Here is a 115,343-nt window from a genome sequence, read left to right on the forward strand (position 1 = left end):
ATGAGTTGGTGTTGGGGCCACAGATAGAGGATGAGAGGGGGAATCGGATGAATCAGGATGGGGATGGTGTGAATGGTGAGGATCCAGGGGATCGGTATGTGGCGAGTGTGGAGTTAGGGGAGTCGGGTCCGAGGGTGATCGATGCCCAATTTAGAGGTAGTAATCCGCGTATGTTTGATTCAGTTCGATTGACATTTAGCGAACCAATCAAACCTAGTAGTTTTACAGAAGATGATATTGTTGAATTTACAGGTCCCAATGGGACTATATCTACATCATATACAATAGTCCCAGTGAATGGAAGTAATGATACACAATTTGATATATTATTTGCAAAACAGAATAGACAAGGCACTTATAGGATGACTGTTGGTCCATTCATCGAGGACAGTTTAGGTAATTATATGAATCAAAATGGTGATCATATTAATGGACAAATCCCAGAAGATAGATTTATTTTAGAACAATATCTTGATACTTCAAAAACTAAGAGGTATGATGCTTGGAAAGTTAATCGCCCGATCCGTGATTATCGAGTGACTCGATCGGCGATAACCATTACGGAGGCCATCACGATCAGTGACTTGTCGGTTCGCGTCAATCTGAACCATTCAGCGACTGGTGATCTACGTATCAGACTGATCGGGCCGCAGAATCAATCAGTAGTACTATTCGATCGTCATGGAAAAAATGGCGATAATTTAAGAAATACATGGTTCTCAGATAGTGCTGATATCAGTATATCTCAGGGGAAACCACCTTATAATGGTAATTATAGATCGATTCAATCACTTTCTATGTTCCATAATAGTTTAGCAGCAGGTAAATGGATATTGGAAGTACGCGATACCAAAAGCGGAAATGTTGGTAAGCTATTGTCATGGTCATTGGTTGTCACCGGGACTATGGAAGATGGCGAAGGCGGTGGTATGGGCGGCATGATGTCTGCATTTGACAATTCCGCCTGCGTGTGGCCGGTGTACTATCTGCCGCCCTCAGCATCGAATGGCGATCATAGCGAGGAATGGAATTGGGCAGACCCAATTGAGGTGGGCTAAAGGAACGATGCAACAAGAGTATACTGCACAGACCCCAGCGCATTTGATATACCCATGCGTATGGGGCCTGGCGAAATATACCTGATACTCTGTTTATCAGCCTTCCTAGCAGGTTTGCTCAACTCGATAGCGGGGGGTGGCACTCTACTCACTTTTCCACCACTCGCAGCAATTCTAGATCCAGCTCTCGCGAATGCCACGAGCACCGTGGCACTTTTGCCCGGTTCGTTTGCAGGAGCAATAGGATACCGCCGCGAGCTGGGACAATGCTGGCGCTTTACTCTCAGGATGCTGACTCCATGTGTGATCGGCGGTGGAATTGGAGCTTGGCTAGTCGGTTACGCGCCGAATGTCTTTGCGAATCTTGTACCGTGGCTCATACTCACCGCAGCGGTACTATTTTTGGTGCAAGGTCCTGTGAATCGTTGGATTAAAAAATATACTAAAGATCAAGATAATTCAGATGACATTAATAGAAAATATTATACAAAATATCTCATAGTAATGCTATTTCAATTTTTTGTAGCTTTATATGGTGGTTATTTTGGTGCTGGAATTGGGATACTCATGTTAAGCTCATTAGGATATATGAATATAGGTAATATCCACAACATGAATGCCGTCAAAACATTTCTAGCAGCGGCAATCAATACATCTTCTGTTCTTATATTTGTATGGAATGATATGGTAGTATGGAAATATGCCATACCTATGGCTCTTGCTGCAATTGTAGGAGGATATTGTGGAGCGAGATTTGCCAGGTTGCTCTCTCCACATGTTGTACGCATTATAGTTATAGTTATAGCATTTGTCTTGACAGTCTATTATTTTGCTAAATACTACTTTATCAATATATAGAAAATTCTAAGGACAATAATTAGGATTTTTTCTACAACATACGTTCCGACAACCATGCCAATAATCATACCTAACGACATCGATAAATAGTGGCTAATAACATAGTCGGGTAGGATTTGTAAATATTGTATAACTAATTTCACGCCTAAATACATACCATATACCATGCCAATATTTCCTCCTAACAACATTGCCAATTTGTGTAATCTATTATATAATGGGTAACGAGATAGTAAAAACATGGCAATGTTGGAGAATATTAACATACCTATATACATTCCGGAGAATATATCTAATGAGGAATTATTGGTATGACAACATGAACAATAATGAATACCAGAGTTTACTGCATCATACCACCAGCCCAGTAGCATCCCGAGGTTACCTAAAGTTAGCATTCCGAATATCATATCCAAATAGTGCGGAATTTTTTCCCATTTATACCAGAGATATGAAAATATAGCACCGAAAATAATATAACATGAAACTATCAATATATCGTATATGTTATAATCTATAAGTTGAATTATTATGAGTCCTTGTGCTATAAAAGATATAAAGTATAAGATTGTAATATATGTATATTGTTTATAAGTATATTGAATATCAGATACTCCTATAGGTCGTATACAATGATTACTATGATCAAGATATACAGCAGCTAGAATAAGAGAAATACTTGATATAGTCATCAAAAGGATGGCAACGACTGGATGAAGGTAGCCGCATGCTGCAAGACAGATTCCTATCAAGTTATAGATCAGGGCGCGTAGTAGACTACGACGAATAGCTTGTACTATGACGCAACTGTACGCAATTGCCCAAGGTATAACCCGTAAGTCCTTATTATATAATATAGCATCTGATGCTTGAATAGCTAGATCAACACCACTTGCGACCGCAAATGATACGTCAGCCGCTGCTAGAGCAGCAGTATCATTTATCCCATCTCCTACGTATAACACGCTGTATCCATTTTTCCTGATTTCAGTAACTTTATGTTGTTTATCTAGCGGGAGTAAGCCCGAAAAAACTTGTGTCTCTGGAAGATTAATACGTATATCATTATCACCAGTCATAATTGCAGTCTTAATGTTCATAGATTTCAACTCAGTGAAGGCATCGAATGAATGACTGGCTATTTTCTCCAGAAAAGTAATTACCAGAGATAACTTATAGTTATATAAAATGTAGATGCCTTTCGAATCATACTGCAACTTATGTATTGTTCCAGATTGTGTGCAATCTATTAGTGATTGTATCCACTGGTAAGAACCTATATGCAAACTTACGGGAGTATTTTGCATAATCAATTTCGCTTCTATTCCACATCCAGGAATTTGTTTTGCTTCGAGTATACGTATAGTATTATCACTATATACTTTAGTTATATTAGCAAGTAATTGTGCAATAGGATGTTTTATGCTTTTCTCGATATGGTATATAGCAGATAATATGTGATATTTTAGTTTGTCATTTACATATGATATATAGTGTATTTCGTAATTGTCTAAATTTGTCAAAGTCCCAGTTTTATCAAAGATAACATAATTAATTTTGGCTAATTTTTCTATGATATCGCGTGATCGCGTGACTATTCCATTCTCTGCTAATTTATTAATTGCTAGCCATTGTAGCAAAGGTACTGTGATTCCTAACACACAGGGACATGCTACTAATAAAACACTCATTGAGTGGTAGAAGGCGAAATGCCAGGGATAATTTTCTTTTTGTATCCAATAAATAAATGTTGTTAGTGATATAAATATGATCAAAGGTACGAACCACTTAGATAAATTATCTGATATATGATTCATAAAACTATCTTTTTTGAAAGCATTATTAAGAATATTAATTATATTGTCGATCTGTCTTTGTGTACCTTTCGATGTAGCTTGTACTTTGATGATAGCATCGTAAACTATTTCGCCGGCTACCACGGGTTCGCCAACAGTTCGGGTCACAGGAAATGGTTCGCCGCGCACGTATCCTGCAAATACATATGCGGTGCCATCAACGATTCTCCCGTCGATGGGAATCATTTCACCAGGGCCGACCTGGACGACGTCGTTGACCTCTATCGAGTCCACGGGCACGTCTTCAATAACATTATGGCCCGTAATTTTATGCGCATACCTAATCTGGTTATACCATGTAGATATCTTTCTCATTGCTTTTGACCGTGTTTGTGCAACTATTAAGTTTCCTATATTATATATAATCAATAAAATAGGAATTACCTCGAAGTATATATAACCTTTACCTGTAATATATGATTCAATAGATGCTATAAATGCTCCTATAAGAGTTATGGTAAAGAGAGATTCGATTGTTATTTTTCTTTTATATAAAGAGTCTACGGTATTGATAATTAGTGAATTTCCCAGCAATGCTATTACTACTATAGTTGACAATAGTATTATAGCAATAACGATATTATATACATTTTCGGAAACTTCCTTGTGTAAATTAATGGCTGTGCCAAATATCATGATCTGTGCTGTTATTACTGCAGATATTCCCAAGCGAATCCCGAGTGTAGGTGGGATTGAAGTATCAGATTTTTGACCTGTGCTCGTGGCGGCTTGGTCAAATCGGCGTTGCTCGCCCCAAGTTAGGCATCCATAGCAACAGTAAATGGCAGGCGGTTGTTGAGGCCAAGGGCGACCGTAGAGGGGTGAATGGGCAAATGGGCTACCGCAGTTGTCGCATATATGCATCTTCTATTTCCTAACTTTTTCTTGACATTTTGATATATAGTTACTTTTTATCTTTAGTTGCTGTTGGCGGTGTTGCACCAGGATCGGCATAGTCGGTAGGGATTTGTATTAATTCTTTAACTGTATACGGCTGTGTTCCATTGGTCTTTCTATTGCCGTGTATGGCCCTTGCTGCCTTGATTGTTGCTGCTGTGATTGCGGGGGGTTTATCTTTATCTGCATTGTTATTCCAACTATTTCGTATATATGTAAGTACTGCTGCAATTTCATAATCTTTCAGCACATTTCCTTGTGCTGGCATTAAACCATTATATGTACGGCCTTTTACTGTGATAGGCCCTGTGAGACCGTATAGGAGTATTCGGGCAAGACGGGCAGGGGATGCTTGCTCGCCGACAACCCATTCCGAGCCATCGAGGGGGGGAATACCTTGGGCGAGGTTTCCTTGGCCATGAGGCTGATGGCACGAGGCACAGATCGCGGCGTATTTCTGCTCACCGATTTTGATAAGCTCTGGGACGGTTTGTGGATCGGGATCCGGCACACTGACGGCGCTCCCGCCAGAACTGACTTGCCGGAGGTCACTCCGATCATAAACATCGGGGCGAAAGTCGGCGGAGTTAGTGCCCAGATAGTAGCCGCCCCAAGCCAGCAGAGCGCCAAAGATGGCAGCGACCCAGAACGGCACAGGTTCAAAGCCGTCGCGGGGTTCGGCGTGTTCACGAGCGAGTACGTCGAGCATGCGCTGGATGGTGTCCCGTTCTTCATCCGCTGGCTCGGACATCTCGCTGTCCAGGGAAGGATGAAAATTTCCGGGTTGATTTGATTTGACAATATCATTGTCATCGTGACTATTGTTCATTCTTTGGCCTCCGGCAGGGGGTATTCTGCCTTGCGGAGCGAGAGAAGATAGGCGACCAGGGCCTCCGCTTCTTCGGTAGGCAGGATTTGCCAGTCCTCTTCGGGGGTGGCAAGCCAGAATTCTAACAATTGCTGTTGAGTTTCTGGGGTTGTCCAGTCGGATATTGGCTGTCCGCTTTCTCTGAGGAATCTTGCCTTGATCTGATCCCCCGATTGTTGCAGGATTGCTGCCCATTCATTGGGGCTAGGCCGCCAGCGATAGCCTGGTCGGACAGTCCATTCCCGACCCAAGGGGAGGGCTTTTTCTGACCGGGATCCCACGATGCGTTCCTTTCGGTACATGAACGCGAATGATGGCATAATGCTCCAGCTATTCAATGCACGCGGATTATAGGTGTGAATATGTTGCCAAGTCGCGGAATAACGGCTTCCAATGTTAGCTAGATCAGGTCCAGTTCTCATTGTCCCTAACATCGTTGGACTATCGTAAATATAATCGCGGGGAACGTTACGGCGTGTACCCCACCCCCGGCGGATGTCACCTCCAGTTCTCATGATTCCCGTGGGGTCTTCCCACCAGTTCCCGAAACGTTCGCTGCGGATTTGCTGACTGTGGCAATACATGCAACCGTTCTTCTGGTAGACTTTCATGCCTGTCCAAGCGAGGCCTTGCAAAGGACGAGGGTAAGGCTCCTCTTCCGGACTCGTCTGGAAAGCTGGCTGGTTTTGCAATTGCCAGAAGGGAAAAAGGACCAAACCCAACCAACTCGAAGTGAATGTCAGGAGTACGCCGATAAAGAGTATCATGCCACGATCCATGGTGACAAACCTCTGGCATTTACGGCTGAAGTTGCGTTACAGGAGCATTCATGAGGCTATCGGCTTTGGGTAATTCACTCGGGGTGAGTTGTGGGGGTTGGGCGAAGAGGGTGGGACCTCCGCTGCGTTGCCGTCCCCAGCCGGCAAGATTGATGATGAACAAGATTGCAAAGGCAATGTGGCCGATAGTCATCATGGTTCCAGCAACACTTCTCAAGGCCAAGTATGGTTGTATATACATGATGATATTTGCAAAAGGGACATTGGGGTTATTCAGCATTCTTCCTTGCCACCATCCACCGATAGACAGGGCTGTAAAATATAATGTTATTCCAACTGCGCTGCACCAAAAATGCAAACGGATCAGTTTACTACTATACCATTCTCTTCCAGTCAAGCGCGGGATCATGTAATAGTAGAGTCCGAAGAATATCATGGCCACAAATCCATAAGCACCGAGATGAGCATGGCCGACAGTATAATGTGTAAAATGAGCTACTTCACTAAAGTCTTTGAGCGATTCGATGGAGCCTTGGAAACTCACTGCTGTGTAAGCTATGGCTCCGAAGACGGTAAATCTAAGGGCTGGGCTGTATTTCAAGCGGTGGAAGTGACCAATCATTGTCATGTGATGATTGATAGCGACAGCGATAACGGGAATGAACATCATCATACTGCCGACTGTGCTGGCTGTAGCGAGCCATGCTGGGATAGGACCGCCGATGAGATGATGTATACCGGCCCAGGAGTAGAAGAGTGCCAAAGCCCAGAACCCTGTGATACTGAGATAATAGCTATGAATAGGACGGCCTAAAATTTTGGGTATGATGTAATAGGCGGTGCCGACTCCGATGGGTGTTAGCCATAGACCCAGGAAGTTATGATTAAACCACCAGTTTACAACAGGTTGTATGACTCCTGTTGCTGGTATCCAGAAGATCATCAATGTAGCGACGGTATAAAGCCAGGGGAACCAAAAGACAGCGGCGAGGATGTACCATTGTGTGACGTATACGTGGGCTTCACGGCGTCGGCGGAAGGTGGCGACCACCCATGCCGTGACCAGGCCGACACCGGCGACGAAGAAGGGGTGGGCATAGGTCGGAGCATCGAGCCATTCCACGGATGTACCGTCACCGAGCAGGATGCCGGCGACAGCGAGCGTAGTGGCGACGTTCCACAAGGCACAAGCGAGGTAGAGCATCCGTGGGTAGATCAATTCGACGCGGGCCAGGCGGCACATGAGCCAGAGGCAGGCGGCCATGGCAGCCAGGGAAGACCAGCCCAGAGCGACGGCTTGGAGATGGGCCATCCGCACCCGGCCAAAGGTCCAGATGGCGCTTCCCGTGAGGAAATAGGGACTGTGGAGCTTGAGGGAAGCTAGCAAGGCGAGAAGCGAGCCGACGAGGAGCCAGAAGAGGGCGGTGGCACTAAACGCCAGGACCGGCCCGCGGCAGGATCGATCGATGGTCACGCGTTCCTGGGCGGCCTGGAGGCGCAGATGATCTCGTGCCAGTATAGTGACAGCCATAGGTCATTCCCCTTGGATCGCCTCGTGCTGCGGATCGTGAGCTGGCGTTATGGGACGGTGATCCGGGAAGAAGTCGGTGGGTTCGCCCACTGGCTCATCGGCATCGAAAATGGACAGAGCACCCCGCTGGAAATTGTCGAATTGGCCATTGCGGAAGGCCCAGCTCAGAGCCAGGACAGCAGCGCTCCCGAAACATAGGATGGAGCCAAAGACGGTTAGTAATACGGCAATATCTACAGATTCCATAGCTAATAATTCACCTTATAATATATATGTATTTTCTTCTTTATTCTCATCATTTTTTGTCCTTATCTTTGACTTTAGAGTCCGGCGGTGGAAGAGGCAATGGCTTGGGGAACGGCAGAGTGTCCTTCTCGCTGTGGAGTTGGTTTAGCAGTTTTTCCAAGGCGGCGTCCACGGACATTTGCGTGCCAGTCTCCGGACGGCCTTCCAAGATGGCCTGATTTTTGGCCTTGATTTCGGCCAATTTGCTTGCAGGGTCGAGTGTCTCCTGGTCTTCACTGGTCGAAGGAGCAAGGGCATCGGGGGAGTAGTAGGCCAGGAGCATCAGAGCCACGAAGAGGAAGAGTGTAAGGAGGCTAGCGAGCACGGTCAGGTAGGGGAACTCTGGAGAGCTGCCTCCGTTTGCCTCTTGTTTTTCTGTGATTGTATCACTCATGATTTATACAGCCTCAATCTCTTGTCTATTGCATTTATCACATGTATATATTTTACGGAGTTTCATTGATATAACCGATGGTTTCGGATAAACGGGGGTCCCGGATGGGGATCAAGGGCGCCCGCTGCAAGCCCCAGAGGGCTGTCAGGAGCAGAACCCCGGTGAAGCAGATCCAAGCGGCAGCGTCCATCCAATGGAAATGAATAGTGGCGGGATGGAGGACGGGGAGGATCTGCCAATACAAGTCGCAAGCGTGCATGAGCAGGATCAGGGCGGCGCTAGCGGCTAGCCAACGGGGATTCCGTTTATGAGCGCGGGGCAGAAGCATGAAGAAGGGAACAACAAAGTATAAGATGGGCAAAAGCATGGAGAGGTCGTACCATGAGCCGTTGCGACGGAGCAAATAGAATTGTGTTTCCTCAGGCATATTACCATACCAAATTAGAAAGTACTGTGAAAAGGCAATATAGGCCCAGAAGATGGTGAGGCCGAACATGATTTTCGCGGCGTCGTGCAGATGTTCCATCGTAATTGTTTTCTGCAAATAACCGCAAGCGTGCAAGGTCAGAACGATGAGGACAGCCAGAGAGAGGCTGCCGCGAAAACCTCCCACCCAAAAGTAAACGCCGTAAATGGTGCTGAACCAGGTATATTGCAGGCTCATCAGCCAATCGAAAGCGAAAAATGTGCTGCTCAGACCGAGCAGGACCAGCCCCAGCGGCGCCCATCGCTGCATGCGTAACGTGAGGGCAGCGCCACCGACTCGATCTTGCTCGAAGGACCAATGGCGCATCAGAAGTGAATAAATGATCCATATACTGAAATACAAAATGAATCTCGCAAGGAAAAAGGTGGAATCGAAATAGATCCTTTTGACATGCCAGATGTGTTGTAAATGCTCATCCTCCGGCGGTGTTCCATGAATGAAGGAATACCAGGTATGGAGTTGTCCGCGAAAGATGCCGATGAGCAGGGGCAGGGAGAGCAAGCTCAGGGGAAGGAGAGCGCGGTGGATGTTTTCATAGATGCGCCGCAATCCGACGGACCATCCAGCGTCGCTGACGTGATGGATGAGGTTCCAGAATAACGCGCCCAAGGCGATATCTAAGGCAAAGACATAGCCGAAGAGGTAGGAATGGAAGAACTGGCGGCCGTTGACGAAAGCTCCCAGGAACAGGACGAAGCCAGCGGCGGAAGTGATGATGACCAGGGGGCGGACGATGCCATCAGCCTGGGAGCCTAGCGGAGCGACGGGATCGGGCAAGCCGGGCGGCGCAGTCAGCTCCTGCGGCGACTGGTTGCTTCCGGTTTCCATCACAGGGGTCGTATTCATGGTCTCGTCCGTCAGGCGGTGGCGGCGTGCAATCAGGGTTGGTTGAGCAGGGGGTTGCCGGCGGCGAATTGCAACACCCGCAGGTAAGCGATGATGGCCCAGCGGTCGTGCACGGAGACCTGATGGGCGTATGCGGGCATGTTGCGGACGCCGTGGGTGATTGTGTGGAATAGCTGTCCGTCGGGCTGAGCCTGAATGTCTGGCGTCACCAAATTGGAAGGGGGGACGGACAAGCCGTAAGCACCGACGATGCCGTACGCGGCCTCGGCTACCCCTCCGCGCCCACTGGTCCCGTGGCAAACCGCGCAGTGGATGTCAAACTGCTGGCGGCCGCGTTGAATGAGCGGCGCCCAGCCTCCCGCCCGCTGGATGGCGTATGGCGGGATGTGATTGACATAGTATCCTTCCCCCACGAGTCGTCCGTTCTCCCAACGGGGTCCTTCGGGAACTTGGTTCCCTCCTTCGTTGCGGATAGCTGCTGGATTGGCGATGCCGGTGAAATAGCGGCGGTCGGCTTGTAGAAAATCAGGCAGAGGGTCCTGGTGATAACCGGCGTCCGCGAAATAGTCTGTGCCGTCGTAGGGTACCGTCTCGGCGGGCGGCAGACGGCTGGCACGGCCATCGGGGAAAAACGGACTGCTGCCCTGGGCGGAGTATTTCGGCTGGTACTTCATGTCGAGGAAGAAGTGCCAGGGAGTCGCATCGCTGGTGCGCCCACGCAGTCCGAGAATGCCCACAAGTATGGCGAAGGCGCCGAAGATGGCGGTCAGGAGGTAGAGCCAGCTTAAAAGTGTCGTCCCGCGCTGCCAGGAACTGGCGGCTAACACCAGCGTCACGACGAACAGGATCGCGCCAGTCAGCAAGATGGCGGCCAGGAGAGTGTTCATCAGCAGATTGGCGTCGATGCTGTACATGGCCTACTCCTCTCCCCGGCTCGGCATCCGATGCACTCCGGCAGTCAGGCAAGTCATTCCTGGCATTCGTCTTTCTCCTCCCGGCAGCGTTGTTCAACCGCCGGTGCTGTAGGGATGCCTCGTTCTTACTACCTGTCCTAAGGGCAGATGGTTGTCTGTTCCTGGGGAAGTTCTAACGTTCGATAACAGCCACATGGTGCCCTCCCAGAGATTGCAGGAATTCGCGGGTATGATCGACATCGAATTTCGGGTCCGTCGCTTCGATCGTGAGGAAGAAGCCGTCTTGTGTGACGCGGTGGAAAGTTGGGTGAGCGTCCAGGGGATGGAACAGGCGCGGCAGGCCGCACAACCCGATCAGGGCGAATAGGGTGAAGAAGCCGGCGAAAAGCACCGTCATCTCGAAGAAGACCGGGACGAAGGCCTCCCAGGAGCGGTATTCTTTGCCGCCTACGATGGTGGGGTAGTAGTAGGTCATCAGGTAGAACTGGAGGGAGACAGCGGTGGCGAGTCCAGTCAGGGCGCCGGCCAGGGTGAATAAGGGGAGGCGGCTGCGCTGCCGTCCAATGGCTTCCTTCATGCCGTGGACGTAAAAGGGGGTCCAGGCATCGAGGTGAGTGTAACCATGCTGCCGGGCGGTTTGAGCGGCCTGGAGCAGTTGTTGGGCGTTGGCAAATTCGGCGACAGCGCCCCACGGTTGCCCGCTTCCCTCCGGTGTAGGCAGGAAGGCCGGCACGGGTTCCTCGGCCGGTGGGATCGTGGTTCGCGGTGGAGCAGGGGGGCCGTATCGGGCGGCCAAGGCGTGATCGGCCGTCGGATAGCGCCCTGCCTCATCCCGAAGATACTGCTGGGGAGGACCGAAGCGATAGTGAGGATTGGCCATAGGGAGGACGCTTTTGACTTCTGCCAGCGCAATCATCGGCAGGAAGCGGATGAAAAGCAAGGTCAAGGTGAAGAACAACCCGAAGTCGCCGAGCATCTGGAGCCAATCGACCCAGGTCGGGTAGTAGCGGCCCCAACTGGCGGGCAAAAAGTCATGATGGAGGGATTGCACGATGATGACGAAGCGTTCATACCACATGCCGACGTTGATGCAGGTGACTATCAGGAGGACAAACCAAGGGGTTTGCCGGCACCAGCGGACCCAGAAGAGCTGAGGCAGGAGCAGATTGCAGGAGATCATCACCCAATAAGCCCAGGTGTAATCCCCCGTCCAGGCCCGATTGACAAAGGTTTGCCATTCGTAGGGATTTCCCGAGTACCAGGCGATGAACAATTCCATGCCGTAGGCGTAGCCGACCAGTGAGCCGGTGGCTAACAGGAATTTGCACATGACATCGATGTGCTTGGTGGTGATGAGGTTGTGCAGTTTGTAGGCGGCACGGGCGGGGATAAGGCATTGCAGGACCATGGCAAAGCCGCCAAAGATGGCCCCGGCGACGAAATAGGGGGGAAAGATGGTTGTGTGCCAGCCAGGCAGGATGGAAGTGGCGAAGTCGAAACTGACCACCGAGTGTACGGAGAGCACCAGCGGCGTCGAGAGGCCGGCGAGCATGAGATAGGCGACTTCATAGTGCCGCCAATGCCGGGTACTGCCACGCCAGCCGAGGGAGAGCAGGCCGAAGAGAACTTGCCGCCGCCGGCTTTTCGCTCGGTCCCGCAAGGTCGCTAGATCAGGAATCAAGCCAACGTACCAGAAGATCAAGGAAATGGTGAAATAGGTGCTGACGGCGAACAAGTCCCAGAGCAATGCCGAGCGGAAGTTCTGGAAAATGTGGTTCGCATTGGGCAAGGGGAACATGAACCAGGCATACCAGAATCGCCCGACGTGGATGCCGGGGTACACCGCCGCACAGAGGACGGCGAAGATGGTCATCGCCTCGGAAAACCGATTGATACTGGTGCGCCACTTTTGCCGGAAGAGAAAGAGGATGGCGGAGATCAGCGTTCCCGCGTGGCCAATGCCGATCCAGAAGACGAAATTGGTGATGTCGAAGGCCCAATTGACGGGATTGTTGGAACCCCAGACGCCGACGCCGGTCGAGATCAGGTAGGTGGCCGCGAGCAGGCCGCCGGTCAGAAGTCCCGAGGCGATGAGGAAGGCCGGCCACCACCAGCCGGGCGGAGATTGTTCGGTGATGGAGCTGATCTGATGGGTCAACGTCTCGTAAGTGTCCGGTCCCCAGACGAGAGGAATGCGAGGAAGCGGCTCTGGGAAGGGCGAGGGGTGACCCAGCGCTTCCTGGGTAGGTGTTTCAGTGTGAGTAACGGCGTTGGAACTCATCGGCCAATTCCCGTGTATCCTGCCGGTGGGGGTTCGCTTAGGTCAGCTCCGGGTTAGGGTTGCGCAGCCGAGGCAAATAGCTGGTCCGAGGTTTAGTATTCAGTTTTCCGAGCAAGGCGTATTCTCCGGCGCGGAGTTTAGCCGCGGCTACGGCGCTGTGGGGGTCCAGCACGTTGCCGAAGATGATCGCCTGGGTGGGACAAACAGCCTGGCAAGCCGTTCGCACCAAGCCATCCGGTACGATGACCCGCCCCCAACGGTCCAGGTCGTAGCCCGCCGATTTCGGGTCCTGGGGTTTGCGGTAGGCGGAAGCGGGTCCATCGGGGCGAAAGCTGGCATCGACGGGGATGGTCCGCCGTCCCTGAGCGACTTCGGCGGCGGCGATTTTGGCTCCATATTTGGCACGTTCGAGGCGCTGGACGCAGTAGGTGCATTTTTCCATGACGCCGCGCATGCGGACAGTGACATCGGGGTTTTTGAGCATGCGGAGGGATTCGGGAAGTAAGGAGCGCGTCAGGGCGGCGCCTTCGGGAGTCAAAGGCGTGGGCACCCGCAAGGCATCGAGGTGGCGTTTGTTGTAATCGAACCAGTTGAAGCGGCGGGCTTTGTAAGGGCAGGCGTTAGCACAGTAGCGGGTTCCAATGCAGCGATTGTACACTTGCAAATTCAGGCCTTCGGGACTGTGCACGGCCGCGTTGACTGGGCAGACCTGCTCGCAGGGCGCCTGTTCGCAATGGAGGCAAGCCAGCGGCTGGGTAATCACGCGCGGGTCCGCGTCGGCGGTCTGGCCGTCGGTGGAAGAGAAGTAACGGTCAATGCGCAGCCAGTGCATCTCACGATTGCGCTGGACTTCGTACTTGCCGACCACCGGAATGTTGTTTTCCACCTGGCAGGCGAGGACACAGGCCGAACAGCCGGTGCAGAGGGACAGATCGATGACCATGCCCCACTGGAAGGGGCTATCGAGGCGTTCGGGCCGGGCGAGATCGAGAGGGAAGCGGCGCTGTTTATCGCGGGCTGGCATGGGAGGCGGGGGCACTTGGCCATAGCCTGCCTGGTAGCCGCGGCGGAGGTCCTCTTCGCTCAGATGGCCATCGGGCGGCAAGCCGAGCAGGGGGACGGACGGCGTGGAGGCGGAGGAACTATGCCCTGAGCTGTGATCCGCAGACGAGTTGTGATCCGCAGAAGAATGGCTGCCCTCCGGTGCCCTGGAGTGGGACGGCGGCTGCCGGAGCTTGCTCAGGTCGACTTCCCGCACAATATCCCGCCCGTGGGGGATGACGCCGTGTTCCTGGGTGGTCACCAGTGTCGCTCGGCGGCCCGTTTTCTCCAACCGCACCGAGGTGAGGATGTACCGGGCTTGTGAGGTTCGCAGGGGGAAGACATTGGTGCCGCCGCCGGTGATGTGCGCCATGCGGAGTTCCCCGCACTGGCCGAAATGCAGGGCGAGGGAGTAATCCGCTTGCCCCGGCAGCACAAACACGGGGATTTCCACCTGGTAGGAATCGTGGCGGAGGCGGATGACATCGCCGGTGGTCAGGCCAAAGGTTTGAGCCGTTTGCGGGCTGATCAGAGCGGCATTATCCCACACCAGTTTACTGATCGGATCCGGCAGTTCCTGGAGCCAGGCGTTAAAGAGGTAGCGGCCATCGTAAAGCGAGTAGTCGGGATGGAAGGTGACTTCCAGGGCGTCCCGCTGCGGAGCGGAAGGGAGGGAAGAAGGCAAAGCGCGTTGAATGTCGGAAAGCGGGCGCAAGGTGGGACGTAAGGAGGAGCGGCGCTGTTTGTCCTGCTCCGGGGGGAGGAAGCCGAGTTGCTTGTAACGCTGGAAGGCGGCGGAGAGTTGGGGATCATCCGGGGCCAGACCCGCGCGAGCGGCAAAAACGGTGCGGACGAGTTCATAAGCGGCGGAGCGGGCAGACACGTATGAGGTCACCGGCTTGCCATCACGCGGATGCGGGAACTGGGTCAATAGCGCCAGAATCTCCAGGGCGGAGCGGCCTCCGCGGGGTGGAGCTTCCTGTTCAGCGGGTGAAGGAAGGTTGCTGAGGAGCGGTTCGATCAAGGGTTGGATGCAACAGAGGGTGCCATCGCTGCTTTCGGTATCTCCCCAGCTTTCCAGAAAGTGGGACAGCGGCAGATGCCAGTGGCAGAGTTCGGACGTCTGATCGTAGTACAAGCCGACGCGGATAGTGGTCCTGGCCTGACGCAGGGCTGCGGCGAATTGCAGATCGGCCGGGGCCGTCAGAACGGGATTGCCGCCGAGGATGACCAAGGTATCGATGCGGCCTGCACGCAGGGCGTCGGTCAAGGCGGGCAGACCGGCTTCCAGCATTTCCGGCGGAGGGGGACGGAACTCCCAGAGCGAGGAGGCTTCCAGGGCGGCATTGAGGGTATGTGCCAGGGCATGAACGTAGGCCGGCTGGCGATAGCCGGGCAGAATGGCACAGCGTCCCCGGTGCCGAAGCAGGTCTCGCGCCAGCGGTGCCAGCCACCGGCGGGCTGATTCCGGCAACTCCCGTCCCGACGCTTCGTCGACCCTCGCGGGTAGCTCCGGTAGCTTGCCCGGCAGAGAGGGCGACAGCTCGCGCGTCAAGGCCAGCAGAAAGGCCCCCACCAGGCTGGCCGGCAGGCGGAGGCGGTGATCGGCCATAAAGCCGGTGAGTGTGCCGGTGGATTCCACCACGTAGAGGCGGTTAAACTGCTGCGGGGGTCCCTGCCGCCGGCGGGCGAACCGGCGGACCTGCATCAGGCTGTCCAACTCGATTCCCAGGCAATCGCTATCCAGCACGAGCAGGCAATCGATTTTTTCCAAATCCGGCGTGGGCAGCAGCGGTTGCCCGAAGGCGATCTCGGTCCCGCGCAGGACTTCGCCGTAATCGACCGGCTCGAAGGTGTACCACTGCGCCTGCGGCCAATTCTGGCGGAGATGCTCCCGAATGCGGCGCAAAGCCGGGGAAGGGACCTGCTCGGTTAGCACAGCGAAGCCCTGACCCTGAGCGGAGCGGAGGCGGTCGGCCAGGATACGGGCGAAGCGGTCAAAATCGTCCCACCGGCGGGAAACACCCCGTTCCACAACGCTGCTGCTGCGCGGCGACATCACCCGATCGGGACTGTACAAGTCCAATATGGCCGCTTGAGCGAAGGCATCCGTGCTACCCAAACTGGCCGGATGCCGCGGATGCCCTTCAATCTTCGTGGGCCGCCCGTCGTGACTTTCCACCAAAAGCGGCAGGGAGCCGAAGGGGCGCGGCTGAGCTGTAGCGTAAAATGTGGGCAGCCCGTGAACCACATGCCCCACGCGGTCCTCAGGAACAGCGGAGTAGGGGACGATCGGCAGGTCCGGACGTCGGCAACTGGCCAACGTGGCGGCAGCAGCACCGGCCAGGGTATAGGTCAGAAACTGCCGGCGATGCCAATGGGCGGAGAGAGCATCCTCGTCCCGCGGTTCGGCCAGACCAGCGCCAGCGTAAACATTCACAAAACCGGGAAACTCCTCCACAGGCGCCGGAGCTATCGCCTCTCTGCGAAGATAATCAGGAGGATTCATCGTCGCACCGTTCCCTTCGCTCCTGCTGGCAGCCTTGCTTTGAGTCCGGCTCACCTTCGGCTTCGGTTAGCAGGGGTGATCGCTCCGATCATCCCTCAACGATGACAACCCTGGCAGTGCATCGGAGCCTGCACCTGCAACTGCTGCTTGATATCGTAGCCAATGTCCAGCCGGGGCTTGTTCCCGTCCGGCTTCCAGGATAAATTGGTCACCTGCTCGACCGGACGGAGATGCTTCTCTGGCTCATGATGGCATTGCAAACACCAGCCCATCGACAGCGGCTGATCATGGCGCACCATCGGCATCTCGTTGACCGGACCGTGGCACGAGACACACGAGACCCCTTTGTTCACATGCACAGCATGATTGAAATAGGCATATTCCGGCAGCTTGTGTACTCGCTTCCAGGCCACGGGCTTGCCGGTCTCGTAACTTTCCCGGATGAGCGTCAGAAGCGGACTGTTGCCTTTAACATTCGCCTTGCGGGGGTTGTGGCAATTCATGCAGACCTGGGCGCTCGGAACCGTGGCATGCGGAGATTGAAAAACGTGCTGGTGGCAGTAGGTGCAATCCATTCCCAGCCGGCCCACATGCAACTGATGGGAAAACGGCACCGGCTGCTCCGGCATGTAGCCCACCCGCGTATAGCTCGGCAGAGCGTAATAGTACCAGGCGAAGACGAACAACCCTAAGCCGAGCACGGCACCCACCGCCGCCTGGCGCACCTGCACATCCCGCGATCGACGGAAGATCACCGGCACGGAACTTTTCCCCCTTCTGCAACGCCAGCCGGCTCCACCAGCCCGGCTGTGTTGTTCATGCCCCACGGAGCCTGATCCTGCCGTATTCCCGCCGGAATAGCCGCTTTGTGAAACTTTTCACAAAGTAGTCTATCACCCTGTGTCCTGCCAGCAAGGGGGCCCGCGACAAATCGCGACAGCCGCCGGTATAATTCGGTTTCATCGCGGATTTCCCGGAGTGCACCGCTGGATCGAGGAACATAGGATTCGAGCCACACCAGTCCAAGGCTGCTTGCTCCGCTGGTTCGAGGGTGCTTGCCGGGGGAGAATCAGCAAAGCCCATCGATTTCGGAGGAGCAGCGCTGCCGTGAAGTGGAGCGGATCACATGCCCAGGAACCCCTCGAAACCGCGGGTGAGGGATCAATCAGGCCCTCGCACATGGGGTTTCACCTTTTGGAGGAAGAAGTCACGCAATCGGCTGTGCAGTTCGGGCGATAGAGAGGGCAGATCGCTGGCTGCGGCGTTGCTCCGCACCTGTTCTGGCCGCCGCGCGCCGGGGATCACGACCGTCACGGCGGGATGATCCAGGCACCAGCGCAATGCCAACTGCGGCAAGGGCAGCCCCGCAGGAACCAGAGCCTGGAGCTGTTCGACCAGTTCCAGCCCTTTTTCAAACCCTAGCCCGGCGAAGGTTTCCCCCACGTTGAAGCGTTCGCCGTTGCGGTTGAAGCTGCGATGGTCATTGGGAGCGAAGGTTGTCTGCGGCGTATATCTCCCGCCTAATAAGCCGGAAGCTAAGGGCAGGCGTACGATGATGGCCACGCCGCGCTGCTGGCAGCGCTCCAACAACCCGCACAAAGCCGGCGTCTGCCGGAAAATGTTGAAGATGATCTGGAGAGAAGCACAATCGGGATGCCGGAGGCATTCTTCCGCCTCCTCGACGGATTCCACACTGGCGCCAAAACGGGCGATTTTCCCCTCCCGTTGCAATTGGCGGAGCGTGTCCCAGAGTTCCTCACGCTGCAGTTGTTCTCGCGGCAGGCAGTGCATTTGCGTCAGGTCCAACTGTTCGATGCCCAAGCGCCGGAGCGACGCTTCGATGTGCTGGCGGATGACCATCGGCTGGAAATTCTCCGGCCAGCCAGGGGTCGGGAAGCGCCCAAACTTGGAGGCGATAAAGAACCCCTGGCGGCCCCGTTCGCGCAGAAAACGGCCAATGAGAGACTCGCTGCGCCCCACACCGTATACGTCGGCTGTGTCCAGAAACGTGACGCCGGCCTCTGCCGCTGCATGCAACACCGCCAGAGCCTCGGACTCTGTGATGTCACCCCACTGGTCGCCCCCGAGTTGCCAGCATCCCAGCCCGACTTCGGAAACCGGTACCCCGGCAAACAGCCGACTCTTCATGCTGGTTCCCTCGCGTCAAGTTTCCAGAAGTTTTTTCCCCACCGTGGTCTGAGAGTTTCCCCACTCGCAAGCCGGAAAACCGGAGCCGATCGATGCCGTCGCAATCGCGGTTCCAGCCGCACCGGATAACGGTTCCACCCGCCCCCCAACTCAGGGATGGGCCAGAAAGCCGGAAAGCCAGAAAGGTAAAGCGATGAGGGCGGGAACACTCAGGATCGTGAACAGGACCAGCGCCGCCTGAATATACCAGGGGTAGCCACTTCCTTCTAACCCTGGTTCCGGCAGGGCAGGGACCATGACGTTCCTCCTTTTCACGACGATGGCGGAAAATGCGGCCTGCGCTGGCAGCCACGCCCTGGAAAAAACAGTTCGCGGGCAACGATAGGGAAAGACCCTGGTCTTGCCAAGTGGCGGCGGCCTAACACCAGGGGGAAAAGAGCCGAGTCGATGGCAGGGGGCAGCAACGGCTCGTCGGTTGCCAGCCGTCCTTTCATCACCGAAGCGATTCGAGGATGTTCAGCCGCATGGCCGAGAGGGCAGGCACCAAACCGCCCAAACGGCCCATGATCAGGGTGAAGAGGAAGCCGGCTGCCAGAATTGGCCCATCGACGATCATGGTCAGCGTGACGCTCTTGCCGCCGCCTTGGCCTCCGGACATGGTACTGCTGGCTTCCCACCCATCGGCCAGCAATCCCAGCAGGCAGCCCAGGGTGCCACCGATCACCGCGATGGTCAACGACTCGATCATGAAGGAAATGAGGATTTGCCAGCGCTTGAAGCCGAGAATCCGCAACACTCCGACTTCCTTGATGCGAGCGGCGATGGAAGCGAACATGGTATTCATGACGCCGAAGACTCCCCCGACGGCCATAATCACCGCCACCAGAATGATGGCGGAGAGGAACTGTTCGTTGGTTTTTGTCAGTTCGCGGTAGTAATCCGGCTCGGCGAAGGCCTTGAGCTTGGCCTGCTCGTAGACCTCGTTGAGGTACCAGGCCATGGCCTTGGCGCTAGCTTCGGAGTCATCTTCCATGCGGAGCACCAGGGTGGTGAACTTGTCGCCTTTGCCGCTGGCTCGAACGACGGGGTTCTCGCTGCCAGTCCAGATTTCCGAACCGTAAGCAGTGCCGCCCGTCTTCATGATCCCGACCACCTTCCAGTAGCGGTCGCCGACCTCGAAGGTGTCGCCGACTTCCAGCCGTTTTTTCCCGATGTCTTCTCCTAAGATCGCCGCCACACCTTGACCCAGCGTGCATTGGAGATACTGCCGTCCATCGGGAGCGGGAGGGCCGGGGTCGATGGCGTTGGCGCTGAACCAGCTTCCGCCGGGTTCCAGCTCGATGTTGTGCACGGCGGCACCGATGCGGACATCCTGAAAGGCCCGGATTTGCAGGAAGCGCCGCCGCGGCAATTCCCCGGGCGGGGTTGGCACCGCTTGATTCATCACGAGATAGGCTTCCCGGCTGGCCAAATAGACAGCTCCCGGCAGGTCCTTGGGAGCGTTGGGGGGCAGGCGCTGCAACGTCCCATCCGCTGTGAAAATGGCCCGTGCCACACCCACGGGGCCAATTGGACGGCCCCACTGGTCGGATGTGATCACCTGGCGCTCCACATTGTCCGCATCGCCGCGAGCCATGTTACTGAACAGCTCGTCGGTGGAACCTTCCGAGAGGACGAGGACATTTCCCGGCACCCCGGTGCTTTCGTTGAGCTTGTACATGCCGTTGACGAAGGCGAGCAGAATGATGACCAGGGCTACGACCACAGTGAAGGCCAAACCGGTGAGCAGCGTATCCCGCTTACGGACCCAAAGGTAGCGGAAGTTGTAAGCCAGCGGCACGCGCCCGATGAACAGGAGCAGGACGAAATCGGCGGCATACATGGTCAGCAAGACGAAGGGCCACTGTTCGATGAGGGGGCGGGGCATGAGCTTCCACAAAGGAACCGCCAACCAGGGAGCCAATTCGGGGTCCAGCATCAGGCGCAGGCGGGGAGAGCGCGGCAGACGTTCGGCAATCTCGGCTTCCACCTCCGCCAGGCGTTCTTCCGCTTCGCGCTTCTCGATCGGGCCGAGGTTTTGACGAGCGGCGGCCTTACGCAACGTGTCGCGGCGCTCCAGCAACTCCGGCGCTGTCAGCCAGACCTGGCCCGGCGGCAGATCGGCTGGCGGGGGATCATCCGGCACAAAATCCGCCACCGAATACCCCAGGAGCTTTTTAGCGACGATGCTCAGTTGCCCACTGGACGGCGGGAGATGGGACACCACTTCCAGAGCGAAGGCGAAGAGCACGATGAGCATGGCGACGGCGGTCAGGAGCGCGAAGAGTCGACGGCCCAGCCGTTGCCGCCAATTCCGGGCCGGCGGAACGGTTTCCGTCAACACCGCCTCATTCGGCGAAACCGCCGGCAAGGCTAAAAGCAACACCGAAAGCGGCAGGAGGGAAAAGCCGATGGTAAAGAGCGTGCCAATGAGTCGACGGAATGACCGCCACGCTCCCAACGCCACCTTCCCTCCCCGCCGCAGGGAGTCCCTCAGGCGTGTCCCCCAACCCGGCAGGCTGGCCTCGGCGGTCAGGACAGGTGCGGCCATAGGTGCTTCTCCGAGTCTGAGCCCATCTTCGAATGTCCTATGATGGCTTGATCCTCTCCTGGTGCGATGAAGGAAGACTCAACTGATCCGGGCGAACACCTCGGCGACTTTGACGCTCCGGGCGTTCCAGGCCGGACCCAGGCTGCCGGCGCAGGCGACCGCCATCCCTAGGGCTGGAGCGTACAGCAGCGCTTGCAGCGGCACGATGAACGAACCGAAGAAGATGATCTGGAACTTGAAGCTGCCGAGCATGCCCCAGGCCAGGCTGCTGCTCATGATCCCGGCCAGAAAGCCGACCAGCAGGGCTTCCCCCAACACCAGAACGAGAATATGCCGGGGTTGGAAGCCGAGCACCTTGAGCACCGCCATCTCCGTCCGCCGCTCCCGCACCGATATGCTGATGGCGTTGGCGACCACCAGGCTCATGATCCCGATCATGGACGGCACGAGGATATACTTCATTCCCCAGAAGATGTCTTTGAAGGCGGCCAGCCACGTACCGATGCCGCTCGAGGCCGTCTCCATCTTGATCGGCACCTTGCCGAAGTATTTCGGGTCATTCACCATCGCACTCAGGCGTTCAAAGGCGGCCTTATTGGGCAGGCGGACCCAGATCAGGTTGACGCACTTCTCGGCCATGGGGTGGGGTTCGCCAGTCTTGTTCACGCTGCGGTCATTGCGGTAGGAGTCCAATAATTGCAGCAAATAAGAGCGGTTCATGAAGCTGACCCCTTCGTACCGCCCCTCCGGCAGCTCGCCGATGATGTCGAATTCAAACACCAGGTTCGGATAGTTCATGCCGTAGGATTTGACCCGTTGGCCGACGCGCAAATTCAGCATCTTCAGCCGGCTTTTGCTCATGACGATGGCCTGGGGGTTGCGCATCATTTCGTCGGCTGCCGCTTCCAGTTGACGCCGCTCCTCGCCCGTCAGGTCCTCCAGGCCGTCCATCATCGTGAGAACCTTGTTCGGCTCGAGCGCAAACAGGAAGATCATCGTGTCCCGCCGGGGATTGATCTTGTCCGTGGTGGTCAGCACGAATGACCAACTCATCAGGTCCAGATCCCCGTTGACGGGGCGCATATCCGGCGGCAATTCCTCCAGGCAGATGCGTTTGAACTCCTCGTAATAACCCGGCGGCATCTGGCTGGGAATGAGGGTCTTGTGCGTGACAATCGCCTTGAAATTGGCCTCTTTCTCGGTTGTGGCGGTGTTGATCATGTGCAGCACGGCGTAAATCAGGCACAAGACAAAGGTGAGCACGAACAGAGCGACGTAGGTCAGCGAGGTGCGCAGCGGAGAGCGGCGTAAGCCCCGGAACATGATCACGACCAGTTTGGCAGGAAATGCCCCGCTCAGATGGGCCACCACATTGGCCAATTGTTCGATGCCGAAGAGCACCAGGAAAAACGCCGGTAGGGTCAGTAAGCCCAGCAGGATGGCTCCGATGATAAGAGCGGCCAAGAGGCCCAGCAGGTAACCGCTCAGCAAAAACAGCGAGGGATCATAACCGGTCGGGAAAAATTCGGTGGGTAGGCCGTACATCATCGGGCATGCTCCTTGGCAGAAGGCACAATCCGCTTCGGGTGCCCCAGTCGGGCAGAGATGACGTCAGAGCGGGTCAGCTTGGTCATGAGAGGCCCTCCTTGTTGGCTCGACGGCATGAGAGGATGCTACGCTTCGGCCGTCAACAGGGGTGAAGCGGCGGTGTCAAGCACCAGTTGCCCCTTCTCCAGGTGGAGGACACGTTGGGCGCGGGCGGCCGCCTTGGGGTCGTGGGTGACCATAATGATCGTCTTGCCCAACTGAGCGCGCAGGGTTTCCAGCAAGGTGAGGATTTCGTGGGCGCTGCGGGTGTCCAGGTCTCCGGTCGGCTCGTCGGCGACGATCAGCTCCGGATCGGTGACGATGGCCCGCGCGATGCCCACCCGTTGCTGCTGCCCGCCGGAAAGCTGGCCTGGACGATGGTGCATCCGGTTGCTCAGCCCGACGAGGTCCAGAGCCGTTTCCACCTGCTTGCGCCGCTGCTGTCGGCTCAACGGTAGCAGCAAAAGAGGCAACTCGACGTTCTCATACGCCGTCAATACAGGGAGCAGGTAATAAAACTGGAACACGAAGCCGACGTGTCGGGTCCGCCAGCGGGCCAATTCGCTTTCCGACATCTCCGAGATCACCTGATCGCCCACGATGATTGTCCCGGAGGTGGGTTGGTCCAGTCCGGCGATCAGGTTGAGCAGGGTCGTCTTGCCGGAGCCGGAGGGACCCATCAACGCCAGGAACTCGGCATGGCCGACATCGAGGTTGAGGTCTTGCAGCACGTCGATGGTTTCGCTGCCGCGGCTGAAAGACTTATAAAGATTGCGGACCTGGACGAGCGGTTGTTCGGGGGGCATGGGCAGTTTCTCCTGCGTCTGCGGCCGAGGAATGGGATGTGCTGGGCCAAACGCCTTCACTCCGGCGTCCGGCGGTCTTCGTCACCCCAAGGCTGATCGGTCGCGGTGTTGAAGACGAAGGGGCGATTGTAAATCGTCGCTACGACGCTCATCTTCGGCTTGAGGAAAGAGCCAGGTTCCTCTCCCAGCGGTAGATAGACGCGGATGCGGACCTTGATCACGTTTTTGGTGTCGTCGGCAATGGGCATGATGCGATCGACCACGGCGCGATAAGGCCGGTTCGGATCAGCGTCGGCTTGCACGAGGCAGTCGAGGCCGCGGCGGATTTTGGTGATCTGGCGTTCGGGCACGTCGATTTCCACCTCCAGCTTGGCCAGATCCGCCATGGAGCAGATGCCGGCGGCGACATTGAAGGACATGGGGCTGACCAAGGCCCCGCGATCCGCGACTTTGGTCAAGATGGTGCCGTCGATGGGGGCGCGGACTTCGCAGTTGCGCAGGAGGCGGTGGGCTTCCTGGAGGCGGGCTTCGGCCTGGCGCAATTCGGCCTGGGCTGCTTCGATCCGTTCGCGCCGGGCGCCCATCGTCAACAGGGCGAGGCTGGCCTCCAGCCGGGCGACACGAGCCGCGGCGGCCTTGAGGTCGGCATCCGCCCGTTCCAACTCTTGTGCCGAGACCGTGCCGGTGTTCCGCTGGGCACTGAGCCGCTTGACCTCCTGATCGGCCCGCACCCAGGCGGCGCGCGCTTCCTCCAGTTCCGCCTCTGCTTGCCGCCGCTCTTCGGGACGGACTGCCGCCCCTGTCAAATCGGCCAGGCGGGCCTTCGCTGCTGCTACCGCGGCCTGAGCAGCGTAATAGTCATGCAAATACCGGTTGTTGCGAATCCGGGCGAGCACTTGGCCCTGCTTGACTCGATCCCCCTCCTTGAAAAAGATCTCCTCGACCACGCCGGAAATGTCATCCGGGCTGAGATTGATCTGAAGCGAGGGAATGACATTCCCTTTGATTTGCAAGAGCAGTTCGCCCGGAGCAGGGGTGGAGCCGGGGCGCGGGGTCGTGGAGGGCGGCCCTCCGCTGGAAGTGGAGAAGGACGCAGGCGTGCCGGAAGCTGCCGGGCTGGTGCCCTCGGGTCCGGGAGCCGGACTGATCAGCCCGCCATTACGGTACGCTCGGATTCCCACTCCGGCCCAGGCCACGGCCATGAGAATGACCAAAATCCACGGCAGCCAGACAGCACGGGAGCGCCCGTTGCCAGGGCTTCGGCCCAGTTGCGTGTCCAAGCGTAATTGCTGCACTCGGTCGACCAGGAGTGCGCCATCGGGGGACGGCGCCGCTTGGCTTCGGTTCTCCGATGTAGAAGTGTTGGTGGCAACACTCATGATTTCCCCTCGGATGGACTCGGCGAAGACGGGGTTTTCGCTGGACAGGTCGCGGCAGCGGGACCGTACCAGGGAGCCAGCATCTGCAAGCAAGCCTGCAACATCGCCGGGCGGTGGAACGCCTCCGGATCGATCATCAACTGCATGGTCAAGCCGTGAATCAACGCCTGAATGATGCTGGCGAGAATGACCGGGTCCACTGCATGGGGCGCAGGAACACTGCTTGCGATGTCCGCGGCGATGTGCTCCCGCCAGCTCCGATACATGGCGGACAAACGTTGCCGGTAGTCCTCGCGGTGGGCCATCTGGGCCAGAAAGTTGTACAGCAAGCTAAACAATTCCTGTTTGCTCTCCAGCGGTTCGCGGCCCAGCCCCAAGTGCTCTTCCAGACCCCGGTGCAAGCACTGCCACGCTTGGCCGGTGAAGGGGCGGGGCAAATCCTCGGCCGCCAGACGCTCCTGAATCATCCGCCGGATCATCCGCTCGTACACCGCCAGCAGAATGGCTTCCTTGTTCGGGAAATAGTAGAGCAACTGGCCGCGGCTCATGCCCGCCAACTTCTCGATCCGCTTCAGCGACAGCCGGGCGATGCCATGATGGGCGATAATGGATTCCGCAGCATCCATGATCTGCTCGCGCCGCTTGCGGGCGGTCTCCGATTGCTGGCTCTCCGCCGTGGTATTCCACATCTCCAGCCAGCGGCACACCGCGGCCGGTAGGGACGAGGGAACCCCGGCCCCCGCTGCTGTCGGATTGCTGGGGTTATTCGCTTCCGGTGGCGTCGTCTTGCCGTCCCTCATCCCATTCCGCCCATTCTAAGGTCCTATCCGCGCCTTACCCCATTCCCAAGTTCCAAGATCAGCTTTCGGCCCCCGCGATCCTGGGAACGTCATCCTGGCAACGTCAAGCACGAAGAAAGCGACAACGGAACCTGCCTTTGTCCTTAGCGAGACCAGTCGAGTTTTACCGTGAACTTCTCATTAGACCGCTTGGACTAGTCCATCCGGTCTAATCCCAGTGTATTGTTAGACGGCGCTTCCTGGCTAGGTCAAGGGGAACTGATAGTTAAAGGTGGTAAAACTGGGTGAAATATTCGGGCAAAAACTGTGGAGAGGATTGGGAGGGGGATGCGGGTTCAGATGGGACGCTGGGTAATAGCGGTAACGCAGGCACTGGCAAGGCGGGAATTTGGGCAAAGTCGGCGCAAGGGTCCGCGCTGGTGGCGCTCATCCCAGGAGCACGGAAATTGCCATTGCGTGAGAATGGAACGGTGCGTAATGTAGGCAACCCGCGCAGTCTGCCGCGATGGAACGGACTAATGCCGGCCGCAGGCCGTTGGCATCGGGTGCAAACCGGACCGCTACGATGATCAGGCCACGCGGAAGCCGCCGAATCGGGAGCGAGAAGGCAGAGCAGCGAGAACCAGGACCCGAAGGGGTTGGGGTGAGACCAGCGAGGAGCCGATGAAGACACCGCTAGAAGAGCAGGCCCACGTCCTAGGCGAGATGGGATTGACGCGGTTTTTCCGCCGCATGATGGCTGAGAAGCCAGACGTACTCATGAAGAATGTGACGGTAGAAGCCGTCCGTCCAGGCCGCTGGATTCGGGTCGAGGGACGATGGGTCCGGAACTTCGGCTCGGATAGTTTTTTGGGTTTGGATCAGCATCCGCGCGTGCAGGAGGCGTTGGTGCGAGGGGTGCGGCAGTGGGGGACTCATAACGGGACCTCCCGCGCCTTTTCCAGCGTAGCGGCCAACGTCGAAGCGGAGCAGCGGCTGGCGGCCTGGCTGGGAACGGAAGCCGCCGTGATGTATCCTTCCGTTTCCCTGGCGAATATGGGGGCCTTGCCCGCACTGGCGACACGCCATGATGTGATCGTAGCGGACCAATACGCCCACAATTCCATTGAGGAAGGAATGCGGTTGGCCAAAGCCCGCGGCGTGCGCTGCGCCAAGTTTGCCCACAACGATCCCCAGGACCTGGAGCGGACCTTGCGTGCCCTGCGCCCTTATCGCCGGGCCGTGATTGCTCTGGATGGCGTGTACAGTATGAGCGGCCAGCTTCCCCCCTTGCGGCAGTTCCAGCACATCGCTTCCCTCCACGATGGGTTTCTTTATGTGGATGATGCCCACGGCACCGGCGTGATTGGAGAACAAGGCCGCGGGACGGTTTGGGAAACACTGGGGCACTACGAGAATGTCGTGGTCATCGGTTCGCTTTCCAAAGCCTTGTCCTGTCTCGGCGGTTTTGCCGCGGCGAGCCGAAAGGTCGTCGAAATCCTGCAACTGCGTTCGCAACCCCTGATTTTCGGCGGGCCGGTCCCGCCCCCTTATCTGTCGGCCCTGCTGGCGGTGTTGGACATCCTGATGTCACCGGAATACGTCCAGTTGCGGGCTGCTCTGGATGCTAATGTTCGCTGCTTCGTCGAGGGGGCGCGCCGCTTGGGGTTGGTCCTGCTCGGCGGCTGCGTCCCAATTGTCTCGGTGCTCGTCGGCCCGGAAGACACCACCCTCCAAGCCGGACGCTTCCTCTTTGAACGGGGGTATTACGTCCAATCCGTCGTCTTTCCGGCAGTGCCTCACGGAGCCGGAGTTTTACGGATTCAGATCAATTCCAATCATACCGACGACGCCATCCACGGGCTGGTGGAAGCCTTGGCCGAGTTGAAGCGGGCTTACCCTCTGCCAGAAGCGGAAGCGAACGTCCCGTCCTGTTCCCCCCCTGTGTTGTCCGTGACAGCGATTCCGGCTTAGGAGAGGTTCGGCGTGTTCCGTGACAGGCTCCGTGCACTTCAGATTGCTGTGGGGAGGAACCCGCCGATGCCCTGGCTGCTCCTGATTCTCGCCGGACTGTTCGAGTGTGGCTTCACGACCTGCTTGAAGCTTTCCGAAGGACTCACCCGGCCCTTCTGGAGTGCCGCATTCCTGGTGCTTTCGGTGATCAGTTTTGGTCTGCTGACTTTGGCAGCTCAGACCATTCCGCTGGGCACGGCCTACGCCGTCTGGACCGGCATTGGAGCGTTCGGGACCGCCCTCATCGGCATCCTCTGGTTCGGTGATCCGGTCACCTTCTGGCGGATCGTGTTCCTCTCCGGCTTGATCATTTGCCTGATCGGCTTGAAATGGGCCTCGCCGGATTAATGGTGTGCAAAATATCCGCAGGTCTTTCCTCCTTGCCGCGGGAATTACAGAGAGGGAGCGACGAGGCTAGCAGGAAGGAAACGGCGGCGCAAACGATCCCTGCGGTCAGTTGGCGGACATGTTCCCGGAGGCGGGCGGGGGATCGCCGTCCGGTTGGGAGGACGCCGCCGCTGGGCTGGGGGAGGAAGTTCCATCCGCAGAGGGCTTATGCTCCACAATGGTTAGGAGATGATGGGGTCGGCGGGTGCGATAGAACTTGAAGTTGGCGCCGTAAGGGCAGCTATCGACCGGGTGCAAGTAAATGCCGAGATTCCCCCACTTGCCCTCCACCAGAACGGGCTGATCCGGGCTGACGTAGCGGACAATCGCGGTGTGGGTGACGCCGTAGTCCGGGTTGAAGTAGACAGCTAAGTCGTTCGGGCGAGGGTCGGAGACCTCCTGGTAGCAGTTGTCTTCCAGGATTTTTAGCACATCCTGCCCGCTGAGGAGATAACGCCCGGCGGTGAAGACCCAACCGTGGCAATTGCTCCGGTCATCGCCGAATCCGCGCAGTATGACGTTATCGATGTAGCGGGTGGATTCTAAGTAGCGTTTCTCCGCTGCCTGAACCGTTTCTGGACTGCGCACTTCGATCGGTTCGCCGAGGGGAATATGCCGTCCGCGGTCCGTGATCGCCACGGCATCCCGCACCTGCACGTTGCCGGCTACGCCGTGGATGAGCATCATCTCTTCCATCACGGCGTCCGCCATCTGATCTTCCCGCCGTTCAAACTGGAGGATGCCTGCCAGAGCCAAGCAGGGGCCTGCCACCACGAGCAGAGCGGAACGCAGCCACGGCTGATGCGTCAGGTGGATCAGACGGACCGCACCACGCGTCCACAGCGAGCAGCCCCAGAGGCTATGGACCAGCAGAGCTGCCCCCACAATGGCGGCGAACGCCGGCAGGCAATCCCACCGCTCGATCAGCCCCAGCACCGCCGCCCCAGGCAACACGGCGAGTGCTGCACCCAAGAGTCGAATGATCGCGTGACGCCGCTGAGTCGCCAGATGGTTGATGCCTAAGAAAAACAGGCTCAGGCCGGCACTGATGCTGATGAACAGGGTGGTAAAGTGACTCTCGGACATGGAAACCTCAGCATTCGGGCGGGGATTGTCCAGGACGGACAGCTCGGCGGGCGGGCCGGAAACGGATCCGTACGCTTTCCGTTTCAGACCCAGTTATAGCGGCTCTGAGGTTAGAAACCGCTGAATGAACGATGAGTTTCGCACTTTGCGGGAAAACCGCCCGACTGATGAGAAATCCCTGAAAAACTGGACGAAATGCAACGGGGGAGTGCGGGCAGCCGGAGATCACAATCCGCCCCGGCCCTCATATTCCGCGTCGGAGCGAAAACGCTGCTCCTGCCACGGATCGCCCCGCATGTGATAGCCGCCGTGTTCCCAGCTTTCCCAGAAACCAGGGCGGTCCTCCCGGAGAAACTCGACACCCCGGACCCATTTGGCGCTCTTCCAGGCGTAAAGCCGAGGCACCACCAGCCGCACGGGGTAGCCGTGCTCCGGTGTCAAATCGCTACCGTTGTGCTTGAGAGCAAACAGGGCATCTTCCGCGAAAAAGTCCTCCAGCGGCAGGTTGGTGGTGAAACCATGCTCGCAGTGGATCATCACGTAGCGGGCCTCCGGTGAAACGGCCACATGCCGCAGCAACTCCCGCGTGGCGACGCCTTCCCACAAATTGTCCAGCAAACTCCAGCGCGTTACGCAGTGCATGTCCGCCCGGACCTTCACCCGCGGCAACGCCTGGAATTGCTCCCAGGTGAAACGGACCACCCGATCGACGAGCGGCACGGGGAAAATGACAAAGTCCCACCGCTGCGGATCAAACGCGGGAACCGAACCGGCATGCAGCACCGGCCACTTGCGCGTCTGCACCTGCCCCGGCGGCAAACGCCGCTCCCGAAGTACATCCGGACTGATGATGATGTTTTCCTCGCTGCTCATGGCCTCCTTCTCCCTCTGCCTTGGCTCTGCCTCGCGATCGCACTCCCCTCCCGAAATGGGCGGGCGCTGCCAATCTAGCATCCCTTCCTTTTGTTCGGCTCCCTGAAGCTGTTTGACACTGCGGGTGAATTTTACACTGCGGCTGAATCCTCGCTGCCTTCCCCTTCCGCCTGCGGTGAATTTCGCCTCATGCTCTATGGCTAATTCTTAGCCGCTTCTGGTCACGCCCTGGCCACCGGCCTATGCCCCTCGTGGAATCTGCCGCCATCGAGAAGGCCAAATCCGCCAGGTAGATCATCCGTCGTGTGGTCCTGACTCGCTGTTGGAATAAAGTTTGCACGAGTGTGATACCGCTGCTTTCGGCATTACGGGCGAGACAGGGCCGGTTGTGTGTTGATCCTTGCCTTGAGAGTGAGAGAAGGAGGAAGCACTGTGATGCTGCACCACTGCAAGGTCTCCTTTGGCCGGAAGGCTTTTACGTTGATTGAACTGCTGGTCGTCATTGCTATCATCGCCATTCTTATCGGCTTGTTGTTACCCGCGGTGCAGAAAGTGCGCGAAGCTGCCGCCCGGATCAAGTGCCAAAATAATCTCAAACAATTGGCTCTCGCCGTCCACAATTACGAATCGGCTCACGGCCAGTATCCGCCGAGCATGCTGGTTCCGCTGGGTACGACATTCACCACAAACAACGGATCCTGGTCCGTGCACGGTCGTATTCTCAGCTACATCGAGCAAGGCAACGCTGGTGTGCGCGTGAACCTGGAGCTAGCCTGGGATGCCCAATTGGCTACCGGCGTGCCCCAAACCCGCATCCCGGTTTTTATGTGCCCCAGTGAGGTGAACGATCAGGTCCGCCTCAACAGTAGCGGAGCACCTTACGTTTATCCCTTGAACTACGGCTTCAATTTTGGCACCTGGCTGGTGTGGAATCCCGTGACGGGCCAGGGGGGAGACGGCGTCTTCTTCCCCAACGCTCGCCTGCGCCCTCCCAGCATTACCGATGGCTTGAGCAACACCCTGATGATTGCGGAGGTCAAAGCCTTCACCCCTTACAGCCGCAATATGACCACTCCTCCTTCGCTCACTCCCCCCGCGAGCGTTGCTGAAGTTGTCGCCTACATTGATGCAGCACCCGACAAGAAAATGGGGCCTGCCCTCAACAGCAATACGGGTCACACCGAATGGCCGGATGGCCGCGTCCACCACAGCGGCTTTACCACCGTCTTGACGCCCAACACCGCTGTCCCTTGTGGGGCGACGCCCTGCGTTCGTCCTGAAGCCGATTTCAACTCGCGACAGGAGGGGAGTAGCACCACGATTCCCACCTGCGCCGCCATCACCGCTCGCAGCTACCATCCCAACCTGGTGAATGTCGCCCTTATGGACGGTTCCGTTCGTTCGGTCCGCAATGAAGTGACTCTGTTGGTTTGGCGTGCCCTGGGAACACGGGCCGGTGGCGAAGTCTTCAACCCCGACTTCTGATCGGTTTCTCAGGGCAAGCCGATCGCCATTCGCTCTTCCGTTTCCCCTTGGTTTTCCAGTTACCCCGCGTAGGCAGCGGTGCAGCCTTTTCCGGCGGGCACCGTTGTTTTTTTCGGCAGCGCTAGCCACAATGCTGGCAAGGGTTGGCTTTCTGGCCCAGGTGTCGGCGTGTGTCCTTCACTAAGGGAGAAGACGCTATGTGTTCCCCTTCCGTATTGGCCGCTGCTTTGGGAGAGATGACACGGCGCGAAGCAATGCATTACGTCGCCGGGATGCTGTCCGCTCTAAGTCTGTCTGCCGCGCGTTCCCATGCGGATACGCCGCCGCCCGGCGCTGTGGCCGACCCACCTGCTCCGCTGCCGCCTCGCCGCACTCTGGCTGCCGATCACGTGGCGGACCTGACCCACACGCTCTCACCGGCCTTCCCCATTTGGCCCGGCAATGCGCCCATTTCCCTGACGAACAAAAGCCAGTTCCGCCGGGATGGTTTCTATGCCAATCGTTGGGACATCGGAGAGCATCACGGGACCCATTTGGATGCCCCCGCCCACTGTTCCGCTGATGGACCGACCGCGGAAAAAATTGCCCCAGCCGCTCTGATCGCTCCGCTGGCGGTGCTGGACCTGCGCGAACGAGCGAAACGGGAGCCGGACACCGCCGTGACTCTGGAGGACCTGCATCTGTGGGAAAAACGGCACGGCCGCTTGCCCCCCGGCGCCGCCGTCGCTCTCTGGAGCGGCTGGGATGACAAGGCCCAGGACGCGAAGGCCTTCCTCGGCTCCGACTCCACGGGCACGTTGCACTTCCCCGGCTTTTCCAAAGCCGCCGCCGAGTTCCTCCTTCACGAACGTCAGATCGTCGGTTTGATCGTCGATACCCTCTCGATTGACATCGGTCCGTCGGCGGATTTCCCCGTGCATAAGCTCTGGCTGGGTGCCGGGAAGTGGGCGGTGGAGTGTGCCGCCGGCCTGGGGCGCGTGCCGCCCGCGGGTGCGACGGTTTTCGTCGGTGCGCCGAAAGTCGCCGGGGCTTCCGGCGGCCCCACACGCCTGCTCGCCTTCTGGTAGCCACAGGCGGACCTGGAGCTGGACCCCGCAAACGCCAGCTTTCCCAGCCGGACACAGACCGCACGAATCGGGGATGAACACAGCGGTGAAGAATGGACCGCCTGGGCGGCGCCTGACTCTGGCCCGCACTTGCCTGCATCCGAGGACACCAAGCAGTCACGACGGCGACATGGAGGCATCCCCCGCAGCCGAGGGAACATCCTCGTTGTCTTCTTCCGCCGTCAAGGGCGCCTCGGACATCTCTTGCAAGCGCCGCAGGAGCTGCTTGAAGTTGACCGGCAGGTAGAGTACATCCGTGCGGCCATTACGCATGACATCCGCCTCCCATTCCGCCTGCTGCGGAGTCAGGAGCAAGACAGCCGCCAGCGGATGCTCCTTTTGCTGCGCGAGGCGGGCGACCTCGTTGAAGGCCTCCACCGCTTCCCGTCCCACCGTACCGCCGTCCATCACCAAGGCATCAAACGGCTGCTTGCGGAACTGTCGCACGGCGAGTTGCGGATCGCTGGACAGGACGACCCGGTACCCCTTCTGATTGAGCTTGCGGAACGGCTCCTTGAGGCTTTCCCGCGCTTCAATCACCACGAGAGTTTTCGGCTCTTGGGATGGAGCAGCGGAGGTGGCCACGGTCCCGCCGCGCAACTCCTGGCGGCACTGCTGAATGGCATCGAGCAGTTCCGTGGGGTTCTGCAAGCGCTGGGCCGGATCGAATGCGACCATGCGCTGCAAGAGCCGCATCAACGGTGGGGTCAACCCCTGGGCCGGCCCTTGACGGCGCAAGGTCTCTTCCACCTCCTGATACCGCCGGGCTTGCATCCGGGCTTGACGGTCTCGTGTCACCGGCATGAGCGGTTGACCCGTCAGACACTCGTAAAGCACGCAACCGAGGAAAAAAATGTCGCTGCGAACATCTCCCGGCTGCTGATGGGTCGCTTTTTCCAGCCCAGCGTAATCGACCGTCCGGTCCACAGCGATGTCTTCATCCAGGTCCTCTTGCCGCTGCAAATGCAAGGTGGGGGCGTGGCTGCTGATCTGAGCCAGGCCGAAATCCACCAATTTCGTTTGGCCCGTCTTGGCCTCAATCAAAATGTTCGTCGGCTTGATGTCCCGGTGGGTCAAACCCCGTTGCCAGGCGTACTCCAGTCCCTGCGCGCACTCCTCGATGATCCGCAGCGCCTCGTCCACCTCCAGCTTCTTGCGGATTTGCAGAATATCCCGTAGATTGCCCCCTTCGATAAACTCCATGACGATGTAATACTGCCCTGTGGGAGCATCCTGGCCCACCGCCAGCACCGACACGATATTGGGATGCCGGATCGACATCCCCAGCTTCCCTTCCCGCAGGAACAGGTCGATCTTCTGCTTGTCCATCGTCCACTTGTTGCGCAGGACCTTGATGGCCACGACTTGGCCGGTCCGCGGATCGTCTCCCCGATACACGCGCCCGAAGCTGCCGGAGGCGATCTTGTACAAAATCCGATAACCGCCGAGGAAATACCCTTCGGTATCCCCCTTGCGCAACTTGTGGCTCTGGAACGGCGACAGGTACCGCTTCCGTTCCAGCAGGCGGATCATGTCCTCACCCGGTGCTTTCTTGTTTCCCAGTTCTTCCAAGCATTCCTGCACCTGCTCCTCGGTTGCTAGCCCCAGCCGTATGACCAATTGGCCGATTCCGGAGGCGTCGAACGTCGCCGTCATAGTGTCTCACTGCTTGAGGACCTCTTCACTGCGCGGGCCTTCCACCACCCACGTTGGTTACCTTAGCACCCCTGAGCGCCCTTCGCAATCGCTCTACGCCAGAAATTGCTCCCGCTTTCCCCGCAGATTCCGTCCTCCCGGCAGCCTTCTCCGACCCCTCTTGGCAGCCTTCTCGGACTCCTGCCAAGGTGTCGGCTTCTCCTCCGGTCTCTTTCGTTTCGATTTCGTTCCCCGCAGGATTCCTTGACAAATGAAAAAATTATGAAAAATAGTTCACTTCATTTGACTTCTCTCCGTTTATTGTACATACTATCAGTAAGCAACCGAGACCGGGCGCTGACCTGCGGTAAGGCGGCTCGTAAGCGGCCGCTGGAGGTGGGACGCGGCGGGAAAGCGGGCACCACTGGTACAAGCAGCAGTCAGAATGCCTAGTCAGGTTGTCGGATCGAAAGTGGAGTTCCCCAACCACCGTTTCAGGAGGGTGAAACATGAACAGCTTGAAGATGAACAGCCAGAGCCGAAAGGGAACGCTGCACGGGCGGGACGTTGATTGCCAGCACAGGCAGTGTGCCGGTCAACGTTGCGGCGGATCCGCTTCCACAGGGCGCGTCGCATCCAAGCAGGCGGCAGAGGCGGTAGCCGCCAAAAACGCCACGGCTCCCACCATGAAAGCGGCGTTCCAATCGAATGCCTCGCGGATGGCTCCCAAAAGCACAGGAGACAAGGCCGCCCCCAGATTGCCCCACATGTTGCCAAAGCCCAACGCGGCTCCCACGTTCTTCCCACCCACATCCTGGGCGAACGCCCACAGCACCGGATTATGCAAATCGACCAGGAAGGCCATCACTCCCAGCACCAGCACCACAGCCCACGGAGATGTGAGCAGTGGGACGATTCCCAAAGCCAGAGCGCAACCTGCCAAGGCGATGATCAGGGGAACGCGCCGCCCCCAGCGGACCCCGAAAGCGTACCGGCAGCCGTCAGTCACCCAGCCGCCGAAAAACATCCCGCAGCAACCGATGAACAAGGCCGTCGATTGCATCTGCCCCCGCTCTTGCAACGGCACATCAAACTGTTCGTTCAGATAGCTCGGCATCAGTGTGATGAGGAACCCCCAGCCGAGATTGACGCCGAACTGCATCAGGCTGAACAGCACCATGTTCGCGGAGCGGAAGCAGAGGGCGAATTGGCGGCACAAGGTGGGCAGATAGGCACCACGGTGGGCCGAGGACGAACTCTCTGGACGAGTCGGAGAGTCCGGCGGCTGATCGCGCACCAGTCCCCAGAAGATCAGGGCGACCAGGATCCCGCACAGGCCGTAGGCGAAGAAGACGTTCCGCCAGGGAACGCCAGAGGGATTGTCCCACATGCTCCAGGTGTAGCCGGCCAGGAGTGCAGCGGTCGCTACCGTCAGCCAGGGAGCGATCGCGCCGCCGATCCGCCCGCCGAGGGCGACCAGGGAGCTGAAGCGCCCCCGTTCGTGGGGCCGCGCCCAGGCCTTGATCAAACCGGCTGCCGCGGGATACGCCCCGGCTTCCGAAACCCCCAGCAGCAGCCGCATCGCCAGCAGTCCCGCCAGGCCTTGCACCAAACCTGTGGCGAACGTCACCGTGGACCAGGCGAGGAAGGCCAAAGTCAACACACGGCGAGCGCCATAACGATCCGCCAGCATCCCCACCGGCACCTGAAAGAGGGCATAGGTGAGGAAAAACATCCCCAGCGCGGTATTCCGCTCGCTGTCACTCAAGCCTAGGTCGGTGCGGATCGGGTCCGCCAGGGTCGAAAAGCAAACCCGATCGATGTACAGCCAGAATGCAGCAGCGGCGGTGATGCCGACGACAAGCCAACGTCGCATGATGTCTGGTCTCCCGCGGCACGAGGCAGTGGAATCTGCGACGGCTTCACGACTTTTTGACGCGGTTTTCCCATGATCCCTGTTGGCGGCACACGGCGGCGCCCGCTAGCATATGCTCACGGCGGGTTGAACCGCACAGGCCGCTCGGTTCCGGAAGGAGGTTGTTCCCATGTATCGCAACCCGTTGGTCCACCGGCGAGGGTCCATGAGCACCATTCTAACGAGGATTCTTCCTGGGGCGATGGCTCTGGGACTGATTGGGGTGGCGGCCCAAACTGTGTTGTGGGGGGAACAAGCTCCGCCCCCACGGCCAGCACCCAGCACGGATGCCTCCCAGGAACAAGCGGCACAGGCTCCCCATAACCCCTTCCGACGCTTGCCCGGATTACAAAAGGACGGCACCGTTCAGTTGCCGAACCAGTGGAAGTTGCAGCCCGCAGGCCGACACCTGGAAGTTGGTGATTTCCCTGTCCACATCGAGTTGCATCCCACCGGGCAGTTCGCGGCGGTGCTGCACTGCGGCATGCGGGAGCATGAGGTAGTCATCCTCGATCTCGCAGAGAAAAACCGGCGCATCGTCAGTCGCGTGACTGTCCCCCAGGCCTTCTACGGCCTAGCTTTCTCTCCCGATGGCCGGCAGTTGTACGCCAGCGGCGGGGAATTCGATGTGGTTCACGTCTGGGATTTCGACAAGGGACTGCTGCACAATGCCCGGAGCGTGAATGTCGCCGTGCCCGATGAACCGCGAATCGTTCCTGCGGGAATCACCCTGGATGAGCGAGGGAATGATCTGTTCGTCTGTGGCTTATGGGCGGATGTGCTCATTCGTGTGCCCTTGACCAATCCCACGAATCTGGTGGCTATCCCTCTGCGTCCGCCATCGCCTCAAAAGCCTGTTGAACCCAAGGGACAAGGCGAACCTCCCAGCCCGCCGGATGGTCGAAAGGAAGCGACCTCTGCCCCAGGTGGCAAACAACCGCCGAAAAAGAAAGGGCCGGTGACCGAGGATGAGTACGGCGGCGTGCGGCCCCGCGGGCTGTATCCCTATACCGTCCTGGTCGAGCCGGGAAACCGCCGGGCTTTCGTCTCCCTCTGGGCTGCCTCGGCGATCGCAGTCATCGATCTGGAAAACAACCGCCTGCTAACCCGTTGGCCGACGGAGTCCCACCCCACCGAAATGGTGTTGTCTCCCGATGGCAAAACGCTTTACGTGGCCTGCGCCAATTCCACGAAAGTCTCGGTGCTTGATGTGGCCACAGGCAAAGCCTTGCAAGTGATCCATGCCGCCTTGTATCCCCAGGCGCCTGTTGGGAATACCCCGAATAGCCTGTGCTTGACCCCCGACGGACAAATCCTGATTGTAGCCAATGCCGATGCCAATAATTTGGCTCTGTTCAATGTTTCCGACCGATTGCAGGCGAAACCTTTGGGTTTTATCCCGACCGGCTGGTATCCTACATCCGTGCGATACAATCGCCTGGACAAGACGATCTATTTCACGAACGGCAAAGGGGTCATTTCCAAGGCCAATCGCAGCGGTCCGAATCCAGAAAAGCCGCAACCTTCCAATCTGATCGAATACATCGGCAGTCTCTATCGCGGGACCTTCGCCGCTTTGCCCATGCCCAACCCAGAACAGATGGCCCGCCTGAGCAAGCAGGCGTATGAGTGCAGTCCCTTGCGGCCCGATAACGCACCGCGGGCCGATGATGTGCCCCCGGATCATCCCATTCCTCGCAAGTTGGGTGATCCATCACCGATCAAATACGTGATTTACATCATCAAGGAGAACCGGACCTATGATCAGATTTTCGGCGATTTGGCAGCAGGACCGAATCCAATCGGCAATGGCGATCCAGAACTGTGCCTCTTCCCCGAACCGGTGACTCCGAATCATCATAAACTGGCACGCGAATTCGTGCTGTTGGACAATTTCTACGTGGATGGCGAGGTGTCCGCCGATGGCCACGAGTGGAGCATGGGGGCTTACGCCACGGACTTTGTGGAGAAACTCTGGCCGCTCAGTTATCGCGGAAGCCCGCGCAAAACGTTCGGGTATCCAGCGGAGGGATTGCTGGACCCGGCCGCTCGGCCTGCCGGGGGTTACCTGTGGGATCGTGCCAAAGAGGCCGGTGTATCCTACCGCAGCTATGGCGAGTGGATCGAAAACGGCGCGAAAAATCCCGACGGCACCTTCCAGCCGGGACGCGCCCGCGTGCCAGCTCTGGAGGGACACTTCGATCCGCTGTTCCGCGGATATGATCTGAGCTATCCCGATGTCAGGCGAGCGGAACGCTTCATCAGCGAATTGCGACGCTTCGAGAAAGAAGGCGAGATGCCCCGCTTGCAGATCGTCCGCCTGCCGAACGATCACACCGCCGGCACCCGCGTTGGTATGCCGACCCCCACTGCTTACGTGGCTGACAATGATCTGGCATTAGGAATGGTGGTCGAGGCGGTCACCCACAGCAAGTTCTGGAAACAAACCGCGATCTTCGTCGTGGAAGATGATGCACAGAACGGTCCCGACCATGTCGATGCCCACCGGACCGTGGCGCTGGTCATTAGTCCCTATACCAGGCGCCGGTTCGTGGACAGCACGCTCTATTCGACTTCCAGCATGTTGCGTACGATGGAGTTGATCCTGGGACTCAAACCGATGAGTCAATTCGATGCGGCGGCCCGCCCCATGTACAACTCTTTCCAAAGTCGTCCGGATTTCACACCCTACAAGCATGAAGTGCCACGAGTGAATATGCAGGAGGTGAACAAGCCGACTGCCTGGGGGGCCGATCGCTCGGCACGCTTCGATCTGAGCAAGGAAGATGCGGCGGATGACATTCTCTTCAACGAGGTGATCTGGAAAGCCGTCAAGGGTGCGGACAGTCCCATGCCTCCGCCGGTACGTGCGGCCTTCTTCCTACCGGTACGGCCTGCCGCGATGCGAGATGACGACGATGACTGATCCACGGCGAGGGAGGAAACTCAACGGGTCAGCCAACGGCGCTCTTCTTCCTCGCGGGAAAGTTCCTAGCGGGAAAGCTAAAGGAGAGGATCGACCCTGACAGCCGCGCAGCATGAATAGGAGGATGCGGGGCGCCAGAGACCGGTGGTCCCGTCAGTAGTCCTGTCGTTCGAGGCCCAGGAGGGCCTCTTTGAAGGCGGTGGCGGAGGAGAAGCGATCCTGCGGTTCCTTCGCTACGGACTTGAACAAAACAGCGGCCAAGTCATCTTCGATATCCGGCTTGAGTTCCTTGGGGTGGCGTGGGGGCAGATTCATACGCCGGCGGAAAGTTTCTTCGCTGGAGAGGCTGCGTTCCCAAGGAAGCTGGTTGAGGAAAATTTCGTAGGCGGTGACTCCAAGTGCGAAGAGGTCCACGCGGTTGTCGATGGGGCGGCGGCGGATGATTTCCGGGGCGAGGATGTCGGGGGTGCCGGTGCGATTGCCCCCAGAGCAGAACTCCGGTTTCCAGGGTATGGTCAGGCCGAAGTCAATCAGCTTGAGGACGCCTTCGTTGTCGATCATGACATTGCGGGGGCATAAGTCGCGGTGGAGCCAGCGGTTGTCATGGAGGTATTGCACGGCGTCGCAGAGCTGGCAGAGGTAATTGATGCGGTTGCCGTTGAGTTGTTTGGAACGCGTTTCGATGAGATAATTGAGGCCCAGCCCCTCGATCCACTCCATCACGAGAAACGGATCGCCCTGGGTGGAGATGCCATGTTCGTAGGTGCGGACGATGTTGTCATGACGGAGCGAGAGGCAGATCTCGCCCTCGCTGGGTTTGTTGAGGCCTTTGAAGCGGGCCTCGAAGTTGGCAGTCTTGACTTTATCTAAGACTTTGAGGCAAACGATGCGTCCGAGTTCTCGGTCATAGGCGCGGTAAACTTTGGACATGCTGCCTTGTCCAGTCCGACCGCTCAGGTCGAACCGTTTTTCTAAGTTGACGGGTTTGAGTTTCTTCCTGGCTGTACCACCGCTAGAGGCAGTGGGATTCTTCTTTCCCCCGAATAAAAAGTCAAGCCATCCCACGAGTGCATCACTCCCTACTGCGGTCCAATAGCCAACGGACCTGCCTTGGCGGTCGTCACGGATCGAGGCGTTCCCATTTGGCCAAGGGGACAGTGTTAGTGTCCTTTTACACTTATCTACCACATTATTTTACTCGTGACAGCGGTGACTGAAGGGGAAAATAGATCGATCGGAAGTAAGGCAGCAGCTGTTAAGGGGAAGTGCAGTAGTCGATGATGCGGGCGACTTCGGTGCGGAGGTCCTTGCGATGGACGATGCGGTCGATGAAGCCATGCTGGAGGAGGAATTCGCTGGTCTGGAAGTTGTCCGGGAGTTCCAGGCGGACGGTGTTGGCGATGGTTCGGCGTCCGGCAAAGCCGATCATGGCTCCTGGCTCTGCAAGGGTGATGTCGCCTTGCAAGGCCCAGCTCGCCGCTACGCCTCCCATGGTGGGGTGGGTGAGGATACAGAGGTAAAAACCGCCAGCGGAGTCGTGGCGGGCGATGGCCGCGGACACCTTGGCCATTTGCATGAGGGACAGAATGCCTTCTTGCATGCGGGCCCCGCCGCCGGAGCCGCTGACAAAAATGAGGGGCAGGCGCAGCTCCGTGGCACGTTCCGCCGCTCGTGCCAGTTTCTCGCCGACTACACTCCCCATGCTTCCAGCCATGAAGGCGAAGTCGGTAATTCCCAGAACCACGGGCCGGCCTCGGATGAATCCCTTCCCCGTCACCGCAGCATCCCACATGCCGGTTTTTTGCTGTTCTTCCGTGAGTCGCTGGTGGTAGGGGATGCGGTCTACGAAACCGAGGGGATCGCAGGGCCGCAGGTCAGTATCCCATTCCTCAAATGTGCCTTCGTCAAGCAATTGAGTGATGCGGTCGCGAGCGGGCATGGTGAGATGATAGTCACATTCTGGGCAGACATACCAGCGGAGGACGACCTCTTTGCGGAAGACGGTCGCGTGGCATTGGGGGCAGCGCATCCACAGCCCCTCAGGAACGCCGCGCTTGACCCGCTCGCTGGTCATGCTCTCGCTCCGCACCGCCGTAACCTGTTCCATCTCAACCTGTGGGATCGGTTCCGTCAAGAGGATTTTGGATCTCCTGTTTCGCCGCGTGTGATTTAGAGGTCGTCGATCTGGGCCAGGCTGAGGAATTTCTTCCCTTCCACGTAGGCGAGAAAGGCACCGCCGCCGGTGGAAACATGGGTCATCAGTTCGGCCAGTTCAAATTGTTCCACAGCCTCGGCAGTTTCTCCACCCCCCACGATAGTCGTGGCCTTGCAGGTGGCCAGAGCTACGGCTATCCCATAAGTGCCGCGGGAAAACAATGCTTGCTCAAACCAGCCCAGCGGGCCGTTCCACACTACTGTGCCCGCAGAGCGGATATGGGCCACGTAAGCCGCTACTGTCCGCGGACCGATATCCACACCCTCGTATCCTTCGGGAATATCCCCTTGACAGAGACGAGTATCTTGCAAATTGTCCGAGCGGGCCGTGAGGTAATCGACCGGCAGCAGGATTTTCTGGCCGACATGGGCTAGAAGCGGCCGGGCGGCTTCGACCTCCTCCCCGGCTACTCGGGTGGAGCCGACGCTGCGCCCCTGGGCTTTCAAAAAGGCATAAGTCATCTTGCCGCCGATCAGAAGGTGATCGACTTTATGCAATAGAGCCTGGATGAAACCGAGTTTATCGGAGACTTTGGCTCCTCCCATGATGGCTAGAAGCGGCCGCGTCGGCTGGGTGAGTAACTGGTCAAGGATTTCCAGCTCCCGCTGTACGAGCCGGCCGATGGCGCGCGGCTTGCCGGCCGCTTTGAACGCCGCGGGCAGAGCGACCATCGAGGTGTCGTTGTCGTTGTGACAGGTGCCAAAGGCGTCATTCACATAAGCATCACCCAGGCTGGCCAGGGCCGCGGCAAACTCGGGACTGTTTTTCTGCTCGCGCGGATCGAAGCGCAGGTTCTGCAACAGGGCCACCTGACCCGGTTGCAGTGCGGCAGCCGCTTGTTGCACAGCCGGCCCGACAACTGCATCGCCGCCGCCTAATACGGGAACCGGCTGCCCCAGGAGTTGGCCGAGGCGCTCCGCCACACGATCCATCGTCAAAAGCCGGCGCTCTTCTGGCGTGGCTTTTTCTGGACGGCCTAAGTGGCTCATCAGGATGATCGCGGCTCCCGCTTGGCGGAGCTTCTCGATCGTGGGCAAGGCGGCCCGGATGCGGCGATCATTCTTGACGGCCCCCGTTGTCTTGTCCAGGGGAACATTGAAATCCACGCGGACCAATACCTTTTTTCCGCGGAGGTCCCCCAGGTGCTCCAGGATTTTTTTCGGCATAGTGCTACAGACTCCTCGTGCATCATCTGGTGTTGTCGGGGATTGGGGAATGTCAACCTTTGGCGATCATGTGGCGGAGCAGGTCCACACACCGCATGCTATAACCCCATTCGTTGTCGTACCAGGCGATGAGTTTGAAGAAACGGCTGTTCAACTCGATCCCGCTGCCCGCGTCGAAAATGCTGCTTGCGGAATCGTGGATGAAGTCCGAAGAGACGACCTCATCTTCAGTGTAGGCCAGGATACCTTTGAGGTATGTCTGGCTGGCGCGCTTCATGGTCTCGCAGATTTCCTTGTAGCTGGTCTCGCGGCTGGTGCGCACCGTCAGGTCCACGACCGAAACGGTAGCCGTGGGGATGCGGAAGGCCATGCCCGTTAGCTTTCCTTTGACTTCCGGGCAGACGAGGCCGACGGCTTTCGCTGCACCGGTCGTGCTTGGAATGATGTTGATGGCTGCCGCCCGCCCTCCTTTCCAATCTTTGCGACTGGGTCCGTCCACGACCTTCTGCGTCGCAGTGTAGCTGTGGACCGTGGTCATCAACCCTTCTTCGATTCCGAAGCCCTCTTTGAGGAGCACGTGGACGAGGGGAGCCAAGCAATTGGTGGTGCAACTCGCATTCGAGACGATATGATGCCGGGCGGGATCGTACTTGTCGTGATTGACTCCCATGACGATGGTAATGTCTTCCTCCTTGGCCGGCGCCGAGATGATGACCTTGCGGGCGCCTGCCGTCAGGTGGCCGCGGGCTTTGCTCGCTTCGGTAAATAAGCCAGTACTCTCAATGACGTACTCCACTCCCAGTTCTTTCCAGGGCAAAGCCGCCGGCCCTTCCTTCACCGACAGGCAGCGAATCTCGTGGCCGTTGACGGTCAAAATGTCGTCCTCCGGGAGGTCTGGCTTGGATTTGCGGCTTCCCACTTCTCCCCGGAAGCGGCCTTGCGTGGAATCATATTTGAGCAAATAGGCCAAATTGTCGGCGGGTACTAAGTCGTTGACGGCTACGACATCCAATTCCTTACCCAGCAGCCCCTGTTCGACGATGGCTCGGAACACAAGACGCCCGATTCGTCCAAAGCCGTTGATCCCGATCTTCGCGGCCATAAAGCATTTCTCCCGAATGACACAGGTGTGTCTCAACTCACGTGATCAGGGGGGCCAGGTATGACTCACTCCGAGGGTTTCAAGGCTGCCCCTGCCCCCCCAGGTTCTCTCGATACGCTATGGATGAGATGGGAGGATGTCCAATCGCGGCAGAGGAGCACCCTGCCAGCCGTGGGCTGTTATGCGCTGGATGGAGGGACGTAAGCCCAAGGATTGGGCCATCACTCCGGCGATGAACAGAGGCATGGGATTACGGCTCTTCATCTCTACAATTGGCGTCTCTGCGATCGGAGTCGGGGAGAGATCCTGCTCGTCAGAGCGGCCTGAGCTGATTACCTTGAACAGGGAGTAACCACCAGAGGATCGCATCAGACCGGCTGTCTGTTGCGGGTGTCTGGCCGGAAGGAGGAAAGCACACAATGGCACAAGCAGTTCGAGTTGCGGTCACCGGGGCAGCGGGACGTGTGGCTAACAGCCTGATCGTGCGCATCGCATCCGGCGAAGTATTCGGTCCGGATGTACCCGTCATTCTGCAACTGCTGGAGTTGCCCGTGGCGATGAAGACGCTCGAGGGCATTCTCTACGAGTTGCAAGACTGCGCTTTTCCCACCTTGCAGGACGTGATCATCACAGATGATGCGAACCGAGCATTTGAAGGGTGCAATTGGGCCATTCTGGTCGGAGCTGCTCCACGTGGGCCTGGAGAGCAACGTTCGGATTTGATCCGCAAAAACGGTCCGATCTTCGTGGAACAAGGGCGGGTTCTCGCTCGGCGGGCTGCTAGTGATGTCCGCATCTTGGTCGTCGGCAATCCCTGCAATACGAACTGTCTCATCGCTTGGCGGAACGGTCGGGATATTCCGGCGGAAAGGTGGCACGCCATGACCCGCCTGGATCATAACCGCGCCGTCTATGCTTTGGCTGCCAAAGCGAACGTACCCGTGACCGCGGTCACGTGCATGACCATTTGGGGCAACCACTCGAATACCCAGTATCCGGACTTCACGAATGCTCGCATCAACGGGCGTCCGGCCACCGAGGTGATCACCGACCGCCAGTGGTTGGAGACGGTCTTCGTACCCCAATGCCAGGAGCGCGGGAAATTCATCATCGATACGACGAAGGTGTCCTCTTCTTTCTCCGCTGCCAATGGTGCGATCGACCATATCAAGAGCCTGGTCCGCGGTACGCCTTCGGGGGACTGGACCAGCGCTGCTTTGGTCTCGCGGGGAGAATACGGGGTGCCGGAGGGGATTGTCTTCGGCTATCCCGTCACATCCCGCGGCGACGGCTGCTGGCAAATCGTGGAAGGTCTCAAACTCGATGAGTTCGGACAGCAGAAGTTTCAGATCACGTTGCAGGAGTTGATCAAGGAACGGGATGTGGTCCAGGATTTACTGCCGAGTTGAGGGACGGCTTTCCTGCGCCCCTAGGCGGGAAGAGTCGGGGAGCCATCGGAGAGGAGGAATTGGTAAAACGGGCGGAGATTGCCGAGAATACGGTACGACAAGCGAGGTGACCGCATGGGTACTACCATCTCAGCGGGAAACTGGCCTGTTTGAGGCCGATGCCAGGGATGCCAGGGATTGCTGCCCCCGATCGCTGACCCCTGGTCAGACTGCTGAGGTGCCCTGATGAAAGGCCGTTTCGCTACCCGTCCCCGCCCCGCTTTATTTCGTGCCCTGGGACGACAGGACCCTCCTCGGATCGTCCGAATTGGCAACCTCTGCTACAAGCGCCAGGAGGTATTCAAACACGACTCGTGGGCAGCCACAGCTTTGTACAGAGGCGGTGAGGATGGTGCACCGCCTCGTGCGGTGTGCAAGTTCCATCGTGTGGCACCCGTCTGTGGTCTGCCGATGCATTGGTTCGGTGTGTGGATGGCCCAGCGTGAACGCCAACTGCTGGCGCGGCTGGCCGACTTGCCTGTTGTGCCTCGGCTACTGCCCGCGGTGACTGCGGAAGATGGCACGTCCCTACCCCACGCCATTGCGCGGGAGTACATTCCCGGCCGGCCTTTGGATAGAGATGTGCCGTTAGGTCCGGACTTCTTCACCCAGTTACGGCACGCGCTGGCTGAGATGCATCGCCGCGGCATTGCTTATGTCGACTTGCACAAGCGGGAAAACATCATCGTGGGCTGGAACGGCCAGCCTTACCTGGTCGATTTTCAAATCAGTTGGAACCATCGGTGGGAGGGGTCAGGGCCAGCGCTTCCCGTGGGCCAGTCCTGGACTTGGCGCTTAGCCGAGCGGGTGTTTTCTGCATTGTGTCAGGCGGACTTTTACCATTTGGAAAAACACATCCGCCGAGTGCAAGGCAGCCGGGGACCGCGCATCCCGCCTCCCGAATGGGTTCGCTGGCACCGTGCCGTCGCCGTTCCCTTCCGTGAACTGCGGCGGCGGTTGCTTGTTCTCTGCGGGATTCGCTCCGGTCGAGGTGCGGCTACCACGGAGCAGTTCGTCGAAGTGGCCTTTCGGTCGTCCGACACAGTTCGTTCTGCCGCGGCGTGACCATCGGACGAGATGGCGGGCGATTGCTGGAACATTCGGACATTTCCGTCCATGTAACGGCAGCAAGATAGCGGAACGGAACCTGCAAAGGAAGCAGGCTAGCGGATCAGGCGGCAACTGCTAGACTGACATTGCTTCCAACAGGCTGGAGAATGGCGAGCCAATAGATGCTTCCGTCCTGGAGTTTCCGTCTCGCCTTCCCCCTGCCCTCCAGTATGACTTCATCGCATCGCCTCGCGGGGAGGTTCGCCCATGAGTCAATCCAGAAGCCAAGCCAAGAATGTGCTCGGTGGGCCGCTGCAACCGTGTTCCTTTCGCCCGTTGACCGGCTTTTATCGCAATGGCTGTTGCGATACCGGACCGGAGGATTACGGCTTACACACAGTCTGCTGCCAAGTGACGGCCGAGTTCTTAGCTCACCAGCGGTCCATCGGCAATGATTTGATCACTCCGGTCCCCTTTTATGGCTTTCCTGGTCTCAAGCCTGGAGATCGTTGGTGCGTGTGTGTGACCCGCTGGAAGCAATCCCTGGAAGCGGGGGTAGCCTGCCCCGTGATTCTGGAAGCTACCCACATTCACGCCCTGGAATACGTGGACCTAGAAGACCTCCAGCGGCATGCCATTCCCATAGACTCCCCGCACAACGGCAGTTGAACTGGGCTTGCCAGAAACAACAGCCGTCTAGCAGGGAGAGGATTCTCTGCTCTGCCGGCCAGCCGCCAGCGGCGAAGGAACTACTTCTTGTCTTTCAATTGAGGCGGCATGGAGCTACCCCCAGGCTGCATCGGAGGCGGCCCTTTGGGATTGAGCTGGATCGACGGGCCTGGATCATTCTTCCGCTCGTTACTAGCGGACCCTCCACAGCCGCTGAGTCCAGCCATTAGCCCGGCGATGAACAAACAAAGGTAGCGTCGATTTCGCATCGAAGCATCCTTTCCATTGCGTGTCAGATATTCTGGTCGAAGTTACCAATCGTTACCGGGCAGGTCGCCCATGTTAGGAGTGACGACGGCCCACCAGGAAGTGCCGGAGATGCTGGCATTGATGGTGCGGACGCTCCCATCGCCCAAGCCTGCCAACATGACACCGCCGCTATGAATCGCTTGGGTCATCATCGGATTGCAGAGAGGCGAGTTTTGGGGTATGGTCTGGAAGCGAGAGTTGGGGCCGACGACGCCGACGACCGAGGTGGCCGATGCGTAACCGGCTGTTCCCTGTTGATTGCCGTAAGCAAACTGCGGCTCATACACCACGTTCCAGGCGCCATGTGCCCACAAACTGGCAAAGGTCCCGGCGCTGATCTGGCACCGACGGAATCGCTCCGCGAAAAAGATGGTGTTGGAGGATCCGTCCTGAATGGTGTGGATTTTCAGGGAGCTGCGGTGATTCCGGTAGTCCGAGCTATCCCCACGATTGGGACTGCCGAAGACCTGGAAGTTGGCCGCATAGTTGCTGTAAGACCAATTGCCGATTTCATTGGGTGCTCCCCAACCCATCGGCCAGAGGCCGTCGTCCGAACCGGTCGAATCCGAAGGGCAGAGGTACAATTTGATCGGCGTGGCCGCGGGCGCTCGCGTCCCTCCGCTGTACGGTATCCAAGCGTAGGCATCCTGAATGCCAGGTAGATACGGGCCGACCGTAGAAGCGTCCCAGAGAGCGTTCTGTTCGATAAAGGGCAGGAGCAAGAAGAAGATGCTGCCCCGCGGGCGCTGGCTAGGATCGCCAGAAACATATTCCGAATACAAGTCCGGAAGCTTGCCATGGGCATCCTGATAATTATGGCAGGCCAGAGAGATTTGCTTGAGCTGATTGGAACAGGTCGTTCGGGCTGCTGCCTCGCGGACCTTTTGGACTGCCGGCAGCAATAGCCCGATCAAGATGGCGATGATCGCAATGACCACGAGCAGCTCGATGAGGGTGAACCCTATCCATCGGCTTCTGCGCACGGGAGAGGTTGCGAAACTCATGGTGCCTCCTCGGGGTGAAAATTAGGGCAAGGATCAAACCGAACGCCGAGAATACAGCCTCCGTGAGGGGATACCACCAGCATCTGATCGTTCTTTCTCCGAAAGTGGTGGTGTCGGGCGAGGAAATCGTAGACCATCGTACATGTGGGATCATGAAAGCGTGGTGAGTCAAGGATGAGAAAAAAGAACCCCTCCGTGGGGATGTACGGGCGCTGGTGGTGAAGGGTTTTCCGTTTGAAATGGTCCCAGGGGGGCGGAGTATCTGTCGAATCGGGGAGGTTTGAGAGTGTCTGTTGAGGCCGGAGTATTGTCGGTGCTCCGAGCGAGCCGTTGTTCAAGCGAGCACCTCCCGGACGACCTGGCCGTGGACATCGGTCAGGCGGAAGTCACGTCCCGCGTAACGGTAGGTGAGTTTTTCATGATCGAAACCCAACAGGTGGAGGATGGTGGCGTGGAGATCATGGACATGGACCGGTTTTTCAACGGCTTTGAAGCCGAACTCGTCGGTAGCACCAATCGCTTGCCCGCCTTTGACTCCGCCGCCGGCCAGCCAAACGGTGAAGCCCCAATGATTGTGGTCCCGACCATTGACCTTGCCCGCATTGGCACCCGGTTGGGGCAGTTCCACCGTGGGAGTTCGGCCGAATTCCCCGCCCCAGATGATCAGGGTTGATTCGAACAAGCCGAGGCGTTTGAGATCGCTGATCAGAGCGGCGATCGCTTTGTCCACCTGTTGAGCCAAGCGGCGGTGGTTGACTTCCAGGTCGTCGTGGTTGTCCCAGGGCTGGCCTTCCCCATGCCAGACTTGCACGAAGCGGACGCCGCGCTCGATGAGTCGGCGGGCCAGCAGCAGACTGCGGGCCTGTTCGCTGGTTCCATAGGCTTCCAGCACGTGCTTGGGTTCCCGGCTGATGTCGAACGCCTCCGCCGCTTCGGTCTGCATGCGGAAAGCCAACTCGAAGGCCTGAATGCGTGCCTCCAATTGCGGATCGTGGAGGCGCGAGGCCTGATGCTGCCGGTTGAGCTGTTGCAGCAATTCCAATTGCCGCCGCTGCTGATCGACCGGCAAGTGGGGATTGCGGATGGATTCAATCAACTTATCAATTTGCGTGTGGCGCGTGTTCAGGTAAGTGCCCTGATAGATGCCGGGGAGGAAGGCCGCTTGCCAGTTTTGGGACTCTTGGATGGGATAGCCGCCGGGGCACATCACGACAAACGCGGGGAGATTGAGGTTTTCCGTACCCAAGCCGTAGGTCACCCACGAGCCAAGGGAAGGGCGGGGAAGTCGCGCCTCGCCACAGTTCATGAGCATGAGGCTAGGTTCGTGGTTGGGGACATCGGCGTGCATGGAACGGATGACGCAAATATCGTCGATGTGCTGGGCGGTGTGGTGGAAAATTTCGCTGACTTCCAGGCCGGACTGCCCATACTTGCGAAACTTGAAAGGTGAAGGGAATGCCGCTCCGGTGCGCCGCTCGGTGCGCAGGTTGCCGGTCGGGAGGGGTTTGCCCGCGTATTTCTGGAGCATGGGTTTGGGGTCGAAGGTGTCCACGTGGCTCGGCCCGCCATTGGCAAAAATGTGAATGACATGCTTGGCCTTCGCGGGGAAGTGGGGCTTTTTCGGCGCCAAGGGATTGAGGGCAGCCTGAGCGGAGGGTGATAACAAGCCTGCTTGGTCCAATGCCGTGGCCAAGCCGATCAGTCCCATACCTACGCCGCAGCGGCTTAGCATTTCCCGGCGAGTCCAGAGCATCGGTTGGCGTGGAGTTGAGGCCATCGTTGTCATCCTTCCTTTCGGCAACACTCTCATGATTCACTGTATCAGCAAGACGGCATGATCACAATGTTCCCAGCGTGGTGGCAATTCTCCAGTCGCCATCTTCCGGTGCTCGAACCGCGATCTTGCCCGCGATCTCTGGTTCGCCTGCTGACAATTCCGGCCTTGGCTGCTCCTCACCGAGCAGAGTTAATCGACGAAGGCAAACTCATTGCTGATCAGCAGGGTTTGTGCCAGTTGAGCCAAGGGCGGGAAGTCGGGCGGGTTGGGCGCTTGCTGGAGATAGTCGAGGGCCAGGGTGGTTTCTTCCGCAGTGGGGTATCGAGCGAGAAGGAGGCGGTAGAGGGCCGCAATTTGATCGCGCGGTGTCGGAGCAAGGCGGACAGTGTAATGCTGGGCGGCCGCTTTGGCGTTGTGGAGCACCCACGGAGCATTGAGTAGGAACAAGGCCTGTTGGGGTACGGTCGTTTCATAGCGGAGCGGGGCATGCTGATCGGGACTGGCCACGTCGAAGGCCCGGAAAAGGGTGGCGAAGTCCGAGCGATCCATGAATGCGTAGATCGTCCGGCGGTTGCTGGTCGGTTGAGCGAGAATGTTGATGGGACGGCCATAGAGGGTACGGTCCAATCGGTCGGTGGCGGCCAGCATAGCGTCGCGAAGGGCCTCGAAATCCAGCCGGCGCCGATTCTGCCGAGCCAAGTAGAGATTATCCGGGTCGCGCTGGATCACTGTCGGGTCCGCTTGGGAGGACTGCTGGTAGGTCGCGGAAAGCATGATGCGGCGGATCAACCGCTTGATACTCCACTGATCACGCACAAATTGCACGGCCAAGTAATCCAGCAGTTCCGGATGGGTGGGAGGTTCGCTCCGCAGGCCGAAGTCACTGGGGGTGCGGACTAGCCCTTTGCCAAACAAATGCATCCAGACGCGATTGACCATGACCCGGCTGGTCAGTGGATTGTTGGGATGGGCAATGGCCTGCGCCAATTCCAGACGTCCGCTTCCGTGGCGGAAGGGACCGGCGTTCGGCGCAATCAGGCGGGGAGCTTGCCTGGGGACGCGGGGGCCGCGGTTGTTGGGATTGCCCCGCAGGAAGATCACCGGTTCGGTTGGCGCAGGATTGTCCCGCAGCACATGAGCGCGGGGTGGAGCATGGGGATTGCTGGCGCGGAAGGCATCGATCTTCTGCCGCAGGCGGGCCAGAGCCTCACGGTCCGCACGATTCTGAATCTTGTCGAAATCGGCGAGGGGGATGTCCACAGGGCCGCCGGCTTCTTTCCAGCGGCGTAGAGTCTGCTGTTCCGCCGTCGGTTGGGTGGCAGTAGCGGCCTCGGTCCACAGGCGGGCCAGGGCCGTCCAAACTTCTGCGGGCCGTTGGGGGGAGGCCTTTTCCAAAGCAGTGCGCAGGACAGGTGGCACCGGAGCAACGGTGTCTGCCGGCCCTTTAGCGGGTTCGGTTCGCAATCGCTTGGCGAGTTGCTCGGCAAAATCCTTCTCCGGCAGGCTGGCGAGCTGTCCTGCGGCTTGGAACGTGGCGGCGAGCAAGGAGTCCTGCCGCTTCTGTTCTGCCAACAGGAATTGACGCCAGCGTTCCAAAACGAAGGCGGACAAGTCGCGATCCCGTGCCAGATTGCGGAGTTGTTCGCCATTGAGGCGTCGGCTTTCCCAAACCGCCTGCAAGTACCGGGCCAGCACATCGGGTTGTTGCAGCTTTTGCAATTGCTGTTGATGCCGGCGGCTGACCTCCGCCTGGTAATCCTTCTCGCGTTTCGCCAATTCGTTCTCAAAAGCGATCACCTCGGGAGTGCGGCGAACTTCTTCAATCAGCGGCAGGTCCTTCGGCTCATGGGTGCTGGCAAAGACGCCATAGAGACCGTAATAATCCGCCATGGTGATTGGGTCGTATTTGTGGTCATGGCAGCGGGCGCAGTTGACCGTCAGCCCCATAGTGGTCCGGCAGAGAACATCGATGCGATCGTCGATGATGTCGTGGATGTTGTTGAGGAAGCGCCGTCCCAGGGTGAGGAAACCCAAAGCGGCCAAGGGACGTTTATCCTGACCCAGATCGAGTTGATCGGCTGCAATCTGCTCGATGAGGAAACGATCGTACGGCTTATCTTCGTTGAAGGAGCGAATGACGTAGTCACGGTAAGTGTAAGCGAAGGGGTAGTTACGGTCTTCGGTGAAGACGTATCCTTTGGTGTCGGCGTAGCGGGCCAGGTCTAGCCAGTAGCGTGCCCAGCGTTCGCCGAAATGGGGGGAGGCTAGCAAACGATCGATCAGTTTTTCCCAGGCTTGGGGGTCGGGGTCTCGCTCGAAGGCTTCGATTTCCTCCGCGGTGGGGGGCAGGCCGATCAGGTCAAAGTACGCGCGGCGGATCAGGGTGCGCCGGTCCGCCGGAGGAGCTAGGGACCAACCTAACGGTTGCAAGCGCGCCGCCACGAAGCGGTCGATGTCCGTCCGCAGCCGCCCTTGGGGATCGGGCGGATTGGGCACGGGCGGTTCCTGAACCGGGCGAAAAGCCCAATGTTGACGTGGGTCTCCCGTGGTGGACTCAGTTCTGTCCGGCGGCAACGCGGCCCCGTCTTGAACCCATTGGGTCAAAGCGGCAACTGCTGTTGGGGGTAAAGCCTGCTTCGGAGGCATCGGCGAGTCGGTCTCGCGCCGGACCGCACGGAGCAGCAGACTTTTTTCGGGCTGCCCCGGAATAATCACGGGACCGCTATCGCCCCCTGCACGAAGCCCCGCGGTAGTGTCCAAGCGCAAGCCAGCATTTTGCTTCTTGGGACCGTGGCAACTGTAGCAGTGTTCCGCCAACACGGGGCGGACATGTTTCTCGAAAAACTCGATCTGGGCGGCTTGCCGGGTGCGGTCGCGATCGGCCGCATTGTTCTCAGGACGAGGGGTGCCGGGAGCAGGGGTGGTCGGCCTCTTCCCCGCCGGCGATTGGAAGGATGATTGTGGGAGTGCCTTCTCTGCTGGCTGCTGTCCAGGTAACGTCGGGGCAGACTGGTCTCCGGCGTATCCGACGACCGCGGCCACCAGGAACACTGGAACAAGCGCGGTAGCGGTGCCGATCCCCATTCCAGCGCTCAAGGACTGCGGAAAACGCAAGGCAGGCATAACACCTCTCGGTCGCGTCATCAGGTTGTGGGAATTTCAGTTGTTCCAAAGGTGGAAACGATCTCCGGCGGGAGGAAAACTTATCGGGAGGTCTTTCCCGGATGGCAACTGCGGCAACCACAGAGGACACAATTATGGCTACCGCTAAAGCGGCATGACTCTTTCGGAATGTCGTCCCTATTTTACTCGACTCGGGAGAGAAAGGCCAAGGAAAAGTCGGGAATTGCAAGGGTCGAATGGAAGGAAGATTGGGATGTATGGTTTGACAGTGGGATGTCATGGAAATCCTGGGAAGAAATGCCGGGTGGCGAGAGAGGTTAGAGGCATGAGTTGGCAATAAGAGTCAGGGGGGTGGCGGCGGGATCGTACTCAAAAACAACAGGCGAGCAACATCGGTCGAAACGAGGGGTAAAACTGTCCATCCCCAAAGGAAGTTTTGGTGGTTCCGAGTAGTAAGTGGGGAGGGCGATAGCGGCAGCGGCACCGGGGCTTTGTGAAAAATTTCACAACGGTGGGTTGCCGCCGGCTGCGGAGGTTCCGACAATACGCATCGTTCCACACGACGACAGAGATGCCGTGGGCATCAGGCGGCAGTAATGCCGGAGGAGCGTCGAGGCCGTTCAGCGCCATGGGGGCTGCTGGTGGCTGGCTCGGAGATGGTGTCGTTTACCCTCGCCGGGCTAGTGGTGGACTATTTATTCGGAACTTTGCCGGTGTTTACGGTGGGGCTGACACTGCTCGGAGTGCCGGCAGCGTTTTTTCTGCTGGTGCGGTTGAGTCGGGCTACACCGGGGCCGGATGCAGCGGGGCCGGAATCGCAAGGCGGCCGGGAGTCGCAGCGGGAGCCGAAGGCGTGAAAACCTTGCTCGTGCAGGTGGTCGGCTGGCCGCTGCTCGTCATCGGCCTACTGGCGAGCGGCGCCGCAGTTGGTGTTGACCCGCGTCATGCCTGGGCAGCAATTGTCTCGTTGGCTCTGATACTGCCGCCGGGTGTGGCGGCGGTGTGGCTGGTGCGACAATGGCGAGGCTCCCCGTTTGGGCGTGTGGCCGCGGTTGTGCTAGGCAGTGCCCTGCGGTTGCTCACTGGGTTTGGCGGCGGCCTGGTGGTTTTCCTCCTTCTCCGCCGACCGCTGGATTGGGACCCCCTCACCTTCTGGGGATGGCTTTTGGGGACATACCTGGTGGCGTTGACCGTCGAAACCGTGGTGCTCGCTCGAGATGTTGCCCAAGGCGCTGGAACAGCCCCGCCTTTTGGCCCTGATGCAGAGCAGGCGGTCCATAGGGTTGTTTGTGGGGTAGCAGGAACGGGACGCGAAATCGCGGCCAATGTCCCCCCAACGTCCCCGTGACATTGAGGCCCAACGATGGCCGATGCTAATCGAAAATTCAACCCCTTTGAACATGTCGCGGATAGCGACACCTTCCACATTTTCGAGACAGCCGGGATTGAAATTCACGGAGTGGCGTATGCTGGCATCCCGCTGAAATTCATCATCCTGATGACGGTCTGTGCCATCGTGGTGGCAGGGATGCTGATTTGGCTTGGCCGTAAGATGCGGACAGGAGAGCCGCCGACGGGCAAGTTGTGGAACCTTGTGGAAAGCCTGGTGTTTTTCGTGCGCGACAAGATTGCCCGGCCAGCTTTGGGAGAAAAGGAAGCGGATGACTACCTCCCCTATCTGACGACCCTCTTCCTGTTCATCTTCGCCATGAATCTCATCGGCATGGTGCCGTTTTTGGCTTCGCCGACCGCCTCGATCATGGTTACCGGTGCCTTGGCGTCAGTGAGCTTTGTCGTGATTCATGCCTCCGGCATCCGCGCCCATGGGGGACTGCTACCCTACCTGAAAACTTTCATTCCGCACATCCATCTGGAAGGCGGTCTAGCCCTCCAACTGTTTGCCGCAGTGCTGATTGTGGGGATGGCTGTCTTAGAGTACCTGACGGCGTTCATTCGCGTCTCAGTGCTGGCGATCCGGTTGTTAGCCAACATGCTGGCTGGGCATACGGTCTTGTATGTGATCCTCTTTTTCATCGCCCTAGTCGATCACCCGCAATACAAGATTCCGATTGCGCAGGAATGGATGTTCTGGGTGGTGGCCCCATTCAGTGTCGCCCTGGTGACAGCGTTGAGTTTGCTGGAGTTATTCATCGCGGGCCTCCAGGCATTCATCTTTACGTTTTTGACAGCGGTGTTTATCGGCTTAGCGAAACATCCGCCCCACTGATTGAGGAGAGCAACAACCCGGCGGCGACGGGTAGCCGACCGGACGCATGATTGCCACAATAGGACAATCCAACATCCTTTGGGAGGTAATGGACCATGCGAGTTGTCACGGTACTGGTGCTGGCCCTGCTGGGAGTCTTGAGCACGGCAGCGCCGCTGTTCGCCCAAGGCACGACGACGAATTATCCCGGCTTAGGGGCTGGCATCGGGATGGGGCTGGCTATTGTCGGGATCGGCATCGGGATCGGTCTCGTGGGTTACGCGGCCCTCAGCGGCATTGCCCGCCAGCCGGAACAGGCGGGGGCCATTCAGGGAGCTATGTTCATCCTGGCCGGTCTTGTCGAAGGAGCAGGAATTATCGCATTGGTGCTGTGCCTGTTGCTGCCGCTCATCGTGTGATGCGAGGCACCAGCGCTGGGTGTGAGACACCAGTTGGGGCTGGAAGGAAAAATTCCCTTATCGAAACCCCGGCGGCTGTCGGGCAGATGAGGTGCGAACCCCAACAACCCAATACGGCCGATCACACAGGCACGGGCTTACTCACTCACGGGAATGTTCCTATGCGATCGCTCATGATTGCGCTTTTAGCCGGGATCATTGGACTGAGTGATATTCATCGGGTTTTTGCCGATGAAGCACCCGGTCGGCCGAGTCCCCCGGCTCATGCGGCGCCCACCGAGGTTACGGCTCAGCAGGGGAGTCACACGGCAACGGCGGGGCATCAAGGACATCACCAAGAAGACAAGCTCGGCTTTCTCGGACTGAAGCGTTACGATCTGGGTATCTACACGCTGGTGGTCTTCGGTTTATTGGTGCTGATCGTCAGCAAATATGCCTGGCCGCACATTCGCGAAGGTCTGGAGAAGCGCGAGGCGAACATTCGGGCTGCCTTGATGGAGGCGCAAAAGGAGCGTGACGAAGCCAGGACGCTGTTGGCTCAAGCCCGGAAACAGTTGGATGACGCAGCGATGCAGGTCCGGGCGATGCTGGAGGAAGCCCGCCGGGATGCGGAGGCCCTACGAGCCGCCGAACGGGAAGCCGGAGCGCGGGAGGCCGCCGCGGAACGAGAGCGAGCCAGGCGGGAAATTGCGGCTGCGCGAGACGCAGCCCTGGCGGAAATCTACGACCGGGCCGTAGAACTGGCCGCTCTGCTCTCCTCCAAAACCCTGGCTCGCAGCATCACACCGGAGGACCACCGCCGCTTGTTGGACGAAGCCGTCGCCGAATTGCAGCAAACCAATCCGACAGCGGCCTGAAAATGCCAGTGTGTCCCACGAGGACTTGGGTGCTCCGATGTGCCTCGGCGATGTCGGAACGGGAATGCTCCGCGATGGACCCGCGAGGGGTACGACAGATCAGGAGTCCGTTTAAGAGCGAGGGGAGCTGAACATCGTGACGCCAGCCGACGGGGTGCAAGTGCTGTTCCCTCCGGACGTGCCTGCCGAACAGCAGGAGCGCTTGCAACGTTATTATCTGAGCAGTCTGCGCGGTGTAGAGGGTGGGCCGTGGGGCCGGCTGCCACGGATCTACGCAGAGGCTTTGCTGGCCGCAGCGGATGCCCAGCAAGTCGCCGCCGCGGTGGCTGACGATCTGGATACCCTCGTCCAGGACGTATTTGCCCAGGTCGAGGGGTTGGAGGCGTTCTGGGCCAGTCCCGCGGTGAGCCGCCGCCGCAAGGAGGAATTGATCCTGCAATTGTTTGAAGGGAAAGCGGAACCGCTCTTTGTGGATTTCCTGCGCCTGCTCAATCGCAAGGACCGCCTTAGCCTTCTTCGGCCTGCGGCGCTAGCCTACCGGACCCTGCTGGAGGATCGGGCCGGCCGCCGACGCGTGATTGTGGACAGTGCGGCTCCCTTGGATCAAACCAGTGCCCAAGCCCTCGCCGGGGCCATACAGCGCTGGACGGGGGGAACGCCGGTCCTCATCGTGCGTATTCGCCCGGAGCTGATCGGCGGCGTCATTGTCCGTGTCGGCGACCGGGTCTTCGATACCTCCCTCCGAACACGACTCCAAACCCTACGCCATCAACTACTCACGCGAGGAAGCCATGAGATTCAAAACCGACGAGATCGCTTCTGTTCTGCGTGAAGAACTTGCCCAGTTCCGCACGCAAGTGGATACCCGCACAACCGGCCGGGTCCTGGAAGTCGGCGACGGAATTGCCCGTTGCTACGGCCTGTCCGAAGTGATGGCCGGCGAACTGATCGACTTCCCCGAAGCGGGAGTCAAAGGCCTGGCTTTCAACCTGGAAGAAACTTCGGTCGCCGTCATCATCCTGGGCGATTACCTCAAGGTGCGCGAAGGGATGGAAGTCCGCACCACCGGCGAGCTGTTGTCCGTGCCTGTCGGTCCCGCACTCATTGGCCGGGTCGTGGACCCGCTCGGCAATCCCCTCGACGGCAAGGGGCCAATCCTGGCGACCCGGCGCCGCCCGGTCGAGTCCCCAGCGCCCGGAGTGGTCGAACGCCAGCCGGTGAAAACCCCCCTCCAGACCGGCATCAAAGCGATCGATGCCATGACTCCGATCGGCCGCGGCCAGCGCGAACTGATCATCGGCGATCGCAAGACTGGCAAGACCGCCATTGCCATCGACACCATCATCAACCAGAAGGAAGAGAACGTCATTTGCATTTACGTGGCCTGCGGACAGATGGAATCCAAGACGGCGGCGGTCGTGGAAAAACTGCGGGAGCACGGGGCGATGGACTACACGATTGTTGTTGTCGCCTCGTCCTCCGATGCCGCCCCCTTGCAGTACATCGCCCCCTACGCGGGCTGTGCGATGGCCGAATACTTCATGTACGAAGAAGGGCGAGACACCCTCTGTGTGTATGATGATCTGTCCAAACAGGCGGCTGCCTACCGGCAACTCTCCCTGCTCGTGCGGCGGCCGCCCGGACGGGAGGCCTACCCCGGTGACATTTTCTACTGCCACTCCCGCTTGCTCGAACGAGCCGCCAAACTCGCGGAAAAATACGTCATCGTCCCAAAAGATGCCGATGAAAGCCAAGTGCGGGCGGATTGGGGGGTCAACAAGCGGAGTAACCCCACGGAGCGGCGCGGACCGGGGGATGAGGGCATGGTTTACACCGGTCCTGGCGAATTCGCTGGTCTGCGGCAAGCCCAGCGAGACCTGCAACACTTCCCCGATTGCAAAATCGCACGTGTCATCGGCAGCGGCGGCTCCCTGACCGCGCTCCCCATCATTGAAACCCTGGAAGGCGAAGTGTCGGCCTACATTCCCACCAATGTCATCTCGATCACCGATGGACAGATTTACCTGCAACCCGACCTGAAAAATGCTGGTGTGCTCCCGGCTGTGGACGTTGGTATTTCCGTGTCGCGCGTCGGAGGCAACGCCCAAATCAAGGCGATGAAACACAAGCTGGTCGCCGGCGGCCTCAAGCTGGCTTTGGCTCAGTTCCGCGAACTCGAAGCCTTCGCCCAGCTCGGCACAGAACTGGACAAAGTCACGCAAGCCCAGTTGGAACGCGGCTACCGGATGGTGGAAATCCTCAAGCAACCGCAGTACAAACCCATGCACGTCGTGGACCAAGTCATGATCATCTACGCCGGCAACAGCGGTGCTTTGGACAAAATCGAGCGTAGCAAAGTCAAAGCCTGGGAGGAACAATTCCTCACCTTCATGCGCGAACAGAAACCGGAAGTCCGCCAGTTGCTCATGAAGGAAAAAGACCTGACCCCGGAGATCATTGACAAACTCAATGCGGCCATTGCCGAGTTCCAGCCCCAGTTCAAAGCGTAACGCGAGCGAACCTGGGACAACTGACTGTTCAAACTGTGTCAAAGGAACGACAGCGCAAGTGAGAACGACCGCGACGGATGGGAACGACTCTCAGTCAGACGCCCTGGAACGCGGACAATACCACACCGGAGTGACGCACTGCTATGGCTAACTTGCGAGCTTTGGTCAAACGCCGCAAGGCCGTCCGCAACATTCGCAAGATCACGCGGACGATGGAGCTGATCGCCACGACCCGGTTTCAGCGTGCTTTGAAGCGGGCGATGGAGGCAGACGCCTACACCCGCAAAATCGCCGAGATCACAGCCGATCTGAGCCGCAACGTAGCCGGGGATGTCTCCCATCCCTTGCTAGTAAGCCGGCCGGTTCGCAAGGGGCTGCTCCTGGTTATCACCGCTAACCGGGGACTCTGTGGCGGCTACAACGCAGCCATCTTGCGGGAAGCGATGACGGCCATCCAGCGCTACCAGCAACAACAGACTCCCTTTGAGCTGGAAGTGGCTGGCAAGCGCGGCATCACCTTTTTCCGCTTCCAGCGGCTGGAACGGAGCCAGGAGTACACCCACTTCGAGGATCGTCCGGCGTTCGCGGAAGTGGAAGTGTTGGCTCGCCGCTACATCGAGCTGTACACCTCCGGGGCGGTGGATGAAGTGAAGGTGGCCTACATGAAGTTCCTCAATCCCGCTCGGCAGGAGGCGGTGGTGGAAACTTTACTGCCGCTTGGATCGCTAGCGGTGGAAACCCGCCGTGGAGGAAGTGCTCCAGCAGCCGCCGCGACCGCCCCCACGAGTGCCCGCATCAACTACGAGTTTCTCCCGGATGCCCAGGAAATCCTCGCCGAGCTTGTTCCCGCGGCTTGCAAGGTGCGCCTGTTCAAGTGCTTCCTTGATGCGGCTGTCAGCGAACAGATCGCTCGGCGCATCGCCATGAAAGCCGCTACCGAAAATGCGGGGGAATTGATCAAGGAAATCACCCGCTTGTATAACCGCACTCGCCAAGCGAACATCACCCGGGAAATCACCGAGTTGATTACCAGTGCGGAAGCCTTGAAATAACCGCTGGTGCGGCTCTCGGTTCGGCGCTTCTGGAGATGGCGGACGCCCCCAGATTCGACGGAGATCGGCGGTTCAACCCGAAGGTAAGTTTTCCCTCAACGATTTTGCTAAACCTAGCGAGGCTGAGTATTATGGTTTCCACCGTTCAGAATGTTGGGACGATTGTGCAGGTCATTGGTTCCACTTTCGATGTGGAGTTCGAGGAAGGCCATTTACCTGCGATTTACAATGCGGTGCGCATCGACGCCACAACACCATCCGGCCTTTCCATCCATTTGACCGGCGAGGTGCAACAGCACTTGGGCGGGAGCCGGGTGCGTTGCGTAGCCTTGGGCAGCACAGACGGCCTCATCCGCGGTATGAAAGCCGTGGATACTGGCGGGCCGGTGTCCGTACCGGTGGGGATGGAAACTCTGGGGCGAGTGTTCAACCTGCTGGGAGAGCCGATCGATGGCCGCGGGCCGGTTCAAGCCAAGGAATACCGTCCCATTCACCGAGACCCGCCGAAATTCGCCGAGTTGACCCCCAAGGCGGAAATGCTCGTCACGGGCATCAAGGTGATTGACTTGCTCACACCGCTCGTGCGTGGAGGCAAGGCCGGCCTCTTTGGCGGCGCGGGATTGGGCAAAACCGTGATTCTGACCGAACTGATCAACCGCATCGCCAAGGTGTATAAAGGCTATTCCGTCTTTGCAGGTGTCGGGGAGCGGACCCGCGAAGGAAACGATCTCTGGCTGGAAATGCAGGAGACGAAAACCGGGGCGGGGCCGGATGCTCGCTCCGTCATCGAAAGCTGCGCGATGGTCTTCGGGCAGATGAATGAGCCGCCTGGCGCCCGCCTCCGCGTGGCCCTTTCTGCCCTGACTATGGCCGAATGGTTCCGCGACTCTACCGGCACGGAGACCCTGCTGTTCATCGACAACATTTTCCGGTTTTCCCAGGCTGGGTCCGAAGTCTCCGCTCTGTTGGGACGCATGCCGAGTGCAGTCGGTTACCAGCCCACCTTGGCGACGGAAATGGGCCAGTTGCAGGAACGGATCACCTCGACCAGCCGCGGCGCGATCACCTCTGTGCAAGCAGTCTACGTTCCCGCTGACGATCCGACCGATCCCGCACCTGCGAACACTTTCCAGCATCTCGATGCCTTTATCTACCTGGAACGTTCGATCTCAGAAAAGGGCATCTATCCGGCGATCGACCCTCTGGCTTCTAACAGCCGCCTCCTCGATCCTCAATATGTGGGCGAGCGGCACTTCAACGTGGCCCGGCGAGTCCAGCAGATTCTCCAACGGTATCGCGAATTGCAGGACATCATCGCCATTCTCGGTGTCGAAGAGCTAAGCGAAGAGGATAAGAAGGTGGTGGCCCGTGCCCGCCGCATCGAACGCTTCCTCAGCCAGCCGTTCTTCGTCGCCGAGGCGTTTACCGGCAAGCCGGGCAATTTCACCCGCCTCGAAGACACCATCCGCAGCTTTGAGGAACTCTGCGACGGCAAATGGGACCATCTGCCAGAAAGCGCCTTCATGTACGTTGGTCCCATCGAGGAAGCTGCCGCGGCGGCGGAAGAAGCGGCTCGGCGCGCCGGAGCTAAATGACGCCGGCCGGCTCCATCGATCACGACCCCACTCTGCGGAGCGGACCTACTCATGGCTGACACCGTACCCGAACCGACCGTACAATCTGCCGTGGAGCACACTCTCATGCCGAGCGAAGCCACGGAAATGGAGGACGCCCGCCATGACCGCGTCCGCGTCACTGTGGTGACACCGGAACGTGCAGTGCTCGACACCAGTGCGGAAATGGTTGTCCTGCCGCTTTACGATGGGGAATGGGCGGTGCTCTCCGGACATGCGCCGTTCGTGGCTCGACTTGGTGCGGGAGAATTGCGCCTCAAAAGCGGCGGTGCCATCTCGCAGCGCTGGTACGTCGAATTCGGTTTCGTGCAGGTACGTCAGGATGTTGTCACCCTGCTGACCGAGCGGGCCGTTCCGGCGTCGGAGGTGACGCCAGCTCTGGCGGAACAAGCGCGTGTGGAAGCAGCTTCCCTGCCGGTCGGTACGCCTTCTGAACGGGCCAGCAAAGCTCGAGCGCGGGAACGTGCCGCCGGACTAGCCAAAGTCGCCGCCCGCAATACCGGCTGACCATCCAGTTCCAGTTTTATGGCGGGTTTATCCTTCTGGCGGTAGGATCTCTCTGCAGGATCTCTCTGCCTGCCAGGTGTAACCATCCTGTCTTTTCCCAGTCCGCCAATTCCTAGTCCGCCAGGTGGATCACCTCCCCTCCTTGCCGCGTAGCCAGAGCGGCCAGGGTTTGCGGACCGATCGAATAGGAGAGCAACCGTACGGAGCCGTCGGCAAATGCAAAATGCGCCCCGCCGGGATGCTGGCTCCAGAAGTGGAAAGCGCTGCAATAATTCTCGAGCTGTCCGGGGCCATAGCCGTAAGGTCCGACAGGACAACCCCGATACCACGTGTCGTACAAATTGACCTCCGTGGCTCCCAGATGCGTGTCCAACTGGCCATTGCCGTATTGACCCCATCCCGCGTACCACCAGCCGTAAACAAGGTCCGCACTCGGCGGGCGTTCCCCGATCATGAGGGTTTGCGAGGTGCCATCCCGGATGTGGACTAGTTGAACCCGCGAATTGTCGTAAAGGACGCCGTTGCGCAAGGTGGACTGAGTGCCGGAAACTCCCAGATACGAGGAGAGAGCCACCGTAACGTTGAAACCCCAGTTCGAGGTCACATCCCAGGCTGTTTGAACGCGATAATCCAGCGTGCAGATGTAAAGCGGAATCACCCGCGTTCGCACATACTCATGAGCCTGCCGGTGAAAATACGGGTCCTGGCGGTAGGCTTGGACGGAAGCGTCCCACAGGGCCTGTTGTTCGATGTACGGCAAGATGAAAGTGCGCCAGCTCGCCAGAGGCATTGGTTCGCCGGTCTGGAGCCGCCGCACGCCGGAGGGAAGGCCGTTGTGGGTGTCGTGGTATTGGTGCAGAGCCAAGGCGGACTGGCGGAGGTTGTTGGCACACACCAAACGTGCTGCCGCCAGACGGACCCGCTGGATCGCCGCCAGAAGCAGCCCCTGAAGGATGGCCAAGATGGCAATCACGACCAGGGCTTCGATAAGGCTGAAGGCTTTAGGAGCGGAGCGGCGCATGTCAGGACCTTCCTGGAAGGGTGGAGCGGCGCCACAGCCAGAGGACGAGCAGAGCGCCCAGGGTCAGGGAAACAGCAGCGAAGACAAGCCAGGGGTCCCAGCGTCGCGGTTCTTGCAGAGGTTGAGGGGGCGGAGGCGTGGCCGCCAACAGTTCCTGACGTCGGGAGGCGGCAGGGTGGATGTCAGGTTCTTTCTCCACTTGACCGTTTTTGAGGGTACCGTAAATGGATTGTCCCCCGGAGTAGATACGCACGGGTGTGCCATCGGGGAGGCATCCGGCGAGGGTGAAGGTGGAGGGGGGTACTTCCTCATTCAACCGCACTTCCAAAATCTGGACCGTTTCCTGGCACGTCAGAGTTCCGTCTTTCGCGGAGCGGACTTGGTGTTTGACCTGTTTGGGGAACCAGAGGTTGTTGGGTCCGACCGCCTGCAATTCGGATTCAGTCTCTTCGATTTGACTTTGATCCGTCCAGGTGATGCGGACGATATTGTAGCCGTGGTCGGGGGCGATCCAGACCTTTTGTTCTGCCCCTTCCGCCAGGATGGAGCGGAGTAGGTAGCAGCGCATCCCGTTCCACTGCGTCGCTTCCATTTGGACTGACTCGCGGCGGAGACGGGGGTGTTTCCCCAGGTGCAAGTCCAGGGAAAACTGGTGAGGGTACAAGGCGGTGGAGGGGGCGTTTACGTAACCGAGCAGACGCGGATCAATGATGTTGCGAGGATCTGAGGGATATTTTTGCCCCGGGGGAACGGTAACTTCGTCGAGGGTAGCTCGGATGGGGGTGTCGGCTTCTCTCCAATACAGGGAGTGGTTTTTCTTTTCGCAATGGTGGCAGCCGACCATGCGTTTGCCTGGAGGAAAGGGGCCGAGATCATAGACCACGTCATTGCGTAACTTGTCACCGCTCACCCAGATTGCCCGTGTCCCTGATTGTCGAAAGTTACGGTCAGGATCGTGGCGTGAGAAGTGGAGTTTGACGTAGAGGGTTTTGAGGTTTTGTCGGGCTTGGAGGGCGAGGGTTTCCATTTCGGCCGGGGATTTGGGTTCCGGGGCAGCGTCGAGCGGGGGCATTTGCAGCCCGGTCAGGAGGAGGATCGGCACCAGAGTGACCGTGATCAGAAAGCTAGCTCGGCCGGAGAGATGTAAGCAATTCGGGATCATGGCCTTGTCCTCATGATTCAATGCATGGAGTATCATCCCACAACCGGTGGGTTGGCGTACACGCCTGGGGGGAGTTTTTCCCGCGATGGAAAGGCGAAGTAAGCCGCGAGCGTGGCCCCGCTGAGAAGAACGATGACCAAACCGTATTTGCACAGGAGGGAGAAGAGGGTTTCCGATGAGTGGTGGGGAGACGAGGCGGCGGAAGACGTTGAAATTGAATCTGCGCCCGCTTGCGCTGGGTCAGGAGGTCGCAGCGGAGGAGATGTTCCGCTGATGGACATTGTGACATCCTCAAGCCAATCGCTAGAGATGATAACTCGATAAGCCCACAAACAACTATAAATAGCCTCGGAGTAATATCAAGACGAATCCAAAATTTCTCATTTTTTTTAATGTTCTTATGATGGGGAGGTCGTGATTGCCCAAGGGAGGCGTCGGAGGGTGGGAGCAGAAAATCATCCAGCGGAGGGGGAAGGGGAAAGGTGGAAGGAATCCGCAGTGACAGCAGGGCGGCAAGGTGCAAGAGTGAGAGCGGTAGTGGAATCTGAGGAGATAGCCACGGGCCGAGGGGGATCAGAAATCGGCAGGAGGGCGAAGGTCTCGCGTTCCAGGGTTTCGACTATCTCGCTGAGGGTTTGCAACACTTCCCGTAGCGGTTGAGGGGAACGACGGAGGAGGAAATGGAGTTGTCCCACGGGCATGTCGCCGATCCAGAGAGGGACTGTGATGCGGCTGAGAGCTGAGAGGGCGACGGCTTCCCCTCGGCTCCAGCGAGCATGGTAGTCTTCATGCAAGGACGGAATGGTGACATCGAAGTGTAGCGCTTCCAGAGGCAAGCGCCGGGCTGTAGCTAGCAAGTCCTTCCAGAGCAAGTTCCAATCGACGGTCCCGTGAAGATGGACAGCCAATTCCTGTTCATGGAGGCGCTCAGGAGGGGATAGCAAAATATGGGCGGTGGTCGCTAATCGTTGTCGGAGGAGTTTCCATTCGGCATATCCGAACCATTTACCGGCCACCAAAGTGACGACGACGCCAACGGCACAGATAAAGGCGTAGAGGTCGTTCTGCAAAGCCATGCTGACTAATGCCCCCGCCGCGGCCAATGCGCCAATCGCCGCTACGAGCATCAGGATTCGCCAAGGAGAGAAGCCGCGCTGGAGCAAGACATGGTGGATGTGCCCGCGGTCGGCTACGGCCAAGCCGCGGCCTGTCAGTTGGCGGCGGAGGATAGCGGCAGTGGTGTCGAAAACGGGCAGCACCAAAATGGCCAGCGGTGCGCCCAATGCGACAGTGGCGGGACCTTTAAGCGAGGTTTGCAAAGCCAAGGCGCCGACGGCCAGACCGATGAGCATGCTGCCGGCATCCCCCATGTAAATCCGCGCCGGGGGCAGATTCCACCACAGAAATCCCAGGACGGCTCCCATCAAGCTAAAAGCTATAACGGCGGCCGTCCCATGGCCCGACAAGACCGCGAGCAAGCCGAACGAGGCCAAGGCAATACTGCTCACCGTGCCAAGCAAGCCATCCATGCCGTCGATCAAGTTCAGGGCATTGATGCAAGCCAGCAGCCAAAGCACCGTGAGCGGTGCGGACAAAAGCCCCAACTCGATCACCCAACCGAACACGCTCACAGAGGTGATCGAATAATCCCCCAGGAACATCAGTACTAGTACGGCTGCAACTTGACCGAGAAGTTTATAGCGGGCGCGGAGATTGTACCGGTCATCCAGGAGACCTAACACCAAAATCAACCCCGCGGCCAGAAACAGTCCCCACGTCTCGCGGAGAGAGTATTCCCAAGGCGTATCGCAGAGCTTGGAAGCAGCAGCGCCCAGACACAGAGTGAGCACCGTGGCCAGAAACACCGCCACACCGCCGCCCAACGGCACTGCCAAGTGGTGCAGCTTCCGGTTACGATCGGGGTAATCCAGCCATCCCCACTGCCGCGCCCAGGGAATTGCCAGACGTGTCAACAGCCAACCACCGATCAAGCCACAGAGGAAGTGGCCCATATAGACGGTCGTCATAGTCTACTCACAGATGCCGACCTCAAGCTGTTTTGTCGTCGTCTTATTTTTCAACTAGGAGCCGATCTCGATTGTGAATATAAGTTAACTTTTCCGTTGGAGCCAATTCAAGCAAAAAAGAGAAAAAATGAAGATGGCGGCCATTCTGCTACTGCCAGGGCTGAGGCCAGAATCGTCAGGATGCCTCATCAGCGATAAGCCAGATCAAGTCGAAATCTGAGCACTCCGTCGGCAGGCTCAGAACCAGAGCAGTTCCCTGGAGAAGCACGCTGTACGAAGGGCTGGACGGATCGATGGCCTTGGCCAGGTGTTTTGTCAATGTTGTGTCAGTTCCTGGAGAAGGGATTCAGCGGCATAGACTTTGCGGAGGGCTTCGAGGACAGCACGGGAATGAACCGCGATGTGCCGGGCTTGGACATCGGTATAGACGAAGTTGCGGACCAGGCCGTAGCGGTTGCGATCGAAATTGACGCCGACCAATTCGCCCGCACGGTTGAGCACCGGAGAACCGGAATTGCCCCCGATGGTGTCGGCGGTGGAAACGAAGTTGAGGGGCGTCTCCGGGTCGAGCCGTCGGCGGTGTTCGAGCCAACGGGGAGGCAAGGTGAATGGTTCCCGGCCTCCCAAGCTGTCGTAACGCGTGAAGAGTTGACCGATCGTGGTGTGCCAAGGGATGTTTTGTCCTTCAGCTTGATAACCGCGCACGGTTCCGAAAGCAAGGCGGAGGGTGAAGGTGGCATCTGGCGGGATAGAACGTCCATAGACAGCAAACCGCAGGGCGGCGAGGGCGGCATAGGCTTGTCGTTCCGGTTCTTCCACTTCGGTCTCATACCTCTGGCGCAATTGGCGGGCGATCGGATCGATGCTTCGGGCCAGTTGGATCATGCTATCTTGGCTGGCCTCGATGGCGGCTTGCCCCCCTTCGACGAGCTTGCGCCGTTCCTGAGGGTCGAAGAGGCGGGTGCCCGCGATCAGTTCTGCGGCACGATCCGCCGGATTTTTCCCCGCGAGTACCTTTCGGACGATCTCGTGATCCCCGCCCAGGTTTTCCGCCAGGAACAGCAAGGAGGTTCTCAACCGGGCTTGTTCCAGCTCTGGGTACAAGGGGGCGGGACTGAACAGGGAGAGTTTCAACGAATCGAGATTGGAGTCGCGGTATTCCCGGAGGCGTTCGCTGGAAGGTTTCGGCAATTCCTCGGCTAAGCGCACGCAATGACGGGCAATGAGGAAGAGGGGGGAAGCAAAGGCATGCCCGCCTTCTATGAGGGCATACTCTTTCTCGAAGGTGCGGAGTTGTTCCTGGACACGGGCGATGGTCTCAAGAGCACGTTCAGCGTCGGCTGTGGGAAGGCCGCGTTGGCGGGCCGCTGCCAGCAGTTCTTCCTCTTGCTGACGCTTCTGCTCCAAAATGGCCGGGGTGAGCAAGCCTTGCAACTGACCCGTGAAAGCTTTGCGTGCGTTGGCGACGCCGTGCAAATCGGCAACCGCTTGCCGCCGTTTTTCCGGGTGCTCCTCGCTATATTGGAGCAGGGCCGCCTCCAGGGCACGGAGACGGGAGAGGCTATAGGGCAGAGTCAGATCACGCCGGTGGCGCAGGCGGGCCCACGTTTCCAGCCGCTGGGTCGTCCCAGGGTGGCCTGTGACAAAAACCAGATCGCCCTCCTGCGGACCCGTGGCGCTCCAGCGGAAAAAATGCGGCGTTTTCGCCGGCTTGCCATCCTCGTAAACCCGAAAGAAAGCGACATCCAGGCAGTAACGGGGAAACTCGAAGTTGTCCACATCGCCGCCGAAACCGGCAATCGCTTTTTCCGGACTGAAAACCAGGCGAACGTCCGTATATTTCTTGTACCGATACAGGTGATAGGCTCCACCGTTGTATAACGTCACTACATCCGAGCGCAGACCGGTGCGATCCAGCGACTCCTTCTCTATCCGGCTCATGACCGCGCGCCGGGCTGCTGCGGCTTGAGCGGGCGTCATCCCTTCCTTCACCGCGGCGTTGACCTCCGCCGTGACATCCACAATTTCCTGGAGGACATTGACCTCAAGATCGAGGCACTTCAATTCCTCCTCCCGCCGAGCGGCATAGAAGCCGTTGTGATAGAGATCGACTCCGGGCTTGCTCAGTTTCTGGACGGCATCTGCCGCAACGTGATGATTGGTGACCAACAATCCCTCCGGTGAAACGAAACCGCCCGAACCGCCGCTGTTGAGACGCACGGAAGCCTTCATCGCCCGCTGGAGCCATTCCTCCGTCAACTCGTAACCGTATTTCTCTTTGAGCAAGGTCCGCGGCGGGTCGTTGAGCAACCACATTCCCTCGTCCGACACCGCCATCATGGCTGTCCCTCCCCACAGCAGTAGCACTGCTATACCACCGTTCCATCCTATCGTGCCTTTCGGACCCCGGCAGGCGTTCGGTATGGGTTCGGCCATAGGATGCTCCTGGAATGGCAGTGAGTCGTACACTCAGACCAAGCACCACGGTGATCCACCGGCTGTGGACTTCGCATCATTGTATTTTTTTATTGAAGAGCCACAAAACACCGACCACTTTCCTACGCGTCAGCCGTCCCTCATGGCTGGCGCATGGAAACTCTTTCCCGCTAACCTCAGGAGAGGCTGATGCGAACAGAGCCGAATTGAATCCGCTGCACGGGAACAGAGCAAACCGGTGCAGCACGAAGCCATAATCATCCCACTGGCGTGGCGTGGGAAATGGTAATGATCCAGGGATAGGCACCCCTTTTTGCTGGTCCGGTTTTTCCTGAAGCCGCCGAGCGGGACGCGCTAGTGCGTTTCTGAGCCTATGGAACCGTTAGCCATGAGAATGCGGCTTGCGAAACAGCAGAGCGCTGTAACCATACAGCCAGACCAGCAACACTAAACCGAAGCCGACCATTGTGATGGTTTCCATGACACCCTCCACGCCCTCCACGAGTTGTTCCCGATACGAGGGGATGCCACCTGGGGCGCCCCCTTTCGGTTCCCGACCTTCGATTCCACCCTCCAAGGTGGGTGCTGGCGGGACATATTCGACTCTACTCCCAATTTCGCATATTTGGATCGTTTTGTCCAGATTTCATGGGTAGATTCTCTTCTCCCTCCCAGCTCCTGGACGGCATCTCCTGTTGAAAAGGCACAACACAGCGAAAATGCCGAGAGTTCAGGGGAGGTGCATCGCACCACACACGTCAACGGAAAGAAAGAGGGGAAGATTGCTGAGGGGCTGAGATAAAGAGTCAAGGGCGAGCCAACCTGAAGATCGCAAGATGAAGCTGGCAGCGGCGGAATGCTTGTCCCGCAGCGGAGGAAAGACGGCGGCATTGCCAAAGTTGGCGAGACATTAGGGTCTCCTCAGGGGGGCTGCCTGATGTTGGTGAGACAGTAGGGTTCCCTAAGATAGACTGTCTGATGCGAGGCGGAGAGCGTTTCAGGGGGTAAAGGAGTTAGGTCAAGCGGTCCGAGCGTAACCCTGGATGTGCGTCCATGATTGAGAGGGGGGTGCGGGATGCCGCGCAGGGAAACATTTGTGGGATCGGTGAATTATGGGACACGCGCGCCGCAAGAGAGAAGAGTCCGCCGCCGAACTGCCGGCGTTGTATGCGCTCACGCATGATGGTCTGGAAAGGGTGGCTGCAGACGAGATCACTCAGGATTTGCATGGCGAGGTGAAGAAGACGGCCCGGGGGTTGGTGGTCTTTCGCCTGTCCCAAATCGATGAGTCGGTGTTGTCTCTGCGCACGACGGAGGATGTTTTTCTTCTCGCCTGGGGTAGCGATACCCTGACGTATCGAGCTGCGGACCTGGATTTGTTCCGCCAGTGGACTGCCCGGAAACCGGACTGGCCGGCGTTGTTCCGCTGGCATCATCAGATTCGGCCTTTGCGGCGGGGTAAGCCTACCTTCCACCTGGTGTGCCAGATGCAAGGGGAGCATGGCTATCGACGGGTGGATGCCGAGGAGGCGTTCCGGGCAGGCTTACGTCATGTTTTGCCGGCGGGTTGGTACGAGGTCGACGAGAATGCTTGGCTCGAAATTTGGCTGACGATTCACGGCAAAACGGCGGTTTGCGGTGTTCGGCTCTCCGACCGTACCATGCGGCATCGTACTTACAAACAGGAGCATATTGCCGCCTCCTTGCGCCCGACCGTGGCCGCCGCTATGGTGCGGTTGGCGGGTATTGCTCCCGGTATGACAGTCCTGGACCCGATGTGCGGCGCGGGAACGATCCTGGCGGAAGCCCTGACACTGGCTCGCCAGCGCAAGGGGGGAGCGCCTGTCCGGCTGCTCGGTGGAGACATCGACCCCCATGCTGTCTTTGTTTCCACGCAGAATCTGGGCCGCATGGGACCCGTAGGTTTAGCGCGCTGGGATGCACGTTCCCTGCCCTTGGCCGACGCCAGTGTGGACCGCCTCTTGTGCAATCCGCCTTTCGGCAAGCAACTGGCTTCGGTGGAGGAAATTCTACCGCTTTACACGGCGTTGGCCCGCGAGTGGAATCGGGTTCTCAAACCGGGTGGTCGAGCTGTCCTGCTCGTGATGGAGCATCAGGCTCTCTCGATGGCCCTGAGTCCCTTCCGCTGGACAACGGTACGCCGGCTCGCCCTACGTGTTCTCGGCCAGCCATGTACCTTGAGCGTCTGGCACAAGCCGCTGGAGGAGTCCACACTACCGCCACCGGCGATTGCGTAAGTTACCCCCGCAAAACGGTGGTTCGGACTGGCAGTCTTGCCACTCGGGTGCAACCAAATTCTCTGGGGGTTCCCTGCCGGGCAGCTCCGCTAGTGTGGGGAAACACCTCGCGGGTTCAGCCCCCACCCCCAGAAAATCTGGTTACACCCTGCCACTCCAGCGCGCGCAAAGTCGGTCTTGACACAGAAACAAATCGGGGACATAGAGCGCTGTCGTTGCTTCCAAAGTGTACAGCGTGAGAGATCAGAGGAGTGACAGTCCAGCGGCAAGATTCGGATGAGGAGAGCGGGCCATGTTACGCTTGGTTGCAATATATGGTGTGTTTCTTGGCGTTAGCGGGGGATGGTGGACGTGGGCGGCGGGAGAACCGAATCCTGGGGGCGATCTGGCAGCTTTACAAGGTCAGTGGAAACCCTTGCATTGTGAATATGAGGGCCGAGCGCAGATGACGCCGGAGGTTATGAAACAGATCACTGCCGTTTTTGATCAGAACGATTACTACCTTTACTTCCTCGACAAGGGTCAAGATGGGAAACCGCGTCCGATCGTGCTGGCCACTGTTCAGATTACTCTGGACCCCACGACTCAGCCCAAGGGGATCATCTTTGAATTCAAGGACGGACCACTCAAGGGCCAAAAGCGGCACGGCATTTACGAGTTAGCCGGCAATCAGTTAAAGTTATGTTATGGGCCGGCGGACAAACCTCGGCCGAAGGAGTTCCAGGCGCCGACAGGCAGCGGGTATTTTCTGGAAACGTGGGCACGCCAGGTTCGCTAGACACAGCCGCTTCGTATTATCCGGCGGTAAAATGTCTGTATGGATGCCCACACTCTGGAGTTGCTCGGATACGAAGCGATCCGGGAATTGTTAGCGTCTTATGCGACCACGTCATTGGGCCGGGAACTGGCCCGTCGTCTGGAGCCATCCACGGATCTTGCCCACATCCAGCGCCAGATCGCCTGGACCAGCGAGATGGTAGAAGCTCTGGCGGCCGGTGTGGCTCCCCCGTTGCAGGGGATTCATGATATCCGGCTGTGGGTCCGCCGAGCGGCGCTGGGTACGATGCTGGCGGCGGAACAACTCGTGCAGATCGCGGAGACGCTGCAAGCCACCGGCGCCCTGTACCGCTATCGCATGCGTTTGCCTCCTTCCTGCAAGGGTCTGATGGAGCTGCTGGCGGGAATCGAGGATTTTGGGCCTACGGCGCGGCTGATCACGGCCTGCATCGATGCGCGCGGCCATGTGCTGGATATGGCCAGTCCGGAACTGGCGGATATTCGCCGGCGGTTGCATGATCTGGATGAACGGATCAAAGGGGAAATCCGCCGCATGTTGCGGGACCCAGAGTTGCGCCGTCTGCTGAGTTATCCGAATGCCACGGTGCATGGGGATCATCATGTGTTACCGGTAGCGGTGAATTATCGCCACAAAGTCGCGGGGGTCGTCCATCGGATGAGTGCGACGGGGGAGACGGTCTTCATCGAGCCGGCCTCGGTCGCGGCCCTCCATGCCGAACGAGTGGCACTCCAAGCGGCGGAAGAGCGCGAGGTGCAGCGGGTGCTCCGCCGGCTCAGCGGCGAAGTGGGCCGGTTGGCCAAGCCGCTGGGGTACGCCCTCGACATCGCGGCTCGCCTCGATTTGATCACCGCCCAAGCCAGGTTCAGCCGGGATTATCGTATGTCCGCCCCTCAACTCAACACGGAAGGGCGGCTCTGGTTGCAACAAGCTCGGCATCCTTTGCTGGAACACCTCTTTCGGACCAGCACGGAGGAACAGGCGCCACGCCAGGTGGTTCCCATCGATGTCCGCCTGGGCTTTCACTTCAACATTCTGATCATCACCGGTCCGAACACAGGAGGCAAAACCGTCGCTCTCAAAACGACAGGATTGCTATGTCTCATGGCTCAATCCGGTTTGCACGTCCCGGCGGCTCCGGGAAGTTTACTGCCGGTTTTCCGCCATATCCTCGCCGATATCGGAGATGAACAGAGCCTGGAGCAATCCTTGAGTACTTTCAGTGCTCACATGTCACGGATTGCCACGATTTTGCGAACGGCAACGGCCGATAGCCTGGTGCTGCTCGATGAACTCGGAGCGGGAACCGACCCCACCGAAGGGGCTGCCTTGGGGCGGGCTATTCTGGACCAATTGGATCAAATCGGCTGCCGGGCTATGGTCACGACCCATTTGGGAGACCTCAAGACGTATGCCTTCAGCAATCCTCGCGCGGAAAACGGAGCGGTGGAGTTCGATGTCGAGACGTTGCGGCCGACCTATCGGTTGCACATTGGCCAATTCGGCATGAGCAATGCTTTGACCATTGCCCGACGATTGCAACTGCCTCCGGAATTGCTCCAACGTGCAGCGCGTTATCTGCATCAGGGGGGGAGTGTGGCCGCGGAGTTGGCTCGCTTGCAACGGGTCCGCCAAGAAGCGGAACAAGCCAAGGCCGAGGCCGTCGCAGCCCGACTGGCCGCGGAGCAGGAAAAACAGGCGTATGCCCAGCGACGGGCGCACCTGGAGCAGCAAGCCGCTGAACAAGCCCAGTTGCAAGAGTGGCGGAGCCGCCTACGCGAAGGAGAAACCGTGCGTGTGAGTCGATTCGATGCTGTCGGGCGTGTGGTGCGGGTGGACCTGCGCAAACGCCTGATCACCGTACACATCGGCCTAGGACAATGGGAAGTCCCGTTTGAAGAAATTTTGCCCGTCACTTCCTAAAAGGGTGAGGAAATCCCCCCTGTGTCCCTCCGTGTAGGCTCCAGCGATCAGACCTGTCGCGATGCCGTTCCTGGAGATGGGTGCAAATTGGTCCAAGATGATGTCGTTGCCGAGGAAGGCGGCGGGGGTGGCTGGAGCATCTCCGGTTTGACCCGTTCCAGGTAAGCTAGGATCACTCCTAACATCCCGGCCTCTAACACCAACACGGGCAGGTGGGCGAGCAGGACCAGCCGCGCGAGCACCCCCCACTCTTCTTTGCCTCCCAGCAGCAGAACCACAAAATTGAGTAGCACTGTGCCTGCTACGGCTCCTCCCCCCACAAGGACGCCGCGCCAGAACGGCGGCAGATAGGCCCGCAACCGCCGCTCCAGGAGCGCCATTCCCAGAGCCGGTATGGCGATGATGCAGGTGTTCAGCCCCAAGGTAGTTAGGCCGCCGTGAGCGAGCAGCAGATATTGCAGAAGCAAACCGACGGCTATGGCGATGGGAGCGCGCGGCCCCAATAGAACACCGACCAGACCGTTGAGGAGCAAATGAACGCTGGTTGGCAGAATGGCTAACTTGATGTGTATGCTGGAGCTGACGAAAAAGGCCGCGGTCAGCAATCCCAAGCGGGGAATATCTTCATCGTGCAACTGTCGGAGTGGTCGCAGCAGGAGGAGGGCGCAACCGAGCCAACCGGCGACAAGCCAGGCTTCCGCGATCGCTCCATCCGCTAGATGGACCGCCCACAGAGGCTTGCCTGTCACGACCGGTTGTCCTCCGACGAGGAGTCCAGAGAATCTTTCTGCGGCGAATGAGGTACGAGGATGGCTCGCAGACGGCGTAAGGCCCGCAGATACCGCATCGAAGCAGCGGCTTCGCTCAGTCCCAACACGAGGGCCGCCTCCTGGTTGCTCAATTGTTCCTGATGCCTCAGGAGCAGGATTTCCCGGTCCGCTTCCGGCAGTTGCCAAAGAGCGGCAGTGACGCGGCGGAACAGCTCTCGGCGGATCGCCTCGGAAGCCGGGGTTCTTTCTGTATCCACCAACTGGGCCGCCCAATCGGTAGCGGAGGGATCATCCGCCCAGGCAGCGGCCTGCAGGCTTTCCTCACGGTCCACGCTGCGGCGCTGGGCCAGACGATGGCGCCGGTGAACGTCGATGATCCGATCCTGGGCCAAATGCCGCAGCCATAGATGAAAGGGCATGTCCGGCTTTTGCAGATAGGCGATCAGACGCTGGTTGGCTTCCAGCAAAACGTCCTGGACGATGTCCGAGGCATCCAGGCGCCGGGCCAGAACCGGGTCCAGACGGGCCGCGATCAGCCGCCGGAGGGGTTCCCGGTGGGTTCCCAGCAGTTGCTCGGCCGCCTGGGTATTCCCCTGACGGGCTGCTTCCAGGAGGCGTTCTGTCTCTTCTCGTGAGGGCCACATCTGCGCTACCGTTTTTTCTCCCTGCGCTTTCTCTCGCGGCACTTCCACAACTTGATGAGGGTCCGTGGCGTTGAGGCCCGTGGGTATGCATTGCAAGCGTTCTGCTCAAATTGCGGTCATTGCTCAATATAGCGATTGAGAGCAAGGCGAGCGAGCCAGCCTCGCTTGTCCCGTTACCCCAAGCAGAACAACTCTGCTTGACAGCCACCCGCCGCTAGTTACACTAGCATACTAGATGAGTGATGTTTCCTCCTCTTCTTAGCGACTTAGCAACATTCATTCGTTTCACCTAAGCGAGGTTGGTAGCCATGGCCGCGCGTAACTCGCTCCGCTTTCATCCTCTCGTAACTGTGCTGGAAGACCGAACAGTCCCAGCAGTGGCCGCAGTCCAACTTTTCAACGGGGTTTTGAAGGTTGTTACGGATAATCAGGACAACAGCATACTTGTACATCAAAACACTCCAGGAAGGGTGGTGGTGAGGGATCTAATCGCCAACCGGACGTGGAGTTACGTGGCATCGGCGGTACAACGGATCGATGTTTATGGCGGACGAGGGGAGGATGCCATTACGGCTGTGGGACCGGCCGCAGCTCGACTTGTGCGGATGTATGGGAATGCTGGCCAAGATCTGCTTCAAGCCCGGGGTGCGGGACGAATCGTGGCTTATGGCGGTGCGGGCCATGATACCTTGCGGGGTGGTGAGAGTACGGATCGACTATCCGGCGAGGGGGGGAACGACTGGATCCACGGCAACGGCGGCAATGACGTCCTTACTGGTGGTGCGGGCAACGATTGGCTCAATGGCGGAGCAGGAGCCAATGCCGTCTTCGGTAGTTCCGGTGACGATACCATTATCACGCTCAACGATTTGGTGGGTGATGTGGTTGATCCTGGCCTCGGCTTTGACGTGATTTGGGTGGATAAAAACGGTTCCCTGACGGACAACGTATCGACAGCCACGGCAGCCGATACGGTCAATGCTGTGGAAGCCTTTGGGAATCCTGGAGCGGATCGAACACTGGATGGGGATCGTTTGGTCGATCCCGCTCTGTTACCGCAGACCGCCAGCGGCCAGAATTTCTACTACGAGCGGTTCGATGGCCGACCGCTTTTCGGTCCCTCCGGTCCGCACATCAACGATATCCAGCAGGGAGCCTTGGGGGATTGCTGGTTCCTGGCCAGCTTGGCATCGATGGCTTACGCCAATCCGGATTCCATCAAATCGATGGTGGTGGACTTCGGGGACGGCACTTATGGAGTCCGCTTTGGCAGCGCCTTCTACCGAGTCGATAATGATCTGCCTGTCAGCCGCTATGGGGATCAATTCCTGTCCTACACGGCCTTCGGATTGGGAGGAAGCATGTGGGCGCCGATAATCGAGAAGGCGTTTACTTTCCACCGCCAGCCGGGAGCCAATAGTTACAGTTCCATTGAGGGTGGTTTCACCATCGATGCCTACAACGCCTACCAATTACCCGACACGGGAGCTATCGCCTTCCACAGTTCATTCTCCTTTGGATTGCCAGCCTTCGCGAATGCTGCCTCCTTGGGAGCAGGCATTAAAAGCCTTCTCTATCCTTCCAATCCCAACACCCGCTATGCTGTAACCATCGGTATCCACATCTCGACCAGCAACTATCTGATCAGCAATCACCAGTACGTCGTCACCGGTGTCGACCTGGACGGCCTGACGGGTGAAGTGCTCAACGTCCACCTGCGCAATCCCTGGCGGATTGATGGCGGCACGACCGCTTACGGCAATCCCAACGACGGCGATATTGTAATTTCGATTGATGAGTTGTACAACTGCCAAGGCTTCTGCACCCTGGAGTTTGCTCGCGTTTCCTGACGATCTCGCTTCTGAGTAACTCAGCTCATTGGAGGCCAGATTCAACCGCGGTATGAGAAGCAGCCGCGGTCGAAGCTGTGTATAAAGTGGCCCACTTTTTGATTTTGAAATTGGTTCGCCTGACACGCGCTCCGCTTTGGAAAACATTGTTTCTGGGACATGTGTGCCGCTGCTCAAACTCCGTGAATCGATGGTCGATGGCAAGGTGGCCTTAGCGCTGGGAACCAATCACCTGCTGCAAGGTGGCAGCGCGACGGGCGGCGGCAGCACGGCGGGCATAGGGGCCGTGATCAGGATAATGCTCCGCTAACCATTCCCAATGAATCCGTGCCTCAGCAAAACGATCCTCCAGTTCGAGTTGAATCGCGAACATCTCTCTCAGAAGCCGGTCGTGAGGAAATTGCTGCACGCCGTGTTGCAACACTTCAAGGGATTGCAGGTAGCGGCTGCATTGGATGAGGGCATCGGCCCAGGCTCGGAATGCCAGCGGCTCGGTAGTCGAAGGGTTCTGGGCGAAACGCTCAGCGACGAGACTATACCACTGCTGTCGTTGAGGGGAATCGGTCCGGAGAAAGAGGTATTTTGCAGCTTGGTACCAGAGCAGGGGATCATCGGGCAGGGCATGCTGCCGGAAGTGATCCAATGGGACTGGACTCATAGCGATCCATCGGCATATGGATGGCAAGTGTCTAGGAGAACGCACGAGTGATTCTTTCCAGCAGTGCAAAGCGGCAGTCCAATTTGCGGAGGCCGCCCAGACCTGGCCGCAAGCAAACCAGACGTCGGGATCGGCGTGCCCCACCGTTTGGGCACGGGTCAGATAGACTGTGATGTTCTCGGCTTGCTGGGCATGGCGCAGGAGAGCGGCGATACGCAGATGGGGGCCGGGCCAAAGGGGCTGAGCATCGCACGCAGCACGACTAGCCCGCAAAGCCGCCTGGAAGTGTCCTGCACTGTCACTGAGTGTCATCAGATCGGCAGGGAGCAAGGCAGCCGCAGGTCCCGCCACAACCCAATGCCCTATACGGCTAATGTCGATGCCACGTTGAAGGTGTAAAGCTGCCAATTGTTCCCAGCTCTCGAAGTCACGAGGCCGCCATCTCAAAGCTTGTTCCAAGCAATGGGTCGCTTCATCGAAAGAAAGGGTGGCGGCGGCGCGCTGCTGCCACTTGTCCGCTCGATAATCCCAATGGAGGGGCAACCCGACGGCTAGGGCTAGTATGCCCATGAGGACGAGGAAGCAGCACGGGGACCACCGCTTGATCGGCGGCTGCGCAGGTTGAGCGTTGGAGGCACGAGAAGCCGCGAAAGTGGCTAGAATCGTGGCACCGAGAGCAACACTGGGGACGTGAATGCCTGCATCGACGATGCTGTGGAGGGCCACCGCAGTCAACGAAACAAAGCAGCCGAGGCTCAGAGCCTCTCCCTCACTGCGATAAGCGCGCAGGGCATGCCGCAGGGTGAAAAACACAAGCAGCAACGTAGCGACCCCGCGGAGGATGCCGCCTTCGATCCAGGCTTCCAGATACTCGTTGTGCGCGGTGGTTGAGAGGATGGGGCCGAGATGACGCGGTCGTGTCACCAGTTCGGCGATGGTGTAACCTCCCCCGCCCGTACCGCTCAGAGGGAACAAGGCTACGAGGCGCCACGCGTTCTGCCATAGGGACGTGCGATTGTCCGCTTCCCCCCGCCATAGAGTCGCCAGGCGGGTCAGGACAGCTTCATTCCCCAGCCAGAGCAACCAGGCTGCGCTCGCGATCATGAGCAGGATCACGCCACCCCAGAGTGTGCGGTGATGAGGCAAACGGGAAGCACCCAGGAGGGCAGACAAAAGCAGACTGGCGCTCAATGCTAGCACCCCGCCTCGGGACTGACTAAGCACCACAGCACTGAGCATCAATCCCAGGAAAAAGAAGACTCCGACAGCCACTGGTGAGCGCCAACCGTGGCGCCGCCATTCCGCGAGCCAGAGACCGAACGATAACCCAAACATGAGTTCGATCTGGAACGCGAAATGGTTTTTGTTGACGAAGGGGCCAAAGGAGGGGCCATCAGTGGCAAAGTGGCCGTAAATGCGCTCTTGCTCCCCGCTCAGATACTGGATGATCCCTGTGAGGGACAGTAAAAGACCGGTTCCGCACGCCGCCCACGTGAGATGGCGAAGATGGCAGCCGCGGCCCACGAGCAGTCGCCCACCGAGATAGAGCAGGGTGATTCCGGCCAATTGTGCGCCGAGGCGCTGGGTCTCCAGAGGAGCGATGCTCAAAGGCAACCACGCGGAGCGGCGGGGTACGTGCTCCGGTATTTCGCCGACTGTCAATTCCGGTTGCGCTGGCCGTAGGGTCGCATGCCACTCCGCTGCCTGGGGATTGAGCACAGCGACCCAACTCGCTGGCAAAGGCACCGTTTGGCACCAGGTCCAAGCGGTGAGTCCCAGCAAGCACCAGGCAAGCGGGTCCCGATATAAGCCGAACTCTTGCCGGGTTGTCCAGAAAACGTAAGCTCCCCACCCCGCTAGAGCCAGGATGGCCAGCATCACCACGAATTGACTAGCAGGACTAGCACTTCCGAATGGCCAAGGAGTGAGGACGAAAAGACCAATCAGCAAGATGATTCCTGCGCGCCGAACGACAGGAATGTCGGGGAAACCCTGAAGATGGGAACTTCCGGGAAACGGCATGGAAAAGGTGGCATTGGGTGCTAGCCAGTCCGTAGGTCAACGGCGAGTGGGAGCTTTCGGTTGAGGCAAGCGTGCTTTGCGCGTGTCCTGGAGTCGGCGTCCGGTCTCTACCCACAATGCTGCCGAGGCTTCATCCCCTTCCACGAGTGTTAGAGGTGACTCCTCCGACTGCAAGGCGGTTGCCACTGGATTACCCGCTCCTTGCAAGCTCTCGCAGACTTCCGCCGTGGCCACCACGGCTGCCAATAGAACCAAGAACCCTGGCAGCACTAGCACGAGTTTGCGCATGATGATGTTCCGCTGGTGTGACTATTGCCTCGGGCAAACTCTTCACCCATAGCATAATCTGTCCGGTTGGGATATGCCAACGTTTTTCCGGTAACTTTCCGGCAAGGGCAGTCCTTGTCTGTTCCTGATGGACCCTGTTCCCGATGGACTGAGCGGGAGGGAGGGAGGGCTCATACCGGTTCACGTCAATCTCAGGAAAAATCAGGGAAGATGACTGCTTATCGAAGCGGTCCTAACGAAAGGGGAGCAGATGCTTGTAGTGGCTCGACAGGAGGGCGGCGAGAATTTCATCATGGTGGAGATAATAACCGCGGGAGGCGCGGGCAGCTACGGCAATTCCGATGACGCGCCGCTGAGCATCCAGCAAAGGCCCGCCGGAACGACCCGCTAGCGGAGCTTGGGCCGTCCGCCAAAAGAAAACACCCTCTTTTCCGGCATCGTCCACATATTCACGAGCTTCCAGCCGTTCTGCTCGGAGGGTAGCGCCACCCTCGGAGTTGATGCCGATGCTCCAAGCAGCCGCTGGGAAACGTTTCGGGCGTGCCCAAGGTGGTGCCAAGGGAAGCACAGGTATCTTCCGCCCTCCGGTCTCGAAGCGGACCAGGGCCAAGTCTTGCTGGGGCCAGCGGGCCACGACACGCGCCTGGCGGGCGTACCAAGCCACATCGGGATAGCTCTGCCAGGAAGTGAAAGCGACTTCCACCCGTTCGTCGATAGCCACGTGTGCCGCTGTCAGTAGCCAGCCGATTTCATTCTGGACGGCGATGACTACGCCGGTCCCAGTCGGTCCTCGTGCCACACTCACGCGCGGGCAGGCGAGGAGTGCTTCAGTCCACAAGATGGAGGTCATCACACCAGGCATTATCAAAGTCCATGCAGATACCATGTTGCTCCCTCATGCGCCGATGACCCATGTGGTGTTGGGCCAGAACTCGAAGAGGGGTGAGGAATGTCTCAATCTTGGGCTTGCACGGTACGCAGCGGAGGTTGGCTTGGGACGCTCCGGTCTTGTTCCGAGAGGGGGGGAAGCCATTCGAGCAGCTCGTCAAACTGGTTCAAGAGCCGTTGCGGTTGAGATTGACGGATGGCCTCCTCGCTTTCGGGACCTCCGCGGACAATCCACACAGGCACCCCCGCCGCCCGTCCCGTTTCCACGTCAATGCTCATGTCCCCTACGTAGAGGGCCTCCTGGGGCGAAACTCCGAGCCGCCGCATTCCCTCTAAAAGCATAGCAGGGTCTGGCTTGGTTCGACCCGCGACATCCTCCGGTCCGAGAATGCAACCGATAGCAGGACCGAGGGCCAGAGATTGGACCAGACGGCGAGTGAATTCGACACGTTTGTTACTGCAAACGCCTAAGCGATAGCCTCGTCGTGCTAGCTCCGCCAGGGTGGTGGTGACACCGGGAAGCCAGCGTGTCTGTTCTAGCAGGATGCGGTCATGATGCTCGCGGTAGCGAGCTATGGCTTCGGGAAGGGGCGCATTGGGAACGAGCTGTTGCAATAGACGTTGCAAGCCCCAGCCCACATGCCGCCGGACTTCCGCCTCGCTCAACGGTGGCAGCCCGTAAGCGGCACGGACATGATTGGTGCTAGCAGTAATGGCCGCGAAACTGTCGGCCAGTGTCCCATCAAAATCGAGGAGGACGGCTCGTATGCCGGATGGTGCTGTTGCCACGGTAACCCTTTCGCCTTGCAATCGCCGTTGGCGTCGCCGGCAGTGCCTTGTCCGCCGCTTTGATTCAGACCGCGGTATTTCCTCTGTGCGATCCCTTTGCTATGGTAGGAATGAACCTCCTTTTCCGCATCTGGTACTTTCCACTATGCCTGGGGCACCGCGGCCATCCCGATCTGACACTGGCCCGTCTCCGCGAGTGGTTCCCTCCGGAATCACGCCCGACGCTGCGGAGTCCCAGGTTCTTCCTCCAGCATCCTCTGGAGAATCTGGACGGCATTCTCAAGCTCTGCCGGCCGCCAACCTAAGCAGAAAGGAAGCAGCTTGTGATCCCTCGAAACCGGATTCTCCGCAGGCGGCGCTCGATGAATCGAAACTGCTCAAATCCAGGATCGGTGCGATGCCTGCGGACACAGAGAAGGGTCAGGGTGAGAAGACTGCTTCCCGGGAATCCGCAACAAGAAGCGGTGCGCTGGTACATCTGCGGTCCCGACCGGGGACGGCATTAGCGCCGTTGGCTCCGCCGGCGACGACCGCGTTGGCACCGTTGGCGGAACGGCCCTTAACCCCGGAATTGGTCTTCCGGGAATACGCACCGCGCATCTACGCCTTGGCTCGCCGCATGCTTGGAAACGATGCCGATGCCGAAGACGTAACTCAGGATGTCCTCCTGCAAGTGGTGCGCAAGCTGAACACCTTTCGGGGCGAAAGCCAATTGGGTACCTGGTTGCACCGCGTGACCGTCAATGCCGCCTTGGCTCATCGTGCCAAACGGGCCAGCCGGCAAAAACACGAGACCAGCGAGGTGGAGGATGCCACCTTTGATGCCGCTGTCCTAACTTCCCCCGTCAAGCGCTGGCATGCTTCGCCGGAAGAACCGATCTTGACCGCCGAACAGGCCGAAATCATCGAAAAAGCCATTCGCCAGTTGCCTGAACCCTACCGGGATGTTTATGTGCTCGCCGATGTCGAGCATTTATCCAATGCGGAAATTGCTGAGCGATTGGGTTTGTCCGTAGCCGCAGTCAAAAGCCGACTCCATCGTGCCCGACTTCGCATGCGTGCTGCCTTGGCTCGATACTTTGAACAGGAAGCCGGTACAGATTCCCAACCCCTCCTTCCGGACGACCCGCCTGACGGAGGATCCATCTCATGACTTGTACTGAATTGTTGCAACTGCTGGATGATTATCTCACCGGGCAGTTGTTCTACGAACAGCAGCAATTGGTCGAGTGGCATATTTCCTCCTGCGAGCACTGCCGGACTCAGGTGGTGAGCTATCGCTTCACGATTCAGGCCGTGCGGCATCTGCCCCGCGAGGTGCCCTTGCCCCCACACTTTGCCCATCGGCTCTGGCAGATCATGCAAGAGGAATTGGCCCGCCCCCAGGAGGAAACGAAGGATCGCTATGGCTAACTTTCAGACTGCGGCGGCCACAAACGGCTCGTAAGGCGGCAAGCCCTGCTCCCGCCGCATCTCATCCATCGGACCCCACAACACATCCACATCATCCTTGAACACGTCCCCAATCAGGACATCCGTGACGGCGCCCTTCAGGTGGGGATATTTGCGGACAAACCGCCCGAAACTCAGTCCGTCGTAGTACTCGCATACCAATCGGCGTACACGGTCCATTCCTTGGACATAGGTCTTTTCCCACTTCCGCAGTTGAGCTTCGGAAAAGTCCTGCCGGGCAAACGCCTCCAGGATCGTGTCGGCTGCCATGCTGGCCGAGGTCATCGCCATCAACAGACCCGAAGAGTAAAGAGGATCGAGAAAGCCGAAGGCATCGCCGATCAAGCACCAACCGTTACCGGCTGCCTTCTTGGCGCGATAGGAATACTCTTTTTGAATGCGGAAGATGTCGCATCGTGTCGCGCCGCGAATGCGGGGTTGCAGGCCGGGAGCCTTGGCCACTTCCTCGAAGTAAATAGTCTCCGGGTCCTTGTTGCCCCGCTTGAGCAAATACTCGCCATCGGCCACCACACCCACGGAGACGATGTCGTCATGGAGGGGAATATACCAGAACCAGCCTTTTTTGCCCTGGGTCTGGATGACGATGGTTGCCCCTTCATCTTTGCCAGTGTCCCGGTAGGCTCCTTTCCAGTAAGTCCATAGGGCCGCTTTCTTCAGGAGCGGGTCCCACTGGCGCAAGCCGAAGCGATCGATGATCAAAGTGCTTTGACCGCTAGCATCAATGACCACCTTGCTGCGGACTTCATAGGGGGAGGAACCTTCGGGTTGCACCCGGACGCCGACCGCCTGCTCACCCTCGAAGAGCACCTCCAGAACCCGCGTTCCTTCCTGAACCGCTACGCCGTTTTCCCGGGCGTGATTGAGGGCCAGGTGGTCGAATTCGCTCCGCCTCACCTGCCAGGTTTGGGAGGATTCGTGCGGTTTGTGTTCCCAGAAGTAAAACGGTTCCGAAAGCCGGCCATATTGATCGATGAATTGCACGCTGTATTTTTTCACGAAATGGCTATTCTTCATTTTTTGTAACAGACCTGTGCGCTGCATCGGATAGAAAGTATTGGGGATCATGGATTCCCCAATATGAAAGCGGGGGAAGTGGTCCCGTTCAAACAAGGCGACTTTCAGGCCGTTTTGCGCGAGTATGGTCGCCGCGGTGGAACCGGAAGGCCCCCCACCTACGACAACCACATCCACCTGTTGCGTGATTGGATTCATGGTCTTCTTCTCCTAACGGGGGGTTATGGTATTTATAGCCTGGAATCTCACACACGGACGTCGTTGATACATCCAGTGGACGAACTTATACCGGCGTTATTTCCAGTGGCTGCCGTCTGGCTCATGGGGAGATCGTACCAATCGCAGCAAATCGATCAGTTGGCGTAGCTGTTCGGGACGGAGATGCCCCAGTTGCCGCCGATGGCATTGACGCAGCGGTTCCGCCAGTTGATCCAGCAACCAGCGTCCTGCCGCGGTGATGCTGACCAATACTGCGCGCCGATCTGCCGGGGAGCGAGTTCGCATGATCAGACCGCGCTGCTCGAGTTTGTCCAACATCCGGGTAATGTCCGGAGCACGGGAAATGAGGCGGTCCGCCAATGCTAGTGTTGGCAAGGGTTCCCGTGCTGCTCGGAGGAGGCGCAGGACGTTATACTGCTGGGCGGTCAATCCATACTCGGCAAACAGTTCCTCTTCCAGGATTTTCAGCCGATCGTAGGTTCTCCAGAGCGACAGGTATGCTTCCTGTTCCAGGGAGTCAAAGCGCCGCCGGCTCGGAGAACGCCGTTCTGTTATGCTGTGACCACTCATACTAGCACTATAGTCGTCGGGACATTGATTGTCCAGACAACTATTGTTCCGACATCTTCTGTTTCCTCTCGCTTGCCGGTCGGTGATGCCTTTTCGGTCGCTCAAGGGACGGCAGGAAGCAGGATAAGCGCGGCATACCTTGGATGGATTGATGGGAGCTGAGATGGAGGGTGGGAGAAGGTGCCGCAAGGAAAAGGATCACGGGGTTACGACCCGGCAATCTCAGGCTATATCTTTGCCGCGGATTTTGGCGCCGAGTACGTGTCGGAGGCGCCCTTCGATCTTTTCGTGAGCCTTGGCGATTTCCTTGTCGGAAAGCGTGTGGTCTGGAGCCTGATAGGTCAGGGCGAACGCCAGGCTCTTGGTACCCGGAGGAAGGCCGGGGCCGGTGTAAAGATCGAACAATTCCGCTCGGACCAGCAAAGATCCGCCGGCAGTTCGAATTTCCCGCAGAACATGCTCCGCGGGGAGTTCGGCCGGCACAACCACGGCAATATCTCGCTTGGCAGCCGGGAAAGGCGGGATGGGGCGATAGGCGAACCGTTCCGGTATGCCCGCCAGAATGGCTTCTAAGTCAAGTTCTGCCAAGAGCAGAGTGCGGGGGAGTTGCCACTGATCCGCCACGCGCGGATGAATCTGACCCGCTGCGCCGAGACTGGAGTTCCTCAGGACCAATCGGGCACACCGCTTGGGGTGCAACCAGGGCACGGAGTCAGTCGGCTGGTATTGCACGTCGGGCAGATGCAGATCTGCTGCCAAGGCTTCCAGGATCCCCTTCAGATCAAAGAAGTCGTATTGCGGAGCGGGGGAATGAGGCGGATCATCCCAGGCGGGAGAATAACGGCGGCCCCACAAGGCTAGAGCGACACGGCGTTGCTCCTGGGGCAAGTCCGAATCAGGCTGAGGGATGTACACCAGGCCGATCTCGAAAAGGGCCAAGCTGTCATTGTGCTCAAGATTGTGGCGGACGACGGCGAGCAGGCCGGGCAGAAGTGAGCGGCGAAGGACAGAACGTTCCGGCGAGATGGGGTTGAGCAGGCGGACGTAGTCCGTGGCAGGGGCATGATTCGGCTTGGGATGGAGTCGAGCTTCGGCTTCTGGACTGCTGAGGGAGTAGGTGATGACCTCCTGGAGGCCGTGGAGGACCAGTAGGTCCCGGACCTTCTCCTCTCCGTCTTCATCCTGTTGCACTTGGGGCGGGGGAAGTTCCAGGGGCAGGAGCCGTTCCGGCAGGCGGTCGTAGCCGTAGATGCGTGCCAGTTCTTCGACCAGGTCCGCGGCCCCATTCTGAATGTCTAAGCGGGTGAGAGGAACCTCGACCCGCCAGCCATCCGGCAGGGGCTGGAGGGAAAAGTCCAGAGCTGTCAGGATGCGTTCCACCTCACCCTCCGGCAAGGAGCATCCGAGCAGGCGGCAGATGTCGCGCTGCGTGAAATGGACCACTTGCACTTGCGGCGGTTGGGGAAAGACATCGACCAGTCCCGCGAGGACTTGACCCTGGGCCAGACGATGGAACAGTTCCAGCGCCCTTTGAGTGGCAGGAAGGACCTGAGCGGGTGACACGCCTCGGCTGAAACGTGTGCTCGCTTCACTGAAAAGGTTGAACTGGCGGGCCGTTTTGCGAATGCTCACCAGGTCAAAGGTGGCGGCTTCCAGAAGAATGTGGCGCGTTTGGGCGGTGACTTCCGTCTCTTGTCCGCCCATGACTCCGGCCAGAGCGATGGGGCCAGCGCTGTCGGCGATGACCAGATTGTCCGCAGTCAATTCCCGCTTCTGGCCATCGAGCGTGAGGAGTGTTTCGCCGGGTCGGGCAGGGCGTATGGTGATGTGAGGGGTTTCCCCACCGGCGCGCCGTAGGAGAACATCGTAATCAAAGGCATGGAGCGGTTGTCCCTGTTCCAGCATGACGTAGTTGGTGACATCGACGATGTTATTAATCGGCCGCATGCCGGCGAGGCGGAGGCGGTGCTGCAACCAGTAGGGGGACGGGCCAACGCGGACATTGCGAATGACAGCCGCGATGTAGCGGGGGCAGAGCTGGACATCGGCAATGGAGACGCGGACGTGGCGCTCGACGGATTCGCTCGTGGTGGGATAATTCGCCACAGGCAGGCGCAGAGGCAATCCCGTCAGAGCGGCCACTTCGCGGGCTAGGCCGACTAGACCCAGGCAGCGTGCCATGCTTGGGAGTACATCGATCTCCAACACGACATCTCCCAGCAGATCGGCGGCAGGAGTGCCGGGAGGGGGAGCTTCTGCGGGGTCCAGCAGAATAATCCCTTCGTGATCCTCGGAGAGTCCCAGTTCAAACTCCGACATGCACATGGCATCGTTGAGGATGCCGCGGAGGGTCCGCGGTTCCAAGGTGGCGATGGTTTTGCGTCCTTCCTTGTCCATGCTGAAATAGCGGCAGCCACGCAAGCCCAGGATGACCACCTGCCCCGATTCGCCGACCGCGATATTGGGAGCACCGGTCACTACTGTCTTGGGTTGGTCCGCGCCATATTCGACGGTCACCAGTTTGAGCTTATCGGCGTCGGGATGCTTGGCGATGTTGAGGATGCGGGCGACGAGGACTTTATCTCGTTCCCAGACCAGAGGCGCCTGAGGTGCCGGTAAACCGGGCGGCAGAGGCACGCCATAGGCGTGAACAGCGGTAACTTCCAGCCCGGCTCGGCTCAGGCGTTCCACCAAGGCGGGCAAGTCTGCGGGGAGCTGAACGTATTCGCGCAGCCATGACAGCGGGACACGCATGGAAGGCTTCCGTCCTGATCCGAGTGCAAATGTCTGAGTTCAGGCTCAGTTCACCTCTGGCGCCGGGAAGGATCGTCCACCGGCGGGATGGGGAAATGCTAGCGAAAGACCACAGCCCTGGCAGCCGGGAGTTCGCCGCGGAGACCACCCGTAACGGAGTCAAATCCGACCATCGCCGAGGATCAGTTGTCGGGCGCAACCCGCGGCTCCAATGACACCGGCATCTGCTCCCAGTTCTGCTAAAGCAATGCGGACCTGGCGGCTCGGATAGGGTAAGCCGAAACGACGAACGTAGGCATCGATCCTGGCTCGGAAGCCCTCCCCCGCTTCCGCCATGCCGCCGCCGAAGACGATCATTTCCGGGTCCACGACGGCAATAACCGCGGTGGCTCCCAAGGCGAGATAATAGGCGGTTTCATCGACGATCTGGAGTGCGAGGGCATCGCCACTTTCGGCCAGGTCAAAGATGACGCGAGTGGTGAGTTCGGCATCTGTGGCGGTGTAGTAATCGCGCAGGCGCGTGGGGCCGCGCCAGGCCGCCAGGGCTTCACGGGTCCGCCGGACGACTGCTGTGGCACTGGCATGAGCCTCCAAGCACCCCCGCGCTCCACAACCGCAGAGTCGGCCCTGTTCCGGCAAGGCAATGCGTAAATGTCCCAGTTCGCCGCCGTGGCTGTGTTCCCCCTCGATGATCCGATTATCGATAATGATTCCTCCCCCCACGCCGGTACCCAGGGTGAACAAGACCATGCTGCGGCAGCCGCGAGCCGCGCCGACCCAGAACTCGCCATAGGCCGCGGCATTCGCATCATTTTGATAGGCCGTTGGCTTGCCGAATACCTTGCGGATGTGTTCCCGGACGGGCACATTCTTCCACGGCTTGAGGTTGGGCGGATCGAGAATCACTCCCGCACGGATGTCCATCAAACCGGGGGTCGCCACCCCGATGGCCGTGATGGCTTCCAGGGATAAACGGGCGGCAGCGATCGCCTGTCGGATCGTCTCGCACATGGTTTCCAGTCCCGCTTCCTGGCCCCGCTCAGGACGTGTGGGTAATGCCACGGGTTCCGTGAGAGGCCGGCCATTATCATCCACCACTGCCGCCTTCATCGTGGTACCGCCCACATCTAATCCCACGTAATACCTTCCGGCTGCACCGTTGCTCATGAACGACTCCTTGGTATCCCATTCCCCTTTGCCAATGGCTTATATCTGCGGGTGGGATCTGTCCGCGGGAGCTGGCTAGGGTGACCTGATTTCCCAGTCCTGGGGATGCCATCGAATTTTCTAATCCCTCGGATTCTACCGAGATGCCTCAGCAAAGCCGGAGGACAGGAACCGGTTGGGACAATACCCCATCCCGCCTTCGCTGGGAAATCACTTGACGGAGTCAGGTTTTGATGGGTGTGAAAAACTGTGTTATCAGTGGCAGAGGGTGGGTTGGGCTGATCCCAAGGAGAGAAACTCCCGTCGGCGCAGGGGGAAAATGTGATCTAGACTTGGTGATGATCCGAGGCACGACATGCCGTGCCCAGAAGTAAAAAACGTCCCACGATCCCTGTCGCCCGGTGGAAGTATGGAAACCGTATCGCCCCCGTTACCACCCGCCCTGATGCAACGTCTGGTCATGGCCGTGATGGTCCATGGCATTCCGGATTCCCAGGTGGGTACAGCGTTTGAGATCTTAGTTCATGCCTTGCGGCACCCGTTGGCTTACGTTCGGGAGTTGGCCGTGGTAGCTCTGGCCGAGCTACCTTTAGGCTCATCGAAACGGATTGCAGCGTTAGTAAGGGCGTTGCAGGATGACTCGGCCCGCGTGCGGCGGCGGGCCGCTCGTGCCCTGGGAGATTTCGATCCACCGGCCTGGCCGGCGATGGGCATGCTCATCGCAGCCTTGCGAGATGTGGATGGCAGTGTGCGGCGGGATGCGGCGGGTGCCTTGCAGCGCTTCGGACCTCTGGCGGCTCCGGCGGCTCCGTCCCTGGTGGCTCTCATTGCCGATCCCGACATGCGGACGCGGGCCGTCGCTTCGGCGACCTTACGCAGCATCGGTCCTGCTGCTGTCACCGCCTTGCAACAGGCCCGGCTCCACGCCCATGCCGAACTCAGAGCGCGGATCGATGAATGGCTCTCCCGCTATGCCCTCGCAGTAGCAACCACCCCTCCACCGGGCGAAACCCGCTCCCTCAGTCTCTACTCAACGGATGTCCTTCCACCGCTCCCGTCCCCAACCCATTCGGTTAGCCCTGAGACTGCGTCCAAAAACGCCAGCGAAACGGCAGACCCTTCCCCCACCCTGTCGTGATATGGTTCAGTTAGATTCCCCCTTGGGCGGAAGAAGTGATATCTATCCGATGACCTGTTCCAAATGGAAGCAGGATCAGTCCCGCGATGTCTGATCCCGCTCTGTGGTCTGTGAGGTCGATTTTCGGGGGGACCGAGCTTGTCGCTCTTATTCAAGGGCGATTCCCTTCGCAGCGCTTTCCGTCCCAAGCTCCGAGCATTCTAGCGGATTTGCGTGATGTCCTTGATGCCATCGAGAAAAGGTTCCGGGTCTTTCAGGAAGGCCGCCAGAGCTGTAGCGAAGGTCAGCGTCTTGCGATGTTTCCAGATGAACTCCATGGCCCGATCGCCGTAGCGGAAGATGACTTCCAACAATTCTTCGTTCCGGCCGATCTGTTGGAGGCTGCCGTTGTCGAACATCATGCGGAGGCGGCGGCCATTCTGAAGTTGTTGCAGTACGGAGAAGGCCCGCGCTGCGGGTGCCCCTTGAGCTTGGATCACCGGCATGGCTACATCTCCGTGGCGCATCAGAGCACGGGCCGCCTCATCTCCGTGTTGGCGGGTCAAAATCACTGCCGCAGGACGTTGAACGACCCAAGCGGCCTCATCCCCGTACCGCGCCAGGAGCCGGATGACTTGGGTGGCGTGTTGTTCCCCCACCTGCTCGACGTAGTGGAAGACTTGGGGGCCAACTTTGCGCGCGGCGGTGTAGGCGTCCTCCCCATGCCGGGCGGCGAGGCGTTCCAGTCGGCCAGCTAAGGTTTGCAATTCCTGCGCGGATAACCGCAGCCCGAATTTCTTGGCAATATATTCCGCTGTCTCGCGCGCCGGGGCAGCTCGGCCTTGGCCCCAGCAGGGCAAGATTCCCAATAAGACCACCAGCAGCGCCACTGCCAACAACGCGCTCCCAAATACCACATGTCGCTTCATCGCACTTTCTCCGATCTTGGCCCGGAGATAGGATCCTCTGATCACTCCTGATCCCGCTGGGGCGTAGGAGTGAGCAGGCTCTGCAATGCGGCTTGCCGGACGGCTTTACGCTCCTTGGCAAACTGTTGCAGTTCTGCCCTAACTGCTTGGGAGATCTCTTTTTCCAATTCATCGAGGTTCGCTTCTACCTGCTTAGCCAATTCACCTTTGCGATCGAGAATACTTTCGATGATCCAATCGATCGCTGCACCCACGATCAATCCAATTCCGAAGGTGACCGCTCCGGATGCCATCCCCGCGGCGCTGGTACTCAATCGTAAACCTAAACGGGTCAGAATTTGGGTAGCAATCGCCTCTGTGATTTTTGGTGGGGAGATGATGCGAGTGGCAACCAAATCACCCGCCACGGCTGCCAGCTTGGTCGAATCATGGTAAAGCAGTTTCTTTTTCGCCTGCTGGCAAGCCGCGATAAGACTTTCTGTGTACTTTTTCTGAAGTTGCTCCCGATCCCATTTGGCGAATGGAGTGGGGAAATCTGCCACATCTTCCTGCAATTTCAGAAGCATGTTGTTTTCGATTTGCTCCACCTCTTTCAGATACGCTTTGATCGTTTGCTCCACGACTTTTTCGAGGCTTTCTGGGGCGAAAATGCATTCCGCAAACTTTTCTTCCAGGAAGCGTTTATGCTTCTCGCAATCTCCGAAGGGGAGCAGGTCCTGCAGCCAACGGCGGGTGCTGCCCCAACCCAGTGCATAATCTGCGAATTCCGGGCAGCCTTGTTTCGCATCGCCGAAGAAACGTGGAATCGCCTGCATCTGCCGATCGAGGGCCTCTCGGCAGAGCCGTTGTGCTTCTTCTTCATGTTTGCGGATGCGTTCTTCCAGCGATGGTCGCTTTTGGGTCGTCTTCTCCGGGGCGGAGAGTGGCTCGGACGATGGAGCCGCTTGCCCGCGGACCCAACTGACGAGCAAGACGCCAGTGAGCACGCCCGTGGTCAGTAGCACCCAGTAGAGCCAGGATGGCAGGGCTGGGGCGGTCTGCGGATTGGCTCCATTCTGCGGGACTTTGCTTTGGCCAGAAGTTGGGGTCACGTGCGTCATTGAAAGTTCTCCCAGAAGATAGGGTGGAACGGCCGGACCTCCGGGGTTTCCCCCATTCGTCCTTCCACAGGATCAAGAGGCGGCATCTAGGGATTTGGTTCGTCGAAATCGAGAATTTATTTGGCAGGGTGCAATTGAGGTGCTGCGGGGGGGGGGAAGCTGCGGATGAGCTGAGACAATGGTGTAAGAGCTTAGGGGTGAGGAAGATACGGGATAAAGTCAGGCCGGCAGTTAGGTGGCGGGAGGTTGACCGAGGGGGAAAGGATCAAAGCGGAGGCATGTGGCGGTGCCGCCGGGCGGTGAGCGTCCGGTCGATTTGGCGTTGGGCATCCCGCTGACGGAGGGCTTCCCGTTTGTCGTATTTCTTCTTGCCTTTGGCGAGGGCAAGTTCCACCTTGGCCCGGCCGTTTTTGAAGTACAGCCGCAGCGGGATCAGGGTCAGTCCTTCCTGTTGGGCCTTAGCGGCAAAGCGGGTAATCTGCTGGCGGTGGAGGAGTAACTTGCGTGGGCGCTTGGGCTTGTGATTGAGCACATTCCCATATTCGTATTCGGGGATTTCTAAGCCGTAGAGCCAGACTTCGCCATCTTCCACACGCGCGAAGGCATCGTCGAGCTGAGCATGGCCGGCCCGCAGGCTTTTGACTTCCGTTCCTTGCAGAACCAGGCCGCACTCCAGGCGGTCCAAGATATCGAAATCATACGTGGCACGGCGATTCCGGCAGATGATGTCGATGCCTTCTTCCGCCGACTTTTTCTTCTCCTTGTTCGCCTTGGACATGGCGCCTATTCCTCTGCTAGAGTTTGCCCCTCAATTGAGCATTCAGGGGAAACGATGGCGGCTCGACCTCGTGCTGGTCTCAGCTCTTCCTCCGCTTTCCGGCAGGGGACAGCCACCCACCCCCGAAGTTCCCCATGCAATGCGGCGGGTTTGGGAAGTTGTGTCACCGGCGCGATACCTGTTCCCACCAGCGGCCCTTTCCCATTCCGCGGTATCCCGTCTCGGTCCCCATTATAAACTGGATGTAACGGAAGTTGTAGGTACGGGTGAAGGGGAATCTTCGTGGGGAGGATAGAAGTGTGGTAGGCGGCTGGGGAATTTGATCTTTGATTCAGGTAGGGGTGGGGGGATGGCTCAGCGGCGATACGTGATCCTAGAGCACAACTGGCCTGCGGTCCACTGGGATTTGCTGCTGGATGTCGGGGCGGTTCTTCGTGCATGGCGGTTGTGGGAGGAGCCAGCCGTCGGGGTAACGATGCGGGCGGAAATCAACGCGGATCACCGGCGGATTTATTTGGATTACGAAGGGGAAGTGAGCGGAGGGCGGGGGGTGGTCCGCCGTTGGGATGCCGGGGTGTATGAGGTTGTGGCGGTGGTCGGGGACCAAGCCGAAGGGGTCGAGCAGCCGGCGGGAGGAGACGACACTGGCGTGATGCCGTGTCCGAAGGAGTTGGTGGTACACCTGTGGGGTCAGCGCTGGCAGGTTCGTTGCCGCTTGTGGCGTGTGGAAGGAGGTGAGGTCGGGGAATATCGGGCGGCGTTCACGGCTTGGACGGAGGCGGTGCCACAGCTTCAACCCGCGTGCGGCCCGCCACCGTGAGGTTGCCGTCGTGGACTTCCAAAGTTAGGATTTGCGACACGGGATGCGGTTGGTCCGGAAAGAACCGGAACAGCCCCACGGGGTTACTCCCGTGCCGATACCATGTAACATCGATGTGGGAAGCGCGGGCCGCCTCGCTAAGAGCATCCAGAATGGATTGCCGGGCGATGCCCAATTGTCCGACCCGCAAGTCGCAGACTTCCACTGCCACGACGTTGATTTCTTCCGCCACCAGCCAGATTCGCAATTGCAAAGAGATCACTGTGCTCCACCAGCCCTGTCCGTAGCGCACTCCCAAGTGGAGTCGGTCGCCCACGATGGCCACACGGGGGGAGTGGAATCCCGACGGGAGCCAACCGGCAAAACTTCCTCGCGGTCCCATCATCTCCGCGAAAAAGCAGTTGAGTTCCTCCGCTCCGATTCGGATGCCCCAAGCGGGTCGGGTCCGAACTTCGTACTTGAAATCCTGGATGCGAGTGACCAAGTGGGAGGCTTTCTCCCGCGTGTCGTAGGTGTCGGGAGGGGATACTTGCCGATAAAAAGCCGGTTCAGCCTTGATCAGTCCGGTGAGGATGGCAAGCACCGCAACTAGAAGGATCATCGGCAAGGCGAACGCCGTCCAGCGTTTCTGACGGTAGGTCATCACGGAAAGCCTCGTGTCGAACCCGCAAACGGGTAAGTGCCAATTCGAAACAGTGAAGCATTCCCAGGCATAACCGGGAAAGCGGCCTGCGTCCAGAGCGATCGGCAGGAGGGGTCAATGAGTGATGACCGGCGGGGTCAATCCCGCAGTTCGCGTCCGGTGAGATGGAGGAAGACCCGTTCCAAGGAAGGCGGCCGAGCATCGATGGCCGTGATCTGGACGCCGACTTCCGCCGCCAAGCGCACGACGCGGGGGAGGACTTCCGCGACATGGTCTGTGAGAATTTCCCAACGTCCATCTTTTTGCACGGCATTTTTGACGCCGGGTAGGAGGGGCAGCCGCTCCAGGAAGTCGCGGTTGGCCTGTTCCACCGTCAGCAAAAGCTGGCCATCGAGCAGGGCGAGAAGGCGGGGAAGGGTGTCGCACGCTCGGAGACGGCCGTCGTCAAGGATGGCTAGACGCGGGCAGAGGGCTTCCACCTCTTCCAGGTAGTGACTGGTATACACAATTGTCATGCCGCCGCGGTTGAGGGTCCGGATCAACTCGAAGATGTAATTGCGGCTTTGGGGGTCCACCCCCGTGGTCGGTTCATCAAGAAACAGCAAGCGGGGGCGGTGGACAATCGCAGCGGCCAAATGCAACCGCCGTTTCATGCCTCCGGAGAAACTTGCCACCCGCTCCTCGGCCCGCTCCTCCAGCCCGACGGCCTGGAGCATCTCCGCGACTCGGCTTTCCAATTCCGAACCCTCCAGGCCATAGAGACGGGCGAAGAAGCGGAGATTTTCCCGCGCCGTCAGATCGGGATAGAGGGCCAGTTCCTGGGAAGCTAGTCCGATCCATCGGCGCAGGTCCCGGCGACGGCGATGGAACGTCTGGCCGAACAGGCGGACCTCCCCTCCATCCGCATCGAGCAAGCCGCAGAGTATCGAAATGAGCGTGGTTTTACCCGCCCCATTCGGCCCCAGTAATCCGAACAATTCCCCTTCATTCACCGTCAGTGAAACATCGTCCAGAGCGACGGTGTCGCCGTAGCTCTTGCGAACATGAATCACTTCGAGAACGGGGCGGCTCATGGTGACTATGAATTGTTCTAGCGGTTGATCCGACGGCTAACAGGGGGCGGAGATCACCCTGCGATTCAGAACCCCTTAGCTCCAAGCTGAGGTGTGCCCTGCGGGAGGTAGGAAGATGCCGACCTCAGATCATGGGCGGACGAGTCCGGATCGGATTCGCAGTGTCAACGATCGTTCTCCCGATCCCCGCGGCCAGTATGTGCTGTACTGGATGCAGACCAGCCGCCGTCTGCATTGCAATCATGCCCTGGACGTGGCGGGGTATTGGGCGGTCCGACTCCACAAGCCTTTGGTCATTTACGAGGGGTTGAAGCGGCATTATCCCTGGGCCAATGCTCGGCTTCACGTCTTCGCCCTGGAGGGAATGCGGGACAATGCCGCGGCAGCACGCCACTACGGCTTGACCTATTGGCCATTTGTGGAAACGCCGGATTATCCAGGGCACGGTTTGGTCCGACGCTTGGCAGCCCAAGCCTGCCTCGTGGTGACCGATGATTACCCTGCCTACATTGTGCCAGCCCATATTCAGGCGTTGGCAGGCTCGATTCACGTACCTTTGCTCTGTGTGGATGGCAACGGACTGATTCCCCTGCGGCAGTTGGGACCGCTGCCGGGTGCTGCCGCCCATTTGCGCCCGCGGTGGCACCGTCACTTTCCCCAAGCCTGGCAGCAGAGAGCGGCGAGCGTTCCGGATTTCCCCGCTTTTGTGAGGCGAACCGTTACGCCTCCCTTTCCTGTTTGGGATGTCCCGCAGGACCTAACCACGGCCGTGTCCCGGCTTGGTATCGATCAGTCCGTTCCCCCTGTGCCAGCGACTCCTGGTGGCACTCAAGCTGGCCAAGCTCGTCTTCGTGAGTTCGTGGCTCATCGACTGAGTCGCTACGCTGCGGAGCGCAATCAACCGAGCGATCCGCAGCAGGGGGCATCCAGCGGCTTGAGTCCCTATCTACGCTGGGGGCATATTAGCATTCAGGAAGTGGTCGAGGCGGTACTAGGTCCCGATTGGTCACTAGACGAGCTAGACAGGAGTGCAGCGGGACGGCGCGAAGGATTCTTCTGCCGTGATGCTAATATCAACGCTTTTCTCGACGAAAGCTTGATCTGGCGGGATGTCGGCTACGTCTGGCACTACTTTTTCCGCCCCCAGGTGTTGGCTATGACGGGCCAGCCACCGGGAACGGTCAGTTGGCATACGGGAGCGCATCCGCCGCACTTCCATTTTGCTCGCTGGGATTTTTCTACGGGATCCAGCGATCCACTGGCCTTGGTGCTGCCGAAGTGGGCCTATACCACCTTGCAGCAGCATGCACAAGACCCCCGTCCTTACAGTTATGATCTGGAGCAATTCGAGCATGCGGACACACACGATCCCCTCTGGAATGCCGCCCAGCAAGAGCTGCTCCTGACCGGACGCATCCACAACTATCTCCGCATGTTGTGGGGGAAGAAGGTCCTGGAGTGGTCCCCTTCGCCGCTCCAAGCCTACTTCATCCTGGAACATCTCAACAACAAATACGCTCTGGATGGGCGGGACCCCAACTCGTACACCGGCATCCTTTGGTGCTTTGGTTTATTCGATCGGCCCTGGACTCCGGAGCGGCCCGTCTTCGGCAAAGTCCGGTACATGTCTTCGGAGAACACGGCTCGGAAGTTCCCTTTGCGCGGCTACTACGAGTATGTGTCCCGCCTGAGTGCTGCGGCCAAGGGAACAGCTCCGTCTCGACAAGGCCATCTTTTCCCATACAACGATGGCACCTGAGAATGGGGAGCGTGTGGATAACACTGACTCAGGCTATCCGCAGGTTGAGGAGATAACAAGTCGAGGGAATCCATGAGTTCCACCACGAAGCCACCGAGTAGCAAGTGTGACATAGCCCGTCCAGAATTGGCCGATCAGGGATTGCGGCGCATTCGCTGGGCCGACCAGGACATGCCGGTGCTGGCACAGATTCGGGAACGGTTCGCCCGCGAGAAGCCGCTGACAGGACTGCGCATGGCGGCCTGCTTGCATGTCACCTCGGAGACGGCGAACTTGGCCCGAACCCTGCAAGCCGGCGGCGCGGACCTGATGCTGATCGCCTCCAATCCGCTCTCCACACAGGATGATGTGGCGGCGAGTCTGGTGCGGGATTTCGGCATCGCCGTCGCTGCGATCCACGGAGAAGATGCCCAAACCTACTACAAGCACGTGGCGATGGCACTGGACCATCGTCCCCATATCACGATGGACGACGGGGCGGACCTGGTCTCGGCCATGATCTTCATTGCTATTGACCGCCTGGATTTGCTCAGCACCCACCAAAAGCCGGTCCGGGAATGGGCCGAGCGTTTCAGCCCCGAACAGCGCAAGCAGTTGTTCAACGACATCATCGGCAGCATGGAGGAAACGACCACCGGCGTGATCCGCTTGCGCGCTATGGAACGGGATGGCGTCCTCAAGTTTCCTGTGATCGCCGTCAACGATGCGGAAACCAAACACTTCTTCGATAATCGTTACGGCACGGGACAGAGCACAATCGATGGGATCATCCGCGCGACCAATTTGCTCTTGGCCGGCCGCAAGGTGGTCGTGGCCGGCTATGGCTGGTGCGGCAAAGGGGTGTCCCTACGTGCCCGCGGCCTGGGAGCACAGGTCATCGTGACGGAAGTCAGCCCCATCCGTGCTCTCGAAGCGGCTATGGATGGATTCGCGGTGATGCCCATGAGTGAGGCGGCCCGCATCGGCGATCTGTTCATCACCGTCACCGGCAACAAGCATATCATTCGCCGGGAACATTTCCTGGTCATGAAAGACGGCGCTCTGGTGTGCAACAGCGGCCACTTCGATGTCGAAATTGATCTGGTCGCCTTGAAGGAAGAGACTGTGCAGTTTACCCCTCAAGTCCGGCCGGAAGTCGATGAATATCGCCTGAAGAACGGGCGCCGTATCTACGTCATCGGCTCCGGGCGGCTAGTCAATCTGGCCGCTGCCGAAGGGCATCCCGCCAGCGTCATGGACATGAGCTTTGCGACTCAGGCGCTGGCCACCGAATACTGCGTCAAAAATCGCGGCAAGCTCGCCCCCAAGGTCCACGATGTCCCGCGAGAAATCGAGGAATATGTGGCCCGCACCAAGTTGGCGACCATGGGGATTGCCATCGACGAAATGACGCCGGACCAAAAGGCCTACGCCGCCTCTTGGCAGCACGGCACATGATTTCCAATCCCTGCTGCCGAAGCGGTCCCGATAGGCTGCTTTCCGGACCATCACCCCGTTGTTTCCGGTGGTAGATGCGAACCGTTCCTCGCGGGGAGAGTCGAAACGGCGGGAGGGTGGCCTCCCTCCGACATGTCATCGCCTTGCCAGGAACCACTCAGCGGCTTTCCGTTTCGGCGGTAGATGCGTTCGATCCGCTCGCGGGTCAGGCCGAGGACCTTGTCGAAACGTCCGAGTTTGAGGCCGGCGATCCCGGTCTCATAGCTGGCCAGATTGTGGAGGATGGCGACATCGTTGCGGATTTCCCGATCCAGTTCCCGGCGGAAGAGCCAGCGGATCAGGCGCAATCCTCCAGTGGGACCAGGATAGCGGGACCGGGCAAAGCCGATGGAGAAGACGCGTGTGCGCTGCTGGTCCCACGGAACATAGAAGACATAGACACGCCAGCGGACCATCCGTTCGCAGCGGCCTGTGGCATCGGTCCACCAATGGTCGAAGACGGAGTGGACAGGGGAGAAGCGGGTGGTCCAGTGATCGTGGAACAGATCGCCGCGGCGCAAGCCCAGCCAAAGGGCATAGAGCCAGAAAATCCGCTTGCTCGGCCCGCGATTGCGCACCCAAACGGTGTCGTCATTCGCCTGGTACTCCACCACGACTTCGTGCAGCCGCTCCAAATCGTAGCCGAAAGTGCGGTGGACGGTGCCGCTGTGTTCGATTTCATTGAAGTTGTCCACGGTCAGCTCTAGCGGAGCCGGGGCGTCATGCACGAACGTGCCGATGTAGTAAAATCCCTCGGCTTCGATGGCGGGGAAGGCCGCCTGGCTGTCCCGCGGTTTGATCCAGACGAGGCCGTGGATTTCGCGGGTCTCATAGCTAGAAATGCAAGCGTGGAGTTTGGGCGTCGCAGGACTTTCGCCTTGACCGTCGGGAGAAAACGTCCAGCCGTGATAGCGGCAGCGCAAGCGCTCGCCGACGACTTCCCCAGCACTGAGCTTGAAACGCCGGTGGGGGCAGATGTTGGACAGGGCGCCCACCTGCCCGCTTCGAGTGCGGAATAGGACAATCGGAATACCCGCCAATTGCACCTCAAGCGGTTGCCCCCTCAAGTCGGCACTGCGAGCCACAGGATGCCAATGCTCCAGCATGCCCATTTCGATGTACTCCCGCAGGTGATGGCGGCGGCGATTTCTTTCATCGGTGTTTTTGTCTTGCCAGGGATAATGTAAATGGGAGCAACAAAGATGCCAGGAGCCAGAGGAACGGACACGATTGGATTCAGGAGAAACCATGTTTACAGGATTGGTCCAGGCGATGGGAATGGTCCGCTGGCAGACGGGCGACCAGAGTGGCCGGCGAATGCTCATTGGTGGTACGCCGCTTGTGGAACGACTTTCAGTGGGAGATAGCGTCGCTGTCGATGGCGTCTGCCTGACGGTCGCCGCCAAAGAGGGGGATGGCTTCGCCGCCCAGGTCGGGCCGGAGACGCTGGCACGCACCACCTTGGGCCAACTGCGGCCAGGAGATATGGTGAACCTGGAACCCGCCCTGCGTGCCGGAGACCCCTTGGGCGGCCATCTGGTCACTGGACATGTCGATACCGTGGGAACCATCGTCGCGGAAGCTCACGAGGGAGAATGGCGCTATGTGGACATCCGTTACCCCTCCTCATTTGCCGATTACCTGGCGCCGCAAGGGTCGATCGCCGTCGATGGTGTTAGCCTGACCATTGTCTCCTGTACCGAGGATCACTTCCGTATCATGTTGATTCCCCACACTCTGGCTGTGACCACACTGGGGCGCAAGAGTGTAGGGGCCGCAGTCAATCTCGAATTTGACCTCATTGCCAAGTATATTTGTCGTTTGGTGCGCCGTTATGTCGGATCAGCGAATGCCCATTGAGCGAGATGCCATGACTAGCCAGTCGGATCATTCGGGAACGGTGAGCCAGCCAGAGGGGCAGGAGGCTACACCACCGGCTCAGGTCAATCGTGCTGCGGAGATTCCTCCACCCTCTGAGGAGATGGGAGCAGAGCCGGACTCAGCGGCAGGGGAGGCGAAGGCAGCATCGCCCCGCCAGACGCTGCGGTATCTGCGGGACTTGCTCGCCGCCCATGGGATTCAAGCCAAGAACAAGCTGGGGCAGAGCTTCCTGATCGATCTGAATCTGTTGGACCTGCTGGTACGCAGTGCGGAGCTGGATCGGCGCGACGCCGTACTGGAAGTCGGCACGGGAACCGGATCACTCACCGCGCAGCTCGCTGATCAGGCCGGAGCCGTGGTGACGATCGAGATCGATCCGGCTTTAGCCGCCATTGCCCAGCAGGTGGTTGGCCCTCGCCCCCACGTGCGTTTTCTGCAGGGGGACGCCTTGGCCAACAAAAACCAGATGAATCCCCAGTTGCTCGCAAGCTGGGATGAAATGGCTCAGGCCTTCTCCTGCAGCCGGAGGAAGGTAGTAGCCAATCTGCCGTATGTGATTGCTGCCCCGGTAATCAGCAATCTGCTGATTGCTCGCGAAGATATCGAACGGTTTGTTGTCATGGTGCAGTGGGAAATCGCCGAGCGTCTGCGAGCCGAGGTGGGCAGCAAGGATTACAACGCCCTCTCAATTCTGGTCCAGAGCCTGGCGGAAGTCGAGGTGATCCGCAAGGTGGCGCCGAGCAACTTCTTCCCACGCCCGCAGGTTGATTCCGCCATCGTTCGCATCCGTCCCGATCCCGCCCGGCGAGCCAGGGTGGGGGATGTGCCTCGGTTCCGCGCCTATCTCCGCGATCTGTTTGTTCACCGGCGCAAGAACCTGCGCCAGGCTCTGACCGGCTGGCCTCGCGGCCGGCAGGATAAAGCCACCGTCGATGCCCGCCTCCGCGCCCTAGGCATCGATGGTCAGGCACGCGCAGAAGACCTGACGATCGAGCAACACCTGCGCCTCTGCGAAGTCTTCGGTTAAACCCTGGAATCGTGGCGGCATTCCTGCGTTCCAGGTCAGGGGCGAGTCCAGTTTCATGACACCGTGACCTTCCTCAGCGTGCCACCAGGGGCAGGTGAGGCAGTGCATGGGGGGGCGGGAAACAGACCGGATGCTGCTGGTGTTCCACGCCGCTTTCGCGCAGCAACTCCGGTACGCGCCGAGATACGTACTGGTAAAGTTCCTCCACGGTGAGGGTTCCGTCAGAGTTGCGATCCGCCGCTCGAAAACGCTGGCCGAGTGCTTCCAGAATGGCATAGGTGAAGACCCCGTGTTGCAACGCGGCGTCCTCATACGACTGCTCGTGGAGATCGCAAGCCGCGATGATGGCCGGCCCCTGCCCCAGGGGTACCAGCCGCCGCAACAAGCCCGCCTCGGCTGTCCTTCCGGAACGGCAGGCATCCAGCAGCACTAGCTTGCGGCAATTCAGGCGGCTTAAGGCGGCCACCAGCTCTTCTCCCCCGATCGCTGTGCGGGAGGCGGCCTGCGGGGCATAGTCATGGCAGCAGAGGACAAAGGAACCTTCCACGGCGGTGCTAGACCATCCGACGATGGATTCCGGTGTTGAAGCCTTCCTTTCCGTTGCGACTACATCCCCGTGACAGGCGAAGAACAGGATGACCAGATCATCGGGCTGGAGTTTGCCTTGCTGCTGGAGCTTTTCCAGTTGGGTCAGCGATTCGTGTAGGGAAGGACGGCGGACCTGCTCGTCCAGCAACAATTGCAACTCTCCCCGTGTGAAGTGTTTCTTCGGCCCCTGGTAAGCCAGCCACGCTTGGCGCAGCGCCACGGCATCATGGCGGGCATAGGTCAGATCGCTCAGACCACGGGCACGAACTCGGTCTGCCATGCGGTGGGCGGAGTAATCGTTAACTCCGACAGCGAGTCCGAAGAGCTGCCGTGGTTGGGGTGGCGTGGTCTCTTTCCGCAAGTAATGAACCGCTTCCGCCCGGCCTCGTGCGGGATTGTATGCCAGCGCCGTGATCTGGTTCTCGCCGGTTCGCAACAAGGACGCTGGCACTTCCAGAGCCTCCTGGAATGACCTTTGCCCACGCAGGTCCCACGTACGATAGCGGTAATCGTTGAGCCATAACTCGACGCGTTCCGGCAGTAGATCGGGATTATTTCCCGGAAGTTGCACGCTCAAACGCAAGGGTACGACGGGACCGCGGACCTCCGTTACGTCCACGGCGAGTTCCAGCGGCGGCGGTTCCACTTCCCGGAAGGACTGCCGCAAGGGATTTTGACCGCGGCCCAAGCGAAGGGCTTCCGCTACCGAGCGAGTTTGTAGCAGCCGACGGATGACCTCCGGCTTCAAAAACAGATGCTGGAAGCGCTCCAGAGGATGAAACTGCGGTGTACCATCCACCGCAGCGTCGTTGACGTGCCAACCTACATAGCGGTCGCCATGCGGGGAGTCGGTGTAATAATAGTTCCCGTGCCACATCCAGAGCACGCTGTCACTAAGATGTCCTTGTTCATCGAACACCGGGAACCATTTCCACAGGGGACGCTGCTTGAGGCGTGTCGGACTGGCTCGCAAGGCCTTCCCGGCTTGCCAAGCGAAAAAATACTCGATTCCCGATTGCGGCTGACGCAGCTTCTCCAAGGCTTGCGGGATGGTGCCTTTGGGCGGTCGATGGCGGCGGCGGTCCCAGACCAATTCCCCGTCGACGGCAAGCAACACGATGGTATCGCCAGGAGACAACCCAGCTTCCCAGGCGGGTGAACCGACATCCACTGCCGTGACAGTCAGTTGGCCGTCGCGCGCGGCAAAACTAGCTCCCAAGGCTGCCTGAGACGGCCAGTCGGCGAGGCTCCACGCTGCCACGGTTTGGTCGGAACTAGCAGTGACAAACCATTGACCCTGTGCATCCGCCACAATTGCATTCACTTCCGCGCCATGACCAATGTAAAGCTTGCTCCGCGGCAACTCGGCCTGCCCCGTGCGCGGGTTGAGCCGCACGTGCGCCGGATCGATCTCGAACAGGGAACAGCCATAATAATGGCCGACCAGCAAGCGCGGCGGTCGATCGGCAGGAGTGGGGACGAAGGTATAACAGGTCGGAGCTTGGTCCTGATCCGCATCCAGGGCGAGACGCCAGCGCGGGCCGGAACCATCCGCCTCCGGACGCGCGACATACCAGACAAAACGGGAGTGTTGGTCCGGCACGACTCGCCAACCCCGATCCGTGTCGCGTACGCCGATCCAGCGATGAGTGGTGTCTACCGTGGTCCGCAAACGTTCCAGATGGTAGCGTATCCAAGGGCCTTTCCCTCGCGCGTTCGGATGCCAAGCCTCTTCCTGACGCTGGACCTGGATACCCAGAATTGCTCCGTCTTCCGAAAGATTGACGCCATAGAGTCGCCGGCCCGCTCCGCGAATAACACTTGATGGTGTCACGCCCTTGTCTGTGATCCGCAACAAGGCCACCTCATCAGCGTCCCCCCCGGCCACGGCCAGGTAGTCGTCCCGCTGCGGATGGAAAGCGAGCGCCTCGACCCGCCCTGGATGAGGCCAGTGACGATACGCTGGTTTGTCTTTCGACGCTTCATCCCAAGCATACAAGCGGATATGGTCGTTCCCTTCCAGATAGAACCGGGGCTGGCCTGCTGGAGCAGGTCGGGCACTACCCACTCCCACCGCAAGCATCCGCCCATCCCGGCGCCAGGCCAGACAGCGCGGAAAGTGATCCTCCGGCAAAGGCAGCGGCACGGTTTGCTGGCCATCCGCGGAACGCAGCAGCACCAACGGACCTTTCAGAGCGACTGCGAGCCACCGGCCATCCGGCGACCAAGCCGCTTGATGCACTGGATAGCGGGGATGGGGGGGGAGATGCACCCGAAAGAGCAACTGGACAGGCGGGACTTCGGGCGGCGGTTCCTCACCTGGTCCTTCAGGGAGCGAGCAAGCCACCACTTGACCGGCATACGACACGGCCCAGAGGGTTTGGCGGTTGGTAAAGTGTAATGCACACGGAAAATTGTAAGGCGTCCTTCCCCCTGCTGCGGCAAGAGAGGGACAGCGTCCGATGCATAGCGGAGCCGACCAGGTGCGGCCGTCCGGTTGGGGGACAGTGAGTTTCTCCGGTTTCCAGAGCCACAAACTGCCGTCTGCCGTTCCGAAGGCGACACGTTCCCCCTTCGGATCAAATGCCACAGCGGTGACAGCATCAAAATGCGTTTGTCCTTCCACTCCACGCGGCCAAGTGAGGGCGAGTGTCTTGCCGCTGCTGCTATCCAGGATCGCCACCGAACTGATCCGTAAGCCGTATCCCCCGACGGCCGCCCGCCGGCCATCCGGACTCACCGAGACAGCCTTGATTCCGCCCAACTGATCCCGCCAAGCTCGCCAGCGTAATGTCCGTTTTTGTGAGGCGGAATTGTCCAGGGTCAAGCGGCCGTCTCCGTCCGCTTGGCAGGGCCACAGACGCACGACCTTGTCATCCCCTGCCGCATAAAGATATTTCCCATCCGGAGTGAAACCCAGCACATCGCACGTTCCGTAACGGCCTCCCGCTTCCAGGCACACTTCCGGCTCATCCCGCGCTCGTCGGTCATATTGCTGGCCATGCGCCTCCCCCGCTCCCCATAACAAGAGCCACGCGATGATCCCCGCGCCCCCTCCCGTTGGACTCCAAGCACCCCCTAACCGCATGGTATGGCTCCTGTTCTTCCCGAACTTCTCCACATCCGTAACAACTTGGCCGTTTCCCGACCATGCTGACCCTACTCTAGCCTACACCATCCTGATAATGCAGAACGAGACGTTTCCGAGGACACATCATCAGCCCTTCGACAGCCCCCACGCTGCGAGACATTGCAAACCTGCCAGGGCTGCCTCGAAATATGCCCATCCGCAAGCTGGAACAGCGAGAAAGGACCGCTTTTTTCTGCTTCTCATCCGGCCTCCAAAAGGACTGAAGTCACCGCCCCTGGACCTGCCGTTATCCAGAGGTGAAAAATTTTCCATTTTTTACTTGACAAGTTCGATTTTATTGTACATACTTTCAATAACCTGACGGCGAATCGGGTTTTCTCTTCGAGTAGGAACCTTCCCACGGAGCGAGAGATCACCCCGCCATCGGGTAGAGTTGCCAATGCTGGAGGGTAAAAAATGACCGGCTCTTTCACAGTTGGGTATCAGTCGCCTATTGGGAAGTCGCCTGTTGGAAAGTCACCTATTGGGATCGTTGACGGAGTTTATTTCGATACTTCATAAAAAATGGATTAATGTAAAAGATAAACTAATGATAAGTAGAATAATTGATCAACAATCGGATCGGATATATGCCGGCGCGAACAGGTGCTCGCGGGGCGGGAAGTGGAAGGGTAGATTCGTCTTCCCTCCGAAATGCTCGCCGGAGTAGAGTGTAGGCCCGTGTCCTGATGGGAGGGCGGAAGCGATGCGTGTGTGTCTGGTCGAAGATGAACGAGTGGCAGCTTTGGAACCGCTAGTGGCGACACGTCCTGTCGGTCACCTGGTCTGCGGCATCACGACGCTGGCGGCCAAACAGCAGCGCTATCTGTCGGCCACGGAAGTGGGATACTGGTGCCGGTCTCACGTGGCCGAATGGTTGCGGTCCCAAGGTTGTGCGGAAGCGATCAATGATGCCCAATGGTTGCAACGTGCTCCCACCTTACTGGTCAATGGACGATGGCTGCCGCCAGGAGGGCATGTCCGCATCAAGACGGAAGGCGGCCCCTTCGTGGCGTGGCTGGGCGATGAATGGACTTATGCCTGGCTGGAGCCGGAGCAGTTGGCGGCTTGGCTGGAAGAAGGCAGTTTCGCCTCGCCGCAATGGTGGAGGCAATGGCCGGCCCAAACAGCGACGGGTCGGATCATCACCTATCTCTGGGAGTTGCTGGATTGCAATGGTGCGGAAATCGCACGGGATATCGCAGAAGGCGATTATGGCCATTGGTGGCCGGAAGCATCCCGCCATGTTACCGTTTTGGGTCCAAGTGAATGGCTCTACGTTCATCCGACGGCCGAGATCGAACCCCAAGTGGTGATCGATACACGACCCGGACCCGTGGTGCTGGAAGCGGGGGTTTGCGTGCAAGCCTTCAGCCGCATCGAAGGCCCCTGCGCCATCGGAGCCGGAAGCATCCTCTACGGCGCGAAAATCCGAGGTGGAACAACGATTGGTCCCCACTGCCGCATCGGCGGAGAAGTGGAGAACAGCATCGTGATCGGCTACACCAACAAATATCATGAAGGTTTTCTCGGCCACAGTTACGTGGGCGCTTGGGTCAACTTGGCTGCTGGGACGCACACCAGCGATCTGCGCTGTGACTATGCACCCGTGACTGTGCCTCTGCAAGGAAAAGAGATTTGTACAGATCGGCGGAAAGTGGGGGCCTTCATCGGGGATCATGCCAAAACTGGGTTGGGCGTCTTGCTCGATGCGGGTACTGTGGTGGGTCCGTTTGCCCAGGTCCTGCCAATGTCGAGTTTTGCTCCCCGCTTCATTCCGGCATTTCATCGCGCCAGTGAAGCCGGATTGAAAATGCTCCGAAATGTGGACCGTTTACTGGCAACTGCCCGGATCGTCATGCAGCGGCGGGGTTTCACTCTGACGGCGGAAGGGGAACACCTATATCGCTCTCTCGCCTCGTATGTCTTTGAAACAGCCGAGGCCCCGACAACCAATGGCCCGTCTGAAACACCGACTGTCATCCCGATGCGAAAGTCCGCCTGAGAACCGTGGGAAAGCAGTCTCAGCGGGGATAAACGGAGGAGTTCCATAACGTCGGCGACCTGGATGGCCGGAGATAATCAGTCAGCGGCGGAACAAGCCGCGGAGCAGTTGCCTCAACCCGCGCCAGCGCTCCCGCCAGCTTCGGGAATACCCGCAGCGGAGCATGCCTTCCAGAATCTGATGTGTCGAAGAGGAAAGCGGCAGGACGGCCTCCTCATAGTGGGGGCGGAATCGACCGCGGCGAACCGATACGACTTGAGGCACAGTCAAACTTAGCAATCCCTCCGGCCCTTGAGTGACGCCCCATCCGCTAGCGCCTCGTCCGCCGAAGGGTGTGGCCGGATGAGCTGTCGGAGCCAAGACGTCATTGACCGTCACATAACCCGCCGGCAGTTGAGCTGCCAGATGCTGTGCGAGTGCCATGTCCTTCGTGAAGATGGAAGCTGCTAGAGCGGAGGGGCATTGCCGGGTCAGAGCCAAGGCTTGCTCCACTGTGTCGAAAACGGCAATCGCAGCCAGGGGAGCAAAACACGGTTCCCGCATCACCGCGGCCTCAGCGGGTGTGTTCCAGAGGAATGTCGGCCGGCAGCCAGGAGCGGCTTCCGAGCTGGGAACGAAGAGGGGGGTGGCACCTTTCTCCACCGCATCGGCAAGCAGGCGGTGAAACTGCTCCTCTTGGGCCGGCGTTTGGAGAGCGAGGGGGGAAGACCGCTTGACGCGGGCCAGCCACGATTGCAGGGCGGTATGAAACGCCTCCGCAATGGAACGTTGTACCAGAATACGCCGTACAGCGATGCACGTTTGGCCGCGATTGAAGGTCATCCCAAACCAAGCCGCTTGAACAGCGAGGGCGATGTCAGCGTCGGCCAGGACCCACATCGGATCGCAGCCGGATAGCTCCAGCGTCGAAGGAATCAGACGTTCCCCCAAACGGCTGGCCAAGCGGCGCCCCACCGCTTCGGAACCGGTGAAGAGGAGATAGTCGATATCCGCTTCCGCCAATTGAGGTCCTGCTTCGCGAGTAGCCGGGAGTATCTGCAGAACATCGCGATCCAACCCCGCTTGCTGGAACACTTGTCCGATGGCCTGCGCGCAGCGCGGCGCCTGCTCGCTCGGTTTCCAGAGGACGCTATTCCCCGCTGTCAGAGCTTGCGCGATGGGTACGATGTTGAGAAACAGAGGATAATTCCACGTACCGATGATGCCCACGACACCCCAAGGCCGGCGATGGACAACATCACGACAACCCCAAAGCCAGAGCGGCCGATCCCAAAGCGAAACTTTGCGGGGGGCCAAGATACGCCGAGCATGCCGTTCCAGAAACTTCAAGGCGCTGGCAATAGGAAGCAATTCGGAAGCTAAAACTTCCTGGGGTGATCGCTGGACATCATCGTAAGCGGCCTGCCAGAGACGCTCCCGCTGACAAATGAGTTGTTCTCTCAAGCGGCGAATGAACTGCAACCGTTGTGAGACGGTTTTACCGCTCCAACTCGGCAGGGCCGACCGCGCGGCGGAGGCTTCGCGTTCTAGGGGCATTGTCATGGAGTCAAGGGATTATAGGGATTCCCACTTCCGTTTTTGTAGGGAGATTGTGAGCATAAAGCCGTGTCTGATCAGCACGCCGCTGGGTTCCCTGAACGCCGGAAGTGGATCGCTAGATCCTGACGATTCAGTCGAAGTGGGTGGCCAAGCTGATGATTCCAGTTCTAGACTATTGTGTCGCCTTCTTGAGGTCCTCCTCCAAGGTGGCCATCTGAGCGGCGCGATTGATGATGATCCCTTTCTTGTCCGTAACGAGGATGTGCGGCACGACAAGTATCCCGTAGGCATTGGCCAGGGGACTTTTATCCAGTCCTCCGGGAGCGAAGAGATGGATGCCGGGCATTTTGTGGGCTGTTAGAGCTTCGGCGGCGGCCTTGGCATCATCATCGACGCTGATCACGACCAGTTCGAGTCCCTTCGGACCGTAGTCCCGGAGCAAGGATTGCAGTTTGCGTGCATCCTCAGCCAAGGTACTGCTCCAGCTTGCCGTGTAATACACGATGACGGCTTTATCGCGCAAACTGCTAGTGTCGAAGGTCTGTCCGTTGCCCAAGAGAGAGCCGGTGAGACTCAGCGGTTTACCCACGCTTTCCAAGCGGCGAATGGCGCCGGCGGCCTTGGCGGCATGGGAATGCTGACGATAGCGCGTGGTCAATACCGTATACCATTCCCTGGCCTTGGATTCGCCTTGGGGTGTAAACTCCAAGGCCATAGCCAAGCGCAAAACCGCTTCCGGTGCATCCTCGCTATCCGGATACGTTGTGGCAAACTCTTCCAAGGCTTTGCGCCACTTCTCCTGCACAGCGGCGAAACTTTCGGGAGAAGCGCTGCGCAGGGCCAAGCTGTTCTCGGCCAGCAGGAGCCGGAATGCCGCATGGGCGGCCAGAGGGGATGAGGCCTGGTGCAATCGTTCTTTCAACTGCCGTAAGCGAACCAGATAGGAACCATCAGCCTTATCCCCTTCGGCGGCACCTCCCAAGCTGTCAATGAGCAAACGTAGCCACGGTTCCTGTTGCGGGCCTTCGGGAAGCTTCGCCAGGATTTGCTCCAGGACCTTGACCCGCTGAGCATTGTGGCTGGCCAACGCCTCGGCCGTGGGGGGGGTGGGAGTTTGCTGATCGATTTCGTGGAGTTGAGCCACAAGGTCTTTAATGGCATCGGTTATGACCGGTCCCTGGGACGTGGTCGACATTTGGCCGAGGGAGGGGCCATCGATTAGCTTCCAGGCCCGTCCGACTAAAACCATTTCACCCAGAGGCAAAAACCGTGCGGTCTCACCGTCGTAAACGAGGAGCATGGCTTGCTTGTGCGTGATCCAGTCATCGCGCAGATTCCAGGTGTCGCCGGGGATAGTTTGAGGCGGGGCTAATTCAAGATGGCCCCAGCGTGTTTGTGGGGAAAGTTTCAGTTGCTCTGCGGCCTCTAGCACGCGTTGGCCGACTCGTGCCGCTCGTTCCAAAAGTGGCCCCGCTTTATCGGCTGGCATTCCCAGGTAATCGAGATTGGATTTGTTAAGGGCTAAGGCTTCGGCCCGTCGACTGTCACGCGTCAGGATCGCTTGCAGAAGTTCCTGGGACAACTCCTCAGGAGACAGGACGACCCACTCATCGACTAGGCCGTCGCGATTGCGGTCCAGTCCCCATTTGCTGCCATTAGGACCCAACCAGCGGTATTGCACCGGCTCTGTGGTTCGCGTGGGGTAAACCTCCCGAAATGCTTCCACACCGTTGTAATAATATGCCACAATGTTGTAGCTTTGATTGTCGTAGCTGACAAATTGACGCAGAGGCAGGCCTGCGGAGTCACGCACAACGTACCCCAGGGGAGTTCGCCCATCCTTCGGGTTCAGAATCGGTTCCACCTTACACGTTTTCCACTGCTCCGCAGGGGGCGTGGAGATCAGCAATCCCGGATATTTCGGCTGCCGCCGGAGTGCCTCCTCGACGCTGAGTGCGGGGGGCTGCCCCGATGCCGAGTGGGCCATCACTGCCGTCAGCAGCATCGTCGCCGCCAACATCAGCGTCCTTGTGCCTTGCCCCTTCAATTTCCGCTGGGTTTCCATCCGCTGCCCTCCATGCAGAATACTGGGCCTTTTTTCTCTTCGGCAAACATGGCGAGGGAGATTGATGGGAAGCCGGCCTTTCCTGAGGGAGATAAGGCTCAGGAGTGTAGAGATAGCAAGTCGCCTCGCTTAGCCAGCATGAGTTCGCTTTTTCCTTTCCGCGAGAAAGTCCGGAATCTTATGTTGGAATCCTGATGTACTTCGTGATGTATTCCTGAGTATATGTGATATTATGTATCAAGATCGAAGTATTGTCAAATATCCTGATGTGAGGCACTGGCTGCGAAGGCGTCTCGTCAAAGGAAGTGATCCAGGTGAGCAAGGGAACGGGCGTCAGATCGCCTCAGGGCCGCGTTCCCCAGTGCGGATTCGGATGCAGTCTTCGAGGGGCAGAATGAAGATTTTCCCATCGCCGATGCGTCCTTCGGGACCGGTGCGAGCCGCGGAGATAATGGCTTGGACGGTGGGTTCGACAAAGTCTTCGTTGACGGCGATCTGAAGTTGCACCTTGCGGAGCATGTTGATGGTCAGTTCGTGACCGCGGTAGATTTCCGTTTGACCCTTCTGTCGGCCGAAACCGAGGACATCGAGAATGGTCAGGCGGAACACCTCGACCTGATTGAGCGCCGCTTTTACGGCATCGAGCTTATCCGGCGGAATGATGGCGATGATGAGCTTCATAGGGAGATTGTCAAGTCGGGACAAACGCTCGGCGATTTTGCGGCGAAGCGAGTTTCATCCAGTGATTATATGAAAGTCGAGAAGGCCGGGTGTGGGCTGCGGAAGGAAGGACATCAGGCGTTCCCGTAGTTCGATCTCAGCGAGGTGTCGTGATTCCCACGCGATGGCGCGCCGTTGGAGACTGACCCAGAAAGTTTCCAATCGCGGATTAGTCCCGCTGCCCGTCGTGCCATCCAGCAGGGCGCGAAGTTTAATGAATGCTCAGCGGTCTAGGCGGGGCGCATGCCGTAGGGTCTGGTTGGGATGTTCATCTGGATCGTCACGGTCAGGGAAGGGGGTACAAACCAACTCCTCTGACTGAGCGGCGCACTGCGGCAGGCTTCCAAGGTGAATGTTCCGGGGGCGACGTTGGTGGAGATTCCTGAACCGGCGGCGAGAATGGCAAGTGTGAAGGGGTAGCTACTCCCTCCATCGCTAGCGGAAGGTGAGACGCCTCCGGCAGGGCTGGAGTTTGAACAATGGCCGGGACAGCGGCAGATGTCGCGAGAGGCAGTGGTGCCACTGGAGCTGACGGCGAGGAATCATGACTGGACATAGCAGGCAGCACCGCTGACGCAGGCCATCCCTGAATCGAATGATGAACACTCGGTATACTCCGCGAGGGCTGGAATATCGGCGGTGTGGGCTGTACAGGGGGCGGGAGTGTGCCGGCAGGCGGCACTGGCTGTGTCCCCTGCTGAGAGACGGACAGAGTAGGGAGTGGCTGGGAACGAGAGTTGCCGCTTGCCGCAGGGAGCGAATCCGTCGGCGACGGCGCAGCGAGCACGGGCATAGGAAAGGCTCCCGCCGTGGCTCCCGTGATGTGATACCAGTCGGCGGAAGCCCTGGGATATTGGCCGTGGGATTGTACCAGAAAAGCGGGGGGAGTGGCTGCTCCGTAGCCGTACCAGCGATAAGCTGGCGGACCAGCGTAGATTGTAGCCCCTTGGGTGTTGGTGCCTCGGAAAGGAGTTTGAGCGGAGGGGGGAGGCGTCGCTGCGGCGTTTGTTGTCCCAGTTGCCAGAAAAGCGGGTTTGGAAAACAGTCGGACGGCGGGCGGTTGAGGATTGCTTCCGTTGGTCCAGCCGGACTGAGCTTCGGAAGTGGTGTGAGGATCAGGGGAAACGGATGGTACGGAAGCAGCGGTGGGCAGGACGCTTTCCGCTTCAGCGACCCCTCGGAGCCAAGCAGGGGGGGGCGATTGGACGGGGCGAGCCGGAGGGGATGCCATCGGAGAGCGGCGCACAGGGGTCATGCCGAGGGGGGGTAAAGGTTCCCCTTGGGCGCGAATCACCTCTGACTTATAGAAAGCGGGCTTCGCCTGAGCATCGAGAAGTTGCGGTGCTAGCAGGCGTGCCGAGCGAGGGGGCGAAGGGGGAAAGGAGTCGAGGGCGTCCCCCGCAGGATCGGCCCCCAAGCCAGCAACCGCTCCGAGAAGTACTCCACCCACACCCAATTGCCAGCGCATATCATCCTCCTGACCCCAAGCTCCGGCGTGTGCCAAAGTTCTGACAGGCCAGCTTGACCCCAAGGGCCGAGCTGCCCAGAGTCAGCGGCGTGTCCCGGACCGGGCCGCGCCCAATCCGGCGAGCGCGGGACGCGCACCACCCGCTGGCGCCAACGGCGTGGGGAAGAAACCAAGAGTGTTGTTGAACACAACCGGATGGCCGGCTGGCGGCAAGATGCGATCCCCATCCGCAACACGCTCGGACAGCGGGTCCGGAGCCGCCGCTAATTGCGGGAAAAACAGAGGTCGAGGACCTCCCGGAGCCACGAACGGAGCACCGCCGCCTCGTCCCACACTCATCCCCAACGTTCCCGGACGAACACCGTAATAATAGTTCACTCCCGGATTGATTCCTGACAATAAATTCAAATAAGGACTCAATGGCTGAGTTTGTGGATTATAAATGTTCGGCATCAGGTTGTAGGGATTGATCGCGCCGGAGGGGGGAAGATAGGGAATCGAGGGCAAATTGCTGCCATACTGCTGGAGCGGTGTTTGGGCTTGCAAGGAATGGCTCAGGCACAAACCAGCGGCTATGATCCACATAGATCGTGTCATGATGGTATCACTCTATAGAGTCGTTCTAATAGGTGGCTCCCAGTGTATACACTTCTGAAGAAGCCAGGTTACATTTCGTCCTAGCGTCCGCCGAAGCCGAAGCCTCGCCCTTGAATCTGATTGACTGTTGCTGCACCCAACAGTGTGACTCCAAAGGCCCGCTCAATCGGTGCCAGGAATCGAGCCATCATCCGGTCAATTGTCACGAGTTTCTGAGCCTTGACGTAGATGCGGTCCCCTGGAAGAATCTGGTAATTGGTGATCGAGATGCCATGCTGCGTAATCCCCACCCAATCGACGGGGAGAATCTGCCACGGTTGGCCAGGATGCGGCGTACGGCGAGCCACCCAGATATTGCGCTTACTGGCAATATCCGATAAACCGCCAACGTTGGCGATGGCATCCAGGACCGTTTCACTTCCCGTGATGGGGAATGAGATCACCTGCTCTCCCCAGCCGGCTCCATCGTAGATGATGTAATAACGCTTGCTATTGTAAGCGAGAACATCCACGATGACGATGATGCTTTCCGGAGCCGTGCCGTATTCGCGCAGCACAGGGTTTTTGACAATATGTTGTCGTATGGCTTCTGCAGCCTGATCCAGGGTCAGTCCCGCGACAATCACGGACCCCCAGAACCCTAAGCCGACCGAGCCATCTGGCCGGACTTGGAACGGGCCAGAAATCGGCTGCACGGGAAGTCGTTCGGTGACCGTTTTCAGGATCGGCTTGCCGTCAGGCCCCAAGCGGGGTTTGCCCGCTTCATCGATATCGGGAACGGTACTGCGTTGGACGACCTCGATAAGTAACTGATCCGGTGGCTCGATGACGTAAGGCGGGAGAGTGACTTTGTCGAGTTCCCGCGGCACAGCTCCGGGCGGGGGGACGGCAATCGGCATGGGCATGCCGGCGGGTCCGGCCGGTGCTAGGGTTCCGTGATGGCATCCAGCGGCGATCAGGAGCCATCCGCAGCCCAGCACGGTCCACCGCATAACTGACCCTCCCGCTTTCAGCGCGTCATCGCTGGTGTTATCGGCGTGATGCGCAAAGGGAGTGAAGCATTTTCCGAGGATCAACGAGAAAAGTTGAAGTGGGCAAGTTCCTGTGTCTAGCTCCAGGGAACACTAGCCCGCTCCAGGGTTGGCTGACCGGAATGCGAAAAACCTGCGGCGATCGGATTCTGGAAGCCGATTAGCTCACGCCTGTCCCCGCCGCAAGGCACGTCCTGGCCGGGCCGAGGTGCGCTGGCCGTGAAGCAAAACCGGTTCCCCATTGACAAAAACATGCTGCATACCGGTGGCCAAGGCGGTGCCGTGATCGTAAGTAGCGTGATCGGTCAGAGCCTGCGGGTCAAAGACGGCGAGGTCGGCAAACCAGCCCTCGCGAATCTGCCCGCGGTAAGCCAGACCAAATCGCCGGGCGCCATGCCAAGCGCATTTGCTTACCGCTTCTTCCAGCGTCCAATCTTGACGCCGCACATGGTGGCCGAGATAGCGGGCGAAACAACCAAAGCCGCGGGGATGCGGCCGGCT

90 protein-coding genes and 1 pseudogene (1 of these 91 running past the window's edge) are annotated in these 115,343 nt (G+C 58.9%); 33 read left to right on the top strand and 58 right to left on the bottom strand.

Annotation, left to right across the window (positions count from 1 at the left end):
* Both H0921_RS03625 and H0921_RS03630 read left to right on the top strand, forming a co-directional pair.
* Nucleotides 1-1,058: proprotein convertase P-domain-containing protein (locus H0921_RS03625; protein ID WP_228498977.1), on the top strand; the 1,058-nt coding region annotated here is incomplete at its 5' end.
* Between the two features lie 60 nt (nucleotides 1,059-1,118).
* On the top strand, nucleotides 1,119-1,916 hold the full coding sequence (locus H0921_RS03630; RefSeq protein WP_194537128.1) for a sulfite exporter TauE/SafE family protein: 798 nt from the start codon (nucleotides 1,119-1,121) through the stop codon (nucleotides 1,914-1,916).
* On the opposite strand, the gene H0921_RS03635 is transcribed toward H0921_RS03630, so the two are convergent.
* From H0921_RS03635 to H0921_RS03720, 19 genes and pseudogenes are all read right to left on the bottom strand, one after another.
* The gene (locus H0921_RS03635) at nucleotides 1,898-4,636 is read right to left on the bottom strand and encodes a heavy metal translocating P-type ATPase (protein ID WP_194536692.1); all 2,739 of its coding nucleotides are present in this window, start codon (nucleotides 4,634-4,636) and stop codon (nucleotides 1,898-1,900) included. The genes H0921_RS03630 and H0921_RS03635 overlap by 19 nt on opposite strands.
* 40 nt (nucleotides 4,637-4,676) lie before the next feature.
* The gene (locus H0921_RS03640) at nucleotides 4,677-5,498 is read right to left on the bottom strand and encodes a c-type cytochrome (RefSeq protein WP_194536693.1); all 822 of its coding nucleotides are present in this window, start codon (nucleotides 5,496-5,498) and stop codon (nucleotides 4,677-4,679) included.
* A complete protein-coding gene (locus H0921_RS03645) occupies nucleotides 5,495-6,316 on the bottom strand; it encodes a cbb3-type cytochrome c oxidase subunit II (RefSeq protein WP_194536694.1) in 822 nt (273 codons plus the stop codon). Before H0921_RS03645 ends, H0921_RS03640 begins: the two co-directional genes overlap by 4 nt.
* Nucleotides 6,317-6,335: 19 nt before the next feature.
* Nucleotides 6,336-7,847, bottom strand: coding sequence for a cbb3-type cytochrome c oxidase subunit I (locus tag H0921_RS03650; RefSeq protein WP_194536695.1), 1,512 nt, complete (start codon nucleotides 7,845-7,847; stop codon nucleotides 6,336-6,338).
* Nucleotides 7,848-7,850: 3 nt separating this feature from the next.
* On the bottom strand, nucleotides 7,851-8,093 hold the full coding sequence (ccoS, locus tag H0921_RS03655) for a cbb3-type cytochrome oxidase assembly protein CcoS (RefSeq protein WP_194536696.1): 243 nt from the start codon (nucleotides 8,091-8,093) through the stop codon (nucleotides 7,851-7,853).
* 49 nt (nucleotides 8,094-8,142) lie between these two features.
* Nucleotides 8,143-8,526, bottom strand: coding sequence for a hypothetical protein (locus H0921_RS03660; protein WP_194536697.1), 384 nt, complete (start codon nucleotides 8,524-8,526; stop codon nucleotides 8,143-8,145).
* 52 nt (nucleotides 8,527-8,578) lie between these two features.
* Nucleotides 8,579-9,859, bottom strand: a complete 1,281-nt coding sequence (locus tag H0921_RS03665; protein ID WP_194536698.1) for a hypothetical protein — start codon at nucleotides 9,857-9,859, stop codon at nucleotides 8,579-8,581.
* 32 nt (nucleotides 9,860-9,891) lie between these two features.
* Nucleotides 9,892-10,773, bottom strand: a complete 882-nt coding sequence (locus tag H0921_RS03670; RefSeq protein WP_194536699.1) for a c-type cytochrome — start codon at nucleotides 10,771-10,773, stop codon at nucleotides 9,892-9,894.
* Nucleotides 10,774-10,945: 172 nt separating this feature from the next.
* Nucleotides 10,946-11,653 (bottom strand): DUF3341 domain-containing protein, encoded by a 708-nt coding sequence (locus H0921_RS18465; protein ID WP_390622541.1) that lies wholly within the window; start codon nucleotides 11,651-11,653, stop codon nucleotides 10,946-10,948.
* A pseudogene (nrfD, locus tag H0921_RS03675) lies at nucleotides 11,639-13,054 on the bottom strand (NrfD/PsrC family molybdoenzyme membrane anchor subunit); the annotation flags it as partial. The pseudogene nrfD and the gene H0921_RS18465, both read right to left, overlap by 15 nt.
* A 37-nt stretch (nucleotides 13,055-13,091) precedes the next feature.
* Complete coding sequence (locus tag H0921_RS03680; protein WP_228498978.1) at nucleotides 13,092-16,604, bottom strand: 4Fe-4S dicluster domain-containing protein; 3,513 nt, start codon at nucleotides 16,602-16,604, stop codon at nucleotides 13,092-13,094.
* 95 nt (nucleotides 16,605-16,699) lie between these two features.
* A complete protein-coding gene (locus tag H0921_RS03685) occupies nucleotides 16,700-17,365 on the bottom strand; it encodes a cytochrome c3 family protein (protein ID WP_315851841.1) in 666 nt (221 codons plus the stop codon).
* A gap of 400 nt (nucleotides 17,366-17,765) precedes the next feature.
* Entirely contained in the window at nucleotides 17,766-18,752 is a 987-nt protein-coding gene (locus tag H0921_RS03690; RefSeq protein ID WP_194536701.1) for an aldo/keto reductase, read from the bottom strand.
* Nucleotides 18,753-18,902: 150 nt separating this feature from the next.
* Nucleotides 18,903-19,049 (bottom strand): hypothetical protein, encoded by a 147-nt coding sequence (locus tag H0921_RS03695; protein WP_194536702.1) that lies wholly within the window; start codon nucleotides 19,047-19,049, stop codon nucleotides 18,903-18,905.
* Nucleotides 19,050-19,245: 196 nt separating this feature from the next.
* A complete protein-coding gene (locus H0921_RS03700) occupies nucleotides 19,246-21,342 on the bottom strand; it encodes an ABC transporter permease (RefSeq protein WP_194536703.1) in 2,097 nt (698 codons plus the stop codon).
* Nucleotides 21,343-21,420: 78 nt separating this feature from the next.
* Nucleotides 21,421-22,890, bottom strand: coding sequence for an ABC transporter permease (locus tag H0921_RS03705; RefSeq protein ID WP_194536704.1), 1,470 nt, complete (start codon nucleotides 22,888-22,890; stop codon nucleotides 21,421-21,423).
* Between the two features lie 125 nt (nucleotides 22,891-23,015).
* On the bottom strand, nucleotides 23,016-23,735 hold the full coding sequence (locus H0921_RS03710) for an ABC transporter ATP-binding protein (protein WP_194536705.1): 720 nt from the start codon (nucleotides 23,733-23,735) through the stop codon (nucleotides 23,016-23,018).
* Between the two features lie 56 nt (nucleotides 23,736-23,791).
* The gene (locus H0921_RS03715) at nucleotides 23,792-25,114 is read right to left on the bottom strand and encodes an efflux RND transporter periplasmic adaptor subunit (RefSeq protein ID WP_194536706.1); all 1,323 of its coding nucleotides are present in this window, start codon (nucleotides 25,112-25,114) and stop codon (nucleotides 23,792-23,794) included.
* Entirely contained in the window at nucleotides 25,111-25,914 is an 804-nt protein-coding gene (locus tag H0921_RS03720) for a TetR/AcrR family transcriptional regulator (RefSeq protein WP_194536707.1), read from the bottom strand. Before H0921_RS03720 ends, H0921_RS03715 begins: the two co-directional genes overlap by 4 nt.
* Before the next feature lie 663 nt (nucleotides 25,915-26,577).
* Between H0921_RS03720 and H0921_RS03725 the strand changes: the two genes are divergently transcribed.
* Together H0921_RS03725 and H0921_RS03730 are read left to right on the top strand one after the other, a co-directional pair.
* Nucleotides 26,578-27,867, top strand: a complete 1,290-nt coding sequence (locus tag H0921_RS03725) for an aminotransferase class I/II-fold pyridoxal phosphate-dependent enzyme (RefSeq protein ID WP_194536708.1) — start codon at nucleotides 26,578-26,580, stop codon at nucleotides 27,865-27,867.
* Between the two features lie 66 nt (nucleotides 27,868-27,933).
* Nucleotides 27,934-28,254 carry a DMT family transporter gene (locus tag H0921_RS03730; RefSeq protein ID WP_194536709.1) on the top strand — a complete coding sequence of 107 codons (321 nt, stop codon included), beginning with the start codon at nucleotides 27,934-27,936 and terminating at the stop codon, nucleotides 28,252-28,254.
* A 105-nt stretch (nucleotides 28,255-28,359) separates the two neighbouring features.
* On the opposite strand, the gene H0921_RS03735 is transcribed toward H0921_RS03730, so the two are convergent.
* Nucleotides 28,360-29,379: a hypothetical protein gene (locus tag H0921_RS03735; protein WP_194536710.1), complete on the bottom strand. Its 1,020-nt coding sequence runs from the start codon at nucleotides 29,377-29,379 to the stop codon at nucleotides 28,360-28,362.
* A 225-nt stretch (nucleotides 29,380-29,604) separates the two neighbouring features.
* Nucleotides 29,605-30,252, bottom strand: coding sequence for a sulfite oxidase-like oxidoreductase (locus H0921_RS03740; protein ID WP_194536711.1), 648 nt, complete (start codon nucleotides 30,250-30,252; stop codon nucleotides 29,605-29,607).
* Between the two features lie 435 nt (nucleotides 30,253-30,687).
* Here H0921_RS03740 and H0921_RS03745 point away from each other — a divergent pair, with 435 nt between their 5' ends.
* Together H0921_RS03745 and H0921_RS03750 are read left to right on the top strand one after the other, a co-directional pair.
* Nucleotides 30,688-31,737, top strand: coding sequence for a DUF1559 domain-containing protein (locus H0921_RS03745; RefSeq protein ID WP_194537131.1), 1,050 nt, complete (start codon nucleotides 30,688-30,690; stop codon nucleotides 31,735-31,737).
* A 197-nt stretch (nucleotides 31,738-31,934) separates the two neighbouring features.
* Nucleotides 31,935-32,804: a cyclase family protein gene (locus H0921_RS03750; protein ID WP_194536712.1), complete on the top strand. Its 870-nt coding sequence runs from the start codon at nucleotides 31,935-31,937 to the stop codon at nucleotides 32,802-32,804.
* A 156-nt stretch (nucleotides 32,805-32,960) separates the two neighbouring features.
* Here H0921_RS03750 and H0921_RS03755 read toward each other — a convergent pair whose 3' ends face one another.
* The gene (locus H0921_RS03755; protein ID WP_194536713.1) at nucleotides 32,961-34,499 is read right to left on the bottom strand and encodes a serine/threonine-protein kinase; all 1,539 of its coding nucleotides are present in this window, start codon (nucleotides 34,497-34,499) and stop codon (nucleotides 32,961-32,963) included.
* A 574-nt stretch (nucleotides 34,500-35,073) separates the two neighbouring features.
* Nucleotides 35,074-36,354: an MFS transporter gene (locus tag H0921_RS03760; RefSeq protein WP_194536714.1), complete on the bottom strand. Its 1,281-nt coding sequence runs from the start codon at nucleotides 36,352-36,354 to the stop codon at nucleotides 35,074-35,076.
* Nucleotides 36,355-36,523: 169 nt separating this feature from the next.
* Here H0921_RS03760 and H0921_RS03765 point away from each other — a divergent pair, with 169 nt between their 5' ends.
* Complete coding sequence (locus tag H0921_RS03765; protein WP_228498979.1) at nucleotides 36,524-39,319, top strand: alkaline phosphatase family protein; 2,796 nt, start codon at nucleotides 36,524-36,526, stop codon at nucleotides 39,317-39,319.
* 153 nt (nucleotides 39,320-39,472) lie between these two features.
* On the opposite strand, the gene H0921_RS03770 is transcribed toward H0921_RS03765, so the two are convergent.
* From H0921_RS03770 to gap, 4 genes are all read right to left on the bottom strand, one after another.
* Nucleotides 39,473-40,384, bottom strand: coding sequence for a serine/threonine protein kinase (locus H0921_RS03770; protein ID WP_315851842.1), 912 nt, complete (start codon nucleotides 40,382-40,384; stop codon nucleotides 39,473-39,475).
* A gap of 190 nt (nucleotides 40,385-40,574) precedes the next feature.
* On the bottom strand, nucleotides 40,575-41,426 hold the full coding sequence (gene accD, locus H0921_RS03775) for an acetyl-CoA carboxylase, carboxyltransferase subunit beta (protein ID WP_194537133.1): 852 nt from the start codon (nucleotides 41,424-41,426) through the stop codon (nucleotides 40,575-40,577).
* A 62-nt stretch (nucleotides 41,427-41,488) separates the two neighbouring features.
* Complete coding sequence (locus H0921_RS03780; RefSeq protein WP_194536716.1) at nucleotides 41,489-42,700, bottom strand: phosphoglycerate kinase; 1,212 nt, start codon at nucleotides 42,698-42,700, stop codon at nucleotides 41,489-41,491.
* A gap of 52 nt (nucleotides 42,701-42,752) precedes the next feature.
* Nucleotides 42,753-43,802, bottom strand: a complete 1,050-nt coding sequence (gene gap / locus H0921_RS03785) for a type I glyceraldehyde-3-phosphate dehydrogenase (RefSeq protein WP_194536717.1) — start codon at nucleotides 43,800-43,802, stop codon at nucleotides 42,753-42,755.
* 419 nt (nucleotides 43,803-44,221) lie between these two features.
* Between gap and H0921_RS03790 the strand changes: the two genes are divergently transcribed.
* From H0921_RS03790 to H0921_RS03800, 3 genes are all read left to right on the top strand, one after another.
* Nucleotides 44,222-45,211 carry a malate dehydrogenase gene (locus H0921_RS03790; protein ID WP_194536718.1) on the top strand — a complete coding sequence of 330 codons (990 nt, stop codon included), beginning with the start codon at nucleotides 44,222-44,224 and terminating at the stop codon, nucleotides 45,209-45,211.
* 225 nt (nucleotides 45,212-45,436) lie between these two features.
* Entirely contained in the window at nucleotides 45,437-46,315 is an 879-nt protein-coding gene (locus H0921_RS03795) for a BUD32 family EKC/KEOPS complex subunit (protein ID WP_194536719.1), read from the top strand.
* Between the two features lie 252 nt (nucleotides 46,316-46,567).
* On the top strand, nucleotides 46,568-46,969 hold the full coding sequence (locus H0921_RS03800) for a DUF2237 family protein (protein ID WP_194536720.1): 402 nt from the start codon (nucleotides 46,568-46,570) through the stop codon (nucleotides 46,967-46,969).
* Nucleotides 46,970-47,280: 311 nt separating this feature from the next.
* Here H0921_RS03800 and H0921_RS03805 read toward each other — a convergent pair whose 3' ends face one another.
* The 3 genes from H0921_RS03805 to H0921_RS03815 form a co-directional block, all read right to left on the bottom strand.
* On the bottom strand, nucleotides 47,281-48,282 hold the full coding sequence (locus H0921_RS03805) for a DUF1559 family PulG-like putative transporter (RefSeq protein WP_194537134.1): 1,002 nt from the start codon (nucleotides 48,280-48,282) through the stop codon (nucleotides 47,281-47,283).
* Between the two features lie 334 nt (nucleotides 48,283-48,616).
* Entirely contained in the window at nucleotides 48,617-50,059 is a 1,443-nt protein-coding gene (locus H0921_RS03810; RefSeq protein ID WP_228498981.1) for a DUF1501 domain-containing protein, read from the bottom strand.
* A gap of 189 nt (nucleotides 50,060-50,248) precedes the next feature.
* A complete protein-coding gene (locus tag H0921_RS03815; RefSeq protein WP_194536721.1) occupies nucleotides 50,249-53,182 on the bottom strand; it encodes a PSD1 and planctomycete cytochrome C domain-containing protein in 2,934 nt (977 codons plus the stop codon).
* A 596-nt stretch (nucleotides 53,183-53,778) separates the two neighbouring features.
* On the opposite strand from H0921_RS03815, the gene H0921_RS03820 reads away from it, so the two are divergent.
* From H0921_RS03820 to H0921_RS03865, 10 genes are all read left to right on the top strand, one after another.
* Nucleotides 53,779-54,039 (top strand): AtpZ/AtpI family protein, encoded by a 261-nt coding sequence (locus tag H0921_RS03820; RefSeq protein WP_194536722.1) that lies wholly within the window; start codon nucleotides 53,779-53,781, stop codon nucleotides 54,037-54,039.
* Complete coding sequence (locus H0921_RS03825; RefSeq protein ID WP_194536723.1) at nucleotides 54,036-54,530, top strand: hypothetical protein; 495 nt, start codon at nucleotides 54,036-54,038, stop codon at nucleotides 54,528-54,530. The genes H0921_RS03820 and H0921_RS03825 overlap by 4 nt, the downstream gene beginning before the upstream one ends.
* A 15-nt stretch (nucleotides 54,531-54,545) precedes the next feature.
* Complete coding sequence (locus H0921_RS03830) at nucleotides 54,546-55,409, top strand: F0F1 ATP synthase subunit A (protein ID WP_194536724.1); 864 nt, start codon at nucleotides 54,546-54,548, stop codon at nucleotides 55,407-55,409.
* A gap of 95 nt (nucleotides 55,410-55,504) precedes the next feature.
* On the top strand, nucleotides 55,505-55,807 hold the full coding sequence (gene atpE / locus H0921_RS03835; protein ID WP_194536725.1) for an ATP synthase F0 subunit C: 303 nt from the start codon (nucleotides 55,505-55,507) through the stop codon (nucleotides 55,805-55,807).
* 161 nt (nucleotides 55,808-55,968) lie between these two features.
* Complete coding sequence (locus tag H0921_RS03840) at nucleotides 55,969-56,664, top strand: F0F1 ATP synthase subunit B family protein (protein ID WP_194536726.1); 696 nt, start codon at nucleotides 55,969-55,971, stop codon at nucleotides 56,662-56,664.
* Between the two features lie 136 nt (nucleotides 56,665-56,800).
* A complete protein-coding gene (gene atpH, locus H0921_RS03845; RefSeq protein WP_194536727.1) occupies nucleotides 56,801-57,496 on the top strand; it encodes an ATP synthase F1 subunit delta in 696 nt (231 codons plus the stop codon).
* On the top strand, nucleotides 57,456-59,174 hold the full coding sequence (gene atpA / locus H0921_RS03850) for a F0F1 ATP synthase subunit alpha (RefSeq protein WP_194536728.1): 1,719 nt from the start codon (nucleotides 57,456-57,458) through the stop codon (nucleotides 59,172-59,174). The genes atpH and atpA overlap by 41 nt, the downstream gene beginning before the upstream one ends.
* 143 nt (nucleotides 59,175-59,317) lie before the next feature.
* Complete coding sequence (gene atpG / locus H0921_RS03855) at nucleotides 59,318-60,226, top strand: ATP synthase F1 subunit gamma (protein WP_194536729.1); 909 nt, start codon at nucleotides 59,318-59,320, stop codon at nucleotides 60,224-60,226.
* 131 nt (nucleotides 60,227-60,357) lie between these two features.
* On the top strand, nucleotides 60,358-61,821 hold the full coding sequence (gene atpD / locus H0921_RS03860; RefSeq protein ID WP_194536730.1) for a F0F1 ATP synthase subunit beta: 1,464 nt from the start codon (nucleotides 60,358-60,360) through the stop codon (nucleotides 61,819-61,821).
* Nucleotides 61,822-61,872: 51 nt separating this feature from the next.
* Nucleotides 61,873-62,367, top strand: coding sequence for a FoF1 ATP synthase subunit delta/epsilon (locus H0921_RS03865; protein ID WP_194536731.1), 495 nt, complete (start codon nucleotides 61,873-61,875; stop codon nucleotides 62,365-62,367).
* 112 nt (nucleotides 62,368-62,479) lie between these two features.
* Here H0921_RS03865 and H0921_RS03870 read toward each other — a convergent pair whose 3' ends face one another.
* The 4 genes from H0921_RS03870 to H0921_RS03885 all read right to left on the bottom strand — a co-directional run bounded on the left by H0921_RS03870 (nucleotide 62,480) and on the right by H0921_RS03885 (nucleotide 69,013).
* A complete protein-coding gene (locus H0921_RS03870) occupies nucleotides 62,480-63,388 on the bottom strand; it encodes a DUF1559 domain-containing protein (RefSeq protein ID WP_194537136.1) in 909 nt (302 codons plus the stop codon).
* 1 nt (nucleotide 63,389) lies between these two features.
* Nucleotides 63,390-64,550, bottom strand: a complete 1,161-nt coding sequence (locus H0921_RS03875) for a hypothetical protein (protein WP_194536732.1) — start codon at nucleotides 64,548-64,550, stop codon at nucleotides 63,390-63,392.
* A gap of 455 nt (nucleotides 64,551-65,005) precedes the next feature.
* Nucleotides 65,006-66,577 (bottom strand): MraY family glycosyltransferase, encoded by a 1,572-nt coding sequence (locus tag H0921_RS03880; RefSeq protein WP_194536733.1) that lies wholly within the window; start codon nucleotides 66,575-66,577, stop codon nucleotides 65,006-65,008.
* Between the two features lie 315 nt (nucleotides 66,578-66,892).
* Nucleotides 66,893-69,013, bottom strand: coding sequence for a S46 family peptidase (locus H0921_RS03885; protein ID WP_228498982.1), 2,121 nt, complete (start codon nucleotides 69,011-69,013; stop codon nucleotides 66,893-66,895).
* A 1,112-nt stretch (nucleotides 69,014-70,125) separates the two neighbouring features.
* Here H0921_RS03885 and H0921_RS03890 point away from each other — a divergent pair.
* From H0921_RS03890 to H0921_RS03900, 3 genes are all read left to right on the top strand, one after another.
* Nucleotides 70,126-71,271: a methyltransferase domain-containing protein gene (locus tag H0921_RS03890; RefSeq protein WP_194536734.1), complete on the top strand. Its 1,146-nt coding sequence runs from the start codon at nucleotides 70,126-70,128 to the stop codon at nucleotides 71,269-71,271.
* 292 nt (nucleotides 71,272-71,563) lie between these two features.
* Entirely contained in the window at nucleotides 71,564-72,049 is a 486-nt protein-coding gene (locus H0921_RS03895; RefSeq protein WP_194536735.1) for a TIGR03067 domain-containing protein, read from the top strand.
* A gap of 39 nt (nucleotides 72,050-72,088) precedes the next feature.
* Entirely contained in the window at nucleotides 72,089-73,990 is a 1,902-nt protein-coding gene (locus tag H0921_RS03900) for an endonuclease MutS2 (RefSeq protein ID WP_194536736.1), read from the top strand.
* A gap of 47 nt (nucleotides 73,991-74,037) precedes the next feature.
* Here H0921_RS03900 and H0921_RS03905 read toward each other — a convergent pair whose 3' ends face one another.
* On the bottom strand, nucleotides 74,038-74,739 hold the full coding sequence (locus tag H0921_RS03905) for an energy-coupling factor ABC transporter permease (protein WP_194536737.1): 702 nt from the start codon (nucleotides 74,737-74,739) through the stop codon (nucleotides 74,038-74,040).
* Nucleotides 74,736-75,404, bottom strand: a complete 669-nt coding sequence (locus H0921_RS03910) for a sigma-70 family RNA polymerase sigma factor (RefSeq protein ID WP_194537138.1) — start codon at nucleotides 75,402-75,404, stop codon at nucleotides 74,736-74,738. Before H0921_RS03910 ends, H0921_RS03905 begins: the two co-directional genes overlap by 4 nt.
* 476 nt (nucleotides 75,405-75,880) lie before the next feature.
* Here H0921_RS03910 and H0921_RS03915 point away from each other — a divergent pair, with 476 nt between their 5' ends.
* Complete coding sequence (locus H0921_RS03915; RefSeq protein WP_194536738.1) at nucleotides 75,881-77,254, top strand: C2 family cysteine protease; 1,374 nt, start codon at nucleotides 75,881-75,883, stop codon at nucleotides 77,252-77,254.
* A 211-nt stretch (nucleotides 77,255-77,465) separates the two neighbouring features.
* Here the strand turns inward: H0921_RS03915 and H0921_RS03920 are convergent, their stop codons facing one another.
* From H0921_RS03920 to H0921_RS03935, 4 genes are all read right to left on the bottom strand, one after another.
* Nucleotides 77,466-79,862 carry an O-antigen ligase family protein gene (locus H0921_RS03920; protein WP_194536739.1) on the bottom strand — a complete coding sequence of 799 codons (2,397 nt, stop codon included), beginning with the start codon at nucleotides 79,860-79,862 and terminating at the stop codon, nucleotides 77,466-77,468.
* Nucleotides 79,863-79,970: 108 nt separating this feature from the next.
* Nucleotides 79,971-80,222, bottom strand: a complete 252-nt coding sequence (locus tag H0921_RS03925) for a hypothetical protein (RefSeq protein WP_194536740.1) — start codon at nucleotides 80,220-80,222, stop codon at nucleotides 79,971-79,973.
* A 232-nt stretch (nucleotides 80,223-80,454) separates the two neighbouring features.
* Nucleotides 80,455-81,108 (bottom strand): S1 family peptidase, encoded by a 654-nt coding sequence (locus H0921_RS03930; protein WP_194536741.1) that lies wholly within the window; start codon nucleotides 81,106-81,108, stop codon nucleotides 80,455-80,457.
* Between the two features lie 68 nt (nucleotides 81,109-81,176).
* Complete coding sequence (locus tag H0921_RS03935; RefSeq protein ID WP_194536742.1) at nucleotides 81,177-81,899, bottom strand: HAD family hydrolase; 723 nt, start codon at nucleotides 81,897-81,899, stop codon at nucleotides 81,177-81,179.
* Nucleotides 81,900-82,296: 397 nt separating this feature from the next.
* Between H0921_RS03935 and H0921_RS03940 the strand changes: the two genes are divergently transcribed.
* Nucleotides 82,297-83,052, top strand: coding sequence for an RNA polymerase sigma factor (locus H0921_RS03940; RefSeq protein ID WP_194536743.1), 756 nt, complete (start codon nucleotides 82,297-82,299; stop codon nucleotides 83,050-83,052).
* Nucleotides 83,049-83,312 carry an anti-sigma factor family protein gene (locus tag H0921_RS03945; protein WP_194536744.1) on the top strand — a complete coding sequence of 88 codons (264 nt, stop codon included), beginning with the start codon at nucleotides 83,049-83,051 and terminating at the stop codon, nucleotides 83,310-83,312. Before H0921_RS03940 ends, H0921_RS03945 begins: the two co-directional genes overlap by 4 nt.
* A gap of 3 nt (nucleotides 83,313-83,315) precedes the next feature.
* Here H0921_RS03945 and H0921_RS03950 read toward each other — a convergent pair whose 3' ends face one another.
* The 4 genes from H0921_RS03950 to H0921_RS03965 form a co-directional block, all read right to left on the bottom strand.
* Nucleotides 83,316-84,584, bottom strand: coding sequence for an NAD(P)/FAD-dependent oxidoreductase (locus tag H0921_RS03950; protein ID WP_194536745.1), 1,269 nt, complete (start codon nucleotides 84,582-84,584; stop codon nucleotides 83,316-83,318).
* A 96-nt stretch (nucleotides 84,585-84,680) separates the two neighbouring features.
* Complete coding sequence (locus H0921_RS03955) at nucleotides 84,681-85,175, bottom strand: MarR family winged helix-turn-helix transcriptional regulator (protein ID WP_194536746.1); 495 nt, start codon at nucleotides 85,173-85,175, stop codon at nucleotides 84,681-84,683.
* A 222-nt stretch (nucleotides 85,176-85,397) separates the two neighbouring features.
* The gene (gene pheT, locus H0921_RS03960; protein ID WP_194536747.1) at nucleotides 85,398-87,929 is read right to left on the bottom strand and encodes a phenylalanine--tRNA ligase subunit beta; all 2,532 of its coding nucleotides are present in this window, start codon (nucleotides 87,927-87,929) and stop codon (nucleotides 85,398-85,400) included.
* 159 nt (nucleotides 87,930-88,088) lie between these two features.
* Nucleotides 88,089-89,096, bottom strand: a complete 1,008-nt coding sequence (locus tag H0921_RS03965; protein ID WP_194536748.1) for an ROK family protein — start codon at nucleotides 89,094-89,096, stop codon at nucleotides 88,089-88,091.
* Nucleotides 89,097-89,505: 409 nt separating this feature from the next.
* Between H0921_RS03965 and H0921_RS03970 the strand changes: the two genes are divergently transcribed.
* Nucleotides 89,506-90,234, top strand: a complete 729-nt coding sequence (locus H0921_RS03970) for a HEAT repeat domain-containing protein (protein WP_194536749.1) — start codon at nucleotides 89,506-89,508, stop codon at nucleotides 90,232-90,234.
* A gap of 200 nt (nucleotides 90,235-90,434) precedes the next feature.
* Here the strand turns inward: H0921_RS03970 and H0921_RS03975 are convergent, their stop codons facing one another.
* From H0921_RS03975 to smpB, 3 genes are all read right to left on the bottom strand, one after another.
* Nucleotides 90,435-91,142 (bottom strand): hypothetical protein, encoded by a 708-nt coding sequence (locus H0921_RS03975; protein ID WP_194536750.1) that lies wholly within the window; start codon nucleotides 91,140-91,142, stop codon nucleotides 90,435-90,437.
* A gap of 41 nt (nucleotides 91,143-91,183) precedes the next feature.
* Nucleotides 91,184-92,242, bottom strand: coding sequence for a hypothetical protein (locus tag H0921_RS03980; RefSeq protein WP_194536751.1), 1,059 nt, complete (start codon nucleotides 92,240-92,242; stop codon nucleotides 91,184-91,186).
* Between the two features lie 265 nt (nucleotides 92,243-92,507).
* Nucleotides 92,508-93,020: an SsrA-binding protein SmpB gene (smpB, locus tag H0921_RS03985; protein ID WP_194536752.1), complete on the bottom strand. Its 513-nt coding sequence runs from the start codon at nucleotides 93,018-93,020 to the stop codon at nucleotides 92,508-92,510.
* 349 nt (nucleotides 93,021-93,369) lie between these two features.
* On the opposite strand from smpB, the gene H0921_RS03990 reads away from it, so the two are divergent.
* Nucleotides 93,370-93,840: a DNA polymerase ligase N-terminal domain-containing protein gene (locus H0921_RS03990; RefSeq protein WP_194536753.1), complete on the top strand. Its 471-nt coding sequence runs from the start codon at nucleotides 93,370-93,372 to the stop codon at nucleotides 93,838-93,840.
* On the opposite strand, the gene H0921_RS03995 is transcribed toward H0921_RS03990, so the two are convergent.
* Together H0921_RS03995 and H0921_RS04000 are read right to left on the bottom strand one after the other, a co-directional pair.
* Nucleotides 93,782-94,486, bottom strand: coding sequence for a hypothetical protein (locus H0921_RS03995; protein ID WP_194536754.1), 705 nt, complete (start codon nucleotides 94,484-94,486; stop codon nucleotides 93,782-93,784). The genes H0921_RS03990 and H0921_RS03995 overlap by 59 nt on opposite strands.
* A gap of 134 nt (nucleotides 94,487-94,620) precedes the next feature.
* Complete coding sequence (locus H0921_RS04000; protein WP_194536755.1) at nucleotides 94,621-95,556, bottom strand: ABC transporter ATP-binding protein; 936 nt, start codon at nucleotides 95,554-95,556, stop codon at nucleotides 94,621-94,623.
* 115 nt (nucleotides 95,557-95,671) lie between these two features.
* Between H0921_RS04000 and H0921_RS04005 the strand changes: the two genes are divergently transcribed.
* The gene (locus H0921_RS04005) at nucleotides 95,672-97,315 is read left to right on the top strand and encodes a cryptochrome/DNA photolyase family protein (RefSeq protein ID WP_228498985.1); all 1,644 of its coding nucleotides are present in this window, start codon (nucleotides 95,672-95,674) and stop codon (nucleotides 97,313-97,315) included.
* 72 nt (nucleotides 97,316-97,387) lie between these two features.
* Nucleotides 97,388-98,752 carry an adenosylhomocysteinase gene (gene ahcY / locus H0921_RS04010; protein WP_194536756.1) on the top strand — a complete coding sequence of 455 codons (1,365 nt, stop codon included), beginning with the start codon at nucleotides 97,388-97,390 and terminating at the stop codon, nucleotides 98,750-98,752.
* 50 nt (nucleotides 98,753-98,802) lie between these two features.
* On the opposite strand, the gene H0921_RS04015 is transcribed toward ahcY, so the two are convergent.
* Nucleotides 98,803-100,041: an aromatic ring-hydroxylating oxygenase subunit alpha gene (locus H0921_RS04015; protein ID WP_228498986.1), complete on the bottom strand. Its 1,239-nt coding sequence runs from the start codon at nucleotides 100,039-100,041 to the stop codon at nucleotides 98,803-98,805.
* Here H0921_RS04015 and H0921_RS04020 point away from each other — a divergent pair.
* Both H0921_RS04020 and rsmA read left to right on the top strand, forming a co-directional pair.
* Nucleotides 100,040-100,651, top strand: a complete 612-nt coding sequence (locus tag H0921_RS04020) for a riboflavin synthase (RefSeq protein ID WP_194536757.1) — start codon at nucleotides 100,040-100,042, stop codon at nucleotides 100,649-100,651. The genes H0921_RS04015 and H0921_RS04020 overlap by 2 nt on opposite strands.
* 10 nt (nucleotides 100,652-100,661) lie before the next feature.
* Complete coding sequence (rsmA, locus tag H0921_RS04025) at nucleotides 100,662-101,699, top strand: 16S rRNA (adenine(1518)-N(6)/adenine(1519)-N(6))-dimethyltransferase RsmA (protein ID WP_194536758.1); 1,038 nt, start codon at nucleotides 100,662-100,664, stop codon at nucleotides 101,697-101,699.
* Nucleotides 101,700-101,772: 73 nt separating this feature from the next.
* Here rsmA and H0921_RS04030 read toward each other — a convergent pair whose 3' ends face one another.
* On the bottom strand, nucleotides 101,773-105,375 hold the full coding sequence (locus H0921_RS04030; RefSeq protein ID WP_194536759.1) for a caspase family protein: 3,603 nt from the start codon (nucleotides 105,373-105,375) through the stop codon (nucleotides 101,773-101,775).
* A 748-nt stretch (nucleotides 105,376-106,123) separates the two neighbouring features.
* Between H0921_RS04030 and H0921_RS04035 the strand changes: the two genes are divergently transcribed.
* Complete coding sequence (locus H0921_RS04035) at nucleotides 106,124-107,422, top strand: putative sugar nucleotidyl transferase (protein WP_194536760.1); 1,299 nt, start codon at nucleotides 106,124-106,126, stop codon at nucleotides 107,420-107,422.
* Between the two features lie 81 nt (nucleotides 107,423-107,503).
* Here H0921_RS04035 and H0921_RS04040 read toward each other — a convergent pair whose 3' ends face one another.
* The 7 genes from H0921_RS04040 to H0921_RS04070 all read right to left on the bottom strand — a co-directional run.
* Complete coding sequence (locus H0921_RS04040; RefSeq protein WP_194536761.1) at nucleotides 107,504-108,964, bottom strand: aldehyde dehydrogenase family protein; 1,461 nt, start codon at nucleotides 108,962-108,964, stop codon at nucleotides 107,504-107,506.
* 169 nt (nucleotides 108,965-109,133) lie between these two features.
* A complete protein-coding gene (locus H0921_RS04045) occupies nucleotides 109,134-111,026 on the bottom strand; it encodes a redoxin domain-containing protein (protein ID WP_194536762.1) in 1,893 nt (630 codons plus the stop codon).
* A gap of 333 nt (nucleotides 111,027-111,359) precedes the next feature.
* A complete protein-coding gene (locus tag H0921_RS04050) occupies nucleotides 111,360-111,707 on the bottom strand; it encodes a P-II family nitrogen regulator (protein WP_194536763.1) in 348 nt (115 codons plus the stop codon).
* A gap of 325 nt (nucleotides 111,708-112,032) precedes the next feature.
* Nucleotides 112,033-113,214 carry a hypothetical protein gene (locus H0921_RS04055; RefSeq protein WP_194536764.1) on the bottom strand — a complete coding sequence of 394 codons (1,182 nt, stop codon included), beginning with the start codon at nucleotides 113,212-113,214 and terminating at the stop codon, nucleotides 112,033-112,035.
* An 81-nt stretch (nucleotides 113,215-113,295) separates the two neighbouring features.
* Nucleotides 113,296-113,811: a hypothetical protein gene (locus H0921_RS04060; RefSeq protein WP_194536765.1), complete on the bottom strand. Its 516-nt coding sequence runs from the start codon at nucleotides 113,809-113,811 to the stop codon at nucleotides 113,296-113,298.
* Nucleotides 113,812-113,891: 80 nt separating this feature from the next.
* Nucleotides 113,892-114,803, bottom strand: a complete 912-nt coding sequence (locus H0921_RS04065) for a polysaccharide biosynthesis/export family protein (RefSeq protein ID WP_194536766.1) — start codon at nucleotides 114,801-114,803, stop codon at nucleotides 113,892-113,894.
* Nucleotides 114,804-115,007: 204 nt separating this feature from the next.
* Nucleotides 115,008-115,343 carry the 3' end of an N-acyl-D-amino-acid deacylase family protein gene (locus H0921_RS04070; protein WP_194536767.1) on the bottom strand. 1,248 nt of this gene lie beyond the right edge of the window, so 336 of the gene's 1,584 nt are visible here — the last part of the coding sequence; its start codon lies beyond the right edge, outside the window; its stop codon occupies nucleotides 115,008-115,010.

It is taken from the genome of Thermogemmata fonticola (assembly GCF_013694095.1).
Lineage (GTDB): Bacteria > Planctomycetota > Planctomycetia > Gemmatales > Gemmataceae > Thermogemmata > Thermogemmata fonticola.

Excerpts from the sequence above, each read along its gene's own strand:
- H0921_RS03820 (WP_194536722.1), top strand. The coding sequence starts at position 53,779 with ATGCCGGAGGAGCGTCGAGGCCGTTCAGCGCCATGGGGGCTGCTGGTG.
- H0921_RS03830 (WP_194536724.1), top strand. The coding sequence starts at position 54,546 with ATGGCCGATGCTAATCGAAAATTCAACCCCTTTGAACATGTCGCGGAT.
- H0921_RS03635 (WP_194536692.1), bottom strand. The coding sequence starts at position 4,636 with ATGCATATATGCGACAACTGCGGTAGCCCATTTGCCCATTCACCCCTC.
- H0921_RS03780 (WP_194536716.1), bottom strand. The coding sequence starts at position 42,700 with ATGCCGAAAAAAATCCTGGAGCACCTGGGGGACCTCCGCGGAAAAAAG.
- H0921_RS04060 (WP_194536765.1), bottom strand. The coding sequence starts at position 113,811 with ATGACACGATCTATGTGGATCATAGCCGCTGGTTTGTGCCTGAGCCAT.
- H0921_RS03875 (WP_194536732.1), bottom strand. The coding sequence starts at position 64,550 with ATGATCCCGAATTGCTTACATCTCTCCGGCCGAGCTAGCTTTCTGATC.
- H0921_RS03895 (WP_194536735.1), top strand. The coding sequence starts at position 71,564 with ATGTTACGCTTGGTTGCAATATATGGTGTGTTTCTTGGCGTTAGCGGG.
- atpD (WP_194536730.1), top strand. The coding sequence starts at position 60,358 with ATGGTTTCCACCGTTCAGAATGTTGGGACGATTGTGCAGGTCATTGGT.
- H0921_RS03810 (WP_228498981.1), bottom strand. The coding sequence starts at position 50,059 with ATGGCCTCAACTCCACGCCAACCGATGCTCTGGACTCGCCGGGAAATG.
- H0921_RS03795 (WP_194536719.1), top strand. The coding sequence starts at position 45,437 with ATGAAAGGCCGTTTCGCTACCCGTCCCCGCCCCGCTTTATTTCGTGCC.
- H0921_RS03970 (WP_194536749.1), top strand. The coding sequence starts at position 89,506 with ATGGAAACCGTATCGCCCCCGTTACCACCCGCCCTGATGCAACGTCTG.
- H0921_RS03665 (WP_194536698.1), bottom strand. The coding sequence starts at position 9,859 with ATGAATACGACCCCTGTGATGGAAACCGGAAGCAACCAGTCGCCGCAG.
- H0921_RS03750 (WP_194536712.1), top strand. The coding sequence starts at position 31,935 with ATGTGTTCCCCTTCCGTATTGGCCGCTGCTTTGGGAGAGATGACACGG.
- H0921_RS03735 (WP_194536710.1), bottom strand. The coding sequence starts at position 29,379 with ATGTCCGAGAGTCACTTTACCACCCTGTTCATCAGCATCAGTGCCGGC.
- H0921_RS04000 (WP_194536755.1), bottom strand. The coding sequence starts at position 95,556 with ATGAGCCGCCCCGTTCTCGAAGTGATTCATGTTCGCAAGAGCTACGGC.
- H0921_RS04030 (WP_194536759.1), bottom strand. The coding sequence starts at position 105,375 with ATGCGGTTAGGGGGTGCTTGGAGTCCAACGGGAGGGGGCGCGGGGATC.
- H0921_RS03940 (WP_194536743.1), top strand. The coding sequence starts at position 82,297 with ATGCCTGCGGACACAGAGAAGGGTCAGGGTGAGAAGACTGCTTCCCGG.
- H0921_RS04035 (WP_194536760.1), top strand. The coding sequence starts at position 106,124 with ATGCGTGTGTGTCTGGTCGAAGATGAACGAGTGGCAGCTTTGGAACCG.
- H0921_RS03815 (WP_194536721.1), bottom strand. The coding sequence starts at position 53,182 with ATGCCTGCCTTGCGTTTTCCGCAGTCCTTGAGCGCTGGAATGGGGATC.
- H0921_RS03725 (WP_194536708.1), top strand. The coding sequence starts at position 26,578 with ATGAAGACACCGCTAGAAGAGCAGGCCCACGTCCTAGGCGAGATGGGA.
- H0921_RS03885 (WP_228498982.1), bottom strand. The coding sequence starts at position 69,013 with ATGGCCGAACCCATACCGAACGCCTGCCGGGGTCCGAAAGGCACGATA.
- smpB (WP_194536752.1), bottom strand. The coding sequence starts at position 93,020 with ATGTCCAAGGCGAACAAGGAGAAGAAAAAGTCGGCGGAAGAAGGCATC.
- H0921_RS03790 (WP_194536718.1), top strand. The coding sequence starts at position 44,222 with ATGGCACAAGCAGTTCGAGTTGCGGTCACCGGGGCAGCGGGACGTGTG.
- H0921_RS03765 (WP_228498979.1), top strand. The coding sequence starts at position 36,524 with ATGTATCGCAACCCGTTGGTCCACCGGCGAGGGTCCATGAGCACCATT.
- H0921_RS03650 (WP_194536695.1), bottom strand. The coding sequence starts at position 7,847 with ATGGCTGTCACTATACTGGCACGAGATCATCTGCGCCTCCAGGCCGCC.
- H0921_RS03705 (WP_194536704.1), bottom strand. The coding sequence starts at position 22,890 with ATGATGTACGGCCTACCCACCGAATTTTTCCCGACCGGTTATGATCCC.
- H0921_RS04005 (WP_228498985.1), top strand. The coding sequence starts at position 95,672 with ATGCCGACCTCAGATCATGGGCGGACGAGTCCGGATCGGATTCGCAGT.
- H0921_RS03840 (WP_194536726.1), top strand. The coding sequence starts at position 55,969 with ATGCGATCGCTCATGATTGCGCTTTTAGCCGGGATCATTGGACTGAGT.
- H0921_RS04065 (WP_194536766.1), bottom strand. The coding sequence starts at position 114,803 with ATGCGGTGGACCGTGCTGGGCTGCGGATGGCTCCTGATCGCCGCTGGA.
- H0921_RS04045 (WP_194536762.1), bottom strand. The coding sequence starts at position 111,026 with ATGGAAACCCAGCGGAAATTGAAGGGGCAAGGCACAAGGACGCTGATG.
- H0921_RS03670 (WP_194536699.1), bottom strand. The coding sequence starts at position 10,773 with ATGTACAGCATCGACGCCAATCTGCTGATGAACACTCTCCTGGCCGCC.
- H0921_RS03760 (WP_194536714.1), bottom strand. The coding sequence starts at position 36,354 with ATGCGACGTTGGCTTGTCGTCGGCATCACCGCCGCTGCTGCATTCTGG.
- H0921_RS03930 (WP_194536741.1), bottom strand. The coding sequence starts at position 81,108 with ATGGTATCTGCATGGACTTTGATAATGCCTGGTGTGATGACCTCCATC.
- H0921_RS03890 (WP_194536734.1), top strand. The coding sequence starts at position 70,126 with ATGGGACACGCGCGCCGCAAGAGAGAAGAGTCCGCCGCCGAACTGCCG.
- gap (WP_194536717.1), bottom strand. The coding sequence starts at position 43,802 with ATGGCCGCGAAGATCGGGATCAACGGCTTTGGACGAATCGGGCGTCTT.
- H0921_RS03710 (WP_194536705.1), bottom strand. The coding sequence starts at position 23,735 with ATGCCCCCCGAACAACCGCTCGTCCAGGTCCGCAATCTTTATAAGTCT.
- H0921_RS03950 (WP_194536745.1), bottom strand. The coding sequence starts at position 84,584 with ATGAATCCAATCACGCAACAGGTGGATGTGGTTGTCGTAGGTGGGGGG.
- H0921_RS03755 (WP_194536713.1), bottom strand. The coding sequence starts at position 34,499 with ATGACGGCGACGTTCGACGCCTCCGGAATCGGCCAATTGGTCATACGG.
- H0921_RS04055 (WP_194536764.1), bottom strand. The coding sequence starts at position 113,214 with ATGCGCTGGCAATTGGGTGTGGGTGGAGTACTTCTCGGAGCGGTTGCT.
- H0921_RS03645 (WP_194536694.1), bottom strand. The coding sequence starts at position 6,316 with ATGGATCGTGGCATGATACTCTTTATCGGCGTACTCCTGACATTCACT.
- H0921_RS03730 (WP_194536709.1), top strand. The coding sequence starts at position 27,934 with ATGCCCTGGCTGCTCCTGATTCTCGCCGGACTGTTCGAGTGTGGCTTC.
- H0921_RS03715 (WP_194536706.1), bottom strand. The coding sequence starts at position 25,114 with ATGAGTGTTGCCACCAACACTTCTACATCGGAGAACCGAAGCCAAGCG.
- H0921_RS04040 (WP_194536761.1), bottom strand. The coding sequence starts at position 108,964 with ATGACAATGCCCCTAGAACGCGAAGCCTCCGCCGCGCGGTCGGCCCTG.
- rsmA (WP_194536758.1), top strand. The coding sequence starts at position 100,662 with ATGACTAGCCAGTCGGATCATTCGGGAACGGTGAGCCAGCCAGAGGGG.
- H0921_RS03880 (WP_194536733.1), bottom strand. The coding sequence starts at position 66,577 with ATGACGACCGTCTATATGGGCCACTTCCTCTGTGGCTTGATCGGTGGT.
- H0921_RS03700 (WP_194536703.1), bottom strand. The coding sequence starts at position 21,342 with ATGGCCGCACCTGTCCTGACCGCCGAGGCCAGCCTGCCGGGTTGGGGG.
- H0921_RS03630 (WP_194537128.1), top strand. The coding sequence starts at position 1,119 with ATGGGGCCTGGCGAAATATACCTGATACTCTGTTTATCAGCCTTCCTA.
- H0921_RS03640 (WP_194536693.1), bottom strand. The coding sequence starts at position 5,498 with ATGAACAATAGTCACGATGACAATGATATTGTCAAATCAAATCAACCC.
- H0921_RS03980 (WP_194536751.1), bottom strand. The coding sequence starts at position 92,242 with ATGACGCACGTGACCCCAACTTCTGGCCAAAGCAAAGTCCCGCAGAAT.
- H0921_RS03660 (WP_194536697.1), bottom strand. The coding sequence starts at position 8,526 with ATGAGTGATACAATCACAGAAAAACAAGAGGCAAACGGAGGCAGCTCT.
- H0921_RS03690 (WP_194536701.1), bottom strand. The coding sequence starts at position 18,752 with ATGAAGAGTCGGCTGTTTGCCGGGGTACCGGTTTCCGAAGTCGGGCTG.
- ahcY (WP_194536756.1), top strand. The coding sequence starts at position 97,388 with ATGAGTTCCACCACGAAGCCACCGAGTAGCAAGTGTGACATAGCCCGT.
- H0921_RS03680 (WP_228498978.1), bottom strand. The coding sequence starts at position 16,604 with ATGAATCCTCCTGATTATCTTCGCAGAGAGGCGATAGCTCCGGCGCCT.
- ccoS (WP_194536696.1), bottom strand. The coding sequence starts at position 8,093 with ATGGAATCTGTAGATATTGCCGTATTACTAACCGTCTTTGGCTCCATC.
- H0921_RS03740 (WP_194536711.1), bottom strand. The coding sequence starts at position 30,252 with ATGAGCAGCGAGGAAAACATCATCATCAGTCCGGATGTACTTCGGGAG.
- pheT (WP_194536747.1), bottom strand. The coding sequence starts at position 87,929 with ATGCGTGTCCCGCTGTCATGGCTGCGCGAATACGTTCAGCTCCCCGCA.
- H0921_RS03975 (WP_194536750.1), bottom strand. The coding sequence starts at position 91,142 with ATGAAGCGACATGTGGTATTTGGGAGCGCGTTGTTGGCAGTGGCGCTG.
- H0921_RS03900 (WP_194536736.1), top strand. The coding sequence starts at position 72,089 with ATGGATGCCCACACTCTGGAGTTGCTCGGATACGAAGCGATCCGGGAA.
- H0921_RS03955 (WP_194536746.1), bottom strand. The coding sequence starts at position 85,175 with ATGAGTGGTCACAGCATAACAGAACGGCGTTCTCCGAGCCGGCGGCGC.
- H0921_RS03925 (WP_194536740.1), bottom strand. The coding sequence starts at position 80,222 with ATGCGCAAACTCGTGCTAGTGCTGCCAGGGTTCTTGGTTCTATTGGCA.
- accD (WP_194537133.1), bottom strand. The coding sequence starts at position 41,426 with ATGGAACAGGTTACGGCGGTGCGGAGCGAGAGCATGACCAGCGAGCGG.
- H0921_RS03800 (WP_194536720.1), top strand. The coding sequence starts at position 46,568 with ATGAGTCAATCCAGAAGCCAAGCCAAGAATGTGCTCGGTGGGCCGCTG.
- H0921_RS03910 (WP_194537138.1), bottom strand. The coding sequence starts at position 75,404 with ATGTGGCCCTCACGAGAAGAGACAGAACGCCTCCTGGAAGCAGCCCGT.
- H0921_RS03990 (WP_194536753.1), top strand. The coding sequence starts at position 93,370 with ATGGCTCAGCGGCGATACGTGATCCTAGAGCACAACTGGCCTGCGGTC.
- H0921_RS03945 (WP_194536744.1), top strand. The coding sequence starts at position 83,049 with ATGACTTGTACTGAATTGTTGCAACTGCTGGATGATTATCTCACCGGG.
- atpA (WP_194536728.1), top strand. The coding sequence starts at position 57,456 with ATGAGATTCAAAACCGACGAGATCGCTTCTGTTCTGCGTGAAGAACTT.
- atpE (WP_194536725.1), top strand. The coding sequence starts at position 55,505 with ATGCGAGTTGTCACGGTACTGGTGCTGGCCCTGCTGGGAGTCTTGAGC.
- H0921_RS04050 (WP_194536763.1), bottom strand. The coding sequence starts at position 111,707 with ATGAAGCTCATCATCGCCATCATTCCGCCGGATAAGCTCGATGCCGTA.
- atpG (WP_194536729.1), top strand. The coding sequence starts at position 59,318 with ATGGCTAACTTGCGAGCTTTGGTCAAACGCCGCAAGGCCGTCCGCAAC.
- H0921_RS03805 (WP_194537134.1), bottom strand. The coding sequence starts at position 48,282 with ATGAGTTTCGCAACCTCTCCCGTGCGCAGAAGCCGATGGATAGGGTTC.
- H0921_RS03870 (WP_194537136.1), bottom strand. The coding sequence starts at position 63,388 with ATGCGCCGCTCCGCTCCTAAAGCCTTCAGCCTTATCGAAGCCCTGGTC.
- H0921_RS04020 (WP_194536757.1), top strand. The coding sequence starts at position 100,040 with ATGTTTACAGGATTGGTCCAGGCGATGGGAATGGTCCGCTGGCAGACG.
- H0921_RS03695 (WP_194536702.1), bottom strand. The coding sequence starts at position 19,049 with ATGGTCCCTGCCCTGCCGGAACCAGGGTTAGAAGGAAGTGGCTACCCC.
- H0921_RS03865 (WP_194536731.1), top strand. The coding sequence starts at position 61,873 with ATGGCTGACACCGTACCCGAACCGACCGTACAATCTGCCGTGGAGCAC.
- H0921_RS18465 (WP_390622541.1), bottom strand. The coding sequence starts at position 11,653 with ATGGCCAATCCTCACTATCGCTTCGGTCCTCCCCAGCAGTATCTTCGG.
- H0921_RS03965 (WP_194536748.1), bottom strand. The coding sequence starts at position 89,096 with ATGAGCAACGGTGCAGCCGGAAGGTATTACGTGGGATTAGATGTGGGC.
- H0921_RS03745 (WP_194537131.1), top strand. The coding sequence starts at position 30,688 with ATGCTGCACCACTGCAAGGTCTCCTTTGGCCGGAAGGCTTTTACGTTG.
- H0921_RS03720 (WP_194536707.1), bottom strand. The coding sequence starts at position 25,914 with ATGAGGGACGGCAAGACGACGCCACCGGAAGCGAATAACCCCAGCAAT.
- H0921_RS04015 (WP_228498986.1), bottom strand. The coding sequence starts at position 100,041 with ATGGTTTCTCCTGAATCCAATCGTGTCCGTTCCTCTGGCTCCTGGCAT.